Source organism: Acinetobacter sp. ANC 3882, assembly GCF_022549545.1.
In the GTDB taxonomy this organism is placed as follows: Bacteria; Pseudomonadota; Gammaproteobacteria; order Pseudomonadales; family Moraxellaceae; genus Acinetobacter.
The window spans coordinates 57,672-173,014 of the sequence record NZ_JAKZGB010000005.1 but is presented as its reverse complement, the minus strand read 5'-3'; the positions used below and the strand labels follow the sequence as shown (position 1 = coordinate 173,014).

Genomic DNA, 115,343 nt, shown 5'->3' with positions numbered 1-115,343 from the left:
TGCTGCGTTATCGACATACATATGTGATAACTGAATATTTGAATATTGAGCTTGTTGTAAGTCAGTGACGGTTTGCTTCCATAGTTCAGTCACTTCAAGCACGTTCGCCTTATCGACAGAACATACTTTTCCACCGCGTAATCCTGCAAGCTCAAAAGCAACTTTGGCAATACGCTTGATTTCACTTTCTGAATACACGTCAGTGTTATAACCTTGCTTTTCACCATTTTCGAGTTCGCGGATACCGCGTGGCTGACCAAAGTAGATCCCGCCTGTGAGTTCACGAACAATCAAAATATCAAGGCCTGCAACAATTTCAGGTTTCAAACTTGATGCATCTGCCAATTGCGGGTACAAAATTGCAGGGCGCAAATTGGCAAATAAATTCAATTCGCTACGAATTTTTAATAAGCCACGCTCAGGACGAATTGAACGTTCAATCGTATCCCACTTTGGACCACCAACAGCACCTAATAAAATTGCATCCGCTTTTTTTGCCTGTTCACTGGTCACAGCTGGATACGGTTCACCATGTGCATCAATCGCTGAGCCACCCAGTAAACCATGTTCCCATGTCAAACCTAGATTAAATTTATCATTGACCTTGGTTAAAACCTTTTCTGCAGCAGCCACGATTTCAGGGCCAATGCCATCACCCGCTAAAATTAAAATATGTTTAGACATCTATTTTTCCAGTTTCCCTATGTGCAGCTTTGAGACTGCGAGCCGATTAAATCTTTTTCTCAACAAATTCACCAAGCCCGGTACTGACATCAAAAGGACGGCAGAAACGGCGAATGGTGTGTTGCTCTTGCTGTAAATCTACACACAATGGATCAGGTACAGAAACATTCAACAAACTACCTGATGCACGACGTGTTCGGTCTCGATACATTTTAAAGGTATAGCGCACGTGCGGTTTAAACGCATGAATGACATGGAAAGTCTCCGCACGATCTGGAGAAATTGGATAGAAACGGATCACGACTTCATATTGCTTGGCAGGCATACTTAAATAGACCTGCTGTTTCCGGCTAAACACCGAACCATGTAATCGTACAATGCCACGTTCCATTGCCTGCTGGCTAATCCGGTGTGTCTTTGCATCAATGACCGCAATATCACCAACTCGTTCAAACTCACAATTCTCAACACCTGAACAATATAAAGTCGTGTTGTCCGCTTTGCTTTCTAACGTGTTTTGTGCGATACGAACTTGATCAACCACATTGGGTGCGTTTTGACACGCAGTTAAAGTCGTAGCAGCGCATAGACACAGTAAAATACTGCGAGCGAGTCTTCTTTTCATTATTCAAGCCCAGTCCTCATGTCTTGTTAACATGTAAGCAAAATATTATCCGCTAGCATGTTAACAAGAGTTCAATCTCTGCGCTATGGCTATGTTACAAATGTCCAAGACCAAGTCTTATTTCTTGTTTCCAAACCTAAGCTTGGATATCCTGAAATACCCAAGGACGCGATTGTTTTGCTTTCTCTTCATAAGCACGGATATCATCCGCAACTTGCAAAGTTAAGCCAATATCATCCAATCCATTCAACAAGCAATGCTTACGGAATGGATCGATTTCGAATTTAAATGCCTCACCTTTCGGTGTACGAACTTCTTGAGCATCCAAATCAATCGTAAGTTGATAACCTTCTGCTTCAGCACATTCTTTAAATAACTGATCGACAATTTCTTCAGCCAAAATCACAGGCAACATGCCATTTTTAAAGCAGTTATTAAAGAAAATATCTGCAAAGCTCGGTGCGATTACGGTACGAAAACCATATTCATTCAATGCCCATGGCGCATGCTCACGGCTTGAACCACAACCAAAATTCGTACGCGCCAATAAAATGCTTGAGCCTTGATAACGTGGTTTATTTAAGACAAAGTCAGGATTCTTCGGGCGTTTGCTGATGTCTTGGCCTAAGAAACCTTCATCTAAATAGCGCAATTCATCAAATAAATTATCACCGAATCCAGTCCGTTTAATCGATTTCAAAAACTGCTTTGGAATGATCAAATCGGTATCAACATTGGCACGGTCTAAAGGTGCAACAACACCTTGCTCTACAGTGTATTTTTCCATGATATTGCTCCCTTAGAATGAACGAACGTCAACAAAATGGCCTGCAATCGCTGCTGCCGCTGCCATCGCTGGACTAACTAAATGAGTTCGCCCACCATTGCCCTGACGGCCTTCAAAGTTACGATTCGAGGTCGAAGCACAATGCTCACCAGGTTGTAACTTATCAGCATTCATTGCCAAACACATTGAACAACCCGGTTCACGCCATTCAAATCCCGCCGCCAAAAAGATTTGATCTAAACCTTCCTGCTCAGCTTGTTGTTTCACCAAGCCAGAACCTGGAACAATCATCGCCTGCTTAATACTTGCAGCAACGGTACGACCTTTCACCACATCCGCAGCGGCACGAATATCTTCAATACGCGAGTTGGTACATGAACCAATAAAGACACGGTCTAACTGAATATCAGCCAAAGCTTGACCTGCAGTTAAGCCCATATATTGATAAGCACGGGTCCAGTCATTGCGTTGTACATCATCCTTAGCTTGTTCTAATGTTGGCACCGCTTGTGAAACAGGAATCACCATTTCAGGAGAAGTTCCCCACGACACCTGTGGCTCAATCTCGGCACCGTTCAATACCACGACCGCATCAAATACGGCATCTTCATCCGAATGCAAGGTATCCCAGTAGGCTACCGCTTGATCCCACTGTTCGCCCTTTGGTGCATAGTTACGATCTTTCACATACGCAATGGTTTTGTCATCAACTGCAACCATCCCGACACGGGCACCCGCTTCGATAGCCATATTACATACGGTCATACGGCCTTCGATTGACATATCACGGAATACTTGTCCGCCAAACTCAATAGCATAGCCCGTACCGCCCGCAGTACCGATCTTGCCAATAATGGCTAACACGACATCTTTTGAAGTCACGCCTTTGCCTAATACACCATCGACACGAACCAACATGTTTTTCGATTTTTTCTGCACCAAACATTGTGTTGCCAAAACATGCTCAACTTCTGAGGTACCGATACCATGCGCCAAACAACCAAAAGCACCATGAGTTGCTGTATGCGAGTCACCACAAACCACGGTCATACCCGGTAAAGTCAAACCTTGCTCTGGACCAACCACGTGGGCAATCCCTTGACGGATATCATTAATCCCGAATTCAACGATATTAAAGGTTTTACAGTTATCGTCTAAGGTTTGGACTTGGATACGAGAAGTATCATCTTCAATCCCAGCAATCCCCTGTTCACGCTCTTTTTTAGAGGTCGGTACGTTATGATCAGGTGTTGCCACATTGGCACTTAAACGCCAAGGTTGACGATCGGCAAGTTGTAAACCTTCAAATGCTTGAGGGCTTGTCACTTCATGTAATAAGTGGCGATCAATATAAATTAAGCTCGAACCATCATCGCGTTGTTTTACTAAATGGTCGTTCCATAATTTGTCATATAAAGTCTTGCCTGCCATGTCGTCGCCCTCCATCGTGCTTGCCATTGGTCTGGGTATTTTTCATCTTGAATTAATTATAGCAATCACTTCACATAAATCTAATTTATCATTTTTATAAATTAAAAAACTTTTAGGAATAATAAATTAAAATTTTATATCTTGATCGTCTCATTAAATTAAAAAAATTTAAATAATCTTAGCTTAGTGCATTTCATACACACTATAGCTTTGAGCTACTTATTTGAAATGAATCATCTCATGATTTATAAATCCAATCGTCCTAAATTGAAATTTCTTTTTTACATTGCAGTCGATAATGATTATTATTTACAAATATAGAAGTTCTTAAGGACATCACCATGACTCGTATTAAAAGATTTGTACATAACAATCGTCGAACTTTTAAAAAAACTTTAAGTTATTATATTGTGCATATCAGCGTTGCAATGATGGTTGCTTATGTGATCACAGGCAACTTTTGGATTGCAGCAACGTTAAGTTTACTTGAACCAACGGTACAAGCCTTTGCATTTTTCTTTCATGAGAAAATTTGGAATCATTTTGAATTTAAACTAAATAAAGATACTCAACAGCTTTAAAATTTCTTTGGATACTTTTGTATGAATCTCGCTGCTTTTGAAGCATTTGTAAAAGTCATGGAAACCGGTTCAATTTCCATTGCAGCAGAACAATTATTTATTACCCAACCTGCAGTCACCAAACGGATTCATAGCTTAGAAGACTATTTTGGGGTCAAACTGTTTGAATCTGCAGGTCGGGGAATTCAGCCCACCCATGCAGCACACTCTCTATTACCGAAGGTTCGTACTTGGCTCAATGAACTGGGAGAAATTCACCATACCTTAAGCCATGAACAAGCACAGGTCCAAGGTCGTTTAAAGATTGGTACCAGTCATCACATTGGTCTGCACCATTTGGGTGAACTGCTTAAAAATTTCGTCCAACATTATCCTCAAGTGACCTTAGACGTGCATTTTGTCGATTCTGAACAGGCCCATGAACAAGTCTTGGCCGGTGAACTTGAACTCGCATTTTTAACCTTGCCGCCGGTTGGAGATGATCGTCTTAAATATGTGACGATTTGGAATGACCCTTTGGTTTTTGTTGCTGCGCCCTTCCATCCATTGGCACAACAAACACCACTTAAACTCGAAGACCTGATTGCCTATCCAAGCCTATTACCTGCGGCACAGACCTATACCAGTCAAATCACTTTGGCTGAATTTGAAAAGAATAACTTAAAACCCAAAATTACCATGAGCAATAACCCTTTAGAATCTATTCGAATGTTGGTTTCAATTGGTTTAGGTTGGTCGGTTTTGCCAAAAACCTTGGTCAATCAGGATTTAAAACAGCTCGATTTGAAACTGGATATGCAACGTCAACTGGGCATGGTTTGGCATCCTGCGCGAATTCAGTCTAAAGCGGCAGAAGAATTGATTCGAATGATGCATGTTGGCTAGCAGCATCGATTAATCTCCGCCGCCCCCACCACAGCTGCTGCAACTGCTACAGCTATTGCTACTACTTCCACAACTTGAAGAAGATGACGAGGACTGAGCTTGCAAGTATTGGGCATAATCCTTGGTCATCAACTCTAAACTAAAATATTGCCCCTCAGGCCAATGGAGTGCTTGATCAATTGCAAACAGTCTAGGCAACGAAGTGGTATTTCTTGGCTGATAAGCATGTAAAGTGCAACTCATTCGCCATGCTTCAAACAATTGTTGCGTTTGCTGCTTAGACGTGGTGGTTGCATCATAGGGATTATGATGCAACGGTCGACCTAGCACCTGCTCACATAATTGTTGATATTGTTTTGGAAACTCCAACATCACATGCCATAAGCTATCCACCGCATGCGAAGGCATTGCATAGGCTTGTTTTTGCATGACATGTAATGCCAAATAATCTTTAAACCCAGCTTCAATAAGTTGTCGTTGTTTTAAACTAAGTTCGGGATAATAGAATCTAAATTTATTCCAGAAGATCGGGTCAAATTTGAATAGCTCAATTTTTTGCAACTTCCCTCGTTTGGACCGAGCAATCAGGGCTAAATTCAACACAATGATTAACCACAGAAAAGGAAGTATCACCCAAGCACTAAAAACCTGTTGCCGCCAACTGTACATCAGCAGTAACACCACGATTGGAACGACGATCCATCGTGTTTTGATCATTGGCTGTTGTCGTTCTAATTTCAATAATGCATCAAGCAAATTGGAAGTCTGTGCTTCCTGATTTATTTTTATTTTCATGCTTTGATCTTAAAAATAAATGATGACAGTAATATGACAAAAAAACCTCCCGTTGGGGAGGTCAAATTAAACAGATCAGATTTGTAATAAACGGCGAATTTGTTGCTCCATCTGGTCGACATCCAGATTGTGATGCAACAAGGTCATGGTGAGTAATTGATCGGAACGAAAGTGGCGATCAACTTCAAGCATGACATGGGTTTGAGTTGCTTCGGCGACAAAAGAAACTTCAACCTCATTAAAACCACTGAACATATGCGAAGAAACAAACTCTAGCTCTTGGTAGCAACCGATTGTTGAACTAAAATTTTGCCCAGTAAGTTGACCTTTTTCCACATCAACAGAAGAAAGTACAAAACCACATTGCTGCATGGCCTGTAAAAACTCGTGCATTGCTGGGGTGGGTAATACACTCAAGTAGTCTCGATCCGTGGCATCTAATCCCCAATCCACATCCATGTGGGTATTGATCCACACCCGCGTACCATTACGGCGACAAATCACTTCGGTGATCGGCGTTTCATGCGGCAAATCTATGCTAAATGGAACATGGTGGGCTTGATGTGCTGGTAAAGAAAAATTTGAACTGATTAACCATTGGACAAGCACCAAAGGCTGATTAAATTCATGCTCTCCCGACTCAACTTCTGCCATGGTCATCAATTGCAAATATAAACCTTTAATGTCCTTATCGGATGAGCCCCCTTTAAAACTAATCTCTCCCTGTAATGTTGCACCTGCTTGTACTGTTGGATTATGCAAATGTGTTTCAACAGTGACGCCTTGCAAGCCTAAACCCGACATAATTTTATTCAACATTTTTCTTTCAGATCCTGACGACGATTTCATCTTTAGCGGCAAACTTATGATTAAAGTGCTTCCTCTCCAGCGAGCTGAATTTTACCATCGGCAATCGTATTCATGAATTGCAGATAATCACTTAAATTTCGCTCCGCGTACTGCGTCGCATAGTCCTGCAAGATCTGGATTATCGTCCCGCCTTGCCCCAGATATCCAATCAAAACGTCGGCATTACCTGCTTTGGCATGCGCATGTGCCAAAGCCAAACCACAGCTATCGGCATATTCATAAAAAAATGCATCATCCATCCCAGCCAAATCGATAGACACTTTCATATCACGTAATTGACGGATCAAATAATGTTGCTGCTGGGCACTGGAATAACCCAAGAAAATATCACTGGCGGCTTGCATAAGTTGCTGACCATATACCACCCGTTCACCTTCATGAGGCACTTTCTGCAAAAACAGTGGGCTTAAAATCGAAGGGTTGGCCTCTTTCATTTGTAAAATAAGCGGTTCTCGATCAGCATCTTCAAATAACGCAATGGCTGAGCGCGTTCCCACACTCCCGACACCCACCACTTTTAATGCGATGTCAGTACATTGGTAACGATCAAATAAAACTTGGCGATCATATTTCAGCGTGCTGCGATAGCACTCAAAAAATGCATCATTATTCTGACTAAATGGCTCACCTGCTTTGGGATGCCAAAGTAAAGGCTCATCCTCTATAAAATGCCGAAATCCGGTCTCATCATCCTGTTGAGTCAGTTTTGGCAACACCGAAGCACTGTCTCGAGCTGAGGCACTATTCACTTTCTTTGCTAATTTTTTACGGACTTTTTGGTTTTCAGTTTTTTCCAATAAAATACTGGCATCAATTTTCTCATACCAGATTTGCAAAGGAGACAATGCAATTTGTTGATCTAAATGCGAGATATAGGCATTGAGCATGCGCTGAATCGCTTTTAAACCCGTACTTTCGCCTAAACCGATCTCTTTTACTGCAATAACAAAGCTAGTGACTAAGCGCTTGAGATCCCATTCAAATGGCGCAACCAGCGTTTCATCAAAATCATTAATACCAAATAAAAGATTACGTTCTGGACTGGCAAATCCACCAAAATTACTTAAATGGCAATCCCCGCAAATCTGTTGAAATAGGCCTGAATTGTGCTGTTCCCACACTTGGTCAAACAACATCAGTGCAGGCATCCCTCGATAGAAAGTAAATGGAGATACGCTCATACGCTTGGCACGAATGGGTTTTAGTCGCTCTAAACGACCTTCATTACTCCAATCATAGAGTGTTAAGGCCGTGATATCTTTGGGTCGCTCGGACAAGTGAGCCAATTGCTCACGTGGAATTTTTTTACGTTGTGCTTTTCCCAAAGTAAAGCCATCACTTTTAGTAAGCAATTTACCTTGGTAACGGTGTCGGGTGAGATCAATACTTTGTTCTGTCCAAAGTTGTTTTGGTAATGCAATGCGTTGTTTGGGCATATCACGCGCTCAATCTATTTAGTTATATTTTCTATATTTCTCTAAACTATAATGCGTCATTCAATATTTTTTATTGTTGTTCATACATTGCCAAATATCCCTTTGCTTAAGGTGATATTTGGCATTAAATCATGGCTTATATCGACCAGTCCTGAATTTCCCAAGCCTGTTCTTGTGCCAATTTTTCTAAGCGATCATCAGGATTTACGGCAATCGCATGCGTCGCATATTCCAATAAGAAACGATCATTGATTGAATCTGAATAGGCCCAAGATTCATTGACCGTCCTTCCAGCCAACCACTGATCCAAACGCGCCAACTTGCCTTTTTGATAGCAAGGAATGCCTTTGACCTTGCCTGTATATTGACCATCAATCACTTCGGCATTGGTGGCAATAATTTCAGTAATGCCAAATTCACGAAAAATAGGTGCCGTAATAAAATCACTGGTCGCGGTAATTCCAACCAGCTCATGACCCAGTGCTTGATGTCGTTTAATCGCCTCAAACCCTTTAGGTCGCATCTGCGGACGGATTACTTTCTGCATAAATAACTGATGTAACTCAGTTAAATAATCATTATCGTGCTTGGTTAGAAATTGAAAAACAAATTCATTATAGGCAATTGGATCAAGTTGCCCTGCTTTGTAGTCTTCATAGAACTTGTCATTCATTTGGCGATGATGAATTGGATCAACCAAACCTTCATTGACCAAAAATTCACCCCAAGAGTGATCAGAGTCAGTATTTAACAGGGTGTGATCTAAATCAAACAAAGCCAATTTCATATAAATGCTCATTTAAATGCAAATTAAAGAAAAAAAACGTAAATCTATTTCCGTAAGTCACTAAAAATTCGTTAAGATCATAGCAATTTAAACATTTTACTTTGACCTTTTTCGAGTTGGACATGGAAGATAGTCTGTCCCCGAGATCAAAGTCAACGATATAGATAAAATTTAGGTAGCCAAATGATCGACTCAGAAGGTTTCCGACCCAACGTCGGGATCATTTTGGCAAACGATGACGGACAAGTTTTATGGGCAAAACGCATTGGTCACAATGCTTGGCAATTTCCACAAGGAGGGATCCAATTTGGAGAAACCCCTGAACAGGCACTTTTTCGTGAACTGAGAGAAGAAGTCGGTTTATTGCCCGAACACGTCCAAATTATAGCGCAAACAAAAGGTTGGCTGCGTTATCGTTTGCCACATCGGTACATTCGGTCAGATTCAGATCCGGTATGTATTGGACAAAAGCAGAAATGGTTTTTACTGAAGTTAACGGCCTCGCCGCATCATATTCAGTTAAACCTATCCGACCCACCCGAGTTCGATGAATGGCAGTGGGTAAGTTACTGGTACCCATTGGGTCAAGTGGTCAACTTCAAACGTGATGTTTACCGTAAAGCCATGATGGAATTATGTTTACAACTACCTCAGCGCTAATTGTCGTGAAATCATCATTTTAAGCAATGATTTTTGACAACAGAGCTGTTATAACTAGGCCTATAACGATTCAATAAATTGGAGTAAACATCCATGTCAAACATGCAACTCGACACGCTTAGACGCATTGTGCAAGAAATCAATGCGTCCGTCAGTTTGCATGATTCCTTGGACATTATGGTCAATCATGTGGCCGATGCCATGCATGTCGATGTCTGCTCGATTTATTTATTGGACGAACGTAATCGCCGCTATGTGCTGATGGCCTCAAAAGGTTTAAAACCTGAAGCAGTTGGCACGGTGTCGCTCAGTGTCGGTGAAGGTCTGGTCGGCCTGGTCGGTCAACGTGAAGAAATCGTTAACTTAGACAACGCCCCCAAACACGAACGTTTTGCCTATTTACCTGAAACAGGTGAAGAACTGTTCAACTCATTTCTGGGCGTTCCAGTAATGTATCGCCGTAAGGTGATGGGTGTCTTGGTTGTTCAAAATAAAGAATCTCAAGACTTTAGCGAAGCGGCTGAATCCTTTTTGGTCACACTGTGTGCACAACTGTCAGGTGTGATTGCCCATGCACATGCTGTGGGAAATATTGATGTTTTCCGTAAACCCAGCAATGGTCCTAGCTACAAGACCTTCCAAGGGGTTTCAGGTGCAGGTGGTGTCGCTTTAGGCCGTGCCATTGTTCTTTATCCGCCTGCTGATCTTGGTGCGATTCCAGATCGTGAAGCAGAAGACATCAGCGATGAACTGGAATTATTGGATCAAGCTATTGCTGCAGTACGTTTAGAGATTCAATCTCTAGATGAAAAAATGCAAGATTCGCTCATGTCTGAAGAACGTGCCTTGTTTAGTGTGTTCTTAAGAATGCTTGATGAAAATGCCTTACCAAGCGAAATCAAAGACCACATTCGTGCAGGCAGTTGGGCCCAAGGTGCCGTGCGTAAAGTCATCGATAAACATGTTGCGCTATTTGCTCAAATGGAAGATGACTACCTACGTGAACGTGTTTCAGATCTGAAAGATCTCGGTCGTCGAATTCTGGCTTGCTTGCAAGAAAATGATACCAGTCACCGCGAACTCAGTCCCGACAGCATTCTGATTGGTGAAGAAATCAGTACCGCAGCATTGGTAGAGCTTCCAGTGGATAATATTGCGGCAATCGTCACTTCTGAAGGTGCTGCCAACTCACATATGGTGATTGTGGCGCGTGCGCTGGGCATTCCAACCGTCGTCGGTGTGACCGAATTACCGATTACCACACTCGATGATATCGAGATGATTGTCGATGCCTATCAAGGGCGTATCTTCGTCAATCCTCCTCGTCGCTTACGTCAACGCTATAAAGAAGTTCAAAAAGAAGAAGAACAAATTGCAAAAGATTTAAAGCAATACGAAACCAAAGACGCAATTACCCCAGATGGCGTGTCGGTTCCATTGTTCGTCAATACAGGTTTGATGATTGATGTGGTCCGTGGCGTACAACGTGGTGCCAAAGGTGTTGGTCTCTATCGCAGTGAAATTCCATTCATGCTACGTGAACGCTTCCCTGGTGAAGAAGAGCAACGTGCCATTTACCGCCAGCAGCTCAGCCATTTTGCCAATAAACCCGTAATTATGCGTACCCTCGATATTGGTGCGGATAAAGACTTGCCTTACTTCAGTATTGAAGAAGAAAATTCGGCATTGGGTTGGCGTGGCCTTCGCTTTACACTGGATCATCCAGAAATTTTCTCTGCACAAATCCGTGCCATGCTCAAAGCCAGTATCGGTTTAAATAATTTGCATATCTTGTTGCCCATGGTAACGAGCGTCAGTGAAGTCGAAGAAGTTCTGTATCTGCTGGAACGTGACTGGATCGCAGTACAAGAAGAAGAACAGGTCAAAATTACCAAACCGAAGATCGGCATTATGGTCGAAGTGCCAAGTGTGCTGTTGCAGATTGATGAGTTTTCCGAACTGGTCGATTTCTTCTCTGTGGGTTCCAACGATTTAACCCAATATTTACTGGCAGTGGATCGTAATAACCCACATGTGGCCAACGTCTATTCGCATTTCCATCCATCCATCCTGCGAGCCTTAAAACGTTTGGTACAGGACTGTCACGACCACCAAAAACCCGTCAGCATCTGTGGTGAAATGGCAGGAGATCCATTGTCTGCGATTCTCCTGATGGCAATGGGTTTTAATACCTTATCGATGAGTTCAAGTAATATTCTGAGAGTCCGCAAAGCAATTTGTCATGTTCCGATGAGTGATGCCAAGAAACTCTTGGATGATGTTCTGCAAATGAATAACCCGCTGGTGATTAAAAGCTGGCTCGAACATTATTTTAGAACCCACGGTCTGGCTGATATGGTGAAATCAAATCGGATGTTGAACGTATAACTGTCTCCATCCAATACAAGCAACAATGCTAAAAAAGGGCGATCATTCTCGAATGATCGCCCTTTTTGTTGATGTGCCTATTTATTTGGCAGAACGTAGATAAATCTGCTGTTTGCCACCATTCAAGGTCACGCTTGGAAATTTACGATCATAATCAATCACGATCGCATCTTTACCCGTCAAATTCTTGGTATCCGATTCCAACGTCACGTAGTACTTGATATTCGCATCATCGCGAACTGAGGGCTGAATAAGCTTACGGTGATCAGCAGGCACCGTAAAATCAACCGTAAATGGAACTTGAGAGATTTGAACTTTTTTCTGCTGAATCAAAGTCGCTGGTACATCAGCAATCTGGCTATCCACCGCATATAAACTGGCCGTACCTTGCTGTTGCTTCACGCTATACGTACCTTCTCCCACAAACTCAACACTGAATGAGTGTGAAGCGTTGGTCTTGGTATCCTCATTTTGCTGTGTGGCACTACAACCTGCTAGAACGGTTAAAGATAAACCTAAGCCTAATGCTAATTTTTTCATTTATTTTAATCTCATAAAAGTAAGCTAAAGCAATATGCTAGCAGCTAAAATCTGATGATTTACATATCTCCTACTCATGCTTTCTGTTTTGAAACTTTAATTGCATAGGGGCAGCAATCATCTTTTTAGAATGCGGCTCAAGCAGCGTTAGCGATACGGCAAAATTAATTCTAGAAATCTATTTAGGCCTTTTTACATAACTGCAACAGGCAAAAGTCATCCTTCTTAGAACAAATTGGAGTCTATTTACTCCCTCTAAATGATGCCGACACTGACTTTATATTTAACCTGACCAAAACAGTAAGTCTTTATTTTTTCATTATCTTTTATCTTTTTTTAACAATTTTCATATCCACAAAAGCATGACTCATGTTTAAGATTCAGACAGCTTCAATCGAATAAAGCATTTATGACATCAACTTTAATCCATTGGAAAAAAAGCTTTCATCAACCTAGAGTAAAAATACAAAGGCTGAGCTTAATCATTGCAAATCACACTTAGGCATCTGAAATTTCGATACCCAATTGATGAATGATACGGCGAAGCATTCATATCTTAGAACGGTCCAACAGTTGAGATGACCTAGCTCACAGGTCATGTTGACGGAGATAGAACATGAGCCAAGACGATAAAAAATGTCCTTATAGCCACTTAACCACTGATTTTGGTGCACCGGTCGTTGATAACCAAAACAGCATGACCGCTGGCGCTAGAGGACCATTATTAGCCCAAGATTTATGGCTAAATGAAAAACTTGCCAACTTTGTTCGTGAAGTCATTCCTGAGCGTCGTATGCATGCCAAAGGTTCAGGTGCATTTGGTACGTTCACGGTCACCCATGATATTACTCAATATACCCGCGCGAAAATCTTTAGCGAAATTGGTAAAAAAACTGAAATGTTTGCACGCTTTACCACGGTTGCAGGGGAACGTGGTGCTGCGGATGCGGAACGTGACATCCGTGGTTTTGCTTTAAAGTTTTATACCGAAGAAGGTAACTGGGATATGGTGGGGAATAATACGCCTGTGTTCTTCCTACGTGATCCTCGTAAATTCCCTGATTTAAACAAAGCAGTAAAACGCGACCCTAAAACCAATATGCGTAGTGCGACCAATAACTGGGATTTCTGGACTTTATTACCAGAAGCCTTACACCAAGTCACAATTGTTATGTCTGATCGGGGTATCCCTTCAAGCTACCGTCATATGCATGGTTTCAGTAGCCATACCTATAGCTTTATCAATGCTGCCAATGAGCGTTTCTGGGTGAAATTCCACTTTAGAACTCAACAAGGCATTAAAAACTTAACCGATGCTGAAGCTGGTGAATTGGTGGGTCAAGATCGTGAAAGCCATCAACGTGATTTATTCGATGCAATTGAACGCAAAGACTATCCAAAATGGACTTTAGCTGTACAAATCATGCCTGAGCAAGATGCAGAAAAAGTTCCATATCACCCATTCGATTTAACTAAAGTTTGGCCGCACGGCGACTATCCATTGATTGAAGTTGGTGAGTTTGAGTTAAACCGTAATTCTGAAAACTTCTTCTTAGATGTGGAACAGTCTGCTTTCGCACCAAGCAACTTAGTGCCAGGGATCAGTGTTTCACCAGACCGTATGTTACAAGCACGTTTGTTTAACTATGCAGATGCCCAACGCTACCGTCTGGGTGTGAACTACCAACAAATTCCAGTCAACGCAGCACGCTGCCCTGTACATAGTAATCACCGTGATGGTCAAGGCCGTATCGATGCCAATTATGGCGGTTTACCTCACTATGAGCCAAACAGCTTCGGCCAATGGCAAGAGCAGCCACAGTACAAAGAGCCTCCATTGAAAATCAATGGTGATGCTGATTTCTGGGATTATCGTGAAGATGACAATGACTATTTCAGTCAGCCACGTGCGTTATTTGAATTGATGACACCTGAGCAACAACAAGCTCTGTTTGGTAATACAGCACGTGCGATGGGTGATGCTTTGGACTTCATCAAGTATCGTCATATCCGTAACTGCTACGCATGCCACCCAGCTTATGGTGAAGGTGTTGCCGCAGCATTAGGACTCACTGTTGCAGATGCTCAGGCAGCGCGTGAAACAGATCCAGCGCGTCATTTACCAAGCTTTCTATAAGCTTTGAAATACTAAAACAAAAGCCATCTTCGGATGGCTTTTGTTATGCAGTTAGGTGACAATTTCTTCAATGTCCAATTAGAAAAATAACCATGCAAAAACCATTAGAGCAACTGATTCAAGACCATCACATCATCTTATTTGATGCAGAGTGTGTGCTGTGCTCAGCATGGGCTGACTTTATGATCAAGCAGGATACCCACTATCAATTTAAACTGGTGTCTGTGCAATCCCGTATCGGACAACAACTCCTCACCTATTGCCATCTTCCGACTGATCATTTTGAAACCATGGTATTGTTGGAAAATGGTCAATGCTATACCGAATCAACCGCCTTTCTACGTATCATTCAGCGCCTAGATTCCCCTTACGCCAGTTTGAAATACGCCAGCGTCATTCCAAAAACCATCCGTGATTTTGCTTATCGCCGAATTGCACTTAATCGTTACCGCCTCTTTGGGAAAAACCAACAATGCTATCGCGTCACCCCTGAAACTCAGCAACATTTTCTATTAGATGAGGCCCTAATATGAACAGAGAGAACCCAACCCTTCAACAGATCTTAAGATTTTGTCAGTTGATTATTGCAAGTCTTTGGATTTATCAAGGGCTGATTCCCAAGTTGATTTTTCAGGTGCAAGATGAGCAGTATGTCTGGCAACAACTCAATATCGCTCCAAGCTATATTGATTGGATGATTTCATTCTCAGGGATTGCTGAAATGATTTTTGGCAGCCTGTTTTTATGGATTAGCCATCAATATTTGCACTGGCTCAACATCATCAGTCTGATCGGCTTATTTATTTTCGTGTTGTTCATTTATCCAGACAAGATTTATCAAGCTTTCAATCCCGTTGTCATGAATATTGCGCTTGCGAGCCTTTCAGTGATTTCACTGTGGTGTATCAAAACCATGCAAAATGCTAAGCACGAATAAAATGTCCTTCACGGATGCAATAAAATGGATTGACCAATTTGGAGGATGATTTCATGGCTTGCTGTAGTTCATGCTCAGGGTCATCACGATCTTCATCAGTCAATTGAAAGGTTCGGTAATGAATCGCCAGAGAGCGGTGGGAATGTAAATCAAGATGCGCATGAAATGCATCTTGTGGATTCATATGCACATAGCGCATCAGCATACGTGGTTCATAAGCACCAATCGGCAATAAGGCCACACGGACATCTCCATAACGCTCATGGATTTGCTTAAAGTGCGTGGAATAACCCGTATCTCCAGCAAAGAAACAATGTCCAGTTTTAGCAACTAATGAAAAACCGCCCCACAGTGCTCTATTTTGATCACGAACACCTCGTCCAGAAGTATGCTGTGCAGGTGTGTAGGCAATCTTCAACTCATCATGAAACGGAATTTCCTGCCACCAATCCATCTCGATCACATGCAGATGCTTCGGCAAGTAATAGGCATTACCCAAACCAGTATAAATCGGCATTTCAAATTTTTGATGCAGCCATTCTAATGTCGCCAAGTCCATATGATCATAATGATTATGACTCAACAGCACGCCATGAATCGTTGGCAGGTGTTCTAAAGCAATCCCCGCAGGACAGACACGGCGTGGACCATTTCCCTGTTTCGGGCTGACATATTCACACCAGACGGGATCAGTAAGAAAATTATAAGGGCCAATTTGAATTAAAACGGTGGCATGTCCAACAAACCAGATTTGCCAGTCATTCAGATCGGCATGCGCACGGTTTTGTGGCAGCTCCAACATGTGGTTTCGCATATTCCACTCATGCGAGCGATCTACAGTCCAAGTGGATGATTGACGAGTCGCCAACCATTTTAACAGGCCTTTACGATCAAAAGGTGTGAGCGGTTTCTGCAAATTATAGAAACGATCTATGCCACAATGATCAGAAGCCTCGTGTGGAAATGGAGGTTTCCCCCAAGTATGGCTCAAGCAAGATTGGGTCGGCAATTGGTAGGTTAATGTCGGCTTATCTTTCATGTACGTCTTCTTTGGTGGAATCTCATCGCATGAGGTGGGTAATGTTATATCCCGTTCAGATTATCAATCCTGTTTAAGCTGAACCTTTCAAACCATGATGATTTTTTTAGGATTCTCGTCTTATTCCAGATTCATAAAATCGGTCTTTGATCCTAACATAAGCTTGTTAGTTATGCTGATTTTCTGATGCAGAGTCAACACAATTTTACCGAACTAATAAACCCTGCTGACAATTCAGGCCAATCTGTAAGCATGAGTTTTTTATCTTTTTTTATATTTTATAAAAAAGCATATTGTATATAAAACAGCCTTGGTTATAATGCGCCAATAGCATGGTGTTCTCATCACTAAAACTACAAAAACAGTCAGACACCTTTGGACCTGCCTTATGGAATTACGTCATTTACGCTATTTCATTACCGTTGCTGAAGAGCTCAGTTTCAGTAAAGCGGCACTCAAATTACACACGGCTCAACCCTCTTTAAGTCAGCAAATTAAAGATCTTGAAGATGATGTGGGCGTGCAGCTTTTACATCGTACTAAACGAAAAGTTGAATTGACCGATGAAGGTCAGGTTTTTCTGGAGCAAGCGCGTTTAACGCTGACGCAAGCAGATAAAGCCGTGACCATGGCAAGACAAGTTGCCGCAGCCAAAGTGCTGTGCTTAAGAATCGGTTTTGTGCCTTCTGCTGAAATTCGTATTTTCCCTTATATCTTGCCGCGTTTGAGAGTCAGGCTACCCAAACTACAAATTCGCAGCCTCAATCTCAAAGAGAGTGACCAAATTGCCAAACTGAAGAAAGGTGATTTAGACATTATTTTTATTAATCAAAAATTTGAAAATGAAACTTTTGCCAGCCAACTGGTATTAAAAGAAGCGTTGGTTTTGATGCTACCCAAGCAACATCCGCTAGCCCAATGTTCAGAAATCACCACAGCCCAATTACAAGGCCTGATTCTCACCATATTAACTCACAAGCTTTCTCAGCCCCTCGCCAAAACGATTACCCAGTACATCAAACAGCAGCAGATCCATTTTCAAAGCATCGATGAAGCCAATACGATTGGCGAAGCAATTCAAGCGGTACACTCTGGACAAAGTTGTGCGATTTTACCAGCATACATTCAAGCCTTGGCCACCGATCAAATCGTGGTACGACCATTAGAGTCTGCTCTTCCCTACCTCGATGTGTTTATGAGTTACCCAAAGCGTGAATCCAGTACGGCAACACAGCACCTCATCGATGAAATCCAAACTGTATTTGGTTTAGAAAAGCCGTTTGCATCCAAGCAAAGCCACATAAAGTAAAAAAAGCCGAATCAATCGGCTTTTTTACTGCGATTTAATCTCTACACATTACTAAAAAATGCTGCAAATTTCTGATAGCTTGGCCGTTGTTTGATATTTTCCAAATAGTGCTCAATAGCAGGATGAGACTCAACCTCTCCCATTTTAAGTTGCCAAAATAACATCGCGGCAACGGATACATCCGCAGCGGTGAACTGCTTACCACATAAATACGGATCAACCTCAGTTAAACCCTGTACAAACGCATTGTAAGCATCTTGATAGTCACCATACCCTACCGATGATTTTTGCTCAGGTTTAACCTCGACGCCTAACATTTTGTTGGTCGCCGCTGCTTCCCAAGGACCAGAAATAAAAAACAGCCAGCGATAATACACACCACGTTTTGGATCATTCAGAGCAGGCGCTAAACCTTTTTCGGCAAATTTATCTGCCAGATAAGCACAAATTGCATCCAGTTCATACACCACAATATCACCATCAACCAAGACAGGCACTTTGCCAAATGGATTAATTTTTAAATATTCCGGTGCTTTCATTTCGGTTTGAAAAGCGACTTCGATGCGTTCACATTCAATGCCAAGTTCGATCAGCAACCAATCTACGACCACACCACGCGAAAAATTATTGGTATAAAGTTGAAGTGCCATATTGATATTTCCTTGATGAGTTATTCTTATTTCAATGTAATTGTTTTGATTGTCAGTTTTTGTCAGTAGTCGAACGACACACCTCTTGTGTCCACCATTGTTGAAATAGTTGTTGTTTGAATTGAGGATACACTTCCTGACTCAAACTTAACTGCCGCATACGATCGATCCGAAAATGCCGAAAACTCTGCCTTAGCTCGCACCAAGCTGCCAGTACAATCCGATCATTAAAATAACCTAAAGCAAACGGCCAAATGGTCCGAGAACTCACACGTAGCTGCTCGTCAGCATAATCCACCACAATTTTAACTTGTTGACGGATGGCCAAACGTACCTGTTCCACCAACATTTCATCTACGGGTAACCAAGTGTTGATTGATCGTAAAGTGGTATGTTCAAGCTGGTGCTGACAATGCTCAGGCAATACCGCATTGAGCTTGGCCAATACTGAAGTCGAAGCTGATTTCAAAGCCAGATCAGGAATTTCACTTAACCAGTTTAAGGCCAAAAAGATGGCCTCGATTTCAGTTTCATTCAACGTCATGGGAGGTAATAAGAAATCTTGTTTCAGTTGAAAGCCTAATCCAGCCGCAGCATCGATACAAACGCCTTGCTCACGCAAGGTATCAATATCGCGATAAAGACTGCGCTGACTAATCTGCAAACGCTCTGCCAATACCTGTGCGGTCACAGGATAGCGATATTCTCTGAGTAGCTGTAATAGATTAAGCAAACGGATTGAACGACTCATACGGTCCCTATTGTTATTATGGATGATGGGACAGCGCACTCTCCCATCATTGTTGTTTTATCTCAATAAACAGTTTAACTTGCAGTGGTATCAACTACAGGCAAGATGCTTTGCAAAGCAGCATGTAGGTCCTGCACATTGTGCGCAATCACCAAAGGTTGGTACTGCTGCAAGGTTTCAATGCTATGCACCCCATAACTCACACCAATACGTGGCATATTCAGATTTCGAGCCATTTCGAGGTCATAACTGGTATCACCCACCATCACAGCACGATCAGCCGCCACATCCATCTCGGCAAGAATTTCCTGCAACATCAATGGATCAGGTTTGGATTTAGTTTCACTAGCTGCACGGGTAATGTCAAACAGCGCATGGCTATTGGTTTGTGCCAAAACTCGATCTAAACCCTTACGGCTTTTGCCTGTTGCCACCGCGAGCTTTAAGCCTTGCTGTTTTAAATCTGCGAGTAATTCTGAAACACCATTAAACCAAGCATCACCTTTTGAGTTCGCAACATAATGATCTGCATAACACTGCAAAATATCTTGCTGTAGGTGTGGTACCTGCGGGAATAAAATCTGCATCACTTCAGGCAAGCCTAAACCAATAATGCTTTTTGCCGCGTCATCCGTGAGGGGTTGCTCAAACTGTTGTGCAGCATATTGCAGACTTGCCACGATTTGACCCACCGAATCAAATAAGGTGCCATCCCAATCGAAAATAACGAGTTCGATATTTTGGTTCATTTCTGCTTTCTCAATTCGTTAATCACCTGTTGCATATCTTCAGGCATTGGCGCTTCAATGGTTGGATAGTTTGGAATGTCTAAACGCATGGCATGCAGGCACAAACGGCGTGCCTCAGGACCTGCATATGGCGTGTTGTGTCCATATTTATCATCACCCACCAAAGGATGACCGATACTCAAACCATGAACACGAATCTGATGGGTCCGACCCGATAGCGGAGAAGCATGAACCAAAGTCGCTGCTTTATAACGCTCAACCACTTTCCAGTTAGTTTTACTTGGCTTGCCTTCTTTGGTCACACGAACACGACGTTCACCATTGGCCAATTCATAACGCAATAGTGGCGCGTCAATCATTTGCTGATCTAAACTGACCTGCCCTTTCACAATCGCAGCATAAGTTTTTTGAATTTTATGCTCACGTAATAAATCTTGCAGCAATTTTAAGGTACTACGCTTTTTACTGATCATCACCAGACCCGAAGTGTCGCGGTCAATACGATGAATCAATTCTAAATATTTTTTGCCTGTCGCAGCACGCAATGCTTCGATCAAGCCATAGGCCACACCACTGCCGCCATGTACAGCAATCCCTGAAGGTTTATTAATCACCAACAAACCTTCATCTTCATAGACCACGCGGCTCAGTAGGCTTTGAGCCACATCATCACTCACGGGCACATCAGATTCATCTTTTTGTTCGTAACGAATTGGAGCGACCCGAATTTGGTCACCAATGCTCAAACGTGATTCTGCTTTTATTCTTTTTTTATTAACGCGTACTTGCCCTTCACGAATTAAACGATAAATGCGACTTTTTGGAACACCTTTTAGTCGGGTAAATAAAAAATTATCTATTCGCTGCCCTTCTTGATGTTCATCCACGTCAAACCAAGTGACACTTTGCCATTGTTGTGTAGAATTCATACGCTCGATTAATCCAAGATTTGTTAAATATGATTAAAAATTGATCATTTAGCTAAGTTATTTCACAAGAAACCTAAACTTAGCCCATAGGCAGATGCCGCAAGGTTTGATATATTCAGCGCACGGATACCACCGTAAGTGAGCATCAAATCAAAAATTTTATTTAGATAAAATTTTAAATCGATGAGATATTCACCAACAACTCGGATAGGTCCTAAAGAATTATGCCGACGCCGAAGGCTTATTATATCGGCAAAATGGCAAACTGTTGCGTTTAATTGTGCATCTGCACATACAGTTTGTTCAGAAAAAATATGTCGCCAGCAATTTGCTGGTTATTAAACGTAAACTGATCCACATCAGACAATTTGCTCCCTGATGTCGCATTCAGGCTAAAGCGTTGATGCATTGGAACTGCTAAGCAGAGATACGATGATCATTCCGTATCAAGACTTCCAGATGGATCGACTTCAATGCTTAATGACAGTGAAAGTCACCATCCAATGCACCGCTCACCCGCCAGTGAAGCGTACAGGAAACTTTGATTATGTCGGATCTAGTGATATTTCACAGATGTAAGACATACATGAAATATCAACGGATTCAAGATTGAAGCAATATTGCTGACATCGAAGTAACCGTATCAAAACCCAGCTGGATATTTACAGTCAGTGGTTTCAGAGCTGCCTACACAACGTTGCTTCTGAGTCTTGATCGCGCCAATTTGATGTCTGCTCAAAATATTGAGCCGGTTGTTTGTGTGCATCACTATTAGGTGTCACACCCATGAAACGTATGTTGATTAATGCAACCCACGCAGAAGAAGTTCGCGTTGCACTTATCACTGGTAATCGTCTTTACGATTTCGACTTAGAGAATCGTACACGCGAACAAAAAAAATCAAATATCTATAAAGGTCATGTCACTCGCGTTGAACCGTCTTTAGAAGCGGTTTTCGTTGAGTACGGCGCACAGCGTCAAGGCTTTTTATCAATGCGAGAAATTGCAAACTCGTACTTCAAAGCTGACCCTCGTCAAACCTCAAATATTCGTGAACTCATCACTGAAGGCACTGAATTACTGGTTCAAGTTGAAAAAGAAGAGCGCGGCAATAAAGGTGCTGCCCTGTCTACTTTTATCTCACTTGCAGGTCGTTATTTGGTACTTATGCCAAACAACCCGAAAGGTGGTGGTATCAGCCGTCAGATTTCTGGTTCAGTTCGTGAAGAACTAAAAGAAATTTTAGCGTCGTTAAATCTACCACGTGGCATGAGCGTCATCGTTCGTACCGCTGGTATTGGCCGCACCCAAGAAGAGTTACAACTCGACTTACAACATTTGCTTGATCTCTGGGCACAAATTCAAGGTTCAGCAAGCTCTGGCCCATCACCAATGCTGGTTCATCAAGAAGCGGGGGTAGTTACCCGTGCGATTCGTGATTATTTACGCGATGATGTTGCTGAAATCCTGATTGATAGTGAGCAAGCCTACAACGAAGCTTATAACTTCGTAAAAGCAGTGATGCCTCGTCAGCTCGACAAATTAAAAACCTATACCTTGAATGAGCCTTTATTTGCTCACTTCGGTATCGAAAGTCAAATCCAGACTGCATATGAACGTGAAGTAAAACTTCCTTCTGGTGGTTCAATCGTGATTGACCAAACCGAAGCATTGGTATCGATTGATATCAACTCGGCAAAATCAACACGTGGTCATGATGTTGAAGAAACTGCGCTCAACACCAACTTAGAAGCCGCTGAAGAAATTGCACGCCAATTGCGTTTACGCGATATCGGTGGCTTAGTCGTGATCGATTTCATCGACATGACCAAAGACCGCAACCAGCGTATGGTTGAAGCGAAATTACGTGAAGCAACGCAAAGCGATCGCGCACGTATCCAGTTCGGTCAGCTTTCACGTTTTGGTCTCATGGAAATGAGCCGTCAACGCCTACGCCCTTCTTTAGAAGAAGCGACTGGCTATGTTTGCCCACGCTGTCATGGCACAGGCATGGTACGCGACTTACGTTCACTATCACTTTCGATTATGCGTAAAGTGGAAGAAATTGCTTTACGTGAGCGTCAAGGTGAAGTGCAAGTTGAAGTCCCAGTTGAAATCGCTGCATTCTTACTGAATGAAAAGCGTCACAGCTTGGTTTACCTTGAACAAACATCCAATGTTCGTGTGACGGTATTACCTCACCCGCACTTAGAAACACCACACTATCAAATCCAGTTCAACCCAGATGGTTTTGCACCTTCTAGTTATGAACGTACAGAAGCAACCCGTTCAAGCGAAAAAGAACTCGGTTATGAATCTTCTGACTGGCATTTAGAAGATGCTGAACACCATCATGCTGCACCAACACAAAATAATGCAGCGCCACAAAAGAAAGCAGCACAACAGCAACAAGCTGCTCAAGCAAAACAAACACAAGCAACGACACAAAAGTCAGCAAGTCCTTGTGCATGGTTAGAGAACTTATTTGTTCAAAAGCAAGCGCAAACGACTGACCAAGCACGTTCTGCACAAAATGCAGCGGCGGCCATTGAGCAAATGGTGAATAATGGTGCTGTAAGTCGTGGTCAATTTGGTCAGGTGAATGCACCTGCGGTTGCTGAAGTCGCAGCTCCAACAGCTAACAATGCTTATATTTCGCAAAACCCTGTGAAACAAGAAGCGCGTGAGCAATTTGATAAAGACGAGAAATCAAACCGTCCAAATCAAAATCAGAAGAAGCGCAAGCACAAAGAACAACGTGAGCAACACGCACATGCACATGAACAACAGGCTCAAGTGCATGAAGAAGTGGTACAGCTTTCACGTCAAGAACAGCGTCATGAGCAACGTGAACTAAAACGTCAGCAAAAACGTCAGCAACCTCAAGAGTCACAAAACCAGCAACAGCATAACAACGATGCTGCACACGCTAATGAGGCAGCGCCGTTACCACGTCGTGACCGTAATCAACAACGCCCAAATCGCCCAAATCGTCATCGCGACCAAAGCGTGTTGAATGAAGCTCCTGCGACAACTGAAGCACCAGCCAATCCACAGCAGGTCAAAGTTGATGTGGTAGATGCACCACGTTCAGCACCAATGAACACAGCATTGATTGTGAACATTGATCAAGGTCAAAGTGAAATTGTGGCACTCAACGCACAACAGGCACCTGCTCCAACAGCTAAAGTTGAAGCTGCTGCTAAGGTTGTGGAAAAAGTTGAAGCTGCACCTGAGGTTAAAGCAGAAAAGGCGGTGGTTGCTGAACAAGCACCTGCGACTGAAACTGCTCAAGCACCTGTAAAACGTGCTGCCAATGACCCGCGTTCACGTCGTCGTCAACGTGGTGCGCAAGCAGCTCAAAAAGCAGCACCTAAAGTCGTTGTGGCACCATCGCAAATCCCAACTTTAGGTCAATACACGGTCAGCAGCTTGATTCGTCATGTGTATGGTGAAGATTGCACCATTCTGATTGACCAATTTGGCTTAATCACTACGTTTAACCGCGCGCTACAAAAGTTTGCTGAACAATATGCAAGCTCTTTAGTGGTGGAGACAACAGTTGAAGAAGACAAGCGTCCTGTTACGCGTGATGCTGAACTTCCAAGCAAAAAAGTAGTGGAAGAAGCAGAACCAGCGCCAGTATTAGCACTGACACCGCCTGAAGCTGCAGCGATTCGTGTTGCCAATGACCCACGTGAACGTCGTCGTTTAGCGAAAATGGCTGCAGAACAAGCAAAAGAAGCACATGTTGCCTCAATTGCGACACCAGTTCCTGTAGAAAATACTGAATCGAAAGAAGAAGTGAAAGCAACAGAAGAAGTCGCGGCTGTTGTAGAAGAAGCTGTTGTTGCAACACCTGAACAGCAACCTTTGGAACTTGCCAATACTGAAGTTGCTCCAGCAGAATCGGCAGCAGTTGAAACAGTATCAGAACAACAACCTGTTGTTGCTGATAAGGTTAAAGCTGCTCCAGAAGCCGTTGTAGACGTTACTGAGACAGCTCAAGCTGTTGAAAAAACTGAACCAGCGACAACTGCGACAGAAGCAGAATTAGACGATGAAGCAGCGAAAGCTGAAAAAGAAAAGTCGAGCCGCCCTCGTCGTCCACGTGGTCGTCCACCTAAAAAAGCCACAGCTGAGTGAGTAATTTGCTAAATTGCACTCAATAAGGCTAAGCCTAGTCATTTCGATGACTAGGCTTTTTTGTTATTTTGTCAAATTAGGTTGATTGCTCTAGGCACTTACCATTACAAAACAGCATCAACAACAATGGTGTGAATGGTTGTGTTCTAACGGATAGCCATTTCTTGGATTGATCGAAAAATAAATAGGATTGATATGAGCCAAACTACGCAGACCGATATTATTACCCTTGGTGATGTCGCTACTCGACTTCCGAACTTCATCACTAAAGTCCCTCATATCCTGAATGGTCTTAAACAAGCATATTTGCGAACGCCAACATCTCCCGCAGGTTTAGGCATTGCCTTTGAAAAAGCAGTCAAGCGTAACCCTCAAGGCATCGCACTGTTATTTGAAGATCAAAGCTATAGCTATCAAGCACTCAATGAATGGGCAAACCAAATTGCACATTACTATTTGTCACTTGGAGCAAAAAAAGGCGATGTTATTGCCGTGATGGTTGAAAACCGTCCTGAGCTGATTGCCTCTATCGTTGCTTTAGCAAAAATTGGAGTAACCATTGCGCTTGTGAACACCTCGCAAGTCGGTAAGGTACTGGCGCACAGTATTAATTTGGTCAACCCAATTGCAGTCATTGCAGGTGAAGAAGCTCGTGCTGCAATTGATGAAGCCCGCCAAGACTTAAAGGTTGCTCAAGATCGTTTCCACTGGTTTGCTGACCAAGAAACCCGTAAAAATGCAGGGACTGCACCACAAGGTTACGTGAATCTTGCCCAGCAAATTGATCAATTTCCAAAATTCAATCCATCAACCACACGTACAGTGACGGGTAAAGATGGTTTGTTCTACATCTACACCTCAGGCACTACGGGCTTACCAAAAGCTGTGATTTTCACTCATAGCCGTTGGACGCTCGCCTATGGCACCTATGGTCACATTCTCAATCTGGGCAAAGATGATGTAATGTACGTGACCCTACCGCTTTACCATGCTACGGGTGTGGTAGTGTGCTGGTGTGGCGTAATCGCAGGAAGTGCAACACTTGCGGTGCGTCGTAAATATTCAACCAGTGCATTCTGGAAAGACGTACAGAAATTCAATGCATCTGCGATCGGTTATGTGGGTGAACTATGTCGTTACCTCATCGATGCACCTGTGACAGTAGAAGATCGTGCACACCGTGTGACCAAGATGATTGGTAATGGTATGCGCCCAAATATTTGGGGCAAGTTCAAAGAACGTTTTGGTGTGGAAGAAGTACTTGAGCTCTATGCATCAAGCGAAGGTAATGTGGGTTTCAGCAATATCTTTAACTTTGACAATACCGTTGGTTTCTCACCAACACCATATGCCATCGTTGAATTCGATAAAGAAAAGAATGAGCTGGTACGTGATAAGAAAGGCCACTGCAAAAAAGTGAAAACAGGCGAAGTTGGCCTACTGATTGGTAAGATCACCAGTCGTTCACCATTCGATGGCTATACAGATCCTGAAAAGAACAAATCTGTGATCTTGAAAGATGTGTTTACTCAAGGTGACTCTTATTTCAACACTGGTGACTTGGTTCGTGATATCGGTTTCCGCCACGCACAGTTTGTGGATCGTTTAGGCGATACGTTCCGCTGGAAAGGTGAAAACGTTTCTACCACAGAAGTTGAAAACATGGTCTGCGAATATGAAAAGATCGTAGAAGCGGTGGTGTACGGCGTGGAAATTCCAAATACCAATGGTCGTGCAGGTATGGCAGCAATCACCTTGGTTGATGGGGCCGAACTGACTGACGCAGATTTAAGCGACATGGTCAATGTGTTTAAGAAGTGCTTACCTTCTTATGCCATTCCCGTGTTTTTACGTGTTCAAGAGAAAGTTGAAACGACTGGTACATTTAAATACCAGAAGAATAAACTCAAAGAAGACTCATTTAATCCGAGTAAAACTTCTGAACGTTTGCTGGTTTTATTACCAGGTTCAAGCAGCTATAGTGATGTAAACACTGAGATCTTTGATAATATTCAAAGCTATCAATACCGTTTCTAGTTTATTTTTTAGCTAAACAAGAGGAAATCGTGCTTTTTATAAACAATCATGCACATGTTTTTGAATTTCCTCTTGTGTTAGCTGAATAAGTTGCTAGAATACGCAACATCAAAACGAAGACGCATTTAGAACAAATTAGTTTTTCTTGCGTAGCATATTTAAGCGATGCTTAAATACTTGCTTAGGGTCGTTAGCTCAGCTGGTAGAGCAGCGGACTTTTAATCCGTTGGTCCCGCGTTCGAATCGCGGACGACCCACCACTTAATGTTTTGATACTCCTGAAAAGGATTGATAACCGAAAGTTATCGAGATTTGTAAGACTACGCGCTTTGCTTGTCTTGCAATAATTTTAGAGTGTTACTCTAAAATTCTTTCAGGGTCGTTAGCTCAGCTGGTAGAGCAGCGGACTTTTAATCCGTTGGTCCCGCGTTCGAATCGCGGACGACCCACCAAATTCTAAAAAGCCTCATCATTGATGAGGCTTTTTTATTTGCTTAATTGAATCTTTTGTTGATGTGTTTGAATATTTAAATGGTGAGTATTTGCCACCATTGTCAGCGTTTTTTCTATATCCTGTGTCGAATAAGAACCCGAAATCAAAATATTATCCAATGCTGGCTCAAGTTGAATCTCACCTTGATAATGCGGCTTTAATTCATTTACAAACTGCCCGAGTAACATACTATGTACGACGAGTAATTGTTGCCGCCATAACATTTGAGTGGCTTGATAAGGTTTTGTACGAATGCTGTCCTGATTAAAAATGGCCGCATGTTGCGCAGGAATGTCTTGTTGAATTTGTCTGTCTTTAGTGAGTATGCGAACAGTACCTTGTTGTACCAGCAATTCGGTTTTCTCAGGGAAATATCGCACGTTAAACACGGTGCCAAGTGCAACTAAATTACCGTGCGAAGTCTGAACACTAAATTGACGCTTGAATGGATCTTTATGGGTTTCGATATAAATTTCCCCTTTTGCCAATTCAATACGACGCTGATGCTGATTGTATTTAATCCTAATTTTACTATTACTATTCAACCAGACCCGACTTCCATCTGCTAAGGTAAACTGTCGCTGTTCTCCTTTCCCTGTATTATAGATGGCAATGGGGGCAAAACTCCATAATTCAGGCAAGTAGTCCTGTTGGCGAATCGCTTGATAAACATAAAGCACAGGAAACACAGACATAAATACAAGACTTAATTTACCTATATTCCATTGCTTGGATTCTAATTGCTGAAATGTTTGATCAATTTGATGCTTAGAAACACGATTGAGCTTTTCATCAAACATGGTCACATTACGCCATACCTGTTGATGTAATGGTTCAGCAGTCAACCATTCTTCAAATTCAGCCTGCTGCCGCTCATCTAGCGACTTTTCATGTAGCTCTATATACCACTGCGCAGCTTGCTCATATGCTTGTTGCTTGTCTTCTTTGGAATATGGTGCATCTGTCTTCCTTTTCATTGTATGAGCTGTATTCTATTCCATTGCCATAAAACAAATTGCCATCGCTTTAGTCAGATCACGCTTAATGGTTGAAACTGAGATATCTAATTGTCTGGCAATCACGTCATACCCCAAACCTTGAAGTTGAGACAAAATAAATACTTGTTTTTGTCGTTGGGGCATATTCTCAATAATCTCATATAATTCAGACAAAGTTTCAATCAATAAAATATGCTGTTCGAGTGGAATGGTCGCTCGCTTTTGTTCTTCAGTCAGCGTACTTAAATAGGCCATTTCAATTCTTTTACGACGATAATGATTCGACATCAAGCTTTTGGCAATGGTAGTGAGTAATGCACGTGGTTCCTGATAATAGTAATCTGCGTAATGCAACATAATTTTGACAAATGTATCTTGGGTGAGATCAGCCGCATCATGTTGATTCTGCATTTTTCGGCATAACCACCCATAAAGCCACAACTGATGCTCTTTATATAACCCATTAATATGTTCATTGAACAGAGCTGGTTCAGGGGGCATAACTATCAGACTAAATAGTAAATAAGAATCATTATTGATATTTCCTTTTAGTATGTAAAGATAGACAAACTTGACTGCTTGTTAAGTTGCTCTATTTGCAATATAAAAATTTAATTTTTTGAGCTGTTTTTTATTCTCAAGTGTTAAGTCAATAAAGGACAACAGTTTGTAAACCTTTTTAGGCTTATTTACAGGGGAAATCAGATGCTTCACCAGAGAAATCGTTTAAGTCAGTCCATTCAACTCATACTATTGAGCACCTCACTCCTGACCATCTCCACATGGATACTGGCAGCACCAACAGCATCAATTAAAAATATTGAAATTAGCGCGGGTAATCTCGATCAGGCACTCGCCCAATTTGCAGGCTTATCAGGCGTGCAATTGGCCTATGACCCTGCACTTGTTGCTGGCCAGAAAACTTCAGGTTTAAAGGGTCAATATACTTTTGAAGAAGGTATAGCCAAATTGCTTAACGGGACAGGCTTACAACTCCTTAAACGTAATGATGGTACGTGGCTCATTGTAAAATCACACAATCAAGTGCATGAGGTTGGAACACTAGAAAATATTAATATTCGAGCAGCTCCATCAGAGCAACAGCAAAACAATGGTTCGGCACAGTTGCCTGTTATTGCTGTAAAAGCGAATAACAAGAACACAGAAGGTACAGGATCGTATACAGCTAAAAGTTCCAGTACCTCAACCAAACTGGATTTATCGCCGCGAGAAACACCACAAACTGTAAAAGTGATTACCCGTGAGTATCTGGATGACAAAAATATCACCTCTTTTACACAATTAATGGATCAGGTCACTGGGGTAAATCTGGGGCGTATTGATGCAAGAGCCATCCCCTCGTCACGGGGTTTTAGTATGAATTACATGCTCTTTGACGGTAACCCGTTGGGAGGAGCAGATTCTTCAATGGATGTTTCCGATCCGAATCTTGTAATTTTTGACCGTGTCGAAATCGTAAAAGGGGCCAATGGTTTAATGACAGGTGCGGGCAACCCCTCCATGGGGATGAACTTTATCCGTAAACGGGCCAATGCAAAAGAGCTAACGGGTTCATTAGATATGTCGGTAGGTTCTTGGGATGATTACAGCAGCAGTGCAGACCTATCTTTTCCATTAAGTCAAGATGGTTCAATTCGTGGACGAACAGTCGTCAATTATCAAGATAAAGACTCATTTCAGGATGTTCGTAGTACCACCAATAAAACTGCCTATGGTGTAGTCGATATGGATTTAACGGACACGACTTATCTATCTGTAGGTATCAGTTATCAGGATTTGGTCCGTAATGGCATAACTTGGGGGAGCTTACCTGCATTTTACAGTGATGGTACGCGTACTGATTTTAAGCGTTCTTCCAATATAGGTGATGATTGGACAGAACGTAGTTATCGTCGCACTGCCGTATACACCGACTTTAAACAAGAGCTATTTAATAATATTAGTTTTAATCTAAATAGCGTTTATGGAAAATCAAAAACTTGGGGGAAAATGTACGGTGCTGGTGCCCCGATCGACAAAGAAACGGATCTAAGTACAAAAGATTCAAATACCTCTGCTAGGTATAATAATGATAACGACCTAAATATTGATGGCTCTTTTAAAATTCCATTTAAATTATTTGGACTCGAACAAGAAGCGATCATCGGTGCCAGCTTTAATCAATATGAAGTCGAAGATGACTATTCCGCAGCAATTACACTCACCCATCCCAAAGAAAATTTTAATCATTTGAATGATAATCCCATCATTTCAATCGCACCTTACAAACGAAGTCCTGCGAACAAGGTTACACAAAATGCGACCTATTTTGCGGGTAAGTTTAGCCTGCTTGAATCGCTCAAACTCATCGCAGGTACGCGTCTGTCTAACTGGAAATATGAACAAGACAATAACGTCGGTAACCGAGAGTTTAATAATCAACTGACTCCGTATTTTGGTGTCATCTACGATCTCAATCAAAATCATTCTATCTATGCCAGTTATACCGATATTTTTAGCCCGCAAAACCGCAAAGATGTGAGTGGTCAATATTTAGACCCAATTATAGGTAAACAGTATGAAACTGGTATTAAAAGTGGCTGGTTTTCCGACCATTTAAATACCTCACTGTCTATATTTAAAATTCAGCAAGATAATGTAGCCGAAGCTATTGATGGCGTTTATGTTCCCAATACGACTGAACAAGCCTATCGAGGCGTGAACGGTGTCGAAAGTAAAGGCATTGAATTAGAAATTGACGGAGAAATCACTGACAACTGGAACCTTAATTTTGGTATAGCTAACTTTGAAGCTAAAGATCAAAAAGGGAATAAGATCAATACCAACCAAGCGAGAACCACAGCCAATTTATTTACCAAGTATAAGTGGAATCAACTCTCTGTTGGTGGAGGCCTAAGTTATAAGAGTAAGTTTTATAATGAGGTTGCCGCTTTTAATCAGCGTGTTGAGCAGAATGCTTATGTCCTAGCGAATGTAATGTTAGCTTATGATATTGATCAGAATATTAAGACCCAGCTTAATATTAACAACCTGTTTGATAAAACTTATTATGAATGTGTCGGCTCATCAATTTGTTATGGGACACCTCGTAATATTACCTTAAGTTTAAGATATAACTTCTAATTAACTCTCAAGACTTTGCTCTTTGGCGCTATCATGCCTAAATCTCTAGGCATGATAACAACCTCCACAGGCTACAATTATGACTCAATTCATTTATATGAAATTATCAGCTTGTTGTACTCTTAAATTATAAAAATTCTTCCAACACCGAATTTAAAAAGATATGCCCCTGCTCAGTACAAGCAATTCGATTGGTATCGGCAATCAATAATTTTTTCTCACGCAATTGCATGAGCATTTGATTCAACTCATCCAATTCAAGTCCAGTACGCTGAGCATAAGTTTCCGCAGCAACGCCTTCATTTAAACGCAATGCATTCATCATAAATTCAAAAGGCAATTCTTCTGCTTCGATACGCTTCATTTGCACATGTTCAGCAGGCACTTTAGCCAAATAATCTTTCGGCAATCGGGTCTTCTGAAAACGATAGACGCCATCTGCGCGAGTGACCTTGCCGTGTGCGCCTGCACCAATTGCCAAATAATCACCAAACTGCCAATAATTCAAATTATGTACAGAGGGCTTTTCCTTACGCCATGCTGAAACTTCATAATTTACATAACCATTGGCTTTCAAATAAGCCTCACCCTGTTCCTGAATATGTTCTAAAACTTCATCTTGTGGCAATACAGGTTGGGTTCTAAAAAAAACTGTATTGGGTTCAATGGTGAGCTGATACCAGCTAATATGCGTCGCACCATGCTCCACTGCCAATCTGAGGTCCTTTAAGGCCTGTTCTTGGCTTTGTTTGGGTAAGCCATGCATTAAATCAACATTGACTCGCTCAAAGCCTGCTTGACGGGCTTGCTGAATCGCATCTAGTGCATTATTAACCGAATGAATTCGCCCCAAACGCTGTAAATGCTCTGTATCAAAACTCTGCACCCCAATCGACAACCGATTAATCCCTGCGGCAAGATAGTCTGCAAACGGATCATGCTCTATCGTACCCGGATTGGCTTCCAGTGTAATTTCACAATCTTCTTCGAAATTTAAGCGAGCTTTGAGCTGTGCAAATAACCACACATACCCTTGTGCAGAAATCAGTGAGGGTGTTCCACCGCCAATAAAGACACTGTGAATTGAACGACCTTGCGCCATTTCAACCTGAGTTTCAAAGTCAGCCACCAACGCAGCAAGATATTGCTGTTCCAAGTCCATCGACAATTGTCCATCAGGCACAGCATGCGAGTTAAAGTCACAATAAGGACATTTACGTACACACCAAGGCATATGGATATACAAGGACAGTGGAATATTTGCTGGATTTAACGGACTCAAAATACAAGCTCAGTGACAAAACCTGATTATTTTAACATGACTCGACTAGGCGCGGTTGCGGCTTCAACACAGTACACGGCTTATCATCCCGTGCGTATTGGGTTAGACTGAGAAAATAAAGAACAATTAGACCAATAATATGATGAAAATTTCCAGCCAGTTGCTATTTATTCTTCCGCTTGCTTTAGGGATCGGGATTGCAATGGCCTTTCAAACGGCCATCAACGCACAACTTCGAGAATATCTTCATTCCCCTCTGCAAGCGGCGTTACTGTCATTTTTGATTGGTACGCTTATTTTGGCATGTCTAGTTTATTTTCAAGGCGCAACAAAACCCAGTTTAAGTGAACTTTCACAAATTCCATGGTTTCTTTGGTTAGGTGGCTGCCTTGGGGTTTATGCAATCAGCATGAGCATTTATACTGCACCTAAACTCGGATTTTTAACTTTCTCAGGTTTAGTTATTTTCGGGCAATTGGTGATTTCGATGTTAATCGATCACTTTGGCTGGTTAGGTACAGACAAAACACCCATTAACTGGCAACGCCTACTGGGCAGTATTGTGATTTTTATTGGTGTGTTATTAACACTACAACGCTAATCCTCCCACATTTTAATAAGAGTAATTTTTGTGTCCCATGCCACAACCAAGCGATTTGAACTTAAACAACTATTTCATTTGATGTTTCCAATCCTGATCACACAGTTTGCCCAAGCTGGATTAGGTTTAATCGATACCATTATGGCAGGTCATCTTTCGGCTACCGATCTGGCAGCCATTGCAGTCGGTGTAGGCTTATGGATTCCAATCATGCTGTTATTTGCAGGAATCATGCTGGCTACCACGCCATTGGTGGCTGAAGCGCGTGGTGCCAAAACACCTGAAAAAATTCCGACCATTGCCCGTCAATCCTTATGGGTTGCAGTGATTCTCGGTATTGTAGCGATGTTGATTTTGCAATGTATGCCAATGTTCTTACCGCTATTTGGTGTGCCTGAAAGTTTATTGCCTAAAGCAAGCCTGTTCTTGCATGCGATTGGCTTTGGTATGCCTGCGGTGATGATGTATGCAGCCTTGCGCAGTTATTCTGAGGCATTGGGTCATCCACGCCCAGTGACGGCGATTAGCTTGATTGCCTTGTTGGTACTGATTCCGCTGAATTTTATGTTTATGTATGGTTTTGGGCCAATCCCTGCCTTGGGCAGTGCAGGATGTGGTTTTGCAACTGCAATTTTACAATGGTTGATGTTTATTACCCTTGCCATTTATATTTCAAAAGCCAAAGCCTATAAACAAGCACCTATTTTCACCAAATGGGAAAAAATTGATCCAACTTGGGTGAAGCGCATTCTAAAGCTTGGCCTACCAATTGGCTTAGCGGTTTTCTTTGAAGTCAGCATTTTCAGTACAGGTGCAATTGTACTCAGCCCTTTAGGAGAAAATGCGATTGCCGCGCATCAGATTGCAATTTCAGTCACCTCACAGCTATTTATGATTCCGTTATCCTTAGCGATTGCCTTGACCATTCGGGTTGGAATGTATTACGGCGAACAAAACTGGCACGCGATGCGTCAGGTTCAGACGGTAGGATTGATTAGTGCAACGGTTTTTGCAGCTTGTACCATGACGCTAATTGCGCTTGCACGCCCTTATATCGTGGCGATCTATACCACTGACCTGAATGTCATCCCTGTTGCAATGTATCTACTTTGGTTCGCGATGGCTTATCAGTTAATGGATGCATGGCAAGTCGGTGCCGCAGGTTGCTTACGTGGCATGCAAGATACTCAAGCACCCATGTGGATTACCTTAATGGCCTATTGGATTATTGCGTTCCCGATCGGTTTGTATCTTGCCCGTTATACCACTTGGGGAGTCGCTGGCGTTTGGCTCGGTCTGATTATCGGCTTAAGTATTGCCTGTGTTTTACTGATTGCTCGTTTATATTTCAACAATAAACGCTTGATGCAAATGACAAATCCAAAACTATAAGCAACTTTTTCTACTGAGGCGGCATGGATGCCACCATTCTTAGACTTCACCTACGATCAATTTTAATCGGTCAAAAATAAAATAAATGCCGATACATCCTAGATTCAATTGTCATCATCAAAATTGAATCATGCAAATTTTTGATTATTCAATGCAGCTCATTCCATGCTTACATCACTTAACATTTTGTTATAGGCAATTTAAGTTTTGTCGCCTATGATCAAGGTATCACTTTGAAACTAGATCGATCGAGGTCAAGCGCATATGGCAAAGCATGCAAGCTCTCCCAGTAGACGTTTTTTGAAGCTGGCTGGCATGACCGCAAGTATTGCCAGTAAAAGTGTTGCCAATTCCATTCGGAATCTCACCGCAGATGAAGAACAAAAAAACGCTGCGCGTAGTAAACTGTTTCAGGACATCGGTTTGCAGATTGCAGACACCTTGGGGGAAATGAAAGGCGCAGTAATGAAAGTTGGGCAAATCGCCTCGCAATATAAAGATATTTTCCCACCAGAAGTGGCGAAAGCGATTGCAAAATTACAGCGTCAAGCACCTGCCATGCCCTTTTCAGCCATTCAGCAACAAGTTGAAAAAGAGCTGGGTAAACCGTTAAACCAGATTTTTAGCTCTTTTGAAACAGAGCCTTTTGCTGCCGCCTCAATTGGACAAGTACATCGTGCAGTGCTGCCAGATGGTCAGGCTGTAGTGGTGAAAGTGCAATATCCTGGGGTTGATCAAGCCTGTGAAAGTGACTTAAAACAAGTACGTCTTGCCTTACGCTTAATGGGCGTTTTAAAGATTGATAAAAAATTGCAAGATCAACTGTTTCAAGAAATCCAAGACAGTCTCTCTGCCGAATTAAACTATGAAATCGAAGCGCAAAATCTAGAAGTATTTAAAACCTTCCATGAAAAGCTCGATGATCAAATTATTATCCCAACCGTATATAAAGACTATTCTTCTCGTCGTGTACTGACTCTCAGCCTTGAACAAGGTGAATCCATTGAAACAGCAAGCACATGGTCGGTTGAAACACGTAATCAAATTGGTCGTCGTCTGATTCGTGCTTTAGGACAGGAAATGTTTTTCTTGAAGCGTTTCCATTGTGACCCGCATCCAGGCAACTTTGCATTCCGTGAAGATGGCAGCGTGATTATTTATGACTATGGCAGTGTAAAAACCTTATCACCTGAAATCATTCAACACTTTAAAGCATTGGTGAATGCAGCGCGACAAGAAGATATTGCCCAAGTTGAAGATTTACTGGTGGAACTGCATTCCATTGCCGAAAAGCAGAAATTCCCAACTGAGCTGTATACGCAATGGATTGAAATTCTATTGCGTCCTCTAAGCACACATTATGATTTTGCCGAAAATTCATCGCATCATGATGGTATACGTCTGGTCAAACAATCATTGAAATACTGGGATGTGTTTAAACCCTCTCCAGACACGCTCATGGTCAATCGGACCATTTCTGGGCATTACTGGAATCTCATTCACCTCAAGGTGCATGACAATCTCAATGATTTATTTGAAGAATTAGTGCCAAACTAATACATATAAAAAATGCCAATCACCTGATTGGCATTTTAGTTATTCTTCGATTTCTTAGTTAGTCAATTTTCACTTTATAGGGATAGTCTGCACTCGTCTTATTTTCATCTACTTTAAGTGTGACCTCTCCTTTGTCCTTTTCACCATAAACTTTCAAGTAATATGTATACCTATTCTTAGCTTTGTAATCCCCAAATTGAGTTGTAACTCTATGTATTCGATAGTCTCTAATATGACCAAATTGCGCTAAGATCTCAGGATCCTTCTTAAGGATAGGCTCTATCCGATTGATATTCGATTCAGAGTACGTGCATTTATAGATTAAAGCGAAAAATGCAATAAAAAAAATCAAGGCTGGAATAAAAAAAGGTGAGTCAGAGTTAATCTTCCTTATTTTTGCTCATACTCGGTACATACCTGCTAATTTAACAAATGAAATCACCTGATCAAAGCTCCATTTTTTCCATGCTTGCTGATTCACTCTTCGCAAACAAGCGCCAACAAAACTTGAAATTAGGAAGATTGACTTCACGCATTGTTATGTTATAACATTGCAATAAATAATAGGAGTCATTCAAAATGCGTAAAGGTATTCATCCAACCTATCAACAAGTGCTGTTTCACGATACCAATGCGGATACTTACTTCTTAATTGGTAGTACCCTGCAAAGTAAACAAACTCGTGAATATCAAGGTAAAGTTTATCCTTACGTGACCCTTGATATTTCAAGTGCATCGCATCCGTTTTATACCGGTGAAGTACGTCAGGCAAGTAATGAAGGCCGTGTCGCAAGCTTTAACAAACGCTTTGCACGTTTTAACCGCAATAGTTAATCTTCAGTTAAGTTTCACACACTAGGCTGTAAACATTAGAAGTCTAAGGTTATCTCTCCTCCACTTAGACTTCTTTTTTTATACCTAGATTCCCCTACCTTAAGAATCTGTAGCGGCTCTCCCAACGACACCAAATTCAATCGGTGTTTTGACATAAAACAAAGAGATTTCTTTGTCATTCAAATAATTCATTAATTCTGTTGCCTGCTCATTTGTCACTGCAAACTGAATCTGCACAGGTCGATCCGCCAACTCAAAGAAACTGGCGGAATGGAATAAACCATGATGATCAACACCTTCTATTCCAGCGAGTACTGTCGCACCACGCAAATTCATTTGTTTTGCGACAGACAATAACCATTCGCTGATCGGTTGTCCCTGATAGTTACGATTCTGGGCGGTATAAAACGTAATTAAAAATCCATTCATTATAGTTACTCCTCAACTATGCAGCACTGAGCCATTGATGCAGACTCATTCCCAAAATAGTAAACAGCAACGACCCCAGCACATGAATCAAAATTGCTGCGCAGGCATAACCCAACTTACCGCTTTGTAATAAGGCAAGAATCTCGGCAGAAAAGGTCGAAAATGTCGTTAATGCACCACAAAAGCCTGTAATCACGAACAGTTTATAATTGGGACTCAGTGAACTTTGAGAAAAATATGAAATTGCAAAACCAATAATAAAGCCACCGACAAAATTAACCGTGACAGTCCCCAAAGGAATATTGGGAAAAATCGGATTCAGCTTTAGACCTAAGAACCAACGCAGCCATGCACCTAATACAGAACCAAGTGCAATTGAAAGTAATGGATAGTACATAGTTTACTCCAAAGACAAGATTGGAGTGAAAGCGACAATAGACATAGAATTATAAATATTGTTCTGAAGATTTTTCATGGGCGAACTCCAAACATGGGAACAGAGCACGCACGAACCTACGGCCCCTGTTCAGGGTAACGTAGGCATCATTAGCCATTATGGCGGTTTGTAATAGGAAGAATGCCATCTCCTCTGTTCTAAAATAACATATTTTTTAAGCAACTCAACCCATGTTTTCAACTCACATCGAACTGTGTATAAACATAAAGTTATCCACAGCTTAGTCTGAGGTAGACAAAATCTTTTCCCCAGCCACATAAAAGTCTAAGGTGGGTACAACAAAAGCAAAGGCTTCTGCGGTGTCATCTAAACCAAATTGTTGCAATAATTGCGGAGCTTGCAAGGTACGAATCTTGACGGCCTGAATCTGCTGAAACTGAAACGGCATTTTGATATCGCCTTGCGACATTCTTGTAGGTTGATCGACCCATTCTGCCCATGCATGATCTTGGTCTACCAAAAATCGAACAGCTTCATCCCATGACGGAAATAGCATTTGCCATGCCGTCGGTAATTGCTTCTCCTCCGTAATTTGTACATCACTGATCAAGCCATAGTCCTCATCTACTTTAAGTTCAGTGCGAATACTCTGCATTTGCTCATCGAATTGATGATGAAATACCGAAGCATATTGTGCTGGCATCACATCACTGGCAAGGCGACCACCGATCACATAGAGCGCTTGATCGACAATGACTTGCTCAAAAATCACAGTCTTTGGCTGCGACTCATCCAGATAAAAACGCCAGTTACTTTGTCGAGGTGAAGGCATTAACTTGCGTAGCCAACCGAAAAACTTAAATCCAAAATGATGATGTTGATACGTTAAAACCGTAAAAATAGTTTTGCCATCTTTTTCCCAGAGCGGTATAGATTGCGGATAGTGCTGACGTACCTGCTCAACATCCACCAACCACGACAAATACACAATATTGCTGACGCGGCTCTGCAAAGGCATAAATGGCAATATTCGCATCATCAAACGGCGCAATTGTAATAAGAAACGGCAACTTAAAACGGCTGCTAAAAATCGAAATAAACGTTTGGATGGTGGTAATTTAAAATGATGTCGATTCATTATTATTCAATACTTTCATAATCGCTCTGAGCATAAACTGCCAACGCTATAACGTCTAGTTCAGAGATCGATCGACTTCTCTTCTCCATTTTCAATGTTATGATGCTGCCATTGATTCAATAAACATGGAATTTTAGCAATGGCTCAAAGCTTATTGGCACAACTTAAAGATGGCTCGGCAAAATTTGCAGATGTATTGGCATTTATCGAAGCTGGTTATCAACATAAACCAACGGCATTCCAAAATGGTGCGCAATTCAATGCTGCGACTGAAAACCAAGGCAGTGCCAAAGTACTCAGTTTTGCTAAAATTGAAGGCTTAAATCAAGCGGATACTTTAAGTTTATTTGCAGAACACTATGCATCTGTGCTGGCAACGCCTGAAGCAACAGACCACCAAAATATTCGCCAGTTTATGCAAAATGGCTGGGACGGGGTAAAGTTTGAAGGTGAAGCTTTAACTGCAAAATAAGAAAAAAGGAGGCATTTTGCCTCCTTTTCCCTTCTTGTATTCAATAGAAAGCTTTTTTATTCGATCATTTTAAGCATTAAAACCACCATCTACATCTATGACTGCACCAGTAATATAGCGCCCACTTTCTCCAACCAAATGAAGTACCGTTGCGGCTATGTCCTCGCGATGCCCATAAGCGGATAATGCTAAAGTAGCTCGAACTGCATCTGCATGAGCGCCATCAGCAGGATTCATATCTGTATCGGTTGGTCCTGGCTGAACGACATTGACTGTAATCCCACGCTTGCCTAAATCTCGTGCTACGCCCTTGGTCAAGCCCACTAAAGCTGCTTTGCTGGCTGCATATAAACTAATACCTTCACGACCAGCCCTTGAAGCAAGACAGCTCCCAATCGAGACAATACGTCCACCATCAGGCAAATATTTGCTTGCCTGCATCGTCGCTGCAAACACTGCACGTAAATTGACGGACATGGTCTGGTCATAATCATCAAGTGTGAGCTGATCAATATTTCCAGTCAGAAAATTACCTGCGTTATTGACCAGAATATCCAATCGTCCAAGCCTGCTCACCGTTGTATCAACCGCAGCGATCACCTGTGTTGTATCAACGGCATCAGCTGCAATCACTTCGGCACGTTGACCTAATGCCTGAATCTCCTCTGCAACAGCCTGTGCCTGATCTTTTGATCGACTGTAAGTGATTGCCACATCTGCGCCCTGTGCCGCTAACAGCCGAGCTATAGCAGCACCAATACCTCGACTTCCACCTGTAACCAGTGCAACTTTTCCTGTGAGTGCATTATTCATTATGAAAATTCCTGTTTTAGGATGAAACGGGGATTTAGCGGTCTGCAAGCTCATCTATATTCATCCACAAGCACCGGAAGCAACAATGAGATTGAAAGACCTAAATATCCACCAATATATGTATCGATCGATATAAATGTAAGCCTCTGCACAAACCTTGTCAATGACTTTTGTATCGACTAGTATATATCTCATTAAAAGAGGAGTTCCAAATGGCGCAAATGGGCCGCCCACGTACCTTTGATCGAGATGAAGCCATCCAACAGGCAATGTTCCTGTTTTGGGAATATGGTTATGATTCGACGTCCTTGTCACTGCTTAAATTAAACATTGGTGGCGGTATTACTGCACCGAGCTTCTATGCGGCCTTTGGCTCAAAAGAAGCACTGTTCCAGGAAGTGGTCGAGCACTACCTTGCCACGCATGGTCAAGTCATTTCCAGTCTGTGGGATGAAAACCTTAGACCACGAGAAGCCATCGAACTCGCATTACGCCGCTCTGCAAAGATGCAAACTGAGCTTAATCACCCGAAAGGATGCCTCTTGGTATTGTCCGCAGGTGCCTGCTCTCCAGAAAATGAACGTATTCAAAAATTTCTCAGCAAGCAACGCGCAAAAACTCGCGAAAAGTTCCAACAATGTATACAACGTGCTGTCGATACACTTAGCCTTCCGGCCGATACCGAGGTCTGTGCTTATGCTGCCAGCTTGCATAGTTTTCTACTCGGATTATCAATGCAAGCTCGCGATGGCGTGTCGGGTACTGTACTCAATCATGCAGTAACAGAGCTTATGCATGACTGGGATGCGCGTACTGCATCCATAAAAATATAGCTATAAAATGATGAGAATGGCCTCAGATTTAAACTCTAAAATAATAAAAAAGGAGGTATTTAACCTCCTTTTTTATGCTCATCTGTTGATGAAATGACGGGTCTGGCAAGTGTGCGCAAATCTGTCGTTAAACTATAAAAATCGCCGCCCATTTTCCCGACACTATCGAGTTGTTGCTGATCAATCATCTGTCCGTCCCAAATTTGATCATCGACATAAATCGATTTCACGTCCAGCAAAGCCACTGTGCCACCTGATGGGAGCGTACTGAGTTGAAGGACTTCTCTTAACTGACATTCATAGCGAATGGGCGCATGTTTAACCGCTAACGCTGCAACAGAATGGCTTGGTTCAGACTCAATCTCGGCAAACTCAAATTCACTTTGCTCTGGGGGCAATAAAGCACAAGATAAATTCATCTTTTCCAGCAATTGTGAATTCACGATATGCACCACGCACTCTTGAGTATCAATCAAATTACGAATGGTGTCTTTATCCTGACCATTTCGTGGATTGACTTGGGAATACCATAAAATGGGCGGGTTACAGCTGGCGACATTAAAAAATGAATAAGGCGCAATATTTGCCACGCCATCCGCAGAGAGTGTGCTAATCCACGCAATCGGTCGCGGTGAAATGCCACCGACCAAGAGTCGATAGATATCATTTGGCTCTAAATCAGAGGTCTCAAAAATCATTGTAAGAATAGATCCGATTTAAGGACGTTCAGCATATTGAGGTAAATCATCCGCAATACAATCCCACTCTGCTTTAGAGGCAGCAAAAATATGCATGCTTGGCTTTTGCTGTAATGGTGTATCTAAAGTCCCGATTCTTAAGCGATAAAGCTCAGGCTGGGCATCACGCGAACTGATTAAAGGGGAACCACACTCGCCACAGAACCAACGATACACACCTGATGCAGCAAACTTTTTAACAAGCTCCTCACCTTTTACAATTTTAAAAGCGGTATTGCTAATCGGTGCATTGGTTGCATAGGCAGTGCCATTGGCCTTACGGCAACGTTGACAATGGCATTGTATAATCTCACCAATTTCACCATCAATCTCATAATGAATCCCATCACATAAACAACTGCCGCGATATATAGGTGAAGTCTGAGACATTGCGAATTCCTTGGATGAATTTTCCACTAAAAATATAGGCTAGATCTCATCACCATGCAAATTACAAATGGTGTTTATTCAGAACATTTTGATTTACTCAGACAATCATGCAAAAAAGGGATTTAGCTAAACGCTTTGATTTAATACTTTTTGGGCCTGTGCATGATCGATATCCTTTTCCCAATGCGCGATTGCAACTGTTGCCACACAATTCCCGATCAAGTTGGTACATGCACGTACAATTCCAATGAACCAATCAACTGACAACAATAAAACCAAACCAATGGTTGGAAGACTAGGAATGACCGATAAAGTTGCCGCCAAAATAACCAATGCTGAGCCAGGAATACCGTGTGCCCCTTTTGAGGTCACTAAAGAAACCAATAAAATTGCGAGTAGATCATGCATGGATAAATCAATATTGCAGGCTTGCGCAATAAATATGACCCCAAGGGTCAAATAGATAGAAAATCCATCAAGATTAAAAGAATAACCTGTAGGAATAACCAAGCCTACCGTCGAATCCTGAATCCCTAAATTTTTCAATTTTTTCATAATCTGTGGCAGCACAGAATCAGAAGATGCTGTTCCCAATACGATCGACAGTTCTGCTTTAAAATAATTGAGAAACTTGAATATATTTAAACCTGCAACTTTAAGAATGCCACCTAAAACAATCAGCACGAATAGAAGACAAGTCACATAAAACAATAAGACTAAATAACCAAGTTGGAGCAGCGAATCTACTCCAAATTTTGCGGTGGTGTAAGCAACCGAACCCAATACACCAATTGGAGCTAGACGAATAATCAAAGCCATCATTTTAAAAAATACTTCAGAAAATGCTTCAATTGCCTTGCAAACCAATTCTGCTAAATGTTTTGGAATCAGTAATAACGCAACACCAAACAAAATCGCAATCAACAAAACTTGTAAAATATCACCCTGAGCAAACGCATCTACAAATGTTTTAGGAATAATATGGAGTAAAAAATCTGATCCCGAACTGATGCTATGTGCGCGTTCGGTATAAACATTTAAATCTTTGCCATCTAGCTTCGTGATATCAATATTCATCCCGACACCAGGTTTGAATATATAAGCGATCACAATCCCTAAAATCAGGGCAATACTGGTCACCACCTCAAAATATAGAATTGTTTTTGCACCAACCTTTCCCATTTTTTTAATGTCATTTGCGCCATACAGTCCAAGGACGACCACACAGAAAACAATAGGCGCAATCAACATCTTGATCAGTGCAATAAAGCCATCACCTAATGGTTTTAAAGCCAAAGAAAAATCGTGAAAGCAGATTCCAATAACAATACCGAGAATTAATGCAAAAACAACTTGGACAAATAGACTGGACTTGAACTTTTGCTACATTGAACATTCATCAACAAAAAGATAAATCTCAACAGTGCAAGAAACTCGCCAATAGATAGAAATAGAGTTATTTAGAACATGAAAAATACATGAAATTTAATCAATGCTTTTAAAAACATCATCTTGTAGAACTACGTTCAAACAGTTGATGTACACCTTCTCCAGCGGCACGCCCAGTTGCGAAACAGGCTGTCAATAAATAGCCACCTGTCGGTGCATCCCAGTCCAGCATTTCGCCACAGCAAAACACATAAGGATTAGATTTCAATTGCAGTTGTGGAGATAAAACATCTTGCTTCACCCCGCCCGCACAGCTAATTGCTTCTTCGATTGGACGGAAGCCATCTAAAGAAATACTGAGATGCTTGATCTGCCGCACCATTTGCTTGGCATCTGACCATACGCTTTTATCGACGATTTCCCGAAGCAGATTAATTTTGACCTGATCTAACCCTGCTTTACGCCAAAGATTAGTGAGAGACTGCTTTTTATTGCCTTGTAGCTTCTTTTCTAACTGTTCAACGCTGACATCTGGTAGCAAATCCAGATGCAATTGTAGAAGTTGCTGTTGAGCAATTTGCGCTCTGAGATCACGACCCAATTTATAAATCACACCACTCTCAAAACCATAATGCGTAATGATGATATCGCCATGTGTTTGCTGTTCAGGCCATACCCAAGCATTGACGCGCTTAAGCGGCTGCCCGAAACATTCCTGCATAAATGAGGACCATGTTTTCAAGACACCTGCATTGCTGGCTTGAAATGGCTCAATTTCATGCTTTGGTAGCCACTGCTGCCATGCTCCATCACTACCCAATTGCGACCATGATACCGCACCACAGGCCAACACAATCGCATCATAAGTTGCACTAAATTGCTGAGTCTGATTCTCTGTCGTGAGTTGATTGTTGGATAAATCCACACAACGATGGCGATAATGAAATTTTACGCCATCATTCATCAATCGCTTTAACCAAGCACGGAGTAACGGTGCTGCTTTCATTTCTACAGGGAAGACGCGTCCAGAACTGCCCACGTAGGACTCAATCCCCAACCCCTGCATCCAGCCCTGAATCCATTGTGCATCCCATTGTTTGACCCAAGGCGCTAACCATTCAGCACGATCATAACGCTGGGTAAAGGTTTCAACAGGTTCCGCATGTGAAATATTCAGGCCCGTTTTGCCTGCCATTAAAAACTTACGTGCAGCCGAAGGCTTCTGCTCAAACACTTCGATTTCATAATCGTATTGGCTGAGTACTTCAGCAGCCATCAAACCCGCTGGGCCCGCACCAATAATGGCGACACGCTTAGGCATCGCGATGCTCTGGGGTATTTTGACCTTGTAACGGCGCAAAATCATCAAAACGGGTTGAGTAATCTTCTGACTTACGAATGATCAACTGTTGGCAAAGTTCACCACGTTCTAAATATTTGATTTCAAAATGAGTTCGGGCAGAGTCTGCTGCAATCACTTGTTTTTCGTAAGGTAATTTCCATATCTCAATGAGTTGCTGCTCAGCTTCCTCAATATATTCAGGAATATTACTCGCCAAAGTAATTGTGCCATTCGGTTGAAGGCGTGAAAGAAGAAATTCGAAAAATGGCATATTGAGCCAGCGCTGCGCTGGATTATGCGGTTCTGGATTTGGATAAAGGATAAAAAATTGTTGTACTTGTGCCGGGAACAATGCATGCACGATCCAAGGTAAGGCATCTGCATGAATCGGATTTAGATATTCACGTGGTTCTAATTGATGCTGTTTTTGCATCGCCACAAATTTTTCTTTGGTTCGCTCAATTGCATACAACGTGGTTTGCGGGTTTTGCCCTGTAAACAGCAAGGCATGTTTGCCTTTTCCAGCCCCAATTTCAACGCAAATCGGCGTATTGGGAATGGCAATAAAATCACGAGGGGCTTGCATACGTTGTGCTTGAAATTGACGAATCGACATAATCTCATCAAACTATCTAGAAATCGGCACAAGTCTAACAACTCACCTTACTTTTGCCTAATCTATTTGCTCTTTGTTTTAGGAATTTTCTATGCCCCGCACATTCCCCTGCCCACGTTGTGGTGAAACCAGTACTTGGGAAGCGAATGCGTTTCGTCCGTTCTGTTCAGAGCGTTGCAAAATGATTGATCTTGGTGCCTGGGCCAACGATGAATACAAACTACCGACGCAAGATGCACCACCAGCAGACCTCAAACGCAATGAAGATGATTATGAAGACTAATCATCTTCATTACGGCTAAGTCCAGATTCGTTTCAATACCTTTAACCAGTTGCCCCAACAAATCTTTTCAATCAGCTCTGTAGAATAATGACGTTGATGCATGGCTGCAACGAGTAGCGGTAGACCACTCACATCCTTCAGTTCATGACTAATCAGTGCTCCATCAAAATCTGAACCGAAGCCGATATGGTCTTCTCCAAGGCGATCCATCATATATTCTAGATGATCCAGAATCAGTTCAAGTGGCGTGTCCGCATTCCGCTGTCCATCAGCCCGTAAAAAGGCCACATCAAAATTTACTCCGACCATGCCCTCGCTCTTACCAATCGCCTTGAATTGTGAATCAGTGAGATTACGCGCTTGGGGACATAAAACGTGTGCATTGGAATGGGTGGCGATAATCGGTTGCTGCAAAATATCGACCGTGTCCCAAAATGCACGTTCATTCATATGTGATACATCCACCACCATTTTCTTTTCAGCACAGCGTCTTAATAAGGCTTTACCTGCTATGGCCAGGCCTGCACCTGTATCAGGTGAATGAGGAAAACGAGCATTTAAACCATGTCCAAACTGGCTCACCCTGTTCCATAAGGGGCCAATACTCCGCAACCCGGCCTGATAAAAAACATCGAGCAAGTCAGGGTTGTCCTGTAAAGCTTCCGCCCCTTCCATGTGTAGCACCACGGCCAGTTGACCTTGAGTACGGCAGTCTTGAATCTGTTGCACCGATGTACACAGTTGAATCTGCTCGGAAGCTTGCACCATCTGCTGTGCCAGCTCGAGTTGCGCCAGACAGATCTGCTCAATCTGCTGTTGAGTGAAATCTTCGGCATTTTTATCCATGAGCTTATCGGGATGGTGCTGTTTCACATAGGTAAATGGCGGTAGAAAAATTGCAAACATGCCGCCTACAAATCCGGCCTGCTGGCAGCGCTTTAAATCAAGTTGTCCAGGCAAATATCCATGAATAAAAGCCTGCACAGGATCTGCCTGATCGCTGAGCCATAAACGTGTCAGCAGATCATTATGACCATCAAAAACGGGAACTCTATTGTGATTCAGGTCATGCGTCATGAGGAAGATTCACCTGTAATGCTTTGTACAGGAATTTTTTGCTGAATCGCCAATCGTTTTGAATTCTTGCTATTGCGAAATACCAGTTGCTCAAGAAATGAAACCTGTTCACTGTCATGGCGAGCTTGTTCAATCAGATGATGATAGCTAGATTTACCACACACGGGATCGGCATTGGCAGCATCACCTGTGAGCATATAGGCCTGACAACGACAGCCGCTAAAGTCCCGTTGTTTTTCTGGACAGCTACGGCAACTTTCTGGCATCCATGCATCACCACGGAAATGGTTAAAACCAGTGGATGTGTACCAGATCTCCGATAAAGATTGTTCACGAACATTCGGAAACGCAATCGGTAGCTGACGTGCTGCATGACAGGGCAATGCCGTGCCATCAGGCGTCACCGTAAAGAAGATTTTACCCCAGCCATTCATACAGGCTTTTGGTCGCTCCTCATAATAATCAGGCACCACAAAGATCAACTTACAGGGATGATTCTGCTGGCGAAGTTTTTCTCGATAGGCATTGGTCACCTTTTCGGCACGCGTCAACTGTTCTTGAGTAGGCAATAAACCCTGTCGGTTTAAAAAAGCCCAACCATAAAATTGACAGATTGCCAGTTCGACCGTATCAGCATTTAGCTCCAGACACAGCTCAATAATCTGTTCAATCTGGTCGATATTATGTCGATGAATCACGAAATTCAGCACCATCGGATAGTCATATTGCTTGACCAGACGGCACATCTCATATTTCTGTTCAAAGGCATGTTTTGAACCAGCCAACGCATCATTAACCACAGGATCACTGGCCTGAAAACTGATCTGGATATGATCCAGTCCAGCCTGTTTGAGTTGAGCAATACGCTGCTCATTCAGGCCCATTCCCGAGGTGATTAAATTGGTATAAAAACTTTGCTGATGCGCATGCGCAACCAGTTGTTCCAGATCTTGCCGAACCAGCGGTTCCCCGCCAGAAAAGCCCAGTTGCACCGCACCCATCTGCCGTGCCTGATCAAACACATCACACCATTCTTGCGTGCTCAGTTCATTTTTATGCTGGGCATAATCCAGAGGATTCGAACAATAAGGACATTGTAAAGGACAACGATAGGTCAACTCCGCCAAAAGCCAGAGGGGTAAACCAACGCCTTCGGTCATCGTAAATCAATCCAGTATTGTTGCTGCGCAACGCGCATATAGTCGACCACATCCTGCTCGATTTCTGCAATGTCACCAAACTGCTGTTTCAACAAGGCCACAATGGCGGCAACATTCTGCTGTCCATCAATATGCTGTCCAATCGCTGCAGCACTGTCATTCAGCTTGATCATGCCTTCTGGATATAAGATCACAAAAGCATTTTGTGCAGGCTCAAACTGAAAGCGGTAGCCTTGTCGCCAAGTCGGAATCAGGTTTAAATCAAATTCTGCATTACTCACGAAATAACCCCTTATGCCAGACAGGTTGTGTGGTCACAGTATGATACGGCGCTTGCTCATGCACATAGGCCAAAGTCAATGCATCCAGAATACTCCAAAGAATATCCAGCTTGAATTGCAGGATTTCCAGCATACGCTGCTGCTGTTCATACGTTGTAAATGAGTCCAGTGTAATATTCAAACCATGCTCCACATCGCGACGTGCCTGACTTAAACGCGAACGGAAATAGTCATAACCCTGATCATTAATCCACGGATAATGCTGCGGCCATGAATCAAGACGGGACTGGTGAATTTGTGGCGCAAATAATTCGGTCAGGGAACTGCTGGCTGCTTCACGCCATGTGGCACGGCGAGCAAAATTGACATAAGCATCCACAGCAAAACGCACGCCGGGTAACACCAATTCTTCTGAAATCACCTGCTCACAAGTCAGGCCAACGGCTTCAGCCAAACGTAACCATGCTTCGCGTCCACCACCATCAGGATATTCGCCATCCTGATCAATCATCCGCTGAATCCATTCCTGACGCACACGCTGATCTGGACAATTGGCCATGATCGCGGCATCTTTCAGAGGAATATTGATTTGATAATAATAGCGATTGGCAACCCACGCCTGTATTTGCTGCTGGGTGGCTTTACCTTCATACATCATCACATGAAAAGGATGATAAATATGGTAATACTGCCCTTTATCCAGAATGGCCTGCTTAAACTGTTCGACACTTAATACATCAGCGCTTGGCATCATCATTTACCTCAAAGTTCAATCTGCATGCCATCAAAGGCTACTTCAACACCGTGGGCTTTAAGTTCAGCACATTGAGCCGAGTTTTCATCTAAAATCGGATTGGTATTATTGATATGGATCAACACTTTTTTAGGGCGGCTGAGCTGATTCAGATAAGACAATGAACCACCCTCGCCACTAATATATAAATGCCCCATCTCACGTCCGGTTTTGCTACCAACACCGGTGTGTTGCATTTCATCATCCGTCCAAAGCGTACCATCAATCATGACACAATCTGAATCGCGCATGATCTGCATGATCTGTTCGTCAATCTTTCCAAGACCAGGTGCATAGAACAATTGTTTTTGTGTTTTATGATCCCGAATGATCAACGCAATATTATCGCCCTCATGCGGATCATGACGATGAGGAGAATATGGTGGTGCAGCACTTTGAATAATCAGTGGTCTAAACTCCAGACATTCAAAACCCGCAATCTTAAATGCCTGTTTAGGATCGATTTGCTGATATTGCAAACCACCATTCCAGTGCTTCAACATATTAAATACAGGAAAACCTGTTGTCAGATCCTGATAGACCATATCGGTACACCAGACCTTAATTGGACAGCCTTCGCGCAAAGTAAGCAGTCCAGTCGTGTGATCCAACTGGCTGTCCATCAGGATCACATCACGAATACCTGTATCACGCAACTTACGGGCAGGCTGAACCGCCTTGAAATCAAATAATTGCTGACGGATATCTGGCGAAGCATTTAATAGAATCCAATCCACACCATTTTCAGAAATCGCGATTGAGGATTGTGTGCGTACCTTGGCCTGAATATTACCCGTACGCACGCCATGACAATTTGGGCAATTACAATTCCATTGAGGAAAGCCCCCACCAGCAGCAGAACCTAGAACATGAATATACATAGATTAATTTCTTGTTAGAAAAAGATAAGCCCTAGGCATAACTAGGGCTTATCTTGAATTTGAATCGAAATGGTTAACGTACTTCAAAGTACATAGTGACTTCAAAACCAATACGTACATCGGTAAAAGCAGGTTTAGTCCATTGCATGAAATCGTCTCCAATTGGTTTTCATCAGGTGAAATTAAGCAATTAGTTCAACATAAATAAAGCGTTTCATATTTGATTCTAAATAAAAGTAATCGTTTTGTAGACCTACTCAGCCCAAGATATTGTTCGATAATTGTGAGTTTTGTCTAAATTTCGGTAAGACAGGTTTGAATTAAGCCACACTGCTTTAAAAATGGTCTGTCTACAACGGTATTCTTAATAAAAATTTACACATTTTAAATATGAGAATTACATCACAGTAATTTACTTTTCCATGATGCTATGCAAATCTTAAGCTATACATTGTATTGAATAAAAAGACCAAATAACACGACAACTTATCGTTCATACTGATACAGCCTTAATCAAAATTCTATAGGTATCAGTTTGTTTAATAAAAATATTTAGACTTACTAGGATGTAATAATGAATCAGTATATTCCCTATCAACTGAAAGTTTTAGTCAACCAAATTGATCCTAACTTAGATGCCAATTGGCAGACCAATTTGCAAACACTTTTCGCGACCTGCTCCAATGAAGACTGCGAAAATATCTGCCAACAGATTTTGCAACTCAAAAAGATTCACTGGAACCGAAAAGCCCAAAATTTTTCTTATCTTGCCAAGCATGATATCCATTTGCTGGCGGACAAAATTCATGATGCACCAATCAAGGCACTGGTCAAAACCATTGGCGACTCGTTGGAAAAATTAAAACAATACAATGATATCTATGCGATTTCAGATTATTTAGAGAATATGCTCAGTCAAATCCATCGTATCAACACCGAAGATGACTTTGATCTACAAGCGCAAAAAAAGCAGGTGTTAAAAGAATTTATTTATGCTGCAGCACAAATTATCTTGGCAAAAGAGCGGATTCAACTCCCCAACAATCAACGCAATATCAATACGGACATCATTAAGACCTTTATTAGTGAAGTGTTTTTAAAACAACAGCTACTCAAATATTCTTTTAACATCATTCGTTCGCATCAACTACGAGAAGAAAAACCTCATATTCTTAAATATTTTTTATATAAGCAGCAGAAATCTCGACAGCTGGATATCGTGAGAACTTCTCGATATATTTTTGCGCTCGCACCAAGTAAGGAAGGATTAACCAATACATTTTCAATTCGGCGATTTTTACAAGAAGAACAATTTGAAGCCAGCGAGAACGTTTATTTTAATGCTGCCATTTTGGATTTAGACCAGATCGAAAATGAATCACAGCATCAACAATTTCAATGGCAAGTGAGCCACATCATTACGATTGATAAACAGGTCAACCAATATGTCTCTGATGTTGTTCGCCAAATTGAACTCTACGCCAATAAAACCCTGATTCCATTTTTGATGGAACCGCTCAATCCTCAAGGGGTTTTTATTGAAAAGTTGGTTGAACAGCGACTGATTGATTTTGAGCAAAAGTTATGTCGCAATATTCTTGAACCAATCGCAGATGCTTTAAAACACGCTGTTCATCATAGCGATGAATGCAGCTACCTGTATCTGAGTGTCAAACAAACGCTAGATGATCTGATCAGCCATTTTGTTGAATTTCACTCTCAACCTTCGATCATCTTCAATAAACAGGTCAATCTGTTCATTGCACGACTTAAATCTTATGCCACCTTGTTGCAAAAACGGCATGCGGATGTGTTTACTGTTTTTTCTTATGAGGAATGGAAAAAACACCATGCAGAAGCATTGGAACCAACCAATATTCTTAAAGATATCAGTATCAGTTGCTTACAAGAATATAAAGATGCATTTTCAGAATTAAAGGAAAATCAACGCCAGCTAAAACAAAGTGCGTCATTTCTGAGTAAGTTGCTGAACAAGCCTCAGAAAATCAAAGATAATATTATTAAATTAAAAGAAAAAACCACACAAATTAAAAAACATGCGCATCAGGAAATTATCCGCATCCAGCGACGCTTTCCTTCACTGATTGTTTATTTAGAATTTGAATCGCTGATCTCAATCAATCATAAAGAACGCCATTATGCATTCCCTACAGGCGACAATGGCATTACCCGCCTGCCAATTCTGATTCAAATTCCAGAGGATAAAGCTTCTTTTGATTTACAAACCATTTGTAATAGTTTGAATTTTGATGTGAATCTTGCCAATCAAAAATGGCTGGAAGCAATTTGAACTGCAAGCTTCTGTATAACAGCTAATAGTTATACAGAAGCTTAAATCAAGGATTAACCTGCTTTGCTTGCAACAAATGGATTAAATTGCTTTTCATAACCAATGGTACTCATTGGTCCATGCCCTGAAATAAATTGAGTTGCATCAGGCAAACTAAAGCATTCACGTTGAATCGAGTCCAATAACTGTTGGTGATTGCCTTTTGGAAAGTCTGTCCGCCCAATCGAACCTTTAAACAGTACATCGCCAGTCCATAGCAAGCCATGTTTAGCGTTATAGAACATCACATGGCCTGGGGTATGCCCTGGTGCAAAACGAACTTCAAACTCATCATCACCGAGCTTTAATACTTCACCACCCTCAAGCCATTGATCAACTTTTACAGGTTGTGGGATCGGAAAACCATAACGTGCCGAAACTTCCTGAATCATATCCAACCAAAATTGATCTTCTTTATGCGGACCAATCACAGGGATCTGCCACGTTTCAGCCAACTCCCCCACTGCACCTGCATGGTCAAGGTGTCCATGGGTCAACCACAATGCCTTGACATTTAAACCCAAGCTTTCCACTTCTTTTTTTAGTACAGCCGCATCACCGCCTGCATCAATCAAAATCGCTTCTTTGCTTTCACTGTCCCACAAAATTGAGCAGTTTTGGGCAAATGCAGTAACAGGGACAATTTTGACTTGTAGCATAGAAACCTCTGGCGAAATAAAGCGTCGATTTAACGATGGGCTAAGGTATGAGTGAGTGCATCAAGATTAGCCTGAACCAGACTGGCAAGCAAATCTATATGCGCTTGATCGGCATTCAAAGCGGGAATATAGGCATATTCTCCACCGCCTGCATGCTGGAAAATCTCTTTATTCTGCATCGCCAACTCTTCTAGCGTTTCCAAACAATCAGCTGAAAATGCAGGACTAATCACCTGTACAGACTGAACCTTTTGCTCTCCCCATTGCTGTAACAACTGATCCGTATAAGGCTTGACCCATTCTTGCTTACCAAAACGTGACTGGAAACTGATCGCCCATTCATGTTCTTGCAGATGTAAAGCCTCTGCAACTAAGCGAGCAGTCATGCGACAACGATCGGCATAAGGATCGCCCTTATCTGCATAAGGCTGAGGAATACCATGAAAAGACATCAGTAACTTATCTGCTTTGCCATGCTGCAATTGATAGTTTAATACGCTATCTACCAATGCCTGAATAAACAGAGGATGCTGATAATAATCTTTAATCAAGGTCATGCCAGGCAAATGACGTTGCTGTGGAATCCATTTGGCAAAGGCATCATATAAAGGTGCAGTTGACGTCGCAGAATATTGTGGAAACAGTGGCAATAGAATCACATGCTCTTGCGGTGTTTTCGCCAGTTGATCCAGCACATCATGGATACTGGGTTGACCATAGGTCATTGCAGGGACAACGGTAAGATCAAACTGATGATTTTCTTCTTGTAGACGCTGCTTAATCAGCAGTGTTTGTTCCAATACAATTTCGCGCATGGGTGAGTCATTTGACCAAACCGAAGCATATGCTTCAGCCACACGTTTTGGACGAAAGGTCAGCACAAATAAATGCAGGATGACCCACCAAAGCAACTTGGGAATCTCAATCACCCGCGTATCTGACAAAAATTGCTTTAGAAAGCGTCGTACTGCTGGCACAGTGGCTGCATCTGGTGTACCAAGATTGGCCAGAATCACAGTCACTTTTGGTTTTTGTGTCACTAACATAGACCGTATCCGCTTTTCATTGAGTTCATTCAATTACTTTAGCAGTTTTAGGCCTTTTTGCTAAATTGGATTAGTGCATGGTCTTAATTTGAAAAACCCGATTGCTATCCAAGACATTACTTTCCAGCAGTTTCTGCCCTTTAGACGTCAGTTGCCACAACATCCGCTGGCGGTCATCCCGTCCAGTGGGCACAATCCATTCATTTTGACGCATTTGCAATTTGATCTCATGCAAAGCACGAATATTCACCTGTGCTCGCGACACTGCATGCGCTCGAGGCATTTCTTTACGCGCATCGTCCAAACCCGTTTCATTCAAATATTCATTCATTCTTTTGGAAAAATATTCTTCAGGTGTGGGAATCACAAATGCTGCACCTAGAACGTTTAACAATTGTGCCCAAGTCATTTTACGATGAGGTTTAACTTCCTTGAAGTTACCATCTTGGTAGGCATGCATACGATATTCAAATGAATAGAGTTCATGCATGGAGACTTTGGGTACATTGGTCAGCGGATCTGCTTCACGGTTACCCAGCTCAGTTTCTAGTTGCTTTACTTTGGCACGCAATGCATCAATTTCATCACGCAATACCTGTGTGTTTTGTGGACGCACCCAGCCCACGACAGGATAACGCTCTAACATCTGCGGCATACTGGAACGTACCGCCAACTCTAAATCTCTGAGCGTGCGATAACAGAATACTTGATCAACTTCATGTTGAAGCTGCTTTCTAAACTCTTTAAATTTTTCTTTTAATTCAGATTTGTGATCATGTAGTTTTGCGTCACGCGATTCTGGATCTTCATGCATAAACACAATGACAGGCTTTTGTTTGGTCATCGCATAAATATATTCCAGATGCATATAGCCCACACCTGAAACGGATTGTTCACCATATTGGCTACCTAAGAGAATTACCACATAATCACAATCATCAATTTGACGGCGTGCAATTGAAGTACTTAAAGGTGTGCGTTGTTCTAAACCCCAAGACAGGAATCCCATTCCCACAAGAGTTTGTGCCAAAACCGCTCGCTCTGGTTGCATTTCATTGCCAGAGGTAGAAATAAAGACTTGATAACGAGTATCTTGCATAGGCTAAGCCCCAATTCATTTATCAATAATATCAAGTATGCATCTTGATTTTTATTAACAGCTATTCCCCAATAAAATATATAAAACTGGCTCAATTTAGGTATGAGAAACACCTAAGTCGTCCAAATTTCTAACTTTCCATGTTAATTGTTCTGGTATAAGGTGCTGAAGGACTGGTTGCAGCGTGACAGCATTGTTACCACTGACATAACATTCAATACGAGTGATGTTATGACGCAATTTGTCACATAATAACCCATTTTTAATTAAAATATACGTAGTTTGTCGCGCAACTGCTTGTCCAGAATCAATTAATTTTAATTTTTCTGCAAAAATCTGATGAATCGCCTGTTTTAGAAATGGATAATGCGTGCATCCCAACACTAAATAATCAGCGCCCTGTTCAACCACAGGTTGAAGCAGCTGTTGCAAAACAGTTAAACATGCCTGGCTCATCTCCTGACCCGCTTCTACAAACGGCACCAGTTCTAAATTGGTCACTGTTAAAACATCGACACCCGCAGGTTCCGCAAATTTAGAAATGACATCTTTAATCAGCTGACCACGAAAGGTTGCAGGTGTCGCCAGTACGGCTACAACTTTTGACTGGGTTTGAATCACCGCAGGTTTCAATGCAGGGACTAAGCCAACAATTGGAAACCGCTCACCATAGTGTTCTCGTAAATAATCTAAACTAAATGCAGAAGCAGTATTGCATGCCACAACCGCAATTTTGCAGCCTTGACGATACAGCCATTCAATCGCTTGAGCTGTCAGTTGGCGGATTTCCTGATCACTACGTGCCCCATACGGAACATGTGCCGTATCGGCATAATAGATAATCTGCTCATTGGGTAAATGTCGAGCAATCTCTTGCGCAACCGATAGTCCACCCACCCCTGAATCAAAAACACCAATCGGTGCATCTGATGATGCATGCGGCATAGGATTGAGTAAAAGAGGCATCGATTGAACAGCTGTCATACACACTTAGGCATTGGTTTATTCACTCTTTTAAGCTTAAACCTCAGGTGCTCAAATGCAAGACCAAATCACCACTTTTTAGTGTTAAAACCGTCTCGCCTTGTGCATTTTCAGACAAGCTGCCGTAGTTCACGAGATGATAAAAACTCTGACGCTGGATCAAGGCATTCATCCCAAAGCGAACATGCACATAGGGTCTTAACTCACCGTCATATTCACGCATAAAAATGGGATGCTGCTCATCGACAATCACCACATCCTGATTGATTGTGGTCAGTTGTAAATAGATTTTACCCTCAATTTCCACCTGATCTGCCTGATTAATCAGCAAAGGCTCATCTTCGACTTCAATTTCAATCTGCTCAACGGGGGTTTTGAGATAGAATTTGCCATCTTCTTTCCATAGCACTTTGCTAAACAGGTCAAGTAACGCTTGTCGCTTGACCAATTGACCTTCGTGCCACCATTCGCCATTGGCTTTTATGCGTAAATCCATTTTGCCGCAATGCTTCGGATGCCACTGGTCTAATGGGGGAATTGACCTTTTGTGACTTTGCTGTACATCTTTTATGTATTGTGCAATGTCGATTAAGTTTTTATCATCAGAAAACATGATTTTTCCCTGATTTTCTAAAGGGTTTTGTGGAGAATCATTTTCATTTATCATAGTTTATGCCTTGATGACGAGAAAATATGACCGCTCAGCCAATTGGCGAGACCAAGGTTTAAAACTATACTAGCCCAAACGTTTGCGAGCACATACTATCATTTGTGTTCGGCAATTCAGAACACTCATGGCAGCACCGAATCGCAATATTACGGTTGCCACCCTTAAAAATATGAGGAGTCCTACATGGAACACATCGAACGTGAAGCGATGGAGTTTGACGTAGTGATCGTTGGCGCAGGACCTTCGGGTTTATCTGCTGCGATTAAAATTCGTCAATTAGCGATTGAAAACAACCTACCTGATCTTTCTGTATGTGTTGTTGAAAAAGGCTCTGAAGTAGGTGCGCATATCCTTTCTGGTGCTGTACTTGAACCACGTGCCATGAACGAATTATTTCCGAACTGGAAAGAAGAAGGCGCACCACTGAATGTCCCTGTAACGGGCGACGAAACATATTTCTTATTGTCTGATACCAAAGCACAAAAAATGCCGCATTGGATGGTGCCTAAATCAATGCACAACGATGGAAACTATGTGGTTTCCCTTGGTAACGTTGTTCGTTGGTTAGGTCAAAAAGCGGAAGAACTTGAAGTTTCAATCTTCCCGGGCTTTGCTGCTGCTGAAGTGCTTTATCATGAAGACGGTACGGTAAAAGGCATCCAAACAGGTGATATGGGGATTGGCAAAAATGGTGAGCCAACACATAACTTCACGCCTGGTTATGAGCTACATGCCAAATATACATTATTCGCTGAAGGCTGCCGTGGTCACCTCGGTAAGCGCCTGATTGCCAAATATAATCTAGATAAAGATGCTGATCCGCAACATTACGGTATCGGGATCAAAGAACTTTGGGAAATCGACCCTGCAAAGCACAAACCAGGTTTAGTAATGCACGGTGCAGGTTGGCCTTTGTCTGAAACAGGTTCTACTGGTGGCTGGTGGTTATATCACGCAGAAAACAACCAAGTAACCATGGGTATGATCGTGGATTTATCGTATGAAAATCCGCATATGTATCCATTCATGGAAATGCAACGTTGGAAAACACACCCAACTATCAAGCAATTCCTTGAGGGCGGCAAACGTATTTCTTACGGCGCACGTGCTGTTGTGAAAGGTGGCTTCAATGCTTTACCTAAACTCACCTTCCCAGGCGGTTGTTTGATTGGTGATGATGCTGGTTTCTTGAACTTCTCAAAAATCAAAGGCTCACACACTGCAATGAAATCAGGCATGTTGTGTGGTGAAGCAGTCTTTGAAGCGATTGCTGCAGGCGTTGCAAAAGGTGGTGATCTTGCGATTGCACGTGTGCTTGAAGGCGAAGACCACTTTGATAAAGAGCTCACTGCTTATACCGATAAATATAACAATTCTTGGTTAAAAGAAGAGTTATATAGCTCGCGTAACTTTGGTCCAGCGATGCACAAATTTGGTCAATGGATTGGTGGTGCATTTAACTTTATCGATCAAAACATCTTTAAAGTGCCATTCACTTTGCATGATCTTAAGCAAGACTTTGCAGTACTTAAAACTGTAGATGCGTCAACGTTTAAGCCAAACTATCCAAAACCAGATGGCAAGTTGACCTTTGACCGTTTATCTTCTGTATTCGTATCAAATACTGTACATGAAGAAAATCAGCCAGCACACTTAAAGTTGACTGATCCATCTATTCCAGTTGATGTAAACCTACCAAAATGGGATGAGCCTGCTCAACGCTACTGCCCTGCTGGCGTTTATGAAATCATGGAAAATGATGATGGTTCGAAACGCTTCCAGATTAACGCAGCGAACTGCGTACACTGTAAGACTTGTGATATTAAAGATCCTTCACAAAACATCACTTGGGTAACACCAGAAGGTGGTGGTGGTCCGAACTACCCGAACATGTAATAGAACACACCTTCTCTGCAAAAGCATAGCTTTTGCACTTGCGGCAGGACAAAGCGTTGCTTTGTTCTTCCTACCTCAGGTGGTGGTGATCTGAATCTGCAATACAAAAAATCCGAGTTTAGACTCGGATTTTTTATGCTCTATTAAAACAAGTACTAGCCTTTCTGCACTAAGTAACGATATTCAGTATTGCTGTTTTCGTCCTGAGTTTCTTCTTTGAGTACTAGTTCATGACCAAGATGCATACAAAATTTTGGGATATCCCATGATGTAGACGGGTCTGTGGCAAGCACCTCAACCACATCACCCGACTTGGCTTTGCGAATGGCTTGATGCAACATCATCACAGGCTCAGGGCAACGTAAACCTCGCGTATTGATTTGAACAGCAGGAAGTTTTGGTTGTTCAGACATCATAAAACTCAAATATTCGAATTTTCACATTTTAGCATAAACTGCTGATATAAAAATCATCATCAGCTTTTTGAAAAACTGTACGTTTTTTACATAGTATTATTGATGCATATCCGCTTTATCTTCGGTATGATGAAAATCATCTAATTGATATAGAGAGTCTTTAGGAAAGATCATGGTCGAGGAATCCAGTCCGTCGTGGGGTATGCGTGGCTTAAGAAAATGGTTAGGTACCGCACCTGAAACCCGCGATGAATTACTCAAGTTAGTTCAAGACTCACGTCGCTTTTTAGAGCCAGATACTGTTGCTATGCTTGAGGGTGTTCTCGATCTGCCAGCAACAAAGATTCGAGAAGTCATGACGCCGCGTACAGCGATTATCAGCTTACAGGAAGATGATCAATTACTTGATATTCTGCATGTACTGATTGATTCGGCACATTCGCGCTTCCCAGTATTCTCTGCGGATCAAACCGATAATGTGGTTGGTATCTTATTAGCGAAAGATCTCTTACCGTTCTTAACTGAACGGAATGTCAAAGTGGATATTCGCTCATTGATGCGTCAGCCTGTATTTGTACCTGAAAGTGCACGTTCAGACCAAGTATTACGCATGTTGAAAAATACCCAGACCCATATTGCGATCGTGATCGATGAATATGGCTCAACTTCTGGTTTAGTCACGCTTGAAGACATTCTGGAAGAGATTGTCGGTGAAATCGAAGATGAACACGATATCGCAGATGAAGAAGCGTTATATATCGTGCCAGATAATGACCCAACCACAGCCAATACTTGGATTGTGCAGGCACTTACACCAATCGAACACTTCAACACAATTTTAGATGCAGATTTTTCTGATGATGAAGTTGAAACTATGGGCGGTTTACTGCTGCAAGAGATTGGTTTAGTGAGCGATTTACAAGGTCAAACCATTGAGCTTGGCGATTGGCAATTCACCATTATTGAAGCAGATGCACGCACTATTCATCTGATTCGAGCTGTCCGTCAATGAGAACCTATTTTGAAAAGCTGTTAAATTCGTCTCAACCGCAGAAACAGCTTCCTTTTATTTTTCCACTGTTGATTGCACTCATTTCAGGTGCAATCTTTAGTTTGGCTTTAGCCCCATATTATTTCTGGTGGCTTGCGATTTTATCGCCTGCATTATTGTATGCAGTATTACGCCAACGTAGCCCTCGACAAGCTTTTGCACTCGGCTGGGCTTATGGTTTTGGTTTATGGTTTGTCGGTGCGTTTTGGCTGTACACCTCGATCCATACCTACGGGGATACCAATGCCTTTTTAAGCATTTTGATGATTGTCTTTATGGCAGCCGCAATGGGCTTATTTACGGCTTTTCAAACATGGTTATATCGTCGCTTCTTCCCAGAAACACCGTTAACCTTTGCTCCACTCTGGGTATTATTTGAGTGGGCAAAAACTTGGGTATTCACAGGTTTCCCATGGTTATTTGCAGGTTATGCCTTCACTGAACGTTTACTCGATGGCTATGCGCCTTTATTTGGCGTCTATGCTGTTTCTTTCGTGGTGATTGTACTGGCCTGTGCCTTGGTCGAAATTTTAAATCGTCGCTGGTTTTGGGCAATTCCTTCAGCACTCTTGGTACTAGGTGCTTGGGGAGTTGGATTTATTCAATTTGTGCAACCTAAAGCCGCTAAACCACTGAGTGTTTCACTCATTCAGGGTAATATTCCACAAGACCTAAAATGGTTAACCGAATATCAAATTAAAACCTTAGAAATTTATGCCAACCTCACTCATGCTGAATGGGGACGTGATCTGATTGTCTGGCCTGAATCCTCAATTCCGATGTTCCAAACGGATATTCCAGAATTTTTGGATGCCATGGCTGCACAAGCGAAAAAAACAGATACCGCTTGGGTCACAGGGATTCCTTACTGGGATTTACCTAAATCACAACAAGCCGGTGAGCCGCTGTATTACAACAGTATTATGGCCTCTGGCAGTGATTCACATGGCCTGTATAAAAAACAACGTTTAGTGCCATTTGGTGAATATATTCCATTATCAGGGATGCTGAAATGGGTACTGCCAGCGATGCAGAATGATGTCAGTATGAGTGGCTTTTCTCGTGGTGAAGCCAATCAAAAACCATTAACGGTGAAAGGCCATGCCCTTGCAGCAGCCATTTGCTATGAAGTGGCGTATCCAAACCTGACCCGTCGTAATGCATCAAACAGTGACTTTTTAATTACAGTGTCGAATGATGCTTGGTTTACAGGGACGGCTGGACCTTGGCAACATTTACAAATGGTACAAATGCGTGCCAAAGAAAATGGCCGTTGGTTTATTCGGGCCACCAATACAGGAGTAACTGCGTTTATCGATCACAATGGTCATATCGTTAAACAAGCTCCAATGGATCAAGAGGTCGTGTTGCGGGGTGAATTACCTGCCATGCAAGGGCAAACGTTATACAATCGTTTAAGCGATTATCCAATCCTGATTTTCTCACTATTATTGTTAGTTATGGGATGGATCTATCGTCCACGTAAAGTGGATATCACTTTCAAATCCCGTCGATAAATTAAAGTAATTTTGTGCCCAGAGGAACTTCAAGCTCTGGCGCACAAAAAGCAATATCTCGAAAACCAATGACTCAATCTTTCACTGAATTTACTATATCTGTTTCTCTTCCCCTTCTTAAATAATTACCAGAAAGAACATAGGCCTATAGTGTTAAGGAAATGTCCTCTTCCGGATTTGTAATTTTAAATATTCGTGCTAGATTAATTGTGCTGATCAAAAAAAGCCGTAAACGTTTACGTCAATCAACGTGCCAACATATCTCCAACAAGGCTTGGAGCTATTTTAATCAAGATATTTACATCTTTGATAAGGCACTGGCTTTTGTTGGTTTACGGAGTAAAAAATGCAAAATTCTCAATCTTCTTCTTTTCGTTTTCAAAAGATTCCAAATCGTTACGCCTCGATTGTTTTACCTTTCTTTTTATCGATCATCATGACCTTTATCGTGTCATTTATTAGTACCTTACGTAGTATGGGCTTTGAACAATTTTCTGTTCATACATGGATGTCGGCTTGGGGGATTTCTTGGATTATTGCTTTTCCAGTTCTGCTTTTGGTATTACCTGTAGTCCGAAAAATTACCATGCTGATTGTTCAACCCACTTAAATTAGACAAATAAAAAAACGTAGATTTCATATCTACGTTTTTAACATTGGACGGTCTAAAATATTTATATGGCTATAGAAAACTGTACGGTTAAATAAGCAACCAAGCTAGATAAAAATAACATTGGAATATAGCGATAGGCACTAAACAGCAGCTGTTCATATTTCGAAATCAGCTCTTTATTACTCCAAACCGTGGTTTTTAAAGCACTTAAAAAACAAACGACAAACCATGCACTCAACACACTGAGGACAAAAAAGCCAATCATAATTTGGCTACTGCCTTCTGTAGCCTGCCATAGGCTTAGAGCACCTTCACTAATCGGTAATAAACTTAAAATAAGCAATACAGATTTAAGCATTGCCCAATGAAACTGATTCAGTTCATCCAACATAAAGAATGCTTTCATCTGATTTCTCCACATTTTATTTTTTCAACGGCTTGAATTTATTATGCAAAGCTTTGATCTAAAGAAATAGTCTATTTTTCTGCATAATTTCTTTTTCTTGTAACTATCAAATATGGGAATAATTCTTATTATAACTCTCACATATTTAATATTTTATTCATTTTATATTTTTCAAATAGTTATGCTGTTTTATTTAATTAAGAAACATTATCACTTCACTCTCTATTTATTTAATTCAAAAGTGAAGTGATATTTTATTCCAAATTATGGCTGATAATAAATATCCGCATCATTCCCTTCGCCACCTTCTTTACCATCCGCACCAAACGAATATAAATCAAATGAACGACCTTCACGACCTGGAATCACATACTGTAAATCATTTTCCCAGCTGTCTTTTGGATAGCCACCTTTCACATAACCACCAGGTAACCAATTTTTTGCAGATGCAGGCTGATTCACCAATGCATCTAAACCACCATCTTGCATCGATGGGTAACGACCATTGTCCAACTTATATTGATCCAAGGCACCCGCAACACCTTTTAAGGTAATACTGGTGGTATCCACTTTAGCCTTTTCACCACGACCCATCACGTTTGGAACGATCAGTGCAGCCAAAACACCTAGAATTACAATAACAACCATCACTTCTATTAACGTGAAGCCAGATTGCTTCACATACATTTTTTGATTTTTCATTTTCATCTCTTACATGTCACTCATTAGATCATATTGTTCATATTAATAATTGGCAACATTACCGCAATCACAATCACCAATACAATTGCTGCCATAAAAATCAACATCAAGGGTTCAAGTAAAGCCAGTAAGGTTGAAATAAAGGTGGTCACTTCACGATCTTGCATAATAGATGCACGATCCAACATGCGATCCAGTTCACCAGAGGCTTCACCACTTCGAATCATTTGTACCATCATCGGGGGAAAATAACCGCAACGCTCTAATTGTGTTGCCAAATTACCACCTTCTGTTACACGCTCCATTGCCACCTCAATCGCATCACGGATCACCCAGTTATTACTGACTTCGGCACCAATACGTAAGGCCTCAACCAAAGGCACACCCGAACGCGTTAAAATGGACAAGGTACTGGCAAAACGTGCCGCATTTATACCACGTGAAAGTTTACCAAATAGTGGCAATCTGAGCGTTAATCGGTCAAATGCATAATGCCCTGCATTGGTTCTTAAAAATCGAGTGAATAGAATGATGGCAATAAAAGCAAGAATCAGCATGCCAACCCAAGTATGCCGAATAAAGGCACTGGCTTTCATCAATGCGACTGTAATCCACGGCAAAGCTTCTTTACTCTGTTCAAAGGTTTTGACGATTTCAGGCACAACATAAGTCATCAAACCCATCACAATCCCGAAAGACATCAGCATCAGCACAATCGGATAGATCATGGCTCCCTGAATCTTCTTCTGCATGGCAAAACGATTTTCGGTGTAATCAGACAGTTGATCTAGAATCAGATCAAGATGTCCTGAACGTTCACCTGCTGCAACCGTTGCAATATATAGCTCAGGAAAACGACCTGATTGCTGCATACTTTTTGCCAGTGAATGCCCTTCAAGCACCTTGGAACGCACGGCGATCAATAAATTTTGGACATGTGATTTTTCACTTTGTTTACTGACCGCACGCAAAGCTTCTTCCAATGGAATACCTGCGGCAACTAAAACGGAAAGCTGACGGGTCATCAGTGCTAAATCATAAACACTAAAGCTTTTTTTAAACCATGATCGCTGTTGCTGTTTGTCTTTTTGCTCAACGGCATCAACCGCAATCGGGGTCCATGCTTTATCGCGTAACTGTTGGCGAATTTGACGTGCAGAATCCCCTTCAAGCACACCTTTATGTTGCTTTCCAGAGGCATCAAGAGCGGTAAATTGATAAGCAGGCATGGTTCTGTTCTAATTGTCCCAAAATAGTTGTTGTTGCTATTGCATCCGTGTTTGCAATGAAATACATGAGTTTCACAAGAAATTCATCGACATAACACTCCGCACTTTAGCATAATTCCATGACATGCAGTCATGCCTTGTATAAGTTGTTTTAGCCAATAACACAACCTAAAGGCTGAAGTGTCAATTGCCCCTTATATGAATGAAGCCTATATGTCGTCCCAAAATTCTAACGCTATTTTGTACCGTATTCGAGTTGCAATACCCGTTTATGTGTACGACACGTTTGACTACACGGTCAGCGCTGAGCAGTACGCTCAAGCTCAAATCGGTGCACGTGTCGCGATTTCTTTTGGTCGGCAAAATCTTGTTGGGATCATTACAGAAAAAGTTGATCCAAACGAAGCATTTACAGGGCAATTCAAACTTAAGGCCATCACAGAATTACTCGATCAGGAATCGATTTTAGACCAACAAGTTTTAACTTTGTTGACATGGTCAGCCCAATATTATCAATTTCCGATTGGTGAGGTGATGCAAAGTGCCCTGCCGACGTTATTGAGACAAGGACGTGCCTTAGATATTCTGTTTCATTTATGGAAAATCACAGCGCATGATGATCCAGCATCTTTATTAAAACGCTCTCAAAAGCAATACGATGCCTATCAAGTTTTAAAGCTTCATCCGCACGGCACCACTGAAAATGTTTTAAATCTCAGCGGGGTAGAAACCTCAACCCTGAAAGCTCTGGAAAAGAAAGGCTTGGTTGAGTGCTGTCTGGAACCCCATGATTTCACCCCGACACCAGTACAATTGGCTCAAGTCCCATTAACACCCAATGACGATCAGAAAAAAGCCATTCAACAAATTCTCAAAGCACAGCATCACTATCAAGCATTTTTATTGGATGGTTTAACTGGCAGCGGTAAAACTGAAGTCTATCTTCAAGTGATGCATGAGGTGTTAAAGCAGGGCAAACAAGTTCTGGTATTGGTCCCTGAAATTGGCTTGACGCCTCAAACTGTAGCGCGTTTTAAGTCACGCTTTCATTGTGATGTTGCCTTACTGCATTCGGGATTAAATGACTCGAAACGCTTACAAGCTTGGCAACATGCCCAGACGGGTAAAGCTTCAATTATTATTGGTACTCGCTCTGCAATCTATACCCCGCTGCCTCATCTGGGTTTAATCATTCTGGATGAAGAACACGATCTTTCCTATAAACAACAAGAAGGCTTTCGTTACCATACCCGTGATGTCGCCTTATACCGGGGACATTTACAAAACTGCCCTGTGATTCTCGGTTCAGCTACGCCGAGTATCGATAGTTACCATTTGGTTGAATCAGGAAAGTTACATCTGCTTGAACTGAATCAACGAGCAGGTGTCGCGGTACTGCCCAAAATGCATGTGGTTGATTTAAAAGTCGCAAAAAAGAAGCATGGTCTGAGTCAGACCTTGATTGAACAAATCAAACATACCTTAGAGCGTAAAGAGCAGGTTCTGATCTTTTTAAATCGACGTGGCTATGCACCGATCTTGATGTGTGAAAGCTGCGGCTGGCAAGCCAATTGCCCACATTGTGATGCGCACTTTACCCTACACTCACAACCTTACCATTATTTGCATTGTCACCATTGCGGTACCATCAATCGTCTGCCTGATCATTGCCCTGCATGCCAAAAACAAAGCTTAAAAACCATTGGCGCAGGAACAGCAAAGCTTGAAGAACATTTACAAGAGCTCTTCCCTCACCATGAAGTCATTCGGGTCGATCGTGACAGTACCAGCCGAGTGGGTAGCTGGCAGAAAATTTATGATCGCATCCAGCAAAATAAACCCAATATTTTACTCGGCACACAAATGCTGGCCAAAGGTCATCATTTCCCTCATGTCACTCTTGTTGCGATTTTAGATATTGATGCGGGCTTACTCAGTGTTGACCCGCGCGCGCCTGAACGTACAGCACAACTGATTGTTCAAGTAGCTGGCCGTGCTGGTCGTGGTGAGCATAAAGGCAGTGTCTATTTGCAAAGTTTACGTCCAGATCACCCGATGCTGACCACCTTGATTGAACATGATTATCGTGCTGTTGCCAAACAAATGCTGGCAGATCGCAAGATCGCGCAGCTTCCCCCTTATCGCTATGCAGTACTGGTTCGAGTCGAATCTAAAGATCGAGACTATAGCCAACAATTCTTAGCAGATATTGCACAACAATTACGGACAATGGCTGGAGATTTAGTTGATATTTGGGGACCCATTCCTGCACCGATGGAACGTAAAGCTGGTCGTTATCGCGCGCATATGGTGATTTTGTCTACTGATCGCGCCAAACTGCATTTTTATTTGCGTCAATGGTGGCAACACGTCGTACACTTGCCTCGTCAACATCTACTGAGGCTATCCATTGATGTGGATCCACAAGAATTTAGCTAGAAGTTCAGTCTGAGCTTGTTCAGGTTATCGAACCTTTCCCAATATCATCTTTTCAGATCATATTTTTATAGACGACTCATTTGAGTTAGTCTAGACAAAATAGAAAAATTTGAGGCATTCAATGTCTTTACTTCTACCGATTATTTTTTTACTGGCTGCGACTCTAATTTTTGTTCCACTCGCAAAACGTTATGCCGCCAATACTGTATTGGGTTACCTGATCGCAGGACTTTTACTCGGCTCCAGTGTTTCCGGCCTGATTGAAGACCCACAACTGATCAAGCAAATACTAGATTTGGGGATGATTGCGGTCATGTTCTTTGTGGGTTTCGCTTTTCGACCACAACAACTTTGGCTCGAGCGCAGAGCTATCCTTAAAAATAGCGGCTCACAACTCGCAGTCATTACCCTTATTCTGATCGGAGTATGTTTTTTATTGTTCAATCAGCTACTGACAAGCATGATTCTCGGTTTTGCCTTAGCATTATCCGCAGTCGCCTTACCGCAACAACTGCTACAAAAGAAACAACAACTCAATCAAAAATTGGGGCAAGCAACCTTAGCCACCTTACAATTTCAGACCTTCATTGCCGTCATCTTGATCGTGCTGTTTCCTTTACTTGAAGATACCGCTTCGACTCGACATGGTATTGCTTATTTTGCTGCCATTATTGCCACCATTTCAGGTTTATTTTTAGCAAGTCGTTATTTGGTTCGACCTGCTTTTCGTTTCTTGGCACGTAAAAACAGTATCCAGCTTATTCCTGTATTGAGTTTATTGATCGTTCTTTCGGTGATTCTGATCATGGATATTCTCAATATCCATATTTTGATTGCCGCATTTCTCGCAGGGCTGCTCCTTGCAGAGACAGAATTTAAAACAGAGATTGAACGTGTTGTAGAACCTTTTAAAGATACTGCGATCGGGCTTATTTTCCTTGCAATTGGTTTAGGACTCTCACTACACGCTTTAAGCCAATCTCCGCTATTGATTCTAGGTTCAATCTTCGGACTGGTCTTAGTCAAAGCTGGCGTGATTGCTGCAATCAGTTATTATCAGCAACGGCATGCCAAACGAAGTACATTATTTGCAATCACCTTGGCACAAAGTGGCGAACTCAGTTTTATTATGCTCAAGCTTGCAGAAAGTGAGCATTTACTGGCAAAAGAGATTTTAGCACCTGCCTTGCTGATTGTATGTGGATCAATGCTGTTGACTCCTGTGCTGTATTGGTTATTTGATTCAAAAATTTTGCCAAGCTTACAGAAACAAGTCTCGGTACTGCCTGACGATGTTTCTCAACTCCCGATTCTTATTTTGGGTTTTGGTCGTTTTGGACAAGTGGTTGCACGCGTTCTGCACGCGCAAGGTCAACAATTCAGCGTGATTGACAGCAATCAACCCGATGCCGATTTTATTGAACAATATGGACATCGTTTCTTGGATGCTGACGTTACCCAAATCGAGAACTTACGTGCCGCAGGTATTGAATATTGCAAATTACTAATTCTTGCGATCGATGATGTTGAAGACAGTATGAATCTGGCACGCCACCTGCGTTTGAACTATCCAGATTTAACCTTATTTGTTCGCGCCCGTGATCGTCATCATGCACATTTACTCAATGATTTAGGGGTACAACATATTTGGCGTGAAACTCATGCATCATCGTTAAATATGGCGCAACAGGCTTTGATTGAAACTGGTCTTTCAATTGAACAAGCACATCGCCAGATTGAGCAATTTAAGCAAGAAGATGAACTGCTCCTGATCCAACAGCATTGGGCCCATGAACAACAGGATGTGATTGAAAGCTATCCGAATGCGATTGCCGAACTTGAGTATTTGTTTGAAAACACAAAAACTTTAAGATCAGATCGCCTGAGCAATGATCAAAACACACAAAGTGATGCAAATTCACTCAATGAAACATCTTGAGTTTTGGCAAACTGACACCATTATTGACTGCATAACCATGCACCTTTTTATAAAGCCTAAAGTGCTTTACAAGGCAAAGCGTTGCTTTGTTTTCCCCTTCGGGGGTACTGGAGAAAAATATGTCTGATTTACGCCAACGCTTTTTTATCGAAGACTGCCCTGTTCGCGGTGAAGTAGTACATTTAGAAGAAGCGCTTCAAACTATTTTGGCGCAACGTGAATATATGCCTGCGGTACAAAGCCTGTTAGGTGAAATGCTCAGTGCGACAGCCTTACTTGCCAGTACACTCAAGATTCGTGGCCGTATTAGCTTACAGATTCAAGCAAATGGAACCTTTAAATGGGCCATGGCTGAGTGCAACCATTTAGGTGAAGTTCGCGCCTTGGCCGATTACGAAGAAGATCCACGTTTCGTCGAAGGCAGCGATAGTCGTACTGTGCTTGCAGCGTTAACCAACCCTGTTTTATTCATCAACATTGAACCTGAACACGGCGAACGCTATCAAGGCATCGTACCACTTGATCAACCGACCTTGGCCGGTTGCTTGACGCAATATTATGATTTGTCTGCACAGATCCCAACTCATATTGTGTTGGCGACCAATAACCAACGTTCAGGCGGTCTATTGATTCAGCTCCTTCCTCGTAATGACGAAGAAGAACAAAAGTTGGTCGATGAAGATCTATGGCCACGTTTAACCATGCTCACCGAAACGCTTAAACCTGAAGAACTGACGGATCTATCAGCCAATGAAATTCTCTATCGCTTGTATAACGAAGAAGAAGTACGTTTACCTGAAGTGGAACAGTTAAAGTTTGGTTGTACCTGTTCCAAAGAACGTTGTGCCAATGCATTGATTCAAATCGGTGCTCATGCCGTACATGAAACTTTAGAAGCTCAGAATCCTATCCAGATGGATTGCCAATTCTGCAATACACGCTATGAATTTACTGCTGAAGAAGCATTGGCATTATTTGGTGAACATTTAAGTTAATTTACCCAATGTTCAAAAATAAAAAGAGACGGGCTTCCGTCTTTTTTTATTTTGTATTAAGGTCTACTCGATAAAACAATTTTCAAATCTCCCAAGAACATAGACCTTAATTTTGCCTTATGAATTACTTCGAATATTTCCTGTTTATCATCAGTGTGGTTGTGCTGATCGCTACCCCTGGTCCTGTCATGATTTTGGTGGCCAGTGCTGGCCTTAAGGGTGGCTATAAAAAAGCCTTGCAAACCATTTTTGGTACCAACTTCGCTTCTTTAATCCTGATTTTTATTTCAGTACTGATTCTTAAAGGCTTTCTCACGATTGATGAAAACTATCTGAAAGCCATTCGTATATTAGGTTGTCTCTATATTGCCTATCTCGGTTATAGCATTATTAAAGAAGTGCTTCAGGCACCACACCCCGCAGCGATTCAAGCCGTAGCTGCACAAAATGGTGGATTCAAGAATGGCTTTCTGGTGGGGATTTCCAATCCGAAAGACATTATTTTCTTCTCAGCTTTTTTCCCGCAGTTTATTAATATCTCACCGAATCTCAATTTCAGTTTAAGTCTACTGACTGTGACCTGGATTGTCTTGGATTTCCTCACACTGTCTTTGGTCTATCTGTTCTTCCGCAGTCTCTCTCAAAGCAGTATCTATCCTAAGATTCTAGGTCTGTGTGGTGTCCTGCTGGTATTGATTGCACTCTATGGTCTGGTTGATACCTTTGTCTAAATGACAAATCGGGCATCAATGGCCAGCTCATCAACATTGAGCTTTTAGCCAAACAAAACAAGTCTTATACAATCGAATCCATTGAAATCTCTTGGATTCGTTTCATAATGAAACAAACACATCATTATATTTATTATAGATCATGGCAAAAAATTATTATGAAGAGCTCGGTGTTTCCAGAGACGCCTCAGCAGATGAAATCAAAAAAGCCTATCGAAAACTGGCACGTAAATATCATCCTGACATTAGCAAAGAAGCAGATGCCGAAGCCAAAATGCAGGCGATTAATGTCGCCTATGACACCCTAAGCGATAGCACCAAGAAAGCAGAATATGATCAAATGCTGGATCATCCACAAGGCTTTTCCAATTTTGGACAAGGCAATCAAAGTGGTTTTGATGGTTCACAATTCTATCGCCAGAGTTCAGGCGATGGTGCTGACTTTAGTGGTTTTGAGGACTTATTTGGACGCTTTGGCTCAGGCTTTGGGGGCGGGCAACAACGTTCTCAACGTCAACAGCGTAGCTATCGTGGTGAAGACCAACACGCCAGCATTCAAGTCGATTTAGATATTGCCTATCATGGCTCAACTCAGCAAATTACCCTACAGATTCCAACCTATAACGTCTATGGTGAACCCGAAGTCCAACGTAAGACCTTAGAAGTTAAAATTCCAAAAGGAATGAAGGAAGGCCAACAAATTCGCTTAAATGGCCAAGGTCAGAGTGGTGTTAACGGCGGCGAAAATGGTGATCTCTACATTGAGATCCAGTACAAAGATAGCGACAGAATTCGTGTCGAAGGTGCCGATGTCTACCAAACCATTGATGTCAGCCCTTGGGAAGCCGGTTTAGGACAAAGTATAGAGGTGCACACTCCTGCTGGGCAGCTTAAAGTCAACTTACCGAAAAATGCCAAAAATGGACAGCAACTGCGTTTAAAAGATAAAGGCATCCCAAGTAAGACTGCAGGGCATTTATATCTGATTCTTAATATTGTTTTACCGCCAGCGCACAGTGAACAAGAGCAACAGGCTTATCAACAATTTGCCGATGCCTTTGCTGCATTTCAACCGCGTGCCTCATAAGGAGTAAGATCATGACAACCATTCAATACAAAGAAATTCAATATGACGGTCATTACCAAGTTGAAATCATTGATGAACAATTGGCACTTGATCTTGAACACTTTGCAGAAGCATGTGGTCAAAGCACCGACTGGGTATTGAAACTGATTGATTATGATATTTTGCAGATCACTGTGGATCCGCAAAGTTATCAATTTATTGGTGAAGATGTGAGCCGTGCTCGACGTGCCTATCGCCTGCAACGTGACTTTGATGCCAGTTTGTCTGCTGTAGCCGTCATGTTGGATTTAATCGATGAAGTACAGCAACTACGTAAACAACTGAAACATTTTCATTAAGCCATTTTTAGCATGACCAAACTATTTCAGCTTGGTCATTTTCTCGACTTCTTTCAGCGTTTGCTTAATCGGTTCATAGTCCAAAAACCACAACAGATTAAAATTGCGCTGCCGATGTTGCTGCGCCAGCAAATCAATCACACTACGTTCACCGCGCCCAACCAAATGTTGACGATAAAAATAATACAGCAACACCACCGTACTCATCAGCATCACGCCCAGCATAATCCAGAAACCAACCGGTGATTTCAACCCTGGAATAAACTCAAAGTTCATCCCATAGACCCCTGTCAGCAACGTCAGCGGTGCAAAGATTGCCGTAATAATGGCCAAGATCCGCATGTTTTCATTGGTTTGATTGGCAATCGCAGAGAAGTGTAAATCGATGGCTGACTGAATCGCATTACGTAACCGTAAGGTGTGCTTCTGTACCCTTTCGACATGGCTCATCAGGTCATTCAAACGCACCAACAAGATGTCTTGAGCCTTATGTTTATGCTCACCTACGACATGATGATAGTTATCGACCAATTCATCTCTAAACTCTTGCAGAGTCTCGATTTGCTCCTCACACAAGTTTTCAATTTGCTGGAAGGCCATATCTTCATGAAACAATTGATGCCACTGCTTAAAACGACGATTGCCCTGTAACAATTGCTGTTGCCAATATTCAACCCGACGCGTTAAAGGATTACGCAAATTCAAATAACCATCAATCATACTATTGAGCAACCGCAAGCATAAATCAGCAGGTGTGCTCGGTAATTTACGTGGTTTATTCTGCTCTGCGATCGGCCGTCCCATAATCATTTGGATACGTTGAATATAGCTTTCTACCGCCTTATTCCCTTGTTCTCTAACACTCACTAGAACTGTTGGCGTTAAGATAAAACTCATGGGCGTTGTCGCAAGACCAAAAACACTTTCATGCGCTTCTAGAACGTTCTCACTTTCAAGAATCTGGTCATCTGGACTAATTAACTTGCGAAACACCAAGAGATCATATTCTTCAACGGTATCAAACGCACAAGGATGCTCAATATTGAGTAAATCCCGCATGTGAAATTCATTCAATACCAGCCCAGTACAGTCATACATTTTTTTCTGCCAAGACTCGGTATGATTCACCATATCTTGTCTTAAACTATCCACCCATAAGAATTCAAGCGTATGTTCTGTTTGTTGTTCAATACTAATAAAAATTGTATTTTCACTGTTATGGCGATAAAAATAATAAAGCTGCATAGGACAATAGAAATTTGAATAGCTATGAAAGAAATGCTGCCACGAAGCTGCATAAAAAGCTATGCATATTACAGAGCAAGCACATCATCAAATAAAAAAAGCCTCACATGGAGGCTTTTTAACAATATCAGCAATTAAGCGTCTTTCTCGACAATACCATGTTTTAAAGCGTTGTCTAATTGCTCTTTATCTAAAGCATTATCCCATTTTGCCACCACGATCGTTGCACACGCATTGCCCACTAAATTGGTTAATGCACGACATTCTGACATGAAGCGGTCAATACCGAGAATCAATGCCATACCTGCAACAGGAATCGCTGGAACAACTGAAAGGGTCGCAGCCAACGTAATAAAGCCTGCACCGGTAATTCCTGCTGCACCTTTAGAGCTGAGCATGGCAACCAAAAGAATCGTAATCTGTTGGGTTAAAGTCAGTTCAATATTACAAGCCTGTGCAATAAATAATGCTGCTAAGGTCATGTAAATATTAGTACCATCAAGGTTAAATGAATAACCTGTTGGAATCACCAGACCCACAACCGATTTTTCACAACCAGCCTTTTCCATTTTTGCCATCAACGATGGTAATGCTGCTTCGGATGAGCTCGTTCCAAGTACTAACCACAATTCATCTTTGATATAGCGAATCAGATCAATAATCGAGAAGCCGTTATAACGTGCGACTGCGCCCAGAATAATAATGACGAAGAGTAACGCAGTGATATAGAACGTTGCGATCAGCAGCATCAAATTACCAATCGAGCTAATTCCATAAGCACCAATGGTAAACGCCATCGCACCGAATGCACCAATCGGCGCAAACTTCATCAACATACCGACTAAATTAAATACTGGCGTAGTGAGTTGCTGTAGGAAATCAGTGATTGGACGACCTAAATCACCTGATTTCGCCAAAGCCAAACCAAATAGCACCGCGACAAAGAGCACTTGAAGAATTTGACCTGATACAAATGGGCTCACCAACGTATCTGGAATAATATTCATCAAGAAGCCAGTAATCGTAGACTCATGCGCTTTTGCCGCATATTCATCTACTTTAGTACTGTGCAAGGTGCTTGGATCAATATTGAGACCATGACCAGGCTCAATCACGTTTCCGACAATCAGACCGACAATCAAAGCCAAAGTTGAGAAGGTTAGGAAGTAGATCATCGCCTTCCCTGTTACTCGACCAACACTGCCGAGATTTTTCATCCCAGCAATACCCGTCACAACAGTCAGGAAAATCACAGGGGCAATAATCATTTTCACCAATTTAATGAAAGCTTCGCCCAAGGGTTTTAAGCTCTCACCAAATTCAGGAAAGAAATGACCGAGCAATATCCCTGCAACAATTGCGAAGATCACTTGCACATAGAGAATTTGATAAAATTTGGGTTTCTTTGGCGGCTGTTGGTCATCTTGACCTGTGGCTACATGATCGACGTGCATGCGCGATATTCCTTCATATTGAGATGACAAATAGACTTCCGACTGTCTATCTAAAACCTTATAAACACAGGTAGGAGCGGAAAGTGGGAGAATTCTACGTTAATTGTGTGGACTGCAATTAAAGCATTAGACTAATGTCTAATATAAAGAAAATTTATGTTTATAGTTTTGGTTTTTTATAGCTATAACAATCATTCATTTAATAAAAAAGCGCATTGTTTAAACAATGCGCTTTTTTAGATTTGGATCTTGATTTAATTAAGCTTGTTCAATATCTTTCATTGTTAATTTGATACGACCGCGGTTGTCAACATCTGCAACCTGTACTTTGATGTCCTGACCTTCTTTCAATACGTCAGTCACATTCGCAATACGTTCATTCGAAATTTGTGAAATGTGAAGCAAGCCGTCAGTACCTGGCATGATATTTACAAATGCACCGAATTCAACGATACGAATGACTTTACCTGCGTAAATCGTACCTGGTTCAACTTCAGCAGTAAGTGCTTGGATTTTTGCAATCGCAGCTTTAGCAGCCGCTTTAGTTTCACCAAATACACGTACTGTACCGTTATCTTCGATATCAATCGCAGCTTTAGTTTCTTCAGTAATCGCACGAATGGTTGCACCACCCTTACCAATAACATCACGAATCTTGTCTGGATTGATGTTGATGACTTCAAAAGTCGGTGCATTTGCACTGATTTCCGCACGAGCACGTGAAATGACTTTGTTCATTTCATTGAGGATATGCATACGACCAGCAAATGCTTGGTTTAATGCAACTTCCATGATTTCTTCGGTAATCCCTTCAATCTTGATATCCATTTGAAGTGCAGTAATACCGTTTGCAGAACCTGCTACTTTAAAGTCCATATCACCAAGATGATCTTCGTCACCCAAGATATCTGAAAGTACTGCGAAACGCTCACCTTCTTTAACCAAGCCCATTGCGATACCCGCAACTGGTGCTTTCAATGGAACACCTGCATCCATCAATGATAATGACGCACCACATACAGACGCCATTGAAGATGAACCGTTCGATTCAGTAATGTCAGATACGATACGAATCACGTACGGGAAGCGGTCAGCTGCAGGAAGAACAGCTTGAACACCACGGCGCGCCAAACGACCGTGACCAATTTCACGACGCTTAGGACCAGATTCACGACCTGTTTCACCTACAGAGTATGCAGGGAAGTTATAGTGCAACATGAAGTTGTCAGTTTTGGTACCAGAAAGCGTATCAACCATCAACGCATCGCGAGTATTACCCAAAGTTGTTGTAACTAAGGCCTGAGTTTCACCACGTGTAAATAATGCAGAACCGTGTGCACGGTCTAATACACCCACTTGTACATCGATCCCACGAACAGTTTTCGTGTCACGACCATCAATACGTGGCTTACCTGACAAGATGTTGTCACGTACTGTACGGTATTTAAGATCTTCAAATAATTCGTTTACTTCATCAGCAATACCCGTTTCGTCATTTTCAGGAACGAATTGAGCAACTGCTTCTGCATAAAGTGCATCAAGTGCTGCATAACGGTCTTGTTTCACCGCAATGGTATATGCTTCTGAAATTTTCGCTTCGAAAGCCGCTTTTAATTGCTCAAGAAGTGCTTCGTTTTTGCTTGGAGCAACCCAAGTTGATTCAACTGCACCCGCAGCAGCAGCAAATTCTTTAATCGCTTGAACTGCAATTTGCATTTCGTCATGACCGAAAAGTACAGCACCAAGCATTTGATCTTCAGAAAGTTCTTTCGCTTCAGACTCAACCATAAGCACAGCTGATTCTGTACCAGCAACGACAAGGTCAAGATCAGATTGAGCAAGTTGTTCAAAGTTCGGGTTAAGAACATACTCACCATTGATTAAACCAACACGTGCACCAGCAATTGGTCCACGGAACGGCGTACCCGCAATTGACAATGCAGCTGAAGCACCGAGCATCGCAGCGATATCAGCATCCATCGTTTTGTCAGAAGAAACAACGGTTGCTGTTACTTGGATTTCGTTGAAATAACCTTCTGGGAACAACGGGCGAATTGGACGGTCAATCAGACGTGAAATTAAAGTTTCAGCTTCAGAAGCACGACCTTCACGCTTGCCATACCCACCTGGGATACGACCAGCAGCATATTGTTTTTCTTGATAGTTAACAGTTAACGGGAAGAAATCTTGACCCGCTTTTGCTTTTGGCTGTGCAACAACGGCAACAAGGACAGTCACTCCGCCCATCGTTACTAAAACTGTATTTGCTTGACGCGCAACACGACCCGTTTCTAAAACAACTTGGTGTTGACCAAATTGGAATTCTTTACGAATGATATTAAACATTGACATGTATTGTATTTTCCTACTTTTTTTCTAGTGAGACCCCTAAGGTTTGGCATTCAGACCACAACTGCTGTGTGGATAAATGACAAAGCTTAGAAGCCATCACACTAGACCAAATATTTAAAAAAGTTAAACGCAAAGAAGGAGCGAACAAGCGCCCCTTCTAAAAATCACCTAAGGTAAATTAGGTGAAACTCTCTTTTCAGCAATAAAGCATAACAACATGCGAAATAGCGAAAACAAAGTAAAATCGAATTAACGACGTAAACCTAATGCGCCGATCAAAGCAACATAACGACCGTGATCTTTACCATTTAAATAGTCAAGTAATTTACGACGTTGGTTTACCATACGAATCAAACCACGACGGCTGTGATGGTCGTGTTTGTGTTCTTTAAAGTGACCTTGCAAATCATTGATTTGAGCACTTAATAAAGCAACTTGTACTTCAGGTGAACCAGTGTCGTTTTCAGCACGAGCAAATTTAGCGATGATCTCTGCGCGATCAGTGTTAGTTAAAGCCATTCGATTTCTCCGAGATGCTTACAAAAATAAAATGATAATGATCAGTTGGAACCAACCGACTGCCGTGCATCACTACAGCAAGTCGCCTATTTTAAGTGATCTATCGCTATATTGCAAAAATGTTTTAACTTCGCTGGCAATTCGGCAGCTGACAGCGTTGTACAAAATAGGCACACTAGCCTGATTCTGTTTTCAATTTATGACAGAGAAGAAAGAAAACGAAAATATTGCGAGGGAATCGTGAAAATTTTATCAACTAATACCTGTTATGTGCCACATGACTTAAATCAAGTGATTCGCAGCAAAGATGAAGTCTCTGCGGAATTGGGTGGCATGAGTGAAACACAGATCCAAAAGATTTGGCACAGTGTGGAAGGAATGTATAAAACGGGGAATTATCCACTCATCACTTTATGTTTACGTCGTCAGGGGAAAATTCTTTTAAACCGCAGTATTGGCTATGCTCAAGGTAATTCCGCAGAAGGCTTGGCGACTGATGCCAAGATAGGGACGCCAGACACGCCCGTCTGTCTGTTTTCAGCCTCTAAAATGGTGACTGCTATGTTGATCCACATGTTGGATGAGCGTGGAGACCTGAATTTACTTGATCCAATCAGCTACTACATTCCTGAATATGGTGTGAATGGTAAACGTCGTGCCACGATTTTTCATTTGCTTTCCCATCGTGGAGGCATTCCTCGTATCGATACCGAAGTCACGCCAGAGCTTTTATTTAATCAAGAAGATATTTTAAAACTACTTTGTGCAGCAAAACCTGTTTCTCCGTCAGGAACACACCTTGCCTACCATGCCGTTACTGCGGGTTATATTTTGGGTGAAATCGTTCAACGTGTGACAGGTCAAAGCGTTCGCGAGTTTTTGGCTGAGCATATTGAAAAGCCAATGGGTTTAGACTATTTCAACTATGGTTTAAAACCTGAGTATCGTGCTGATGTGGCGTTAAACTATGCTACAGGGATTCATCCAAGCTTAGGTACAGACCATTATCTCAATCATGTGCTCGGGGGTGGTTTACAACTTGCAGTCGATGTCACCAACGATACCCGTTTCATGGATACCATTTGTCCTGCTGGAAACATTTACACCAGTGCTGAACAAGTAGGCCGCTTTTTTGAAATGTTGCTCAGCGGCGGCGAATACCAAGGCAAACAGATCATGAGTGCCAAGACAGTCTTCCGTTCTACCCTGCCAACCTCAGGTCTTAGCTTAGATCGAACGCTATTGGCGCCGATGCGCTATGCACTAGGCCCAATGCTGGGCAGTAATCCCGTCGGATTATTTGGCCCAATGACAGGACAAGCATTCGGACATATTGGCTTCTCAAATATTCTATGTTGGGCAGATCCAGAGCGTGATATCAGTGTATCGCTCCTGACCACTGGGAAGTCTGTGGTCGGTACTCATTTACCTGCTTTAGCCAAAACACTTTACCAAATCTCGACCAACTGCCCGAAAATACCCAAAAATCAACGTCGCTCGTTGTTTGCAACAGACCGTACCAAAGCCGATTTAGTATAAGCGTGAAGGCTTAAAAGAAACGCACAAAAAAGCCCAAGTTAAACTTGGGCTTTTGCGCTTGAAACTTCTCATTGTTCTTATATTTTGTTATTTTTTATTGTTTTTTCCTATACCATTCAAACCCTCTGAATGTTCACCCACATCCTTTTCTTTATTGTTGTTTATCTTGCTTTTCCTTCTCTCTATACCGACTATTCTGTCAGATTCAATTGTGGAGAAAAATAGCATTTCTCTTATCTCTGTGTACGAAAAAACGTACAAGTCTGTATAACATTTAACTTAATAATAACAAAAAATTGTCAGACAATAAGATTTATATTTCTTCCTTTTATTTGAACCCAAGGTCAAGCAGAAATACACATACAATAAACAATAGATGAATGTTCACGCATTAAAAAGGTACGATACTGAGTCAATGAATCATAAAGATTTTATAGCGGATAAACGATGAAAATAAAAAAGCCCTGTAGTCTCTCCCAAAACTACAAGGCTTAGCGGCTGTAAATTTCCTCTTTTATCACTTACTTCACTGTAAGTTCGCTGTCATCCGACGTTATTATTATATTTATGCGATTTACCTAGCTTTCCTTGCTAGGCTCTTTGTGTGTACATAATCTCAAAAAGCTTGCGCTTGCTCTAGCGACAATATCTCGAATCCTTGTAAGCTTTTACTTACAAAGCAGTGAATTCTGAAGCATAAGTTCACAATCTGTTCAAATTGATCTTTTGCACTAAACCACTACGACGAACAGTGCGTATCGTCAAAGCCTGCCGTAATGCATTTGAATCAGCCAAAATACTCACAACTTTTTTAGCACGGGTCACCGCGGTATAAATCAACTCCTGACTTAATAATTTCTCTGCTTGTGCATCTAATACAATCGCTGTGTGGGTAAATTCAGAACCTTGAGATTTATGAATGGTTAACGCAAAGGCTGTTTGCATGCTACGTGGTAATCGATGCGCTGCAATCCATTTATTCAAGCTTGGAAAAAATACTTCAAACTGCTGCGCTTGGGTACGGTGTTTAAAACAAATGCCAATATCACCGTTGGAAATTCCAAGCTGATAATCATTATACGTCATCATGACTGGACGTCCGATATACCAATCCCCGACGGCGACCTGTTTAAGCTGCTGGTTTAGCCACTGCTCGGCATAACGATTCAGTTGTTCAATCCCCAACTGTCCATGTCGGACGGCAGTTAAGATTCGATAATCATCAAAAGCATGAATGACAGACTGAATAGAGTCTTCAGATGCATCTGCATATATATAGCCTTTCAAGGCAGCAACATAGCCTTGAAATCCATACATCAATTTTTGTTGATAAGGCTCAATCTCAATACCCTGCTGCTCTGGTAGATATTCCAGTTGAATCTGGTCTGGCATCTCTTCAATTAAGGTGATCGCTTGCAAAGGTGCTGCTTCTACAATGTCATGCGCTAACTTCGACAGTACAAGTTCTGGCTCAGTTGAATTTTGCTCGGCTTGAATAAATCTCGCAAACTGCCCAATCTTGGCTTCTGCAGAAAAACGACGGCTGGTTTGTAATTGGACTCTGTTTTCTGCCAATACCTCGACCTGTTGTAAATCTGCTAAAACTGAACCGACATCGACAGAGGCCAACTGATTGGCATCACCTAACAAAATAATCCGACAGTGCTCAGGTATCGCTTCAAATAATAAAGTTGCTAGATTTAAATCCAACATTGAGGCCTCATCGACCACAATAACGTCATAAGGCAAAGGTTGTTTTGGATTAAACCGTGGAATCTGCCGATTGCCCATGCCCAATAAACGGTGCAAAGTCTGGGTATTTTGATTACGCAACTCATCTGTAATTAAACCTGATTCCAATAATTTTGGATCATTAAATGAGTTCTGTAATGCCTCCTGCATACGTTGTGCGGCCTTGCCTGTGGGTGCTGCCATGGCAATGCGAATATCGGGAATCGTCTGGTTTAAAGCCGCAATGATACGTGCCAAGGTATAGGTCTTCCCCGTACCTGGCCCCCCCGTAATGATGCTCAACCATTGTTGCAACACCATTTTAAGCGCAGCTTGTTGATGTTCATCACTGAGTAAGTTCTGATAATTTTCTGGATTGACAGTTTGAATCGTTTGTCGCTTTAATCGACAAATCTGCTGTGTAAGGCGTTGCTCGAGTTGCCAATATCGGTATAATGCCAAGCCCTGCTGATCATAGACACATGGGGCAACTTGAGTGCTTGCGTTATCACTCGAAATAGCCAAATCAGCCAGTGCTTCGATCTGAGTATGATCCGCTTCTATACAGCTGTCGCCCTGTAAACTGGCTTCAACCAGTTGTTGCAGCACTTGCGCAGCGTTAACTGCTTGAGCAGATTGAGAAAATGGGGCTTGTGCGAGGTAATTACTCCACATATTTAACCAAGTCATTTGTTCTGACTGATGACCGATTTGTTTGTCCACAGAGTTATCCTCACAGTTACCCACACGCTTGTCCACAAGGTTATAAACAGAGTTACCCACAAGCTAAGTTTTTGTTTAATTTAAATTCATACACTTTATCTACACCATTTTCCCAGCATTATGCTCAGAAAAATATCCAAGAATTGCATCTAAGCGCAAGATAAATTCGTCCTCAGGTTTCCAATAGAAACAACCCTGCTGTGCTTGCCCATTCATTCCGCGTAAATACAGATACGATGCGCCTCCCAAATGTTGCTGCATATCGTAATTCTGCAACTTCACCGTCAGATAACGATGCAACGCCACCAAATATAAAGCCGCTTGTAACCAATAACTCGACAGGGACATACTTTCAGCAATCTGAACTGGCTGATAATCCACTTGCTCTGCCCCCAGAAAATTACTCTTATAATCGGCAATATGGTAACGCTGTCCATCGAAGTACACCAAGTCGATCGAACCATTCAGATAACGAGCAGACTTTGCTTCAAGCAGCTCGGGCATTCCGATACCGTACTCTTCAAACAGTTGTTGTACGCGCTGCATGGCCAACACACGATCGGACAAAGCCAAATAGAATGGACACTCTGATAAATATTGCCCTGCCTCTAATTGCTGCAATTGGAAATCTTGATTGAGTGGTGTCATCACTACTTCTTTCAGCCACTCAGCAATCCATTGATAGAGTTGCTGTTCGCTATGCTCCTGCTCTGGAAAATGCTGTTGATACTGTTGCAACAGTTCGAGCCATAAACTTTGATAGGTATTTTTAAAACGACGGCGAATTTCCTCCACCCAAGTTGAGGGCTGTTGGAAATCAATTTGTTCAAAAATTTCATGCAGAAAATTCCCAGCCAAAGTACCTTTGGGGAAATACTGCTTAATCCAGGCAATCGGTTGAGCGACAACAACCTGATCTTGTGCAGAGAAATTTAACTCGTCTTCTGCTTGCTCAAAATCTACATCGATATTGGCCATGCGATCAACACGGTTGGCTTTATGCTTTAAATGTTGCGCCAAATAACTAAAGCTGGTTTTACCACGTGCGTAAAAGCGCTGCGTAGGTAAAGGTTGTGCTGAGACCGCAATGCGCTGCTGCACTTGCTGTGCCTGTAGTGCCTGAGGCCGTTCTAAAATCGGAGCAACCTCAGTACTGTAAGGATGCTGGAAATGGTCACCTTGATTTTTCCAAAATGCCAAGCCAGAAAATTTATTTTTATCCCCCTTTTCTGGTTCAAACACGGCATAGACACGATGACTTGCGCGTGTCAACGCCACATACCACAAACGATTTTGTTCTGCCAAGGCACGTTGCTGATGTTGATCCAGTTCAGTTTGCTGCAAAAAGTTTTTATCTGCCACGGCAACCACACGTTGAGTACGGGTTTGACCTGTCTCAGGTAGTTGGATTTCAGTGGTGGAAAAATTTAAGCTTTTCTGCACTTCAGCAAAGGCTTTATTTGCCCCAAGCAAAAAGACAATTTTAAACTCCAAGCCTTTGGATTGATGAATCGTCATCAACTGTACACCAGCTTCATTCGACAGCTTGTGCTCGAGCTCCCACTCCCGATCGCTAGGTGAATTTAATTGTTTTAAATACCAATGATATAAATTATGACTACCTTGTACCTGCTCACTATGCTGACTCAGCAGATCCGTCAAATGGCGTAAATTGACCACAGCACGCTCATTGTCTTTACTTTGTGCTGCAACCAACTGTTGCCAAATACCAAATTGGTTTAAGCAACGTTGCCATGCTGATAAAAAGCCCTGATTCAGCCACATCTCACGGATGTCATCAAATTGTTGAATATAATGACTCAGCCCTTCTGCACTCTGTTCCAATGCCAGCAATCGGGTTAAATCAAATCCAAATAAACGGCTGAGTAAGGCACGTTTGAGCTTCGCTTCATCATAAGGATGCAACAACGCAGTGAGTAAAGCACCCACATCTTTTGCAATTGCTGAATCAAACACACTGCGTTTGGAAGGGCGATTGACGCGAATCCCCATGCGTTCCAATACATATTGCACTGCATCCAGCTGGCGATGACTGCGGGAAAGTACCGCAATATCCTCTTCATCAATAGTCGTGGCAACATCAGCAGCCAAATACAATTGCTTTAGATACGCCTGATTCAATAAAGTCTGAATCTGCCACGCCACTTGCGTCGCCTGTTCATTGCCTTCTTGTAATTGTAACCAACGTAATGGCGCAGGATTGGATTGGGTATTTTCAATCAAAGCCGGATGAGGTCGTGAACCTGCTTGAATCGGGTCATACATGACCTGCTCACCAAAATCCAGTTGTCGTTGAAACAGCACATCAACCACTTCAACCAATTCTTTTACGGAGCGATGATTATGAATCAGTTTATATTCATGCCCCTGCTTAGACATCACATCTTGATAGGCATTCAAGAAGGTCAACATATCTCCACCGCGGAAGCCATAGATCGCCTGCTTACGGTCACCGACCATGATCATGCAACCTTTTTGATAACGCTGCGGATGCCGCCAAATATTGGCTAACATATCATCTTGATCTTGGTTCGTATCCTGAAACTCATCGACTAAAATCAATGGATAGCGAGCCTGTACAAACACAGCAAAACGCTGTCCTTGCTCTCCTTTTAAAGCATCAGACAAGGTTTTGATTTGCTGAGAAAAGGTGGTTTCACCCTTTTGCTGTAGCACTTGTGGCAAGCGCTTCTTTACTTCAATACACAAATAAGCTTTTAGATAAACCTGTAGCTGCTCAAACGCTTGCTGTGTGCGCTGTAAGGATTGAAACAACGATTGCAATTGCAATATTGTCGCATGCTGATAAAAACCTTCGGCAATGTCAGCAGGACATTTCTTAAAAATCTTTTGGTTTTCGAGCTTTTCTAAAAACTTAAATACCGCATCACGTGCATCGGCAAAATAAGCATCAAAAAACTGTACATTCTCTGTGCTTTCAAGTGCCTTTAACAATAGTGGTAGCGATTCTGTAAACAGTTTATGGAAGGCATGATTACGAAAAGAAGCACCATTGATATGTGGGTAATAGATACCGTCTAACTGAAAATATTCAGCCAAGGTATTCAGTTCAATCCCTTGTGCTTGCTGCTGCCATTGCTGTAATTGTGCCAACTCAATTTCAGGCATAGCAGGTAATTTAAACTGGGCTGAACTAAAGTTCAGTGAGCTTTCCACCATCCCAACAAAATGATCTACACTTTTCAGCCCACCCACGCTATACAGTGCATCAATGACTTGCTGCGGCTGGGTTTGAATCCATTCACGCAACACATCATGAATCAATTGGCGAGTATAACTTTTAGCATCATCTGTAATTTCGGTCCGTTCGATTTTGCCACTTTCAAAAGCAAACTCTCGCAATAGCTTTTGGCTAAAACTATCCAGTGTCCCTACAAACAACTCATCTAACTGATCAATCACCAGTTTAAGACGTTCACAAGCATAGGCAATCCGCGGTGCGAAATTTTGTAAAACCTGTTGTTTTAACGGATCGGACTCTTGTAACGCCTGTGTTTGAATATCCTGTTCCAGCACATCACGAAAGGGTTCTAAATACTCAAGTATCTCGACCAAACGCAAGCGAATACGACTTTTAAGTTCTGCGGCAGCTGCTCGGGTAAAAGTCGTGGCAATGACCTGATTGGGCAGATATTTTTCTAAAAAAATCCGCACCATCAAACTCGATAATGTGTAGGTTTTACCCGTCCCCGCAGAGGCTTCAATTAAATGTAAACCTTCAAACTGAATATCAAGAATGGGCTGATAAGACACTGGATATTGTGAACTCATGTCTTACTCCACCCGTAAAAATTCAAAAATTGGTTGATACAAGGCATAAGAATAATGATCACATGCAAATTGTAATAAGGCGGCTGCATCTTGCTCTTGCAAAATAAACTGCCAATCACGATGCAATTTACAAGCTTCATTTTGGGTCATATCAAAACCAGAGAAATCTCCGGTATCGTTCCAGTCCTTGAAAATTTGCTTCTGGCTCTCTTCCGCTAAAACATAATCTTTATCGTGTTCAACCCATTCATAGCGCTTGGCTTTTTCCAATGGTTTTAACAACAATGCAGCAGGTAAGACCACGGGTTGCTGTTGTGCTGTATACCAAAGCTGTAACCATGCTTGCAGATATGCCTGTGCCTGCTGCGAACTGAGTCCTTCACAAATCACGGTTTGATCACTAAATACCACAATACGGCGCTGCTCCGTTGCGGTGTCGTTATTCAATATCACTAACCACAACAGATATTCCAGCCAGACTTTGGCTAAGCGTTTAGCGCGCGCACTAGAGGGGTCCAAACTGACCCAATCTTGTGTTAACTGTTTAGGCGTGACACAGCCGATTTGTAAATGTTTAGATACACGCCAAACTCGTTGTGTGGTTTCCGTTGGCGCAGCGGCATATTGCTGTAGACGTTCTTGCAAACGCTGCTGTTCTAAACGACTTTGCTGCCATGCACTTTGTTGAACTTTTCCAACAGGCAGTTGATCTTGCAAGATGCTCGGTGATACCGCCTCATCATGCTGCTGTAAAAAATGGCGAATGGCATATTTACCTAAACCATCCAACAGTAAGGGTTCATTTTGATCGACCAGCTCAGTTGCTGTTAAATTTTCAACCCCCAATGTTTTTAAGTACAACCGTGCAGGGAAAGTAACATCCTGAATCCATTGCTGGCTGCCCAAAATGGTCATTTCATTCCGTTCAACAGGATAGGCCGTATTGGCCCATGCCTGCCGTTCGCCTTTCACTTGCTGAATCTGTGACGCCACTTTAAACCATTGATCCTGATATCGAACCGGACGATCGGCAACAAAACCTAAGGGATCAAATGGCTGTAGCCGATGCAGATAATAAAGCGGGTAAAGCTGTGGTGGGATTTGCAATGCCTCGAATTCACCTAAATCCTCTAGCGCTAAAGCAGAATTTTCATCATTTTGGCTTGATGAAGATTTTACAATCAAAGCCAAGTGATCACGGAAGCCTTGCAACACACTGGATGGCTCTCTGACCTCACCATCATTGATATCAAAACCATTATAAAACAACCACACTTGTTCCTGCGCCAGCAAGATTGCGTCTAAAAATGCACCCTGATCATCTTCCAGACGGGAACGGTCACCCAATTGTTGCCGCAATGCATCCATCAAATCAAAAGGAATATGACTGTCCCGATTCGGGAATTTACCTGTATCTAAACTCAACAACACAATCAGACGATACGGAATTGGACGAATCTGCCCAATCTGGCTAAAGGTAATTTGTCCCGTTGGTTCAACTTGTGCCGACTGGTTTTCTAGCGTTCGTTGGATCTCTTCGATGATATAAGGCAAAGGTAAGGAAATTTGACGTAACTGCGTTTCGGCATCGTCATAATAGCTGGCCAAAGTCAGCATACGTTCTTGTTTTTGGATAATTTCACGTACTGCTTTTAAGGCAACCACATCGGCTTGTTCAAACTCAAGTACATCATCTTTGATTCGTTTTAACCATGCTTCAACCGCTAGACGCTGGCCTTGTTCATGTGCGATCAGCCAGTCTCGTCGAGTAGATAAGTCATGATAAATCTGAATCAAAATTCCGATCAATTCAAAATCGCTGGGCTGCACCAATGCATAGCTCAAGGTATTTTCTACCATCGCATGTGCAGGTACCGCTATGCCGAGAGCCAAACGGTCTAAAGCAAATTTAAAGCTATAACGGTAGTCTTGATCCTCTGCACTTAAACTATGTTTTAAATGTTCTGCATCCAAACCACGCTTAAACCCAGCATCATTGAGCAATTCCAATATTCGTTGTGTCTGCGTGTAATCCACAGCATAACGTTGCTGCGTTGCCGCCAGATTGAGCCAATCTGCAAATTCATCTGGGATAAATCGACCTTGCGTCAGTTGCAGACGCCCAAGTACTGCACGCCAAGCATTTAAAGCATCTAACTGTGCTACGCCTGCAATTTTAACGGGTAAAAAGACTTCATGCTCGTTTGCCACCGCAGGAAAAACACTGCGAATTGAAGGCTCCAGCTCGGCCAGGTTGGGCGTTAAAATCAAAATATCGCTTGGGCGGCGAGGTATCAAATCAGTTTCAGCCAACCAATGTAGCAACTGCTCCTTTAAAACTTCGAGCTGACGAATACTGGAGTGGCAAACATGAATCTGAATCGACCGATCTTCAGGCGCAAGTTCATATTGTTGCTGTTGAGGTTCTGCCAAATAAAAAATATCTGACTGGATTTTACCCAGTAAAGTGTCAGGGAAATAATCCTCAAAAGCATCGACCCATTTCCCCTCTTCACCTGTTGCCAGTTGTGACAGCAACGAGAAATGGTCACGTGCCTGTTTCCCCAAACGCGTCAGCAAGGGATGGCGAGATTCACGATTTAAGGCATTAAAACCGAGACTAAAATTTTCAAAGAATGCGGCAATTTCAGCATCACTGGCATGCGGATGTTTAACCAGAAAGCGCTCTTTTACCCCTAAGTCATAGCGTTTTTTCCAGAGTGGATCGACACTGTCCGCCCAATATTCTTGTGAGGGGTTGTAGTGCAGAATCACCACATCTAAATATTGTCCCAAACGCCGTAAAAATTGCAGTTGGCTCGGTGGTAAATCCAAAATCGTAAATACGACCACCTGATTCGGGAGTTGTGCCAATGCTTTCTGACGTGTCTGTTCACTGTCTAGAAGCTGCCAGAAATCGGCATCAATTGCTTGTATTTCTAAAAAATCATCATGGAAATAGTTTTGCCAAAGCCAACGCTGCCAAGCCTCCAGCTGTTGAGTCTGATTTAAGGTAAATGCTGAGGTTTCTTGATCTGTTTTAGAAATGAGTTGTTCAATATCTAAAGCACGATTTTGCCCCCAAGCCGATAACCAGTTGCCTGTACATGTGCAATGATTTTGGCAAGCTCGCTGACAATGGCCACGGTAAATCATGTAGTTATTGAAAAGTTGTGAAACCTGCTCCGCGATCCAATACAACATGCTCTGCTTTTTAAGCTGCTTTTCTGTGCCTCGTTGTAATTGGTCTGCACTGTCATAAATGCGTTGTACGATTGAATATAACGGGTGATCTAAGGCAAGTGTATTCTGGTCCGCTTGTATAAAAGGCTGCAATGCTTGATGAATGCGCCATTTTAAAATCAAATGGGGAATATTGGCTTTACGCACTTGCTCTTTGTTTTCCACTACCTGTTGATAGGCATACCACTGAAAACCACGAATGCGTTGATGAAATTGATAATTGGCCGTCATGCCTTGCTGTTCAGCAATTCTCTGCGTCAACCATTGTTCTTGCGCAGGACTTGGTACAATAAAATGCTGGGTCTTAAACACCTGAAATGCAGAGTTACTCGGCTGAGTGATTGATGCCATCACACCTTGTAATAATACGTCAAGGCGTTGACTTTGAATAACATGAATCCCCATGCGTTAATGTAACCTCATCAATAATACAGCAGACTGTTGCACGAAATCGTACACAATCATCACTATACAACTTCAGATCACTATGTCACGCTAAACACACAAGGAAATAAAAAAATTGTTTTGAATTTCACCATTCCATACGATTGAATGTACTATCGAGGGATAGACTTTAGGTATAACTTTATGAAAATTGATAATATTCCTGAATCCATTAATCCAAACTTAAACTTGGAACAGATTCGCGATGAGTGTCTGGAACTCGCTAAAAAGCGTGCCTATTGGTCAGCAGGCGCAGCAATTGTCCCGATTCCATTTTTTGATGTAGTTGTTGATTTAGGCATGCTGACTCAAGTCATTCCAGATATTAATGCGCGTTTCGGTTTAGCGCCTGAGCACATTAGTGTTTATGACCCTGAAACCAAAAAGATTCACTGGGATGAATTGCGCAAACGCGGTTTTGAATTCTCAGGCTTTGTGGTGGCACGTACCGCAATGAAAGCATCTTTTAATGGCTTTTTCACTAAAATTGCCACCAAACAAGTGACCAAGTTTATCCCTTTAGGTGGGCAACTTGTTGCCGCTAGTCTGGGATACTTCATGATGCGTAAAATTACTGAAGCGCATGTGCAAGATTGTTACAACCTTGCAAAACGCATTCAAAAGAAGACCGTTTCAACTTATTAAATAGAAAGAAAATAGTCAGTTCATCTCAAGCTGCTTGTTGCATCACTGTAAAATCTCGACCTTTACAGTGATGCAACAGATCAATAAAAAAACCACACAAATACGTTAATATTCACTTAATTTTTTAAGCTTCCATAAAGATTGTATTTTTAATCTCCACATCTCGATGATAAACAGATGATGGAGCGTCGTTGTGCAAAATAGCCAATCACCTTCTCGTGTCCGTGCAATTTTTAACGTGACCAGCGGGAACTTTCTTGAACAATACGACTTCTTCCTGTTTGGACTCTATGCACAAGCCATAGGCCAAACTTTTTTCCATTCAGACAGTAGCTATGCTGCGCTGATGAAAACATTTCTCGTGTTTGCAGTCAGTTTTCTCATGCGCCCAATCGGTGCGCTGGTACTCGGTCCTTATGTTGATCGTATTGGTCGTCGCCGTGGTCTGATGGTGACCTTAAGCATCATGGCCTTCGGTTCATTAATCATTGCATTCACACCCAGTTATGCCAGTATTGGCTTTGCAGCGACTGTTCTGATTTTTGTAGGGCGTCTTGCGCAAGGCTTCTCCGCGGGTGTTGAGCTTGGCGGTGTTTCGGTTTATTTAGCAGAAATTGCTGAACCGCATAATCGTGGTTTTATTACCAGTTGGCAATCGGCAAGTCAGCAGGTTGCTGTCATTTTTGCAGCTGTCTTGGGTTATATCGTCAGTGTGGTGTTTACCAAAGCGCAAGTTGATGCTTGGGCATGGCGTATTCCCTTCTTTGTTGGCTGTGCCATCATTCCCTTTATTTTCTGGCTACGTAAATCTTTGGTTGAAACAGAAGCCTTCGCCTCTCGCAAAGAGCATCCAAGCACTCGACAAATTCTCAGTACATTAGCAACCAACTGGAAAATTGTGTTGGCAGGTGTATGTATGGTTGCAACCACCACCACCATGTTCTATTTCATTACCGTCTACACGCCAACCTACGGTAAAGAAGTGCTGCATTTAACGCGTACCGAAAGTTTGATCGCCACCATTATGGTCGGTCTCAGTAACTTTATTTTGTTACCCATTGGCGGACATCTTTCCGATAAATTTGGCCGTAAACCACTTTTAATCACGACAACTTTATTGATCTTTATCAGTGCCTATCCGCTGCTGACTTGGCTGACACATACCATTAGCCTGTCGCACATGCTGATGGTGCTCTTGTGGTTCTCATTGCTGTATAGCTTTTATAATGGTGCGTTGGTGGTTTCTCTGGCTGAAATGATGCCGAGCTCAGTACGTATTGCAGGATTCTCAGTAGCCTATAGTTTCGCTACATCTATTTTTGGTGGACTAACACCCATGATCGCGACCTATCTGGTACAAAGCTCTGGAAATAAGAGCATGCCTGCATTCTGGCTGATGTTTGCCGCCATCACCAGCTTAATTGCGACCTTAATCGTATTCCGACAACATCGCAGCTATAGCACACAATTGGCAAATAACCATTAACCTAGGCAATGACAAACAGAAGGCGGATTAATCCGCCTTCAACTGTTTTAAGATCGCTTTGAGCACTTCAATCCGAGCTAAATATTTATCATCGGTTGCAATCACATACCAAGGCGCATAGTCAGTATTGGTTCTTTCAAACATATCCGCTGCCGCCTTGAGATAATCATCCCATTTATCCCGATTACGCCAATCTTCTTCAGTAATCTTAAAGCGTTTATGAGGCGTTTTTTCCCGTGCTTTAAAGCGTAAGGCTTGTTCATCCTTGCTAATCGCTAGCCAGATTTTCACAATGACCGTTTGGCTATCCACCAAATTTTCTTCAAAACGGTTAATTTCGCTATAGGCCCGCTGCCATTCGACCGTCGAGGCAAAACCTTCAATCCGTTCAACCAATACACGTCCATACCAAGTGCGGTCAAAAATCGCAATCTTGCCACTATCATTCAGCTTGCTCCAGAAACGCCATAAATAAGGACGGCGTAACTCATAACGCTCAGGTGCGGCAATGGTGTGAATTTCATATTCTCTTGGATCGAGTTTTTTGACGATGCGCTTGATCGCTCCACCTTTGCCAGCTGCGTCCATCCCTTCAAAAGCAATCACCACTTTACGTTCATCATAGCGCAACTTATCCGCTACTTTTTTGGTGAGCTTACTCAGCTCTTCCTTATAATCTTCTTTTTCTAAGCCTGCTTTTTCAGGTTCAAGCAACGCTTTTGGTATTGCGGCTTGCTGCCATTTTTGCGTGACTTTGGTTTGATGCTCAGGCAACTCTTGCAAGGTTTGCAATAGATATTGTGCGAAACATTGATCACGCAGTTTTTCATCTTCACCATCAATCACAAACCAATCATCGGTAAAGCGCTGACTCAAGCTTTGCAAAGTATCGTACTGTTTTTTATTGCGCCAATCCAAACCATGTAATTTATGCCAACGCTGCTCAGAAGCATCGATTTGATCTAAACGCTTTTGCAGTGATTTCCATGATAAATCAAACCATACTTTGACAATATGTACATGATTATTTTGCAGATCATGTTCAAAAGCTCGCATTTGTTCCACATAGCCATCAAACAGATTCTCATCTAAAGGCTTGGACACATGCATGGCAGTGGTTAAAAGATCGCTATACCAATTACCAAACATCACCACAATTTGTCCTTCGGCTGGAATAAATCGGGTGTAGGACTGCCAAAACGTTTGGCTATTGGATAACAATTGCGGCGCATCAGCTTTAACCCGTAAATAACGTGGATCTAGCCATTCTCTTAATTGTTTGACGGCTTCGCCCTTACCAGCCAACTCGATCCCGCTCACCAAAACCAAAACACTTTTAGCATTTTTTTTATCTCGGCTATTCTTTAAAGCATATTGTGCTTCAATCAGCTCTAGCGAAAGTTCATCTTCGTCTCGTAATTCAAATATCGGTTGTTGTTTACTCATGTTTTGCTCTAAACGGCTCATTATTCAAATTTTAAAAGAGTATAGTCAAAACCAAGGCTTACTTCAGAAAAACCCGTGTACAATTTCTGTAGATTCCTATAGGCAAATGGTTATAGTGACCAATTATTAAACATTTAGAGTTTATGCTGTCATGGTTCTCCGTTATGATGCAGCCTATGATTTTATGGTTTTATTCTAATTAAGTTTATTTATGTCAAAACTCACTGCCTTTGATGATTTACTAATCCAATACAAAGCTCTTAATTATCATAATAATGCTGTGCTTGAACAACGCTTACACGAAGTTCAAACATGGATGAAAGCACGTATTGCACACACCCACGAAGAATTTTTTGCACGTCCTGAAAACCAATTGATGGCAGAATATTTTCTGAAACGCTTGTATGGCGGACCAGATTTCGATGCGTTGGCACAGCAAATCGAGCGCTTACTTAAATTTGCGCATAAAGTAGAAAGTTTTGTACCCGAAAATGGTATCAAGACAGGGACTAAGTCTGTCAGTCTTGCTGTGCTTGCGACACAATTAGATGAGCAAGTTGCTGAACAGCTCCTCGCAGACTACCCTGCTGATACCCCACTTACAGATGAGATCATGCGCCAGACCTTGGTTAAACTCGATCAAGGTGAAGCACGTTATGAGCAGTTACGTTTGCTTGATGAACTCGGTGTTACGCTGGATAAATATATGCGCTCAACCATGATGTATGCGACCTTTAAAATGTGTAAAGGCCTAGCGCATAAATATCACTTTGATGGCATGTATCAATTCATCCAAGAAGGTTTCGCTGCCATGAAACCGATGAAGTCTGCTGCAACCTTTATCAAAACCTTTACTGAAAAAGAGCGTGAAATTATTGATCGAGTTCATGCAGGACACCCAAATCCATTCCGGGACTAAGGCTAAGCCGATTTCTCTGCAACCTTAACGCTGGTGGTTGCAGAGAAAAATGAGTCTTTTCAAATCTTAAGAAAAATTAAAACACTTTTGAGAAAGTGACTTTCTGTATATTATTCATAACAATTGCATGCGAAAGCCTGTAAAAAAATACAAAATCTGTCATCATGCTTGCTGATTCGTGCCGCTAGAGCGAAAGTTTAGGAGAAAACTATGTCTAACGAAAACCAACAGCCTACCCCAGAAGTTGAGCAAAACCCAAGTTCAGACAAAGTCAGCCCTTTCTTAAACACGCCCCTTCCACAAGGCACACCACAAGGTCAGCAGCAGCCAATCCAACAAGGTGCAGCACAGACCTCAACAGCTTCAATCCCAAAATATAACTTGCCGCGCGGCGCTAATACCGGCAATGTTGGTGCAACCACTCACTTTGGTTACCAAACCGTGAGTAGTGATGATAAAGCACAAAAAGTTGCAGAAGTTTTCCATTCGGTTGCCAGCAAATACGACATCATGAATGATCTGATGTCATTCGGTATCCATCGTATCTGGAAACGTTTTGCCATTAATATGTCAGGTGTTCGTCGTGGACAACACGTGCTTGATATCGCTGGTGGTACAGGTGATTTGGCGAAAGTATTTAGTCGTGAAGTTGGGCCTCAAGGTCATGTCGTTCTATCCGACATCAACGAATCAATGTTAAATGTCGGCCGTGATCGTCTGATTGATGCAGGCTGCACCAACGTTGATTTCATCCTTGCCAATGCTGAAACTTTAGAGCCATTTGCAGACAACAGTTTTGATTTAGTCACCATCAGCTTTGGCTTACGTAATGTGACCGATAAAGATGCTGCGTTACAAGCCATGTACCGCGTACTTAAGCCAGGCGGTCGCTTATTGATTCTTGAGTTCTCTAAGCCAGTGTTTGAGCCATTCTCAAAATTGTATGACTTTTATTCATTCACCGCATTGCCGATCATGGGCAAACTGGTTGCCAATGACGCTGAAAGCTACAAATACCTTGCTGAATCGATTCGTATGCACCCAGACCAGCGTACCCTAAAAGGGATGATGGAAAATGCAGGTTTTCAAAGCTGTGACTACCACAACTTAACAGGTGGTATCGTTGCTGTTCACCGTGGATTCAAACTTTAAGGTTTAAGATATGTGGTCGATTTTAGCACTCGGTGCAGTCGAACGTATCATTCATCATGTGATTGATTTGGATGCGATTACTCGCATTCAAATCAATCAGTTACAAGGTCAATTATTACGTGTTGTGATCGATAGTCCACAACTCTCAGTTGATGTTTTTTTTGATGAAAATAGAGTTCGTCTAGAACCGACCGTGACGGGACAAAGTCAAAGCCCTTCTATTTTTGAACAACGCCCTTTTGATCCTCAGCATAAACTTACGGATGCCACTGCAACCTTACATGTTGAAAATACCGTTGAGCTGGTTAAATTACTGCTCAGTGATATGGATCAAATTGGCAATATCCCATTGCAAGGTGATTATCACTTATTGCAGGATATTCAAAAAATTATGCAACAAGCTGAGCCAGATCTTGCGGCACATTTATCTCCTTGGATTGGCCCACAGCTGGCACATGAGTTGGGTAAAATTCAACTTGCACCGAAGCAGTTGAAACGCTCACTACAAAGCCATTTATTTTTTGTTGAAGATGCTTTAAAAGAAGATAGTGGTTTATTTGCTCCACGTTGGCAAATGGACGATCTCAATCGAGAGACGCGTCAACTCAATCAAGAAATTGACCGCCTAGAGGCCAAGCTTCAGCAGCTCAATGCTCAATTCAACCCACAAAAGCACTCCACTCAAGACTAGGTAAGACTTTATATGATTCCGCATGTTACACGGTTACTCGAACTCTGGCGTATTGCAGCACACTATCGCCTTGACACCTTGTTCCCTGCGGAAGAATTACCAGTAAAAGCACGTCATGCGTTAAACCTGATTAAAATGCATCCTGCGGCTTGGTCGAGTCGTGAGAAAAAGAATCCACTTAAGCTAAAAGAAGCTTTAGAGGATATGGGGCCATTAGCGATTAAGCTTGGTCAATTGTTGTCTACACGTCGTGATTTAATTCCACCCGAAGTCTTAACACAACTGGTGTTATTGCAAGATCGCGTCAAACCGTATGACACACAGTTAGCCAAACAGCGCATTCAAGAATCACTTAAGGCAGATGTATCAACCCTATTCTCGCGCTTTGATGAGCAACCGCTTGCCGCAGCTTCAATTGCTCAAGTGCATACAGCGGCTTTGCATGATGGCCGTGAAGTGGTGGTTAAAGTCACTCGCCCCGATATTCGCAGTCAAATTTTACAAGACTTTGAAATTCTGGCTTGGCTTGGCGATTGGTTGGAAAATCGCTTAGAAGCAGCACGTGCCTTACATTTAGCAGAGATTATTCAAGACTATCGTCAAATCATCTTAAATGAACTTGATTTGAGTCTTGAAGCAGACAACACCCGTCGTATGCGTCACTACTTTACTGGTTCAAGCATGATGTACGTGCCTGAAGTCTATATGGACAGTAAAGATGTGATGGTGGCTGAACGCATTACAGGCGTACCGATTTCGGATATCGCCACCTTTGATCGTTTAGGCATGGATCGTGCAGATCTTGCAGAAAAAGGCTTGACCATTTTCTTCACCCAAGTGTTTCGCGACAACTTCTTCCATGCGGATATGCACCCAGGCAATGTCTTTGTTGAAACCATTAACCCAAGCAATCCACGCTTTATTGCGTTGGACTGTGCCATTATGGGTGAATTGTCTAAGCACGATCAAATGACGATTGCGCGGATGCTACTGGCAGTGATGAACAGTAACTTCATGCAACTGATTCAAATTGTGCATCAGGCAGGCTGGATTCCACCAGGTACAGATCAAGATGCCTTATCGCGCGAAATGCGCCGCACCGTTGGTCCGATGGTCTCAAAACCGATGGATCAACTAGATTTTGCGGGTATCTTGATTCAAGTCATGGATATTGCCCGTCGTTTCCATCTGGAAATCCCACCGCAATTGATGTTGTTACTCAAAACACTGGTACATGTTGAAGGATTAGGAACAGATCTGTATCCGCAACTGGACATCTGGAAACTGGCAAAGCCGATCCTAACCGAATGGGTCAAAGCCAATATGAACCCCGTCAAGAATGTTAAAGAGCTTGGACAACAAATTCCAGACTTGCTACTTGGCGCACAAGATATTCCAGGTTTACTGATCGACAGCCTCAACGGTTTAAAGAATCAGTCTGCATGGCATGACAAACAATTGCGTGAAATTCAGCAAATGCGTTTGCAAATGCAGCAACAGCAACGTCGTAGCTGGATGTTTGGCAGTACTATGTTGATTTTACTCACGATTGCCATTATCACACCTTGGTTTATCTCTATTGTGTTGATTGTGCTAAGTAGTCTGTTAGCATTTTGGCGAATCGTGAAATAAGTTCCTCCGCTTTGCATAGAAGGCTGTATTTATAAATACAGCCTTTCTTTTTTAAACCATTTCAATTCAAATCCTCATTAGAAATTCAACTCATTGTTATACTTTGGGAAAGTTTTAAAACCAACTTAGGCCATTCTTACTCAAAAGCTTCTCATCCTTTAATAGATATACGATCATGCATCCCTGTGCGACGTGCCACAGCAAGATACTCAGGTGAATCAACACATATTTTAAAGGAAGAGAACATGAGTTTAAGAAATAGTATTTATAACTATGGCTCGATTGCAAAATGGCTGCATTGGACAACGGCATTACTGTTTTTATGTGCTTATTGCAGTGTCTATTACCGACAGTGGTTTACCGAAAAAGGCACACCTGAGAACTGGACGGCATTGCAACTTCACCTTTCCGTCGGCATCAGTATTGCCGTATTGATTACACTTCGAATTATATGGCGTCTGAGTAACCCACAACCCCAATTAGAACCTGCCAGCCCAGTTGCGGCATTTGCAGCCCATGCAGGGCATTTTGCCCTATATGCCATTATGGTCATTGCACCATTAACAGGCTATTTGGGCACAAGCGTAAATACCGAGTTCTTTTTCTTATTTGAGATTCCCAAATTTGAGCACACCAGTCTGTTTCAAAACTTGATTGCCCAAGGCCTAGGATTAAGCTTCGAGCAGTTCGAGGTACCCATTGATTTTATACATAAACAAATCCTTGGAAAATGGCTCATCTGGATGTTAATCCTCGGGCATGCAGGCGCAGCGCTGTATCACCACTTTATAAAAAAAGATCGTACGCTCATCAAGATGACCACGGGGCAAGATCAACCCAAATAAACCGATCCACAGCTTAAAGATGTGCCGAAAATTTTCTTTTTTTAAAAATCTTTCAGATCAGTTAAGATGCTGCTTGAGCAAATTCAATAAAGACTTTAAAAGAACAAACAATGAGAACACTAGATTTTGCCATTATTGGTGCAGGCACGGCAGGACTCGCAACTGCAATTCTACTTGCACGAGCAGGCCATCGGGTTACGATTTTTGAACAGGTCGATGAGCTTTCCCCTGTGGGTGCAGGTTTATTGCTTCAACCTGCTGGCTTAGCTGTATTTGAACATCTGGGTGTACTCGATCAGGCCTTAAAACTGGGCGCCAAAGTCACAGGACTGGAAGGACAATTGCCAGACAAGCGCCTGTTGGTAAATAGTCACTACCATCAGGCAGGCAGCAAGCTCTATGGTCTCGGAATTCACCGCGCCACTTTATGCCATGTGCTGACCCAAAAGCTTCAAGAATATTCCAGTCATCTCACTTGGCATATGAGTCATACGGTTGATCGTATTCAAGAAAATACAAATGAAGTGCGATTATTCGGCACACACCAGCAACAAAGTTTTGATACCAGCTTCGATGCCGTACTGATTGCCAATGGTGCACGTAGCCAATTACGCCCTCCAGCATGGGTAAAAGTCGACCAAGCCTATCCTTGGGGAGCAGCTTGGAGCATCGTGCCTGAATGTTTAAGTTTAAATCCTGAAATTCTGCATCAATTTTATGATCGCTCCAAAATCATGATGGGTGTGCTACCTACTGGTGCGATCCCGACTGCGCCTCAGCAACGCCTTTCTAGCGTGTTCTGGAGTCTGCCGACCACACAACTGCAATCATTTTTAAAAGATGAATCTGCAAAACAGCAATGGTTAACGCAAGTGGCTGATCGTTGGCCCGATGTCGCAGAATGGTTGAAACAGCTATTATCGAATCAACAGAATCAACCACAATGGCTATCCGCTCAATATCGTGATGTGGTGATGTCTCAATTTGGACAAGGGAGAATCGGTGTCATCGGTGATGCCGCCCATGCCATGAGTCCACAATTGGGACAAGGCGCCAATATGGCCTTGTTGGATGCTTGGGCTTTTTCACAGTCATTACAAGCAGCCAAGCAAAATCAGCAAATTGACTGGTCGACACTGTGGCAGCATTACCATCAACATCGTCGTTCGTCGACCCAGTTTTATCAATTTTTAAGTCGCCTACTCACACCTCTGTATCAATCTGATCATTGGTGGGCAGGTGGTTTACGTGACTTGACCTTTCCGTGGATGTATCAAATCCCCTATTTCCGTAAAGAAATGGCAATCACCATTTCGGGTTTAAAAACAGGACTATTTCAACAACTCGATTATCAGCACGTGGCGCAATATAATCAAAGCGGCAATACATTCAGCACCAAAACCGAATCTCTACCTGAATATGAATAAGAGCAGTAATATATGAAAATTAGTCACTTAGATCATCTAGTTTTGACTGTTGCCGATATTGAAATGACTTGCCAGTTTTATCAGTCTGCGCTGAATTTTGAAGTTATTCGCTTTGCTGAGGGCCGTAAAGGGCTACGATTTGGCACTCAAAAAATTAACCTGCATCAAGTGGGTAAAGAGTTTGAACCCAAAGCCCTACAGCCAACAGCGGGTTCTGCGGATTTGTGTTTTATTGCGGAAACACCACTCAATGAAGTGATTGCACATCTTCAAGCTCAGCAGATTGAAATCATTGAAGGACCTATTGAAAGAACGGGAGCAATGGGAAAAATTCTATCGATTTATTTACGTGATCCAGATCAAAACCTGATTGAAATCTCGAACTATGTTTAATGTGCTCTCCTTGATTTTTTACCCAACAAGCATAGCCAACCCTTGCCACAACCGCTAAACTACCTGCTCTCCACTCAATGGATTTTCACTCATGTCAAACTGGTTAGATGAAGTTAAATTTGATTCCAATGGTCTCGTTCCTGCCATTGCGCAACATCATCAAACTGGTCGAGTGTTAATGGTTGCGTGGATGAATCGTGAAGCATTACAACTGACTGCTGAAAAAAATCAAGCGGTGTATTACTCACGCTCACGCCAAAAGCTTTGGCATAAAGGTGAAGAATCCGGACATTTCCAAACCGTTCATGAAATTCGCCTGGATTGCGATGCCGATGTCATCATTCTACAAATTGAACAGCACGGTGGTATCGCCTGCCATACAGGTCGCGAGTCTTGCTTCTATCGCAAACTTACTCCTCAAGGCTGGGAAATTGTTGATGCCCAACTGAAAGATCCTACAGCTATTTATGGTGCATCGGCAAAAACCGAAGCACACGATCACGGTCAAAATGAGCAAGTGGATGTGCTCAGCTATTTAGGTCGCTTAATGCAAGAGCGTAAAACGGCTGAATCGGATAGTTCTTACATCGCCAGCTTGTATAAAAAAGGCATCAATAAAATTTTAGAAAAAGTCGGTGAAGAAAGTGTCGAAAGCATTATTGCGGCGAAAGATTATGCCGTACTTGCTTCACTGGAAAATAAACATGATCTTATTTATGAAGTCGCAGACTTGTGGTTCCACAGTATTGTCATGTTGGGTTACTTCGATCTTGACCCGCAAGTAGTACTGGACGAACTTGCACGTCGTCAAGGTTTATCAGGTTTAGTTGAAAAAGCTAACCGCAGTAAAGAAGCGTAAGCAGAGCCTGTGTCAAATATAGAAAAACCCAAAGCCACCTATGAGCAAGCCATTGCAATAGACAATGCCCGTTTAGGTCAATCCTTTAAAGTGATTGCATATGCTGGCACAGGTAAAACCACAACACTGCAAATGATCAGCGATGCCATGCCTGAACGGCGTGGCATGTACTTGGCCTTTAACAAAGCCATTGCTTCTGAAGCGCAAAATAAATTCCACAGCAATGTGAATTGTCGAACCTTCCACTCGCTTGCATTTCGCAGTGCACCACGTGGCGTGACCGACAAATTACGCTTACCGCGCTTAAGTCCAAGTTTTATCGCGAAAGAATATCGCCTCGAACCTATTACGCTACGTCGCCTTATGGGTGGACGTTACGAAAAATACGTGCTAATGCCGAGTCGTTTGGCTAGCTTAGTTGCCAATGCAGTGAGCTACTTCTGTTCAACCAGTTCACAGTACCCAGCTCCTCGCCATATTCAGGCACCGAGTTGGTTACATCTGGATGATATTGAAGCCTTACAACAGCACCTTTATCCTGCTGTAGAACGACGTTGGCTTGAATCCATTGATCCAAACCATCAAGCCGGTATCGGACACGATATCTACTTAAAGCTTTGGGCTTTATCTGAACCGAATATTCCTGCCGATTATGTGCTGTTTGATGAGGCACAGGATGCCGATCCACTCATGCTTGGTATTTTGCTGCGTCAGAAAAGCACCCAAGTCATTTATGTCGGTGATGCACACCAGCAAATTTACGCATGGCGTGGTGCAATCAATGCCATGCAGCAAATGCCATTGCCTGAAAGTCGTTTAACCACCTCTTTCCGTTTTGGTGATGCAATTGCAGATGTCGCTAACAGCTTGCTTGGTGCATTAAACGAAACTGTGCCCCTACTTGGCAATCCAAACCAAAAATCAAGTGTGGTGAATAAACCGCATACCAAGATGCGCGATGCAATTCTGTGTCGAACCAACGCTCGAGCAATGGAATTATTACTTTCAGGTCTGGTCAATGGGGATAAGGTCGGTTTACAAGCTGATCAGCAGAAACTGAGTCGTTTTGTCGATGCTGCAAGTTTATTGAAACAAGGTAAACGGATTACCGATGTTCCTGAGTTGGCGTGGTTTAACTCTTGGCATGATGTACATGAATATTGTGAAACCAATGATGGTAGTGATATCAAGCCCTTGGTTAAACTGGTTGACGATCATGGAACCGATCCACTGAAGAAAGCACTGGCAAAAATCACTCCAATTGAACAGGCCGATTATGTGATTTCAACTGCACACAAGGCCAAAGGCTTGGAATGGAATCGTGTGCATATCGAAGACGATTACCAATTTAAAATAAATGGGCTAGAACATAAAATTACAGATGAAGAGTTAAGATTACTTTACGTAGCCTGCACGCGTGCTAAAGTAAGTTTAAATATTCATCATCTATACGACTTAATACAACAATTAAAACGGTGCGCCCCCTCAAGTCTTCGTCAGTCCGCAGGTTAAAGCGCTTATGATTGAGGTCAGCTTATGCAACTTGAATCGGTTCTCTTTAAACACATCGGGATGTTTCGGGATTTAAATCTCGAATTTCAACCTGAGCAATATCCTATTACTCTGATTTTGGGTGATCAAGCCACAGGCAAAAGCACCATTTTAAAAAATATCTATCAAAGCCTGACTTGGTTTTCTGCACGCTATAAGGATATTCGTACTGCGGGTGTGGTGATTGCCGATCAAGATATTATGCTGAATCGCTTACAGGCAAAAATTCAAATTCAGGTTCGTATGAGCAGCGAACTGAGTGGCACTTTGACTGAAAGTAGTTCATCACAACAAACCGATACTCAGACCTGTGCATGGAAACTCTATAAAACATTTAACAGTCAAGGCGTTGGAATTAGCCAAGTTGAGACCCAACAGCTTGACCAAATGGTTACGCTGTATCAAAAAACAGGGCTGCAAGATCCCCTATTTGGACTGCCACTGATTGCCTACTATCCTGCCGAACGTTTTGTCCAAGACATCAATTTGCAAAGTAAAAATACCCCAGGGACACTGCAGGAAATTTCGGCCTACGATTTAAGCGCTGTACCCTATACGACGTTTGCCCGTTTTTTTGAGTGGCTGCGTGAAATCAGCGATGTTGAAAATGCCCATTCAGCCCATATCGTTAGGCGCTTGATGGGCAATGATTTTAATCAACAAAATCAATCTGAAGTACTGCAAGAATTACAGCAGGAATTGGTCAACCACCCCAAACAGTTGTCTGCACCGAATCTTTATGCCTTAAAAAATAGCCTGCATACCGTTTTTCCTGAATTAAACGATATTTACATTCAGTATGTTCCAAAGCTGCAATTGATGGTGCGCTACCAAGAGCAGTTGATTCCATTTCAGCAACTCTCGGCCTCACTCAAAGCATGGATTGCTCTGATTGGGGACATTAGCCGTCGACTGTGCTTATTGAATCAGCATTGTTTTGATCCCTGTTTAGAGGGAGAAGGTATTTTGATGATTGATCAAATTGACCATCAACTCGATCAAAATAACTGTGCTGAAATTCTCGAACGTTTACATCAAGCATTTCCTCGCCTGCAAATCATTGCCACGGGTAATCGCGACGCACTGCTCGAACATGCTGTGAATTATCAATGTCTAAAACTCGATCAAAAAGGTGTCTATCAACTCAATTTAGAAGCATCTCAACAGCAGCTTTCAGATTTATATCATGAACTAACCAAAACTGAAGCCACTGATTCAGCTCAAACCCAAACCTTACTGCAATCTGATCTTTTAACACATAAAGTGGATGATTTATTTCAGCAAATTCAGGAATTAAACGAACAAGAAAAGAGCGACTTACTCAACCTACTCAAGATTGATGACACACCTCAAGAAAGCCCTTTATGAAAGATTAGATAGAGCGAATATTGAAATGTTTTCAATAAATTATGTTGTTTGTTTCATGTAATATCATCAGATTTTTATTGGTATTTTATAGTAAAATAAATCGTATTTTTTTATTTTCAAGTTGTGCAATACAACTTGCTGCCTCCGTTAACTTGATTGGGCTTCAAGATTTAAAGTTTTTGGTATTCTCTTTGAGTGCCTGTAAGTCTTGAAAGAAAATTCACCCTTAGGTCTTCGACCTAAATCATCGACATGGATACCAGTGTGCTACCGATTATTATCTTATTACCGCTCATACTCGGCACTACCCTTGTCTCACAATTACAGCGTATTTCGCGTGGCGTGACGGCACTTGGGGCGATTGGCATCAGCCTTAGTTGTTTTATTTTACTTTTAACTCAGGCAGAAACGGTTCTTCAGGGCAATACCCTGCAACAAAGCTGGGATTGGCTTCCACAGCTCGGAATTAATCTGAGTTTTCGCCTAGATGCATTAGGCTTATTGTTTGGTCTGCTGATTAGCGGTATCGGCACACTGATTTATATTTATGCCTATTACTATCTCAGCCCGAAGAACTCTCTCAGTAAACTTTACCAGTTATTGATGCTGTTTATGGCAGCCATGCTGGGGATTTCTCTCTCAAATAACCTAATGATCTTATTGGTCTTTTGGGAGCTCACCAGTATTTCCTCTTTCCTGTTGGTCGGTTACTGGAGCCAGTACGAAGCGGCTCAACGTGGCGCACGTATGGCACTGACCATCACAGGGATGGGCGGTTTGGCAATGCTGGGTGGTTTTGTCCTGATTGGACAAATCACGGGAACCTATCAAATCGATGAATTGGTATTGATGAAAGATACCATTCAACAGCATGCGCTTTTCGTTCCAGCCTTACTTCTGATTTTATTAGGTGCATTTACCAAAAGTGCGCAGTTCCCGTTTCATTTTTGGTTACCCAATGCGATGGCAGCACCAACGCCAGTTTCAGCTTATCTTCACTCAGCAACGATGGTGAAAGCAGGGATTTTCCTGCTGGCTCGCTTAGCGCCTATCTTTATTGGTGCTGCGCTATATCACAACATCGTTACGTTCGTTGGTTTATTCACGTTGTGTATGGCTGCTGGTTTTGCCATCTTCAAAGAAGATCTGAAAGGTCTTCTGGCTTATTCGACCATCAGTCATTTAGGTTTGATCGTCTGTCTACTCGGTATTGGTTCACCACTGGCGGTTGCCGCTGCAATTTTCCACATCATTAACCATGCAACCTTTAAAGCCGCATTGTTCATGATTGCTGGGATTATTGACCATGAAACAGGAACACGTGATTTACGCAAGCTGAGTGGTATTTGGCAATTGCTTCCATTCACTGGCACCTTAACCATGATCACCGCTGCTTCGATGGCGGGTGTACCCCTGACTAATGGCTTTATCTCCAAAGAAATGTTCTTTACCGAGTTATTGGCCAACCTATCAGGTCCAGTGATGGTAATTTCAGCCATCGTCGCAACGCTGGCGGGTATTTTTGCAGTCAGTTATTCGATTCGTCTGGTACACGGTGTTTTCTTTGATGGCCCGATTGGTAAACACGTGCCGAATAAAGATGCGCATGAACCACATATAGGTATGCGCTTACCTGCCATCATCTTGGCAACCTTATGTATTTTGGTTGGCATCCTCCCTGCCCTACTGGCTGGGACCATGGTCAACAGTGTGACGCGCGCCAGTTTGGCGCAACCTGAATTCGAAGGTGTTCATCTCGCAATCTGGCATGGTGTTAACGCGCCACTGATGATGAGTCTGATTGCATTAATCGGCGGTTCGATTTTCTATTTTGCACTTGCAAAAGAAGGACGTATTCGCAAAATCGATTTAGATCCGTATCTTGGAAAATTCCAAGGTAAAATCTTATTTGACCTGTTCCTTAAGAATTTATTGCTCACTAGCCGAAAGATCAAACAAAAGACTGAGAATGGTTCGCTACAGAGCTACCTCCTCTTGATCGTGCTGTTCAGCATTGTCATGGTAGGTTTACCGTTATTTAACCAAGGTTTAACGACAGGCACGCGTGAATTGACACATGCGCCATGGGTAGCAATTGTGTTATGGCTCACGTTGTTCTCTGGCTGCTGGATGATGCTGTGGTTCCACCATGAACGCATCAAAGCTGTATTAATCAGTGGTGCTGTAGGTCTTGTTGTGACCATGGTATTCGTCACCTTATCGGCACCAGACTTGGCATTGACCCAAATTACCGTTGATGTTGTGACGACGGTTCTATTGTTAATGAGCTTGTCGTTATTGCCGCAACTCACCCCATATGAATCAAGTCGTTCGCGTCGTTGGAGAGATGCCAGCCTTGCCATTGCAGGCGGCTTAGGCATCGGTTGGATTGCGTGGTTATTGCTGACACGTGATCATAATTCCATTTCATGGTTCTTCATGCAGCAAGCGATTCCACTGGGCGGCGGTTCAAATGTAGTGAACGTTATTCTCGTGGACTTCCGTGGATTCGATACCTTTGGTGAAATCACGGTATTGGGTATTGCTGCGATTGGTGCACTTTGCCTTATGGATGGTATGCGTGCACATGGTACGACCATGACACAAGGCCTGTCTTATCGTTTTAACCCTTCACCGTTGATGTTCCGTATCACAGCATCTTGGATCTTGCCGCTTGCCCTCGTCGTTAGCGTGTATATCTTTATGCGTGGTCATAATCTTCCTGGTGGTGGTTTTATCGCAGGTTTGATTACCTCGCTGGCATTAATTATTCAGTACATCGTTTTAGGTCAAGACCAAACAGAGCAGATGATCAAAGCAAAATCAGGTCGTCTGTATGAAGTATGGATTGGCTCTGGTTTAACCATTGCAGGTTTAACTGGTATTGCTGCATGGTTCTGGGCACGCCCATTCCTCACCAGCGCACATGTTTATGTTGAACTGCCTGTACTAGGAAAAATGCATATTGCTTCTGCAGTCTCATTTGACTTAGGTGTCTACATTACCGTTGTTGGTGCCACCATGTTGCTGATTTCAGTCCTTGGAGACTCACGTCACTCAAGCATGTCTGGTCCAATCCCAAGTGGAGATAAACAAAATGGTTAGTATTGAATTTTTACTCGCTTCAGGGATTGGCTTACTTACGGCAACAGGTATTTATCTAATTCTGCGTGCCAGAACATTTCCTGTAGTTCTCGGCTTGGCCATGATTGGCTATGCTGTCAATCTATTCCTGTTTGCAATGGGACGTTTACAGATCAATGCACCCGCTGTACTGACTGAAACCACCAAAGTTACCGATCCTTTACCTCAAGCACTGGTTTTGACTGCGATTGTGATTGGCTTCGCAACCACAGCCTTTATCGTGCAACTGGCATTACGTAGCCGTTATGAGTCTGGTACAGATCATGTCGACTCGAAAGAAGAACCCACCATAACTTATGACCCACGTGAGGATGAGCCATAATGTTTGATTTTTATAATTTCTGGCACGCTCACGCTCCAATTATCAGTATTTTAATTCCTGCATTTACAGGCTTCATCTTGGTGCTATTGGGCAACCCAGGTTCAGGTTCTTTAAAACAAGATTGGCGTCAGCCTTGGCGTCGCGGGATTAGCCTTGTCTCTGCTATTTTAGGTTTAATCACCGCAATCAGTTATCTCGGTATTGCCAATACTGGGCAAATTACGGTGTATCAGCTCAGTGAATGGTCTGCACCATTCGGGATCGTCCTCGTCCTCGATCGTTTATCTGCATTCATGCTGGTACTCACCTACATTCTTGCAGTCCCTGTGATTTGGTATGCAAGCGATAACTGGGATACGCGTGGTCGTTATTTCCATACCATGCTGCATTTCCTACTCATGGGCATCACAGGTGCATTCTTAACCGGGGACTTGTTTAACTTATTTGTCTTCTTTGAAATTCTGCTGTTGGCGTCCTATGTACTGTTATTACATGGTCAAGGTCGCCCACGTTTTCAACTCGGAATTCACTACGTCACCATTAACCTACTTGCCTCTGCCCTATTCCTGATTGGTCTAGGCATGATCTATGGTAGCGTTGGTAGCTTGAACATGGCGGATGTAGGTCGTCTAGTTCCTCTGCTCGATGGTGACCAACACAAGCTTGCGATTGCAGGTGGAATGCTGCTATTCGTGGTGTTTGGTATTAAGGCGGCAATGTTGCCGGTCGGCTTTTGGTTACCGAAAACCTATGCCGTTGCCAGCACACCCGTTGCAGCAATTTTTACCATCATGACCAAAGTCGGGATTTACGCCATTTTACGTGTTAACGGCACAGTCTTTGACGATGCCATGGCACAAAACATTTTCAAGAATTGTTTGTTGGTTATCGGCCTTGTGACCTCTCTTTATGGTGTGATTGGTGCTATTGGCGCAGAACGTCTACGTCGTTTTGTGGGCTTTATGGTGTTGTCATCGATTGGTACCTTGCTGATTGCGCTTGCAATGTTCAATACACAAGCATGGGCCGCTGCACTCTATTATGTGGTTCATAGTACCTTAGTCGCAGCGTCGTTCTATTTATTCTGTGGTTGGATGACATCGCAGCGCGGTGCTTTTAAAGATCATTTAAAAGTTGCCCCAAAAATTAAACAGGAAAAAGCGGCTGCTTTTACCTATTTCATTATTGCCTTAATGATGGCAGGTTTACCACCTTTTAGTGGCTTCCTCGGTAAAGTGTTTATTTTACAAGCCACTGCCGAAACTCCATATCAGGGTTGGATTATTGGGGTTATTCTGATTGTCAGCTTACTCAGTATTATCGCACTGACTCGCGTTGGTTTTATCCTGTTCTGGCGCGCAACACCACCTGAAGAAGATCTGAAAGAAACCGCGTATGCTGAATATCAGGCCTTGCCTGAAGTTGCACCAAAGCGTAATGATACGGCGATTTATGTCTTACTTGGCGCCTTGATGACCTATGTTATCTTCGCCTCGCCCATTCAAAATTATACGGTTGCAACTGCACAGCAAATTCAAAATCATGCGCTTTACAATCAAACTATTTTGAAAAATGATGCGCAAGGTCGTCCAATCAGTGTACAGCCTTATGATCCGAGCTATTTACCAGAAACTAAATATGGTGGTGAAGTGGAAGATCATAATGCACTGCTTATCCCAGATATTATTTCGAAGCCAACCCTTCAAGGTGAGCACATTTCTGAATATAAGCAGCGTCAAATTGCTGAGCAGGTTCTAGAAGCACCAACCATTCCAAATACAACACAGTTAAAGCCAATGGAGGATCACTAATGCAAAAACAATCTTTGCTTGAGCGTTGGTTCCCGCATCCATTTGTGTCTTTTCTGATTTTTTTAAGCTGGTTGATGCTGGCACACAGCCTTGATGCTACTGACATTTTAGCCGCACTGATTTTGGCGGTGGTGATTGCCCGTCTGGTCAGTCCTTTTATTGCCAGAACCCCTCATATCCATTGGGTTCCTGCAATCAAATTAGTTTTTGTGGTGTTATGGGATATTGTGGTTTCTAATTTCCGTGTTGCCAAAATGGTGCTTGGACCAATGGAAAAACTCCACCCCAAATGGTATCGCGTCCCATTGGAAACTGAACACGAGCAAGTGAATACCTTGCTGGCAATGATCATCACTACCACACCAGGTACCGTTTCAGCAGGTATCGATCAAGAGCGTGGTGATATTCTGGTGCATGCGCTCAGTTCGGATGATACTGAACTTGATATTCAAGAGATCAAAACCCGCTATGAAAGGCCTTTAATCGAAATCTTTGACGTAAAGATTACAGAAGGAACAAGCAAATGACCATTTTACCTTATGCACTTGGGATTGGCTTAATTGCGATTACGATCTCCATGTTTTTATGTTTGATTCGTTTGATTGCTGGTCCTTCTGTGATTGACCGTTTGTTGGCATTGGATACCTTATTTTTAAATGCAACTTGTCTCATTGTTGTATTGAGTATCTATTGGGTCAGCACCAATCTATTCGAAGGTGCGCTCTTGGTTGCAATGCTTGGTTTTGTTTCGACTGCCGCGCTTGCTCGTTATTTCACTACGGGTCATGTGATTGATTAAGGAGCCATACCATGCAACTGATTCTTGAGATTATCGTTTCATTCTTTGTGGTCTTTGGTGCTTTCTTTATGCTCATCGGCTCGATCGGTATGATTCGCCTACCCGATTTGTTTATGCGCCTGCATGCACCAACTAAATCAAGTACTTTGGGTTTAGGTAGCTTCCTGATCGCTGCCATGATCTTTGCAGCCATGCATGGCCGTTTTGGTTTTGCTGAATTGCTGATTACTTTATTTGCATTCATTACCGCCCCAGTATCTGCCAATTTGATGGCGCAAGCAGCAATTCATTTACGCTTACGTTCAACCAGTGGTGATGTACCTGAGGCGCTAAATCGCCCATTGCCTTGGCAGCGTTATCGTCGTCATCCAATGAAAAAAGATTAATATCATCAAGCCATAAAAAAGCCACCCGAAGGTGGCTTTTTTATTCGCTCATAATTTTAAAACCATAAAAAATGATTTTTATTATTTTAAATTTCTATGAGTCACCTATCATAAACCCCACCAGTAAACTCATGGCTTCAACCAGATTAGTATTTCTTTATAAAGCTAAATTACGCAGATATATAACAAACCTACTTATAACGTACTAATATGGCATGACGATAAAAGTCATGTTTGCAACACCAGCATTATCGCTGTAGTAATTATAGTTATCGTTCATATACCAATAATAATTTCTCGTTGTTCCACTGTCGTTTATGTAATACCAAGTTCCACCTTTAGACTGGTCAAATTTCTCCTCGTAACCAACCGCTGAGTAATCTCCATTACCCAAGCTACACAGCCCCATAAGTTGCGCACGTCGAAGCCAAGGAACAACTTGTTCAAATGGCTCAAAATCCCAACCAAAAAGAGGACGATTAGAGGACGTGTCCTTATTATCAGTCCAAAGAGGAGAAGTGGCCGAGGCCCAATAGAAGATATGACCAGGCGGAATCACCAGAGGTGGATGAGTCGGATTAGTGAAGAACGGCTTATCTGTAGCTACGGCCTGCAAAGAGATGCTTTCCGCATTTTTTGGAGTGATTACTGCTTTTGCATCAACCCGTGTCGTCTCATTTGGAATGACTTTATCATCTTTATCTTTATCAAGACTAGGGTTTGGTTCTTTCCACTTTCTTGTATCATTCATTACACAATCTCCGTTAAGTCAAATAATTAGAATCTATTATTAATAGTAGTGAGTCAGAAAACCAAAGATTCTAAATATTGATATAGAAGTCAGATTTAAATTCATCTAAAAATAATGCAATATTTTGTTTATTTTTTAACCAAAATTTAACATTAATACTCCTGCAAAATGGAGTCAAGAATCCAAGATATCAATCCGACAAGTAACATTACTTGAGCAAATAAGACCATTTATTTTTATAAAAAATTAAATATTTTCATACAGATACTCCAAGATATAAAAAAGCCACCCGAAGGTGGCTTTTTTATATCGATTTACTTTTGTTCATCTTGCCCTTGTTCAGGCAGATCTTTAACCGCTTCAGCAATCAGACCAAACATATAGTTACCATAGGCATTGGTCTTATCGTAATGGAAACGTAATCTTGGCGTAATACGCGTCTTGATACGACGACTCAATTCATGACGCAAGAAACCAGAAGCTTTATTCAATACATCTAAAGTTTCTTTATTTGCTACTTCACTTTGGTCATCACCAAGTTCACGGCCCATTACAGTGACATATACTTCAGCATATCCCATATCTGCACTGACTTTCACGGCTGAGATGGTCACAAGACCACCCAGACGTGGATCTTTAAGCTCCTGACGGATCAGCTCAGACAACTCACGTTGTACTGAATCCGCCATGCGCTTTAAGCGTTGGCTAGCCGCCATTAAAGACTCCGTTTAATCAATTGAACATCATAGACTTCGATCTTATCTTTTTCTTTGATGTCTTTATAACCTTTCACCGCAAGACCACATTCCATACCGGCACGAACTTCTTCAACCACTTCTTTATAACGACGAAGAGATTCAAGCTCACCTTGGAACACAACCACGTCATCACGTAATACGCGAATCGGTTTGTTACGGTGTAATACACCTTCAAGTACCATACAGCCTGCTGCTGCACCAAACTTACTTGAGTGGAAGACTTCACGAACTTCAGCAACACCCAAGATCGTTTCACGATGTTCTGGTGCAAGCTTACCGCTCATTGCAGCTTTCACATCATCAATCAAGTGATAAATGACGCTGTAGTAACGAATATCGATGCCATCTTGATCAGATTTTTGACGAGCGGTGTTGTCTGCACGTACGTTAAAGCCTAACAATACTGCTTCTGAAGATTCAGCTAAAGTAACATCTGACTCAGTGATCGCACCAACACCAGAACCGATTACACGGACTTTAACTTCATCAGTAGAAAGCTCATCAAGCGCAACATGTAACGCTTCCAAGGTACCACGAACGTCAGTTTTGAGTACGACATTCACATAAGGAATATCTTTTTTACCCATAGACGCCATGATGTTTTCAAGACGCATTGCACTTGCACGCTCTAAACGCTTATGACGTTCACGGTCAGAACGAGCATCAGCAACTTCACGTGCTTTCTTCTCATCATTGACAACAAGAACTTCATCACCCGCCATTGGCGCATCAGGTAAACCTAAAATCTCAACTGGGATTGAAGGACCTGCAGAAGTAATACGTTGGCCATTTTCATCAACCATCGCACGTACACGACCATAAGATGAACCTGCCAATACAAGGTCACCAATGTTCAATGTACCGTTTTGTACAAGAATTGAGGTTACTGCACCGCGACCTTTGTCTACACGTGCTTCGATGACCACACCTTGAGCCGCACCTTCTGCTGAAGCTTTAAGCTCCATCAATTCAGCTTGAATCAAGATCAAGTCAAGTAAACCATCGATTCCCGCACCAGAGTGTGCAGAAACTTTTGCGATTGGAACATCACCGCCCCACTCTTCAGGTACGATACCTTTGGTGGTCAATTCGTTTAATACACGGTCAACATCAGCTGATTCTTTATCCATCTTGTTGATGGCAACAATAATCGGCGTACCAGCAGCACGTGCATGGTCAATTGCTTCCGCTGTTTGTGGCATCACGCCATCATCAGCAGCAACAACAAGTACCACGATATCAGTCGCTTTTGCACCACGTGCACGCATTGATGTAAACGCAGCATGTCCTGGTGTATCTAGGAAAGTAATAATACCTTTCTCAGTTTCAACGTGATAAGCACCGATATGCTGAGTAATACCACCCGCTTCACCCGCAGCTACTTTAGAGCGACGGATACGATCCAGTAATGATGTTTTACCATGGTCAACGTGACCCATGATCGTAACCACTGGTGGACGAGTTGTTTGCTCACCACGTGCTTCTTCAGCTGCAACCAATAAGTTATCTTCTGCTTGCGTATCAGAAACTAAAACTGGATTGTGACCTAATTCTTCAACTACAAGTACTGCAGTATCTTGATCAATGGCTTGGTTCTGAGTTACAAGCTCACCCATTTTCATGAGGGTCTTGATGACTTCACGAACTTTAACCGCCATTTTCTGTGCTAAGTCGGCAACGATGATTTTCTCACCGATCTCAACATCATAAATTTGCTTTTTAACAGGTTTTTCAAAACCGTGCTTGTTGGCTTGGCTAGTTTTCAAGCCACGCTTATGATGACTCTTGCTAAAACTTTGCTCAGACTGAGCATCGCCACCACGACCGCCTTTCTTACCAGCACGTGGATTTGCAGTTGCGCCACCACGTTTGATTTCACGGTCTTCCTTATTGAAGGAATCTTCATATGCTTGGCCAACAAGACCAGCAGCTAAAGGTGAATCATCAATCACACGGATCGTTGCAGTTGCATCATCATTTGAATATTTTGATGCCATCTGACGCATTTGCTCAAGTGTACGTTGCTGCGCTTCTTCAGCTGCTTTACGACGCACAACTTCTTCAGTCGCTTTCAACTGAGCAGTTTGCTCTTCACGTGCTTTCTTTTGCTCTGGTGTTTCTGTCAATCGAACAACAGGTGCCTTAATCACTTTATCGCTATTACGCTTTTTCACCACAACAGCAGCTTTTGCTGGTGCTTGACCTGCACCATCAGAAGTATGCGCTGCACGCATTGCTTCTAAAGTTGCATTGGCTTTTTGTTCCGCTGTATGACGTGCAGTTTGCTGAGCATCATTACGTACTTTCTGTTCAGCACGTACTTTTGCATCTGCTTCTACACGCGCTTTTGCTTCAGCTGCAAGTAATTCAGGGTTTGGTTTAGCAAAAACTTGTTTCTTGCGAACTTCAACATTAATGCTTTTCGCTTTACCTGAAGTACTTGTAACTTTAGCAGTACTCGTTGTTTTACGTTTCAACGCAATCTTTCCTGTGTTACCACTTTCCTGACCATGTACTTTTTTCAAGTGATTGACCAAAGTATCTTGCTGTTCAGTGGTAATAATGTCATCTGCTTTACGCTGTGGTAGACCTGCTTCGCGAACCTGCTCTAGGAGTTTCTCTACAGGACGTTCTACGCTGAGCGCTAACTCTTGAATCGACTTGTCCGTCATCTATTATCTCCTAGTTAAACCATGATTCACGTGCTTTCATGATTAACTGACCCGCTTTGTCATGACCTAAACCTTCGATATCCGAGATATCATCAGTTGCTTGGTCTGCCAAATCATCAACAGTAACCACACCACGCGCCGCCAATGCATAAGCAATCTCAGTCGTCATACCTTCCATACCGAGAAGTTCTGCACTTGGCTCTTGAATATTTTCTTGCTGTTTTAAAGCATCCGTTAAAGCGGCTTCTTTAGCACGGCTTTGCAACAATTCAACCAAATCAGCTTCAAGCTCGATTTCATCAAATGTTTCAGCTGGTACATAAGCAATCTCTTCTAACGAAGTGAAGCCCATTTCAACCAATGCCATCGCTAAATCTTCTTCAATATCCAGACGAGAAACAAACATGTCTAAATATTGTTGCGCTTCATTTTGCTGACGTGCACGATACTCTTCTTCCAACATCATGTCGAGTTTATAACCCGTCAATTCTGATGCTAAACGAACATTTTGCCCTTGTGAACCAATTGCTCGCGCTAACTGGTCATTGGTCGCAAAAATGATATCTGCACT

General features: G+C 42.2%; 101 protein-coding genes, 2 tRNA genes, 1 pseudogene and 1 riboswitch (2 of these 105 cut by a window edge). Of the genes and pseudogenes, 51 read left to right on the top strand and 53 right to left on the bottom strand.

From position 1 onward, the window contains the following. From leuB to leuC, 4 genes are all read right to left on the bottom strand, one after another. Positions 1 to 684: the 5' portion of a 3-isopropylmalate dehydrogenase gene (leuB, locus tag MMO42_RS11665; RefSeq protein ID WP_241320643.1), read on the bottom strand. It extends 396 nt beyond the left edge of the window; only the first 684 of its 1,080 coding nucleotides appear in the window; the start codon lies at positions 682 to 684; the stop codon falls past the left edge of the window. A 46-nt stretch (positions 685 to 730) separates the two neighbouring features. Beyond that, positions 731 to 1,309 carry a hypothetical protein gene (locus MMO42_RS11660; protein ID WP_241320642.1) on the bottom strand — a complete coding sequence of 193 codons (579 nt, stop codon included), beginning with the start codon at positions 1,307 to 1,309 and terminating at the stop codon, positions 731 to 733. Between the two features lie 136 nt (positions 1,310 to 1,445). Further along, a complete protein-coding gene (leuD, locus tag MMO42_RS11655) occupies positions 1,446 to 2,096 on the bottom strand; it encodes a 3-isopropylmalate dehydratase small subunit (protein WP_241320641.1) in 651 nt (216 codons plus the stop codon). 12 nt (positions 2,097 to 2,108) lie between these two features. Further along, positions 2,109 to 3,527, bottom strand: a complete 1,419-nt coding sequence (gene leuC, locus MMO42_RS11650) for a 3-isopropylmalate dehydratase large subunit (RefSeq protein WP_241320640.1) — start codon at positions 3,525 to 3,527, stop codon at positions 2,109 to 2,111. Positions 3,528 to 3,868: 341 nt separating this feature from the next. On the opposite strand from leuC, the gene MMO42_RS11645 reads away from it, so the two are divergent. Both MMO42_RS11645 and MMO42_RS11640 read left to right on the top strand, forming a co-directional pair. Continuing rightward, on the top strand, positions 3,869 to 4,108 hold the full coding sequence (locus MMO42_RS11645; RefSeq protein ID WP_005291589.1) for a DUF2061 domain-containing protein: 240 nt from the start codon (positions 3,869 to 3,871) through the stop codon (positions 4,106 to 4,108). A 21-nt stretch (positions 4,109 to 4,129) separates the two neighbouring features. Further along, positions 4,130 to 4,993: a LysR family transcriptional regulator gene (locus MMO42_RS11640; protein ID WP_241320639.1), complete on the top strand. Its 864-nt coding sequence runs from the start codon at positions 4,130 to 4,132 to the stop codon at positions 4,991 to 4,993. Positions 4,994 to 5,002: 9 nt separating this feature from the next. Here MMO42_RS11640 and MMO42_RS11635 read toward each other — a convergent pair whose 3' ends face one another. From MMO42_RS11635 to MMO42_RS11620, 4 genes are all read right to left on the bottom strand, one after another. Beyond that, positions 5,003 to 5,788, bottom strand: coding sequence for a hypothetical protein (locus MMO42_RS11635; RefSeq protein WP_241320638.1), 786 nt, complete (start codon positions 5,786 to 5,788; stop codon positions 5,003 to 5,005). Positions 5,789 to 5,863: 75 nt separating this feature from the next. Next, positions 5,864 to 6,607 carry a sporulation protein gene (locus tag MMO42_RS11630; protein ID WP_241320637.1) on the bottom strand — a complete coding sequence of 248 codons (744 nt, stop codon included), beginning with the start codon at positions 6,605 to 6,607 and terminating at the stop codon, positions 5,864 to 5,866. Positions 6,608 to 6,657: 50 nt separating this feature from the next. Then, positions 6,658 to 8,094: a DUF2252 domain-containing protein gene (locus tag MMO42_RS11625; RefSeq protein WP_241320636.1), complete on the bottom strand. Its 1,437-nt coding sequence runs from the start codon at positions 8,092 to 8,094 to the stop codon at positions 6,658 to 6,660. Positions 8,095 to 8,230: 136 nt separating this feature from the next. Next, complete coding sequence (locus MMO42_RS11620; protein WP_241320635.1) at positions 8,231 to 8,881, bottom strand: HAD family hydrolase; 651 nt, start codon at positions 8,879 to 8,881, stop codon at positions 8,231 to 8,233. Between the two features lie 183 nt (positions 8,882 to 9,064). On the opposite strand from MMO42_RS11620, the gene MMO42_RS11615 reads away from it, so the two are divergent. After that, on the top strand, positions 9,065 to 9,541 hold the full coding sequence (locus MMO42_RS11615; protein ID WP_004656060.1) for an RNA pyrophosphohydrolase: 477 nt from the start codon (positions 9,065 to 9,067) through the stop codon (positions 9,539 to 9,541). Positions 9,542 to 9,634: 93 nt separating this feature from the next. Then, a complete protein-coding gene (gene ptsP / locus MMO42_RS11610; RefSeq protein ID WP_241320634.1) occupies positions 9,635 to 11,929 on the top strand; it encodes a phosphoenolpyruvate--protein phosphotransferase in 2,295 nt (764 codons plus the stop codon). Between the two features lie 81 nt (positions 11,930 to 12,010). Here ptsP and MMO42_RS11605 read toward each other — a convergent pair whose 3' ends face one another. After that, positions 12,011 to 12,469 (bottom strand): hypothetical protein, encoded by a 459-nt coding sequence (locus tag MMO42_RS11605; protein WP_241320633.1) that lies wholly within the window; start codon positions 12,467 to 12,469, stop codon positions 12,011 to 12,013. A 616-nt stretch (positions 12,470 to 13,085) separates the two neighbouring features. Between MMO42_RS11605 and MMO42_RS11600 the strand changes: the two genes are divergently transcribed. The 3 genes from MMO42_RS11600 (at position 13,086) to MMO42_RS11590 (ending at position 15,543) form a co-directional block, all read left to right on the top strand. Further along, positions 13,086 to 14,606: a catalase gene (locus MMO42_RS11600; protein ID WP_005210282.1), complete on the top strand. Its 1,521-nt coding sequence runs from the start codon at positions 13,086 to 13,088 to the stop codon at positions 14,604 to 14,606. Positions 14,607 to 14,698: 92 nt separating this feature from the next. Further along, a complete protein-coding gene (locus MMO42_RS11595) occupies positions 14,699 to 15,139 on the top strand; it encodes a DCC1-like thiol-disulfide oxidoreductase family protein (RefSeq protein ID WP_241320632.1) in 441 nt (146 codons plus the stop codon). Next, a complete protein-coding gene (locus MMO42_RS11590) occupies positions 15,136 to 15,543 on the top strand; it encodes a DoxX-like family protein (RefSeq protein WP_241320631.1) in 408 nt (135 codons plus the stop codon). Before MMO42_RS11595 ends, MMO42_RS11590 begins: the two co-directional genes overlap by 4 nt. Here MMO42_RS11590 and MMO42_RS11585 read toward each other — a convergent pair. Next, the gene (locus tag MMO42_RS11585; RefSeq protein WP_241320630.1) at positions 15,530 to 16,582 is read right to left on the bottom strand and encodes an MBL fold metallo-hydrolase; all 1,053 of its coding nucleotides are present in this window, start codon (positions 16,580 to 16,582) and stop codon (positions 15,530 to 15,532) included. The two genes, MMO42_RS11590 and MMO42_RS11585, sit on opposite strands and share 14 nt — an antisense overlap. A gap of 388 nt (positions 16,583 to 16,970) precedes the next feature. Between MMO42_RS11585 and hcaR the strand changes: the two genes are divergently transcribed. Next, positions 16,971 to 17,891: a DNA-binding transcriptional regulator HcaR gene (hcaR, locus tag MMO42_RS11580; protein WP_241320629.1), complete on the top strand. Its 921-nt coding sequence runs from the start codon at positions 16,971 to 16,973 to the stop codon at positions 17,889 to 17,891. A 41-nt stretch (positions 17,892 to 17,932) separates the two neighbouring features. Here hcaR and MMO42_RS11575 read toward each other — a convergent pair whose 3' ends face one another. The 4 genes from MMO42_RS11575 to MMO42_RS11560 form a co-directional block, all read right to left on the bottom strand. Continuing rightward, positions 17,933 to 18,541, bottom strand: a complete 609-nt coding sequence (locus MMO42_RS11575) for a glutathione S-transferase family protein (protein ID WP_241320628.1) — start codon at positions 18,539 to 18,541, stop codon at positions 17,933 to 17,935. A gap of 52 nt (positions 18,542 to 18,593) precedes the next feature. After that, entirely contained in the window at positions 18,594 to 19,292 is a 699-nt protein-coding gene (locus tag MMO42_RS11570; protein ID WP_241320627.1) for a YafY family protein, read from the bottom strand. Positions 19,293 to 19,366: 74 nt separating this feature from the next. After that, on the bottom strand, positions 19,367 to 20,041 hold the full coding sequence (locus MMO42_RS11565) for an HAD-IA family hydrolase (RefSeq protein WP_241320626.1): 675 nt from the start codon (positions 20,039 to 20,041) through the stop codon (positions 19,367 to 19,369). Continuing rightward, positions 20,038 to 20,970, bottom strand: a complete 933-nt coding sequence (locus MMO42_RS11560; RefSeq protein WP_005291563.1) for an RluA family pseudouridine synthase — start codon at positions 20,968 to 20,970, stop codon at positions 20,038 to 20,040. Before MMO42_RS11560 ends, MMO42_RS11565 begins: the two co-directional genes overlap by 4 nt. Positions 20,971 to 21,402: 432 nt before the next feature. Between MMO42_RS11560 and MMO42_RS11555 the strand changes: the two genes are divergently transcribed. The 5 genes from MMO42_RS11555 to MMO42_RS11535 all read left to right on the top strand — a co-directional run bounded on the left by MMO42_RS11555 (position 21,403) and on the right by MMO42_RS11535 (position 27,605). Further along, positions 21,403 to 21,549, top strand: coding sequence for a hypothetical protein (locus MMO42_RS11555; RefSeq protein ID WP_004637771.1), 147 nt, complete (start codon positions 21,403 to 21,405; stop codon positions 21,547 to 21,549). Between the two features lie 207 nt (positions 21,550 to 21,756). Continuing rightward, positions 21,757 to 25,116 (top strand): Rne/Rng family ribonuclease, encoded by a 3,360-nt coding sequence (locus MMO42_RS11550; RefSeq protein WP_241320625.1) that lies wholly within the window; start codon positions 21,757 to 21,759, stop codon positions 25,114 to 25,116. Positions 25,117 to 25,311: 195 nt separating this feature from the next. Next, on the top strand, positions 25,312 to 27,153 hold the full coding sequence (locus tag MMO42_RS11545) for a long-chain-acyl-CoA synthetase (RefSeq protein ID WP_241320624.1): 1,842 nt from the start codon (positions 25,312 to 25,314) through the stop codon (positions 27,151 to 27,153). A gap of 184 nt (positions 27,154 to 27,337) precedes the next feature. Next, positions 27,338 to 27,413: transfer RNA gene (locus MMO42_RS11540), tRNA-Lys, on the top strand. A 116-nt stretch (positions 27,414 to 27,529) separates the two neighbouring features. Continuing rightward, positions 27,530 to 27,605 (top strand) — tRNA-Lys (locus tag MMO42_RS11535). Positions 27,606 to 27,639: 34 nt separating this feature from the next. On the opposite strand, the gene MMO42_RS11530 is transcribed toward MMO42_RS11535, so the two are convergent. Both MMO42_RS11530 and MMO42_RS11525 read right to left on the bottom strand, forming a co-directional pair. Next, positions 27,640 to 28,623, bottom strand: coding sequence for a FecR domain-containing protein (locus MMO42_RS11530; protein WP_241320623.1), 984 nt, complete (start codon positions 28,621 to 28,623; stop codon positions 27,640 to 27,642). A gap of 15 nt (positions 28,624 to 28,638) precedes the next feature. Then, a complete protein-coding gene (locus tag MMO42_RS11525; RefSeq protein WP_277603327.1) occupies positions 28,639 to 29,145 on the bottom strand; it encodes a sigma-70 family RNA polymerase sigma factor in 507 nt (168 codons plus the stop codon). Between the two features lie 204 nt (positions 29,146 to 29,349). Between MMO42_RS11525 and MMO42_RS11520 the strand changes: the two genes are divergently transcribed. Next, positions 29,350 to 31,788, top strand: coding sequence for a TonB-dependent receptor (locus MMO42_RS11520; RefSeq protein ID WP_241320621.1), 2,439 nt, complete (start codon positions 29,350 to 29,352; stop codon positions 31,786 to 31,788). 127 nt (positions 31,789 to 31,915) lie between these two features. Here MMO42_RS11520 and hemW read toward each other — a convergent pair whose 3' ends face one another. Continuing rightward, on the bottom strand, positions 31,916 to 33,070 hold the full coding sequence (gene hemW, locus MMO42_RS11515; RefSeq protein ID WP_241320620.1) for a radical SAM family heme chaperone HemW: 1,155 nt from the start codon (positions 33,068 to 33,070) through the stop codon (positions 31,916 to 31,918). A gap of 139 nt (positions 33,071 to 33,209) precedes the next feature. Between hemW and MMO42_RS11510 the strand changes: the two genes are divergently transcribed. From MMO42_RS11510 to MMO42_RS11495, 4 genes are all read left to right on the top strand, one after another. Then, positions 33,210 to 33,671, top strand: a complete 462-nt coding sequence (locus MMO42_RS11510; RefSeq protein ID WP_241320619.1) for a DMT family transporter — start codon at positions 33,210 to 33,212, stop codon at positions 33,669 to 33,671. Positions 33,672 to 33,701: 30 nt separating this feature from the next. Further along, positions 33,702 to 35,063 (top strand): MATE family efflux transporter, encoded by a 1,362-nt coding sequence (locus MMO42_RS11505; RefSeq protein WP_241320618.1) that lies wholly within the window; start codon positions 33,702 to 33,704, stop codon positions 35,061 to 35,063. 264 nt (positions 35,064 to 35,327) lie between these two features. After that, positions 35,328 to 36,620, top strand: coding sequence for an AarF/ABC1/UbiB kinase family protein (locus MMO42_RS11500; protein ID WP_241320617.1), 1,293 nt, complete (start codon positions 35,328 to 35,330; stop codon positions 36,618 to 36,620). A 579-nt stretch (positions 36,621 to 37,199) separates the two neighbouring features. Beyond that, positions 37,200 to 37,454 carry a type B 50S ribosomal protein L31 gene (locus tag MMO42_RS11495; protein WP_005155032.1) on the top strand — a complete coding sequence of 85 codons (255 nt, stop codon included), beginning with the start codon at positions 37,200 to 37,202 and terminating at the stop codon, positions 37,452 to 37,454. A 99-nt stretch (positions 37,455 to 37,553) separates the two neighbouring features. Here the strand turns inward: MMO42_RS11495 and MMO42_RS11490 are convergent, their stop codons facing one another. The 3 genes from MMO42_RS11490 to MMO42_RS11480 all read right to left on the bottom strand — a co-directional run bounded on the left by MMO42_RS11490 (position 37,554) and on the right by MMO42_RS11480 (position 39,418). Further along, the gene (locus tag MMO42_RS11490; protein WP_241320616.1) at positions 37,554 to 37,883 is read right to left on the bottom strand and encodes a DUF190 domain-containing protein; all 330 of its coding nucleotides are present in this window, start codon (positions 37,881 to 37,883) and stop codon (positions 37,554 to 37,556) included. A gap of 16 nt (positions 37,884 to 37,899) precedes the next feature. Next, positions 37,900 to 38,280, bottom strand: coding sequence for a fluoride efflux transporter CrcB (crcB, locus tag MMO42_RS11485; protein WP_241320615.1), 381 nt, complete (start codon positions 38,278 to 38,280; stop codon positions 37,900 to 37,902). Positions 38,281 to 38,413: 133 nt separating this feature from the next. Then, positions 38,414 to 38,480: riboswitch (Fluoride riboswitch) on the bottom strand. Between the two features lie 80 nt (positions 38,481 to 38,560). Continuing rightward, entirely contained in the window at positions 38,561 to 39,418 is an 858-nt protein-coding gene (locus tag MMO42_RS11480; protein ID WP_241320614.1) for a DUF2071 domain-containing protein, read from the bottom strand. Positions 39,419 to 39,557: 139 nt separating this feature from the next. Between MMO42_RS11480 and MMO42_RS11475 the strand changes: the two genes are divergently transcribed. Further along, a complete protein-coding gene (locus tag MMO42_RS11475; protein WP_241320613.1) occupies positions 39,558 to 39,890 on the top strand; it encodes a HopJ type III effector protein in 333 nt (110 codons plus the stop codon). Between the two features lie 69 nt (positions 39,891 to 39,959). Here MMO42_RS11475 and MMO42_RS11470 read toward each other — a convergent pair whose 3' ends face one another. Beyond that, positions 39,960 to 40,703, bottom strand: a complete 744-nt coding sequence (locus tag MMO42_RS11470) for an SDR family oxidoreductase (RefSeq protein ID WP_241320612.1) — start codon at positions 40,701 to 40,703, stop codon at positions 39,960 to 39,962. Between the two features lie 212 nt (positions 40,704 to 40,915). On the opposite strand from MMO42_RS11470, the gene MMO42_RS11465 reads away from it, so the two are divergent. Beyond that, positions 40,916 to 41,536: a TetR/AcrR family transcriptional regulator gene (locus MMO42_RS11465; RefSeq protein ID WP_241320611.1), complete on the top strand. Its 621-nt coding sequence runs from the start codon at positions 40,916 to 40,918 to the stop codon at positions 41,534 to 41,536. A gap of 59 nt (positions 41,537 to 41,595) precedes the next feature. Here the strand turns inward: MMO42_RS11465 and MMO42_RS11460 are convergent, their stop codons facing one another. The 5 genes and pseudogenes from MMO42_RS11460 to MMO42_RS11440 all read right to left on the bottom strand — a co-directional run bounded on the left by MMO42_RS11460 (position 41,596) and on the right by MMO42_RS11440 (position 46,010). Further along, positions 41,596 to 42,234, bottom strand: coding sequence for a flavin reductase family protein (locus tag MMO42_RS11460; RefSeq protein ID WP_241320610.1), 639 nt, complete (start codon positions 42,232 to 42,234; stop codon positions 41,596 to 41,598). Between the two features lie 18 nt (positions 42,235 to 42,252). Beyond that, positions 42,253 to 42,663 carry a GFA family protein gene (locus tag MMO42_RS11455; RefSeq protein WP_005291531.1) on the bottom strand — a complete coding sequence of 137 codons (411 nt, stop codon included), beginning with the start codon at positions 42,661 to 42,663 and terminating at the stop codon, positions 42,253 to 42,255. Positions 42,664 to 42,789: 126 nt separating this feature from the next. Next, positions 42,790 to 44,052 (bottom strand): annotated as a pseudogene (dctA, locus tag MMO42_RS11450) (C4-dicarboxylate transporter DctA). 118 nt (positions 44,053 to 44,170) lie between these two features. Further along, a complete protein-coding gene (locus MMO42_RS11445) occupies positions 44,171 to 45,373 on the bottom strand; it encodes a TIGR03862 family flavoprotein (RefSeq protein ID WP_241320609.1) in 1,203 nt (400 codons plus the stop codon). Then, complete coding sequence (locus tag MMO42_RS11440) at positions 45,366 to 46,010, bottom strand: tRNA (guanine-N(7)-)-methyltransferase (RefSeq protein ID WP_241320608.1); 645 nt, start codon at positions 46,008 to 46,010, stop codon at positions 45,366 to 45,368. The genes MMO42_RS11445 and MMO42_RS11440 overlap by 8 nt, the downstream gene beginning before the upstream one ends. Before the next feature lie 91 nt (positions 46,011 to 46,101). Here MMO42_RS11440 and MMO42_RS11435 point away from each other — a divergent pair, with 91 nt between their 5' ends. After that, positions 46,102 to 46,293, top strand: a complete 192-nt coding sequence (locus MMO42_RS11435) for a DNA gyrase inhibitor YacG (protein ID WP_241320607.1) — start codon at positions 46,102 to 46,104, stop codon at positions 46,291 to 46,293. A gap of 15 nt (positions 46,294 to 46,308) precedes the next feature. Here MMO42_RS11435 and MMO42_RS11430 read toward each other — a convergent pair whose 3' ends face one another. The 6 genes from MMO42_RS11430 to pqqA form a co-directional block, all read right to left on the bottom strand. After that, positions 46,309 to 47,370, bottom strand: coding sequence for a dipeptidase (locus MMO42_RS11430; RefSeq protein WP_241320606.1), 1,062 nt, complete (start codon positions 47,368 to 47,370; stop codon positions 46,309 to 46,311). Continuing rightward, positions 47,367 to 48,530: a pyrroloquinoline quinone biosynthesis protein PqqE gene (pqqE, locus tag MMO42_RS11425; RefSeq protein ID WP_241320605.1), complete on the bottom strand. Its 1,164-nt coding sequence runs from the start codon at positions 48,528 to 48,530 to the stop codon at positions 47,367 to 47,369. The genes MMO42_RS11430 and pqqE overlap by 4 nt, the downstream gene beginning before the upstream one ends. Continuing rightward, positions 48,527 to 48,811 carry a pyrroloquinoline quinone biosynthesis peptide chaperone PqqD gene (gene pqqD, locus MMO42_RS11420; RefSeq protein WP_241320604.1) on the bottom strand — a complete coding sequence of 95 codons (285 nt, stop codon included), beginning with the start codon at positions 48,809 to 48,811 and terminating at the stop codon, positions 48,527 to 48,529. The genes pqqE and pqqD overlap by 4 nt, the downstream gene beginning before the upstream one ends. After that, on the bottom strand, positions 48,804 to 49,562 hold the full coding sequence (pqqC, locus tag MMO42_RS11415) for a pyrroloquinoline-quinone synthase PqqC (protein WP_241320681.1): 759 nt from the start codon (positions 49,560 to 49,562) through the stop codon (positions 48,804 to 48,806). Before pqqC ends, pqqD begins: the two co-directional genes overlap by 8 nt. Before the next feature lie 11 nt (positions 49,563 to 49,573). Beyond that, on the bottom strand, positions 49,574 to 50,485 hold the full coding sequence (pqqB, locus tag MMO42_RS11410; protein ID WP_241320603.1) for a pyrroloquinoline quinone biosynthesis protein PqqB: 912 nt from the start codon (positions 50,483 to 50,485) through the stop codon (positions 49,574 to 49,576). Positions 50,486 to 50,558: 73 nt separating this feature from the next. After that, entirely contained in the window at positions 50,559 to 50,633 is a 75-nt protein-coding gene (gene pqqA / locus MMO42_RS11405) for a pyrroloquinoline quinone precursor peptide PqqA (protein ID WP_009514286.1), read from the bottom strand. Positions 50,634 to 51,059: 426 nt separating this feature from the next. Here pqqA and MMO42_RS11400 point away from each other — a divergent pair, with 426 nt between their 5' ends. Next, positions 51,060 to 52,796, top strand: a complete 1,737-nt coding sequence (locus MMO42_RS11400) for a hypothetical protein (RefSeq protein ID WP_241320602.1) — start codon at positions 51,060 to 51,062, stop codon at positions 52,794 to 52,796. Positions 52,797 to 52,849: 53 nt separating this feature from the next. Here MMO42_RS11400 and MMO42_RS11395 read toward each other — a convergent pair whose 3' ends face one another. The 5 genes from MMO42_RS11395 to MMO42_RS11375 form a co-directional block, all read right to left on the bottom strand. Continuing rightward, complete coding sequence (locus MMO42_RS11395) at positions 52,850 to 53,494, bottom strand: MBL fold metallo-hydrolase (protein WP_241320601.1); 645 nt, start codon at positions 53,492 to 53,494, stop codon at positions 52,850 to 52,852. 29 nt (positions 53,495 to 53,523) lie between these two features. Then, positions 53,524 to 54,540 carry a ferrochelatase gene (hemH, locus tag MMO42_RS11390; RefSeq protein WP_241320600.1) on the bottom strand — a complete coding sequence of 339 codons (1,017 nt, stop codon included), beginning with the start codon at positions 54,538 to 54,540 and terminating at the stop codon, positions 53,524 to 53,526. Positions 54,541 to 54,610: 70 nt separating this feature from the next. After that, complete coding sequence (locus tag MMO42_RS11385; protein ID WP_241320599.1) at positions 54,611 to 55,639, bottom strand: DUF4062 domain-containing protein; 1,029 nt, start codon at positions 55,637 to 55,639, stop codon at positions 54,611 to 54,613. 96 nt (positions 55,640 to 55,735) lie between these two features. Beyond that, entirely contained in the window at positions 55,736 to 56,623 is an 888-nt protein-coding gene (murI, locus tag MMO42_RS11380) for a glutamate racemase (RefSeq protein WP_241320598.1), read from the bottom strand. A gap of 43 nt (positions 56,624 to 56,666) precedes the next feature. Beyond that, entirely contained in the window at positions 56,667 to 57,290 is a 624-nt protein-coding gene (locus MMO42_RS11375) for a DUF1285 domain-containing protein (RefSeq protein WP_241320597.1), read from the bottom strand. A gap of 186 nt (positions 57,291 to 57,476) precedes the next feature. Here MMO42_RS11375 and MMO42_RS11370 point away from each other — a divergent pair, with 186 nt between their 5' ends. Further along, entirely contained in the window at positions 57,477 to 59,189 is a 1,713-nt protein-coding gene (locus MMO42_RS11370; RefSeq protein ID WP_005291510.1) for an electron transfer flavoprotein-ubiquinone oxidoreductase, read from the top strand. Between the two features lie 155 nt (positions 59,190 to 59,344). Here MMO42_RS11370 and tusA read toward each other — a convergent pair whose 3' ends face one another. After that, positions 59,345 to 59,602 carry a sulfurtransferase TusA gene (gene tusA / locus MMO42_RS11365; RefSeq protein WP_005291507.1) on the bottom strand — a complete coding sequence of 86 codons (258 nt, stop codon included), beginning with the start codon at positions 59,600 to 59,602 and terminating at the stop codon, positions 59,345 to 59,347. A 175-nt stretch (positions 59,603 to 59,777) separates the two neighbouring features. Between tusA and MMO42_RS11360 the strand changes: the two genes are divergently transcribed. The 3 genes from MMO42_RS11360 (at position 59,778) to MMO42_RS11350 (ending at position 62,783) form a co-directional block, all read left to right on the top strand. Further along, entirely contained in the window at positions 59,778 to 60,617 is an 840-nt protein-coding gene (locus tag MMO42_RS11360; protein WP_004802396.1) for a CBS domain-containing protein, read from the top strand. Next, complete coding sequence (gene lnt / locus MMO42_RS11355) at positions 60,614 to 62,173, top strand: apolipoprotein N-acyltransferase (protein WP_241320596.1); 1,560 nt, start codon at positions 60,614 to 60,616, stop codon at positions 62,171 to 62,173. The genes MMO42_RS11360 and lnt overlap by 4 nt, the downstream gene beginning before the upstream one ends. Positions 62,174 to 62,519: 346 nt before the next feature. Then, the gene (locus tag MMO42_RS11350) at positions 62,520 to 62,783 is read left to right on the top strand and encodes a DUF2798 domain-containing protein (protein ID WP_005291502.1); all 264 of its coding nucleotides are present in this window, start codon (positions 62,520 to 62,522) and stop codon (positions 62,781 to 62,783) included. Between the two features lie 64 nt (positions 62,784 to 62,847). On the opposite strand, the gene MMO42_RS11345 is transcribed toward MMO42_RS11350, so the two are convergent. From MMO42_RS11345 to gspF, 3 genes are all read right to left on the bottom strand, one after another. Next, positions 62,848 to 63,192: a hypothetical protein gene (locus MMO42_RS11345; protein ID WP_241320595.1), complete on the bottom strand. Its 345-nt coding sequence runs from the start codon at positions 63,190 to 63,192 to the stop codon at positions 62,848 to 62,850. Between the two features lie 264 nt (positions 63,193 to 63,456). Beyond that, on the bottom strand, positions 63,457 to 63,900 hold the full coding sequence (gene gspG, locus MMO42_RS11340) for a type II secretion system major pseudopilin GspG (protein WP_314523511.1): 444 nt from the start codon (positions 63,898 to 63,900) through the stop codon (positions 63,457 to 63,459). Positions 63,901 to 63,917: 17 nt separating this feature from the next. After that, complete coding sequence (gspF, locus tag MMO42_RS11335; RefSeq protein WP_241320594.1) at positions 63,918 to 65,123, bottom strand: type II secretion system inner membrane protein GspF; 1,206 nt, start codon at positions 65,121 to 65,123, stop codon at positions 63,918 to 63,920. A gap of 198 nt (positions 65,124 to 65,321) precedes the next feature. Between gspF and MMO42_RS11330 the strand changes: the two genes are divergently transcribed. The 6 genes from MMO42_RS11330 (at position 65,322) to MMO42_RS11305 (ending at position 72,652) form a co-directional block, all read left to right on the top strand. Then, positions 65,322 to 67,562, top strand: a complete 2,241-nt coding sequence (locus tag MMO42_RS11330; RefSeq protein WP_241320680.1) for a primosomal protein N' — start codon at positions 65,322 to 65,324, stop codon at positions 67,560 to 67,562. Positions 67,563 to 67,683: 121 nt separating this feature from the next. Further along, entirely contained in the window at positions 67,684 to 69,501 is a 1,818-nt protein-coding gene (locus MMO42_RS11325; RefSeq protein ID WP_241320593.1) for a cation:proton antiporter, read from the top strand. 119 nt (positions 69,502 to 69,620) lie between these two features. After that, complete coding sequence (gene hslO / locus MMO42_RS11320; RefSeq protein WP_005291492.1) at positions 69,621 to 70,496, top strand: Hsp33 family molecular chaperone HslO; 876 nt, start codon at positions 69,621 to 69,623, stop codon at positions 70,494 to 70,496. Positions 70,497 to 70,615: 119 nt separating this feature from the next. Then, positions 70,616 to 71,227: a LysE family translocator gene (locus MMO42_RS11315; protein WP_241320592.1), complete on the top strand. Its 612-nt coding sequence runs from the start codon at positions 70,616 to 70,618 to the stop codon at positions 71,225 to 71,227. A gap of 142 nt (positions 71,228 to 71,369) precedes the next feature. Then, positions 71,370 to 72,314: a DnaJ C-terminal domain-containing protein gene (locus MMO42_RS11310; RefSeq protein ID WP_241320591.1), complete on the top strand. Its 945-nt coding sequence runs from the start codon at positions 71,370 to 71,372 to the stop codon at positions 72,312 to 72,314. Positions 72,315 to 72,325: 11 nt separating this feature from the next. After that, positions 72,326 to 72,652: a chaperone modulator CbpM gene (locus tag MMO42_RS11305; RefSeq protein ID WP_005154940.1), complete on the top strand. Its 327-nt coding sequence runs from the start codon at positions 72,326 to 72,328 to the stop codon at positions 72,650 to 72,652. Positions 72,653 to 72,673: 21 nt separating this feature from the next. Here MMO42_RS11305 and MMO42_RS11300 read toward each other — a convergent pair whose 3' ends face one another. The 4 genes from MMO42_RS11300 to rpsO all read right to left on the bottom strand — a co-directional run bounded on the left by MMO42_RS11300 (position 72,674) and on the right by rpsO (position 78,222). Next, complete coding sequence (locus MMO42_RS11300; protein WP_005291486.1) at positions 72,674 to 73,897, bottom strand: magnesium transporter CorA family protein; 1,224 nt, start codon at positions 73,895 to 73,897, stop codon at positions 72,674 to 72,676. A 134-nt stretch (positions 73,898 to 74,031) separates the two neighbouring features. Continuing rightward, positions 74,032 to 75,351 carry a dicarboxylate/amino acid:cation symporter gene (locus MMO42_RS11295; RefSeq protein ID WP_005291484.1) on the bottom strand — a complete coding sequence of 440 codons (1,320 nt, stop codon included), beginning with the start codon at positions 75,349 to 75,351 and terminating at the stop codon, positions 74,032 to 74,034. A 258-nt stretch (positions 75,352 to 75,609) separates the two neighbouring features. Then, on the bottom strand, positions 75,610 to 77,697 hold the full coding sequence (pnp, locus tag MMO42_RS11290) for a polyribonucleotide nucleotidyltransferase (RefSeq protein WP_171067193.1): 2,088 nt from the start codon (positions 77,695 to 77,697) through the stop codon (positions 75,610 to 75,612). Positions 77,698 to 77,952: 255 nt separating this feature from the next. Then, positions 77,953 to 78,222: a 30S ribosomal protein S15 gene (gene rpsO / locus MMO42_RS11285; RefSeq protein ID WP_005154935.1), complete on the bottom strand. Its 270-nt coding sequence runs from the start codon at positions 78,220 to 78,222 to the stop codon at positions 77,953 to 77,955. A 240-nt stretch (positions 78,223 to 78,462) separates the two neighbouring features. Here rpsO and MMO42_RS11280 point away from each other — a divergent pair, with 240 nt between their 5' ends. Continuing rightward, positions 78,463 to 79,761 carry a beta-lactamase family protein gene (locus tag MMO42_RS11280; protein ID WP_241320590.1) on the top strand — a complete coding sequence of 433 codons (1,299 nt, stop codon included), beginning with the start codon at positions 78,463 to 78,465 and terminating at the stop codon, positions 79,759 to 79,761. 702 nt (positions 79,762 to 80,463) lie between these two features. Here the strand turns inward: MMO42_RS11280 and recD are convergent. From recD to MMO42_RS11265, 3 genes are all read right to left on the bottom strand, one after another. Then, a complete protein-coding gene (recD, locus tag MMO42_RS11275; RefSeq protein ID WP_241320589.1) occupies positions 80,464 to 82,215 on the bottom strand; it encodes an exodeoxyribonuclease V subunit alpha in 1,752 nt (583 codons plus the stop codon). Positions 82,216 to 82,314: 99 nt separating this feature from the next. Next, on the bottom strand, positions 82,315 to 86,028 hold the full coding sequence (locus MMO42_RS11270) for a UvrD-helicase domain-containing protein (RefSeq protein ID WP_241320588.1): 3,714 nt from the start codon (positions 86,026 to 86,028) through the stop codon (positions 82,315 to 82,317). A gap of 3 nt (positions 86,029 to 86,031) precedes the next feature. Beyond that, positions 86,032 to 89,676, bottom strand: a complete 3,645-nt coding sequence (locus tag MMO42_RS11265) for an exodeoxyribonuclease V subunit gamma (protein ID WP_241320587.1) — start codon at positions 89,674 to 89,676, stop codon at positions 86,032 to 86,034. Between the two features lie 183 nt (positions 89,677 to 89,859). Here MMO42_RS11265 and MMO42_RS11260 point away from each other — a divergent pair, with 183 nt between their 5' ends. Beyond that, positions 89,860 to 90,360, top strand: a complete 501-nt coding sequence (locus MMO42_RS11260) for a hypothetical protein (RefSeq protein WP_241320586.1) — start codon at positions 89,860 to 89,862, stop codon at positions 90,358 to 90,360. A gap of 193 nt (positions 90,361 to 90,553) precedes the next feature. Then, on the top strand, positions 90,554 to 91,846 hold the full coding sequence (locus tag MMO42_RS11255) for an MFS transporter (protein ID WP_241320585.1): 1,293 nt from the start codon (positions 90,554 to 90,556) through the stop codon (positions 91,844 to 91,846). A gap of 27 nt (positions 91,847 to 91,873) precedes the next feature. Here the strand turns inward: MMO42_RS11255 and MMO42_RS11250 are convergent, their stop codons facing one another. Next, positions 91,874 to 93,292, bottom strand: a complete 1,419-nt coding sequence (locus MMO42_RS11250; RefSeq protein ID WP_241320584.1) for a phosphate--AMP phosphotransferase — start codon at positions 93,290 to 93,292, stop codon at positions 91,874 to 91,876. A 211-nt stretch (positions 93,293 to 93,503) separates the two neighbouring features. On the opposite strand from MMO42_RS11250, the gene MMO42_RS11245 reads away from it, so the two are divergent. The 16 genes from MMO42_RS11245 to MMO42_RS11170 all read left to right on the top strand — a co-directional run bounded on the left by MMO42_RS11245 (position 93,504) and on the right by MMO42_RS11170 (position 110,591). Then, positions 93,504 to 94,211 carry a hypothetical protein gene (locus MMO42_RS11245; protein WP_241320583.1) on the top strand — a complete coding sequence of 236 codons (708 nt, stop codon included), beginning with the start codon at positions 93,504 to 93,506 and terminating at the stop codon, positions 94,209 to 94,211. 210 nt (positions 94,212 to 94,421) lie between these two features. Beyond that, positions 94,422 to 95,363 carry a bifunctional demethylmenaquinone methyltransferase/2-methoxy-6-polyprenyl-1,4-benzoquinol methylase UbiE gene (gene ubiE / locus MMO42_RS11240; RefSeq protein ID WP_241320582.1) on the top strand — a complete coding sequence of 314 codons (942 nt, stop codon included), beginning with the start codon at positions 94,422 to 94,424 and terminating at the stop codon, positions 95,361 to 95,363. 10 nt (positions 95,364 to 95,373) lie between these two features. Continuing rightward, positions 95,374 to 96,054: a hypothetical protein gene (locus MMO42_RS11235; protein WP_241320581.1), complete on the top strand. Its 681-nt coding sequence runs from the start codon at positions 95,374 to 95,376 to the stop codon at positions 96,052 to 96,054. Between the two features lie 12 nt (positions 96,055 to 96,066). After that, positions 96,067 to 97,686, top strand: a complete 1,620-nt coding sequence (locus MMO42_RS11230) for an AarF/UbiB family protein (protein WP_241320580.1) — start codon at positions 96,067 to 96,069, stop codon at positions 97,684 to 97,686. Positions 97,687 to 97,931: 245 nt separating this feature from the next. Then, positions 97,932 to 98,531, top strand: a complete 600-nt coding sequence (locus MMO42_RS11225; RefSeq protein WP_241320579.1) for a cytochrome b — start codon at positions 97,932 to 97,934, stop codon at positions 98,529 to 98,531. Positions 98,532 to 98,641: 110 nt separating this feature from the next. Further along, positions 98,642 to 99,958: an NAD(P)/FAD-dependent oxidoreductase gene (locus MMO42_RS11220; protein WP_241320578.1), complete on the top strand. Its 1,317-nt coding sequence runs from the start codon at positions 98,642 to 98,644 to the stop codon at positions 99,956 to 99,958. 12 nt (positions 99,959 to 99,970) lie between these two features. Continuing rightward, a complete protein-coding gene (locus MMO42_RS11215; RefSeq protein ID WP_241320577.1) occupies positions 99,971 to 100,351 on the top strand; it encodes a VOC family protein in 381 nt (126 codons plus the stop codon). Between the two features lie 91 nt (positions 100,352 to 100,442). Continuing rightward, positions 100,443 to 101,210 carry a bifunctional phosphoribosyl-AMP cyclohydrolase/phosphoribosyl-ATP diphosphatase HisIE gene (gene hisIE, locus MMO42_RS11210; protein ID WP_005154918.1) on the top strand — a complete coding sequence of 256 codons (768 nt, stop codon included), beginning with the start codon at positions 100,443 to 100,445 and terminating at the stop codon, positions 101,208 to 101,210. Between the two features lie 9 nt (positions 101,211 to 101,219). Continuing rightward, the gene (locus MMO42_RS11205; RefSeq protein ID WP_005154916.1) at positions 101,220 to 102,722 is read left to right on the top strand and encodes a UvrD-helicase domain-containing protein; all 1,503 of its coding nucleotides are present in this window, start codon (positions 101,220 to 101,222) and stop codon (positions 102,720 to 102,722) included. A gap of 24 nt (positions 102,723 to 102,746) precedes the next feature. Further along, positions 102,747 to 104,129 carry an AAA family ATPase gene (locus tag MMO42_RS11200; protein WP_241320576.1) on the top strand — a complete coding sequence of 461 codons (1,383 nt, stop codon included), beginning with the start codon at positions 102,747 to 102,749 and terminating at the stop codon, positions 104,127 to 104,129. Between the two features lie 252 nt (positions 104,130 to 104,381). Then, positions 104,382 to 107,234, top strand: coding sequence for a monovalent cation/H+ antiporter subunit A (locus MMO42_RS11195; protein WP_241320575.1), 2,853 nt, complete (start codon positions 104,382 to 104,384; stop codon positions 107,232 to 107,234). After that, on the top strand, positions 107,227 to 107,595 hold the full coding sequence (locus MMO42_RS11190; RefSeq protein ID WP_005291445.1) for a Na+/H+ antiporter subunit C: 369 nt from the start codon (positions 107,227 to 107,229) through the stop codon (positions 107,593 to 107,595). The genes MMO42_RS11195 and MMO42_RS11190 overlap by 8 nt, the downstream gene beginning before the upstream one ends. Beyond that, complete coding sequence (locus tag MMO42_RS11185; protein WP_241320574.1) at positions 107,595 to 109,406, top strand: monovalent cation/H+ antiporter subunit D; 1,812 nt, start codon at positions 107,595 to 107,597, stop codon at positions 109,404 to 109,406. The genes MMO42_RS11190 and MMO42_RS11185 overlap by 1 nt, the downstream gene beginning before the upstream one ends. Further along, a complete protein-coding gene (locus MMO42_RS11180) occupies positions 109,406 to 109,933 on the top strand; it encodes a Na+/H+ antiporter subunit E (RefSeq protein ID WP_241320573.1) in 528 nt (175 codons plus the stop codon). The genes MMO42_RS11185 and MMO42_RS11180 overlap by 1 nt, the downstream gene beginning before the upstream one ends. Continuing rightward, positions 109,930 to 110,205 carry a monovalent cation/H+ antiporter subunit F gene (locus MMO42_RS11175; RefSeq protein ID WP_005191977.1) on the top strand — a complete coding sequence of 92 codons (276 nt, stop codon included), beginning with the start codon at positions 109,930 to 109,932 and terminating at the stop codon, positions 110,203 to 110,205. Before MMO42_RS11180 ends, MMO42_RS11175 begins: the two co-directional genes overlap by 4 nt. A gap of 11 nt (positions 110,206 to 110,216) precedes the next feature. Next, on the top strand, positions 110,217 to 110,591 hold the full coding sequence (locus tag MMO42_RS11170; protein ID WP_241320572.1) for a Na+/H+ antiporter subunit G: 375 nt from the start codon (positions 110,217 to 110,219) through the stop codon (positions 110,589 to 110,591). 205 nt (positions 110,592 to 110,796) lie between these two features. Here the strand turns inward: MMO42_RS11170 and MMO42_RS11165 are convergent, their stop codons facing one another. From MMO42_RS11165 to nusA, 4 genes are all read right to left on the bottom strand, one after another. Then, positions 110,797 to 111,342, bottom strand: coding sequence for a hypothetical protein (locus tag MMO42_RS11165; protein WP_241320571.1), 546 nt, complete (start codon positions 111,340 to 111,342; stop codon positions 110,797 to 110,799). A 314-nt stretch (positions 111,343 to 111,656) separates the two neighbouring features. After that, positions 111,657 to 112,058 (bottom strand): ribosome-binding factor A, encoded by a 402-nt coding sequence (locus MMO42_RS11160; RefSeq protein WP_005291436.1) that lies wholly within the window; start codon positions 112,056 to 112,058, stop codon positions 111,657 to 111,659. After that, complete coding sequence (gene infB, locus MMO42_RS11155) at positions 112,058 to 114,772, bottom strand: translation initiation factor IF-2 (protein WP_241320570.1); 2,715 nt, start codon at positions 114,770 to 114,772, stop codon at positions 112,058 to 112,060. The genes MMO42_RS11160 and infB overlap by 1 nt, the downstream gene beginning before the upstream one ends. Before the next feature lie 10 nt (positions 114,773 to 114,782). Beyond that, positions 114,783 to 115,343 carry the end of a transcription termination factor NusA gene (gene nusA / locus MMO42_RS11150; RefSeq protein ID WP_005191970.1) on the bottom strand. 924 nt of this gene lie beyond the right edge of the window, so 561 of the gene's 1,485 nt are visible here — the last part of the coding sequence; its start codon lies off the right edge, out of view — the gene reads right to left on this strand; the stop codon is at positions 114,783 to 114,785.

Excerpts from the sequence above, each read along its gene's own strand:
- MMO42_RS11660 (WP_241320642.1), bottom strand. The coding sequence starts at position 1,309 with ATGAAAAGAAGACTCGCTCGCAGTATTTTACTGTGTCTATGCGCTGCT.
- leuD (WP_241320641.1), bottom strand. The coding sequence starts at position 2,096 with ATGGAAAAATACACTGTAGAGCAAGGTGTTGTTGCACCTTTAGACCGT.
- leuC (WP_241320640.1), bottom strand. The coding sequence starts at position 3,527 with ATGGCAGGCAAGACTTTATATGACAAATTATGGAACGACCATTTAGTA.
- MMO42_RS11645 (WP_005291589.1), top strand. The coding sequence starts at position 3,869 with ATGACTCGTATTAAAAGATTTGTACATAACAATCGTCGAACTTTTAAA.
- MMO42_RS11640 (WP_241320639.1), top strand. The coding sequence starts at position 4,130 with ATGAATCTCGCTGCTTTTGAAGCATTTGTAAAAGTCATGGAAACCGGT.
- MMO42_RS11635 (WP_241320638.1), bottom strand. The coding sequence starts at position 5,788 with ATGAAAATAAAAATAAATCAGGAAGCACAGACTTCCAATTTGCTTGAT.
- MMO42_RS11630 (WP_241320637.1), bottom strand. The coding sequence starts at position 6,607 with ATGTTGAATAAAATTATGTCGGGTTTAGGCTTGCAAGGCGTCACTGTT.
- MMO42_RS11625 (WP_241320636.1), bottom strand. The coding sequence starts at position 8,094 with ATGCCCAAACAACGCATTGCATTACCAAAACAACTTTGGACAGAACAA.
- MMO42_RS11620 (WP_241320635.1), bottom strand. The coding sequence starts at position 8,881 with ATGAAATTGGCTTTGTTTGATTTAGATCACACCCTGTTAAATACTGAC.
- MMO42_RS11615 (WP_004656060.1), top strand. The coding sequence starts at position 9,065 with ATGATCGACTCAGAAGGTTTCCGACCCAACGTCGGGATCATTTTGGCA.
- ptsP (WP_241320634.1), top strand. The coding sequence starts at position 9,635 with ATGTCAAACATGCAACTCGACACGCTTAGACGCATTGTGCAAGAAATC.
- MMO42_RS11605 (WP_241320633.1), bottom strand. The coding sequence starts at position 12,469 with ATGAAAAAATTAGCATTAGGCTTAGGTTTATCTTTAACCGTTCTAGCA.
- MMO42_RS11600 (WP_005210282.1), top strand. The coding sequence starts at position 13,086 with ATGAGCCAAGACGATAAAAAATGTCCTTATAGCCACTTAACCACTGAT.
- MMO42_RS11595 (WP_241320632.1), top strand. The coding sequence starts at position 14,699 with ATGCAAAAACCATTAGAGCAACTGATTCAAGACCATCACATCATCTTA.
- MMO42_RS11590 (WP_241320631.1), top strand. The coding sequence starts at position 15,136 with ATGAACAGAGAGAACCCAACCCTTCAACAGATCTTAAGATTTTGTCAG.
- MMO42_RS11585 (WP_241320630.1), bottom strand. The coding sequence starts at position 16,582 with ATGAAAGATAAGCCGACATTAACCTACCAATTGCCGACCCAATCTTGC.
- hcaR (WP_241320629.1), top strand. The coding sequence starts at position 16,971 with ATGGAATTACGTCATTTACGCTATTTCATTACCGTTGCTGAAGAGCTC.
- MMO42_RS11575 (WP_241320628.1), bottom strand. The coding sequence starts at position 18,541 with ATGGCACTTCAACTTTATACCAATAATTTTTCGCGTGGTGTGGTCGTA.
- MMO42_RS11570 (WP_241320627.1), bottom strand. The coding sequence starts at position 19,292 with ATGAGTCGTTCAATCCGTTTGCTTAATCTATTACAGCTACTCAGAGAA.
- MMO42_RS11565 (WP_241320626.1), bottom strand. The coding sequence starts at position 20,041 with ATGAACCAAAATATCGAACTCGTTATTTTCGATTGGGATGGCACCTTA.
- MMO42_RS11560 (WP_005291563.1), bottom strand. The coding sequence starts at position 20,970 with ATGAATTCTACACAACAATGGCAAAGTGTCACTTGGTTTGACGTGGAT.
- MMO42_RS11555 (WP_004637771.1), top strand. The coding sequence starts at position 21,403 with ATGATCATTCCGTATCAAGACTTCCAGATGGATCGACTTCAATGCTTA.
- MMO42_RS11550 (WP_241320625.1), top strand. The coding sequence starts at position 21,757 with ATGAAACGTATGTTGATTAATGCAACCCACGCAGAAGAAGTTCGCGTT.
- MMO42_RS11545 (WP_241320624.1), top strand. The coding sequence starts at position 25,312 with ATGAGCCAAACTACGCAGACCGATATTATTACCCTTGGTGATGTCGCT.
- MMO42_RS11530 (WP_241320623.1), bottom strand. The coding sequence starts at position 28,623 with ATGAAAAGGAAGACAGATGCACCATATTCCAAAGAAGACAAGCAACAA.
- MMO42_RS11525 (WP_277603327.1), bottom strand. The coding sequence starts at position 29,145 with ATGCCCCCTGAACCAGCTCTGTTCAATGAACATATTAATGGGTTATAT.
- MMO42_RS11520 (WP_241320621.1), top strand. The coding sequence starts at position 29,350 with ATGCTTCACCAGAGAAATCGTTTAAGTCAGTCCATTCAACTCATACTA.
- MMO42_RS11510 (WP_241320619.1), top strand. The coding sequence starts at position 33,210 with ATGATGAAAATTTCCAGCCAGTTGCTATTTATTCTTCCGCTTGCTTTA.
- MMO42_RS11500 (WP_241320617.1), top strand. The coding sequence starts at position 35,328 with ATGGCAAAGCATGCAAGCTCTCCCAGTAGACGTTTTTTGAAGCTGGCT.
- MMO42_RS11495 (WP_005155032.1), top strand. The coding sequence starts at position 37,200 with ATGCGTAAAGGTATTCATCCAACCTATCAACAAGTGCTGTTTCACGAT.
- MMO42_RS11490 (WP_241320616.1), bottom strand. The coding sequence starts at position 37,883 with ATGAATGGATTTTTAATTACGTTTTATACCGCCCAGAATCGTAACTAT.
- crcB (WP_241320615.1), bottom strand. The coding sequence starts at position 38,280 with ATGTACTATCCATTACTTTCAATTGCACTTGGTTCTGTATTAGGTGCA.
- MMO42_RS11480 (WP_241320614.1), bottom strand. The coding sequence starts at position 39,418 with ATGAATCGACATCATTTTAAATTACCACCATCCAAACGTTTATTTCGA.
- MMO42_RS11475 (WP_241320613.1), top strand. The coding sequence starts at position 39,558 with ATGGCTCAAAGCTTATTGGCACAACTTAAAGATGGCTCGGCAAAATTT.
- MMO42_RS11470 (WP_241320612.1), bottom strand. The coding sequence starts at position 40,703 with ATGAATAATGCACTCACAGGAAAAGTTGCACTGGTTACAGGTGGAAGT.
- MMO42_RS11465 (WP_241320611.1), top strand. The coding sequence starts at position 40,916 with ATGGCGCAAATGGGCCGCCCACGTACCTTTGATCGAGATGAAGCCATC.
- MMO42_RS11460 (WP_241320610.1), bottom strand. The coding sequence starts at position 42,234 with ATGATTTTTGAGACCTCTGATTTAGAGCCAAATGATATCTATCGACTC.
- MMO42_RS11455 (WP_005291531.1), bottom strand. The coding sequence starts at position 42,663 with ATGTCTCAGACTTCACCTATATATCGCGGCAGTTGTTTATGTGATGGG.
- MMO42_RS11445 (WP_241320609.1), bottom strand. The coding sequence starts at position 45,373 with ATGCCTAAGCGTGTCGCCATTATTGGTGCGGGCCCAGCGGGTTTGATG.
- MMO42_RS11440 (WP_241320608.1), bottom strand. The coding sequence starts at position 46,010 with ATGTCGATTCGTCAATTTCAAGCACAACGTATGCAAGCCCCTCGTGAT.
- MMO42_RS11435 (WP_241320607.1), top strand. The coding sequence starts at position 46,102 with ATGCCCCGCACATTCCCCTGCCCACGTTGTGGTGAAACCAGTACTTGG.
- MMO42_RS11430 (WP_241320606.1), bottom strand. The coding sequence starts at position 47,370 with ATGACGCATGACCTGAATCACAATAGAGTTCCCGTTTTTGATGGTCAT.
- pqqE (WP_241320605.1), bottom strand. The coding sequence starts at position 48,530 with ATGACCGAAGGCGTTGGTTTACCCCTCTGGCTTTTGGCGGAGTTGACC.
- pqqC (WP_241320681.1), bottom strand. The coding sequence starts at position 49,562 with ATGCCAAGCGCTGATGTATTAAGTGTCGAACAGTTTAAGCAGGCCATT.
- pqqB (WP_241320603.1), bottom strand. The coding sequence starts at position 50,485 with ATGTATATTCATGTTCTAGGTTCTGCTGCTGGTGGGGGCTTTCCTCAA.
- MMO42_RS11400 (WP_241320602.1), top strand. The coding sequence starts at position 51,060 with ATGAATCAGTATATTCCCTATCAACTGAAAGTTTTAGTCAACCAAATT.
- MMO42_RS11395 (WP_241320601.1), bottom strand. The coding sequence starts at position 53,494 with ATGCTACAAGTCAAAATTGTCCCTGTTACTGCATTTGCCCAAAACTGC.
- hemH (WP_241320600.1), bottom strand. The coding sequence starts at position 54,540 with ATGTTAGTGACACAAAAACCAAAAGTGACTGTGATTCTGGCCAATCTT.
- MMO42_RS11385 (WP_241320599.1), bottom strand. The coding sequence starts at position 55,639 with ATGCAAGATACTCGTTATCAAGTCTTTATTTCTACCTCTGGCAATGAA.
- murI (WP_241320598.1), bottom strand. The coding sequence starts at position 56,623 with ATGACAGCTGTTCAATCGATGCCTCTTTTACTCAATCCTATGCCGCAT.
- MMO42_RS11375 (WP_241320597.1), bottom strand. The coding sequence starts at position 57,290 with ATGATAAATGAAAATGATTCTCCACAAAACCCTTTAGAAAATCAGGGA.
- MMO42_RS11370 (WP_005291510.1), top strand. The coding sequence starts at position 57,477 with ATGGAACACATCGAACGTGAAGCGATGGAGTTTGACGTAGTGATCGTT.
- tusA (WP_005291507.1), bottom strand. The coding sequence starts at position 59,602 with ATGTCTGAACAACCAAAACTTCCTGCTGTTCAAATCAATACGCGAGGT.
- MMO42_RS11360 (WP_004802396.1), top strand. The coding sequence starts at position 59,778 with ATGGTCGAGGAATCCAGTCCGTCGTGGGGTATGCGTGGCTTAAGAAAA.
- lnt (WP_241320596.1), top strand. The coding sequence starts at position 60,614 with ATGAGAACCTATTTTGAAAAGCTGTTAAATTCGTCTCAACCGCAGAAA.
- MMO42_RS11350 (WP_005291502.1), top strand. The coding sequence starts at position 62,520 with ATGCAAAATTCTCAATCTTCTTCTTTTCGTTTTCAAAAGATTCCAAAT.
- MMO42_RS11345 (WP_241320595.1), bottom strand. The coding sequence starts at position 63,192 with ATGAAAGCATTCTTTATGTTGGATGAACTGAATCAGTTTCATTGGGCA.
- gspG (WP_314523511.1), bottom strand. The coding sequence starts at position 63,900 with ATGAAAATGAAAAATCAAAAAATGTATGTGAAGCAATCTGGCTTCACG.
- gspF (WP_241320594.1), bottom strand. The coding sequence starts at position 65,123 with ATGCCTGCTTATCAATTTACCGCTCTTGATGCCTCTGGAAAGCAACAT.
- MMO42_RS11330 (WP_241320680.1), top strand. The coding sequence starts at position 65,322 with ATGAATGAAGCCTATATGTCGTCCCAAAATTCTAACGCTATTTTGTAC.
- MMO42_RS11325 (WP_241320593.1), top strand. The coding sequence starts at position 67,684 with ATGTCTTTACTTCTACCGATTATTTTTTTACTGGCTGCGACTCTAATT.
- hslO (WP_005291492.1), top strand. The coding sequence starts at position 69,621 with ATGTCTGATTTACGCCAACGCTTTTTTATCGAAGACTGCCCTGTTCGC.
- MMO42_RS11315 (WP_241320592.1), top strand. The coding sequence starts at position 70,616 with ATGAATTACTTCGAATATTTCCTGTTTATCATCAGTGTGGTTGTGCTG.
- MMO42_RS11310 (WP_241320591.1), top strand. The coding sequence starts at position 71,370 with ATGGCAAAAAATTATTATGAAGAGCTCGGTGTTTCCAGAGACGCCTCA.
- MMO42_RS11305 (WP_005154940.1), top strand. The coding sequence starts at position 72,326 with ATGACAACCATTCAATACAAAGAAATTCAATATGACGGTCATTACCAA.
- MMO42_RS11300 (WP_005291486.1), bottom strand. The coding sequence starts at position 73,897 with ATGCAGCTTTATTATTTTTATCGCCATAACAGTGAAAATACAATTTTT.
- MMO42_RS11295 (WP_005291484.1), bottom strand. The coding sequence starts at position 75,351 with ATGCACGTCGATCATGTAGCCACAGGTCAAGATGACCAACAGCCGCCA.
- pnp (WP_171067193.1), bottom strand. The coding sequence starts at position 77,697 with ATGTTTAATATCATTCGTAAAGAATTCCAATTTGGTCAACACCAAGTT.
- rpsO (WP_005154935.1), bottom strand. The coding sequence starts at position 78,222 with ATGGCTTTAACTAACACTGATCGCGCAGAGATCATCGCTAAATTTGCT.
- MMO42_RS11270 (WP_241320588.1), bottom strand. The coding sequence starts at position 86,028 with ATGAGTTCACAATATCCAGTGTCTTATCAGCCCATTCTTGATATTCAG.
- MMO42_RS11265 (WP_241320587.1), bottom strand. The coding sequence starts at position 89,676 with ATGGGGATTCATGTTATTCAAAGTCAACGCCTTGACGTATTATTACAA.
- MMO42_RS11260 (WP_241320586.1), top strand. The coding sequence starts at position 89,860 with ATGAAAATTGATAATATTCCTGAATCCATTAATCCAAACTTAAACTTG.
- MMO42_RS11250 (WP_241320584.1), bottom strand. The coding sequence starts at position 93,292 with ATGAGTAAACAACAACCGATATTTGAATTACGAGACGAAGATGAACTT.
- MMO42_RS11245 (WP_241320583.1), top strand. The coding sequence starts at position 93,504 with ATGTCAAAACTCACTGCCTTTGATGATTTACTAATCCAATACAAAGCT.
- ubiE (WP_241320582.1), top strand. The coding sequence starts at position 94,422 with ATGTCTAACGAAAACCAACAGCCTACCCCAGAAGTTGAGCAAAACCCA.
- MMO42_RS11235 (WP_241320581.1), top strand. The coding sequence starts at position 95,374 with ATGTGGTCGATTTTAGCACTCGGTGCAGTCGAACGTATCATTCATCAT.
- MMO42_RS11230 (WP_241320580.1), top strand. The coding sequence starts at position 96,067 with ATGATTCCGCATGTTACACGGTTACTCGAACTCTGGCGTATTGCAGCA.
- MMO42_RS11225 (WP_241320579.1), top strand. The coding sequence starts at position 97,932 with ATGAGTTTAAGAAATAGTATTTATAACTATGGCTCGATTGCAAAATGG.
- MMO42_RS11220 (WP_241320578.1), top strand. The coding sequence starts at position 98,642 with ATGAGAACACTAGATTTTGCCATTATTGGTGCAGGCACGGCAGGACTC.
- MMO42_RS11215 (WP_241320577.1), top strand. The coding sequence starts at position 99,971 with ATGAAAATTAGTCACTTAGATCATCTAGTTTTGACTGTTGCCGATATT.
- hisIE (WP_005154918.1), top strand. The coding sequence starts at position 100,443 with ATGTCAAACTGGTTAGATGAAGTTAAATTTGATTCCAATGGTCTCGTT.
- MMO42_RS11200 (WP_241320576.1), top strand. The coding sequence starts at position 102,747 with ATGCAACTTGAATCGGTTCTCTTTAAACACATCGGGATGTTTCGGGAT.
- MMO42_RS11195 (WP_241320575.1), top strand. The coding sequence starts at position 104,382 with ATGGATACCAGTGTGCTACCGATTATTATCTTATTACCGCTCATACTC.
- MMO42_RS11190 (WP_005291445.1), top strand. The coding sequence starts at position 107,227 with ATGGTTAGTATTGAATTTTTACTCGCTTCAGGGATTGGCTTACTTACG.
- MMO42_RS11185 (WP_241320574.1), top strand. The coding sequence starts at position 107,595 with ATGTTTGATTTTTATAATTTCTGGCACGCTCACGCTCCAATTATCAGT.
- MMO42_RS11180 (WP_241320573.1), top strand. The coding sequence starts at position 109,406 with ATGCAAAAACAATCTTTGCTTGAGCGTTGGTTCCCGCATCCATTTGTG.
- MMO42_RS11175 (WP_005191977.1), top strand. The coding sequence starts at position 109,930 with ATGACCATTTTACCTTATGCACTTGGGATTGGCTTAATTGCGATTACG.
- MMO42_RS11170 (WP_241320572.1), top strand. The coding sequence starts at position 110,217 with ATGCAACTGATTCTTGAGATTATCGTTTCATTCTTTGTGGTCTTTGGT.
- MMO42_RS11165 (WP_241320571.1), bottom strand. The coding sequence starts at position 111,342 with ATGAATGATACAAGAAAGTGGAAAGAACCAAACCCTAGTCTTGATAAA.
- MMO42_RS11160 (WP_005291436.1), bottom strand. The coding sequence starts at position 112,058 with ATGGCGGCTAGCCAACGCTTAAAGCGCATGGCGGATTCAGTACAACGT.
- infB (WP_241320570.1), bottom strand. The coding sequence starts at position 114,772 with ATGACGGACAAGTCGATTCAAGAGTTAGCGCTCAGCGTAGAACGTCCT.